The sequence below is a fragment of the Brevundimonas sp. SL130 genome (assembly GCF_026625805.1).
In the GTDB taxonomy this organism is placed as follows: Bacteria; Pseudomonadota; Alphaproteobacteria; order Caulobacterales; family Caulobacteraceae; genus Brevundimonas.
Genome location: NZ_CP113064.1, coordinates 1,623,841 through 1,736,654 on the forward strand (window position 1 = coordinate 1,623,841; position 112,814 = coordinate 1,736,654).

The 112,814-nt window shown below is 66.4% G+C and carries 105 protein-coding genes, 6 tRNA genes and 1 pseudogene (2 of these 112 only partly in view); 64 read left to right on the plus strand and 48 right to left on the minus strand.

What is annotated here, in order from left to right; all coding sequences use genetic code 11:
- The 9 genes in view from OU998_RS08050 to OU998_RS08090 are tightly spaced (at most 11 nt apart) and all read left to right on the plus strand, a layout consistent with a single transcriptional unit that may run on beyond the window.
- Positions 1-167, plus strand: partial view of a VirB3 family type IV secretion system protein gene (locus tag OU998_RS08050; RefSeq protein WP_267516483.1) — the 3' portion only. It extends 109 nt beyond the left edge of the window; 167 of the gene's 276 nt are visible here — the last part of the coding sequence; the start codon falls outside the window, past its left edge; it ends in the stop codon at positions 165-167.
- 7 nt (positions 168-174) lie between these two features.
- On the plus strand, positions 175-2,613 hold the full coding sequence (gene trbE / locus OU998_RS08055; RefSeq protein WP_267516485.1) for a conjugal transfer protein TrbE: 2,439 nt from the start codon (positions 175-177) through the stop codon (positions 2,611-2,613).
- On the plus strand, positions 2,564-3,298 hold the full coding sequence (locus OU998_RS08060; protein WP_267516487.1) for a conjugal transfer protein TrbJ: 735 nt from the start codon (positions 2,564-2,566) through the stop codon (positions 3,296-3,298). Before trbE ends, OU998_RS08060 begins: the two co-directional genes overlap by 50 nt.
- Positions 3,299-3,309: 11 nt before the next feature.
- Positions 3,310-4,671: a P-type conjugative transfer protein TrbL gene (gene trbL, locus OU998_RS08065; RefSeq protein ID WP_267516489.1), complete on the plus strand. Its 1,362-nt coding sequence runs from the start codon at positions 3,310-3,312 to the stop codon at positions 4,669-4,671.
- A 1-nt stretch (position 4,672) separates the two neighbouring features.
- The gene (gene trbF / locus OU998_RS08070) at positions 4,673-5,356 is read left to right on the plus strand and encodes a conjugal transfer protein TrbF (protein WP_267516491.1); all 684 of its coding nucleotides are present in this window, start codon (positions 4,673-4,675) and stop codon (positions 5,354-5,356) included.
- Positions 5,335-6,405 (plus strand): TrbG/VirB9 family P-type conjugative transfer protein, encoded by a 1,071-nt coding sequence (locus OU998_RS08075; RefSeq protein ID WP_267516492.1) that lies wholly within the window; start codon positions 5,335-5,337, stop codon positions 6,403-6,405. Before trbF ends, OU998_RS08075 begins: the two co-directional genes overlap by 22 nt.
- Positions 6,402-7,559, plus strand: coding sequence for a TrbI/VirB10 family protein (locus OU998_RS08080; RefSeq protein WP_267516493.1), 1,158 nt, complete (start codon positions 6,402-6,404; stop codon positions 7,557-7,559). Before OU998_RS08075 ends, OU998_RS08080 begins: the two co-directional genes overlap by 4 nt.
- A complete protein-coding gene (locus tag OU998_RS08085) occupies positions 7,556-8,068 on the plus strand; it encodes a S26 family signal peptidase (protein ID WP_267516494.1) in 513 nt (170 codons plus the stop codon). Before OU998_RS08080 ends, OU998_RS08085 begins: the two co-directional genes overlap by 4 nt.
- On the plus strand, positions 8,065-8,523 hold the full coding sequence (locus tag OU998_RS08090; protein ID WP_267516496.1) for a lytic transglycosylase domain-containing protein: 459 nt from the start codon (positions 8,065-8,067) through the stop codon (positions 8,521-8,523). The genes OU998_RS08085 and OU998_RS08090 overlap by 4 nt, the downstream gene beginning before the upstream one ends.
- On the opposite strand, the pseudogene OU998_RS08095 reads toward OU998_RS08090, so the two are convergent.
- The 9 genes and pseudogenes from OU998_RS08095 to OU998_RS08135 all read right to left on the minus strand — a co-directional run.
- Positions 8,524-9,158: pseudogene (locus tag OU998_RS08095) on the minus strand (IS5 family transposase); the annotation flags it as partial.
- Positions 9,159-9,438: 280 nt separating this feature from the next.
- On the minus strand, positions 9,439-9,615 hold the full coding sequence (locus OU998_RS08100) for a hypothetical protein (protein WP_267516498.1): 177 nt from the start codon (positions 9,613-9,615) through the stop codon (positions 9,439-9,441).
- Positions 9,616-10,026: 411 nt separating this feature from the next.
- A tRNA-Ser gene (locus OU998_RS08105) sits at positions 10,027-10,116 on the minus strand.
- 85 nt (positions 10,117-10,201) lie between these two features.
- Positions 10,202-11,158 carry an NUDIX hydrolase gene (locus OU998_RS08110; protein WP_267516500.1) on the minus strand — a complete coding sequence of 319 codons (957 nt, stop codon included), beginning with the start codon at positions 11,156-11,158 and terminating at the stop codon, positions 10,202-10,204.
- Between the two features lie 2 nt (positions 11,159-11,160).
- A complete protein-coding gene (locus tag OU998_RS08115) occupies positions 11,161-11,754 on the minus strand; it encodes an HD family hydrolase (RefSeq protein ID WP_267516743.1) in 594 nt (197 codons plus the stop codon).
- 160 nt (positions 11,755-11,914) lie between these two features.
- A complete protein-coding gene (locus OU998_RS08120) occupies positions 11,915-12,724 on the minus strand; it encodes a methyltransferase type 11 (protein ID WP_267516502.1) in 810 nt (269 codons plus the stop codon).
- Positions 12,725-12,780: 56 nt separating this feature from the next.
- A complete protein-coding gene (locus OU998_RS08125) occupies positions 12,781-13,641 on the minus strand; it encodes an AAA family ATPase (RefSeq protein WP_267516503.1) in 861 nt (286 codons plus the stop codon).
- A gap of 63 nt (positions 13,642-13,704) precedes the next feature.
- On the minus strand, positions 13,705-13,902 hold the full coding sequence (locus tag OU998_RS08130; protein WP_267516505.1) for a hypothetical protein: 198 nt from the start codon (positions 13,900-13,902) through the stop codon (positions 13,705-13,707).
- A gap of 9 nt (positions 13,903-13,911) precedes the next feature.
- Positions 13,912-14,352 (minus strand): hypothetical protein, encoded by a 441-nt coding sequence (locus OU998_RS08135; RefSeq protein ID WP_267516507.1) that lies wholly within the window; start codon positions 14,350-14,352, stop codon positions 13,912-13,914.
- 153 nt (positions 14,353-14,505) lie between these two features.
- On the opposite strand from OU998_RS08135, the gene flbT reads away from it, so the two are divergent.
- Both flbT and flaF read left to right on the plus strand, forming a co-directional pair.
- On the plus strand, positions 14,506-14,928 hold the full coding sequence (gene flbT / locus OU998_RS08140) for a flagellar biosynthesis repressor FlbT (protein WP_267516745.1): 423 nt from the start codon (positions 14,506-14,508) through the stop codon (positions 14,926-14,928).
- The gene (gene flaF / locus OU998_RS08145; protein WP_267516509.1) at positions 14,888-15,253 is read left to right on the plus strand and encodes a flagellar biosynthesis regulator FlaF; all 366 of its coding nucleotides are present in this window, start codon (positions 14,888-14,890) and stop codon (positions 15,251-15,253) included. The genes flbT and flaF overlap by 41 nt, the downstream gene beginning before the upstream one ends.
- Before the next feature lie 290 nt (positions 15,254-15,543).
- Here the strand turns inward: flaF and OU998_RS08150 are convergent, their stop codons facing one another.
- The 6 genes from OU998_RS08150 to OU998_RS08175 form a co-directional block, all read right to left on the minus strand.
- The gene (locus OU998_RS08150) at positions 15,544-16,182 is read right to left on the minus strand and encodes an exopolysaccharide biosynthesis protein (protein ID WP_267516510.1); all 639 of its coding nucleotides are present in this window, start codon (positions 16,180-16,182) and stop codon (positions 15,544-15,546) included.
- Between the two features lie 152 nt (positions 16,183-16,334).
- Positions 16,335-17,504, minus strand: coding sequence for an isovaleryl-CoA dehydrogenase (locus OU998_RS08155; protein ID WP_267516511.1), 1,170 nt, complete (start codon positions 17,502-17,504; stop codon positions 16,335-16,337).
- A 43-nt stretch (positions 17,505-17,547) separates the two neighbouring features.
- Positions 17,548-19,404: a glycoside hydrolase family protein gene (locus tag OU998_RS08160; RefSeq protein ID WP_267516513.1), complete on the minus strand. Its 1,857-nt coding sequence runs from the start codon at positions 19,402-19,404 to the stop codon at positions 17,548-17,550.
- A 98-nt stretch (positions 19,405-19,502) separates the two neighbouring features.
- On the minus strand, positions 19,503-20,921 hold the full coding sequence (gene mgtE, locus OU998_RS08165; RefSeq protein WP_267516517.1) for a magnesium transporter: 1,419 nt from the start codon (positions 20,919-20,921) through the stop codon (positions 19,503-19,505).
- A 62-nt stretch (positions 20,922-20,983) separates the two neighbouring features.
- A tRNA-Leu gene (locus tag OU998_RS08170) sits at positions 20,984-21,068 on the minus strand.
- A gap of 115 nt (positions 21,069-21,183) precedes the next feature.
- Positions 21,184-21,435 (minus strand): FliM/FliN family flagellar motor switch protein, encoded by a 252-nt coding sequence (locus OU998_RS08175; RefSeq protein ID WP_267516518.1) that lies wholly within the window; start codon positions 21,433-21,435, stop codon positions 21,184-21,186.
- A gap of 65 nt (positions 21,436-21,500) precedes the next feature.
- Between OU998_RS08175 and lipB the strand changes: the two genes are divergently transcribed.
- The 4 genes from lipB (at position 21,501) to OU998_RS08195 (ending at position 25,024) form a co-directional block, all read left to right on the plus strand.
- Entirely contained in the window at positions 21,501-22,217 is a 717-nt protein-coding gene (gene lipB / locus OU998_RS08180; RefSeq protein WP_267516520.1) for a lipoyl(octanoyl) transferase LipB, read from the plus strand.
- A gap of 126 nt (positions 22,218-22,343) precedes the next feature.
- Complete coding sequence (locus tag OU998_RS08185; protein ID WP_267516522.1) at positions 22,344-23,828, plus strand: hypothetical protein; 1,485 nt, start codon at positions 22,344-22,346, stop codon at positions 23,826-23,828.
- A 74-nt stretch (positions 23,829-23,902) separates the two neighbouring features.
- On the plus strand, positions 23,903-24,397 hold the full coding sequence (msrB, locus tag OU998_RS08190) for a peptide-methionine (R)-S-oxide reductase MsrB (RefSeq protein ID WP_267516524.1): 495 nt from the start codon (positions 23,903-23,905) through the stop codon (positions 24,395-24,397).
- Positions 24,398-24,445: 48 nt separating this feature from the next.
- Positions 24,446-25,024, plus strand: a complete 579-nt coding sequence (locus OU998_RS08195; protein ID WP_267516526.1) for a hypothetical protein — start codon at positions 24,446-24,448, stop codon at positions 25,022-25,024.
- 84 nt (positions 25,025-25,108) lie between these two features.
- On the opposite strand, the gene OU998_RS08200 is transcribed toward OU998_RS08195, so the two are convergent.
- Positions 25,109-27,043 (minus strand): methyl-accepting chemotaxis protein, encoded by a 1,935-nt coding sequence (locus OU998_RS08200; RefSeq protein WP_267516528.1) that lies wholly within the window; start codon positions 27,041-27,043, stop codon positions 25,109-25,111.
- A 311-nt stretch (positions 27,044-27,354) separates the two neighbouring features.
- Positions 27,355-27,429, minus strand: a tRNA-Thr gene (locus OU998_RS08205).
- Positions 27,430-27,539: 110 nt separating this feature from the next.
- Between OU998_RS08205 and OU998_RS08210 the strand changes: the two genes are divergently transcribed.
- From OU998_RS08210 to OU998_RS08275, 14 genes are all read left to right on the plus strand, one after another.
- Positions 27,540-27,737, plus strand: coding sequence for a hypothetical protein (locus OU998_RS08210; RefSeq protein ID WP_267516530.1), 198 nt, complete (start codon positions 27,540-27,542; stop codon positions 27,735-27,737).
- Between the two features lie 103 nt (positions 27,738-27,840).
- Positions 27,841-29,130, plus strand: a complete 1,290-nt coding sequence (gene murA / locus OU998_RS08215; RefSeq protein ID WP_267516532.1) for a UDP-N-acetylglucosamine 1-carboxyvinyltransferase — start codon at positions 27,841-27,843, stop codon at positions 29,128-29,130.
- Positions 29,120-29,605, plus strand: coding sequence for a DUF2948 family protein (locus OU998_RS08220; RefSeq protein ID WP_267516533.1), 486 nt, complete (start codon positions 29,120-29,122; stop codon positions 29,603-29,605). The genes murA and OU998_RS08220 overlap by 11 nt, the downstream gene beginning before the upstream one ends.
- On the plus strand, positions 29,602-30,069 hold the full coding sequence (locus OU998_RS08225) for a UPF0262 family protein (RefSeq protein WP_267516534.1): 468 nt from the start codon (positions 29,602-29,604) through the stop codon (positions 30,067-30,069). Before OU998_RS08220 ends, OU998_RS08225 begins: the two co-directional genes overlap by 4 nt.
- Before the next feature lie 103 nt (positions 30,070-30,172).
- Positions 30,173-30,391, plus strand: a complete 219-nt coding sequence (infA, locus tag OU998_RS08230) for a translation initiation factor IF-1 (RefSeq protein WP_008261544.1) — start codon at positions 30,173-30,175, stop codon at positions 30,389-30,391.
- Positions 30,392-30,973, plus strand: coding sequence for a Maf family protein (locus OU998_RS08235; RefSeq protein WP_267516548.1), 582 nt, complete (start codon positions 30,392-30,394; stop codon positions 30,971-30,973). It abuts the gene before it with no gap.
- Positions 30,970-32,010, plus strand: coding sequence for a ribonuclease E/G (locus OU998_RS08240; RefSeq protein ID WP_267516549.1), 1,041 nt, complete (start codon positions 30,970-30,972; stop codon positions 32,008-32,010). Before OU998_RS08235 ends, OU998_RS08240 begins: the two co-directional genes overlap by 4 nt.
- Entirely contained in the window at positions 32,007-32,171 is a 165-nt protein-coding gene (locus OU998_RS08245) for a DNA gyrase inhibitor YacG (protein WP_267516550.1), read from the plus strand. The genes OU998_RS08240 and OU998_RS08245 overlap by 4 nt, the downstream gene beginning before the upstream one ends.
- A 63-nt stretch (positions 32,172-32,234) precedes the next feature.
- Positions 32,235-32,310 (plus strand) — tRNA-Phe (locus OU998_RS08250).
- A gap of 546 nt (positions 32,311-32,856) precedes the next feature.
- Complete coding sequence (gene exbB, locus OU998_RS08255; protein ID WP_267516551.1) at positions 32,857-33,744, plus strand: tonB-system energizer ExbB; 888 nt, start codon at positions 32,857-32,859, stop codon at positions 33,742-33,744.
- Positions 33,745-33,749: 5 nt separating this feature from the next.
- Positions 33,750-34,184 carry an ExbD/TolR family protein gene (locus OU998_RS08260; RefSeq protein ID WP_267516552.1) on the plus strand — a complete coding sequence of 145 codons (435 nt, stop codon included), beginning with the start codon at positions 33,750-33,752 and terminating at the stop codon, positions 34,182-34,184.
- A 14-nt stretch (positions 34,185-34,198) separates the two neighbouring features.
- Positions 34,199-34,918 carry an energy transducer TonB gene (locus OU998_RS08265; RefSeq protein ID WP_267516554.1) on the plus strand — a complete coding sequence of 240 codons (720 nt, stop codon included), beginning with the start codon at positions 34,199-34,201 and terminating at the stop codon, positions 34,916-34,918.
- Between the two features lie 141 nt (positions 34,919-35,059).
- A tRNA-His gene (locus OU998_RS08270) sits at positions 35,060-35,136 on the plus strand.
- A 98-nt stretch (positions 35,137-35,234) separates the two neighbouring features.
- On the plus strand, positions 35,235-36,221 hold the full coding sequence (locus tag OU998_RS08275; protein WP_267516555.1) for an aldo/keto reductase: 987 nt from the start codon (positions 35,235-35,237) through the stop codon (positions 36,219-36,221).
- A 75-nt stretch (positions 36,222-36,296) separates the two neighbouring features.
- Here OU998_RS08275 and OU998_RS08280 read toward each other — a convergent pair whose 3' ends face one another.
- The gene (locus OU998_RS08280) at positions 36,297-36,719 is read right to left on the minus strand and encodes a DUF2147 domain-containing protein (protein ID WP_267516556.1); all 423 of its coding nucleotides are present in this window, start codon (positions 36,717-36,719) and stop codon (positions 36,297-36,299) included.
- A gap of 204 nt (positions 36,720-36,923) precedes the next feature.
- On the opposite strand from OU998_RS08280, the gene OU998_RS08285 reads away from it, so the two are divergent.
- The 4 genes from OU998_RS08285 (at position 36,924) to OU998_RS08300 (ending at position 41,606) form a co-directional block, all read left to right on the plus strand.
- Positions 36,924-37,898 (plus strand): GAF domain-containing protein, encoded by a 975-nt coding sequence (locus tag OU998_RS08285; protein ID WP_267516557.1) that lies wholly within the window; start codon positions 36,924-36,926, stop codon positions 37,896-37,898.
- Positions 37,899-38,032: 134 nt separating this feature from the next.
- The gene (locus OU998_RS08290) at positions 38,033-39,550 is read left to right on the plus strand and encodes an aldehyde dehydrogenase family protein (RefSeq protein ID WP_267516558.1); all 1,518 of its coding nucleotides are present in this window, start codon (positions 38,033-38,035) and stop codon (positions 39,548-39,550) included.
- A gap of 141 nt (positions 39,551-39,691) precedes the next feature.
- Positions 39,692-40,720, plus strand: coding sequence for an alcohol dehydrogenase AdhP (gene adhP, locus OU998_RS08295; RefSeq protein ID WP_267516559.1), 1,029 nt, complete (start codon positions 39,692-39,694; stop codon positions 40,718-40,720).
- A 376-nt stretch (positions 40,721-41,096) separates the two neighbouring features.
- Positions 41,097-41,606 carry a hypothetical protein gene (locus OU998_RS08300; RefSeq protein ID WP_267516560.1) on the plus strand — a complete coding sequence of 170 codons (510 nt, stop codon included), beginning with the start codon at positions 41,097-41,099 and terminating at the stop codon, positions 41,604-41,606.
- 3 nt (positions 41,607-41,609) lie between these two features.
- On the opposite strand, the gene ligA is transcribed toward OU998_RS08300, so the two are convergent.
- Positions 41,610-43,943 (minus strand): NAD-dependent DNA ligase LigA, encoded by a 2,334-nt coding sequence (ligA, locus tag OU998_RS08305; protein WP_267516562.1) that lies wholly within the window; start codon positions 43,941-43,943, stop codon positions 41,610-41,612.
- Between the two features lie 75 nt (positions 43,944-44,018).
- Between ligA and OU998_RS08310 the strand changes: the two genes are divergently transcribed.
- The 16 genes from OU998_RS08310 to gspM all read left to right on the plus strand — a co-directional run bounded on the left by OU998_RS08310 (position 44,019) and on the right by gspM (position 61,310).
- Positions 44,019-44,978 (plus strand): M28 family peptidase, encoded by a 960-nt coding sequence (locus OU998_RS08310; protein WP_267516564.1) that lies wholly within the window; start codon positions 44,019-44,021, stop codon positions 44,976-44,978.
- Positions 44,978-45,517 (plus strand): hypothetical protein, encoded by a 540-nt coding sequence (locus OU998_RS08315; RefSeq protein WP_267516565.1) that lies wholly within the window; start codon positions 44,978-44,980, stop codon positions 45,515-45,517. Before OU998_RS08310 ends, OU998_RS08315 begins: the two co-directional genes overlap by 1 nt.
- Before the next feature lie 325 nt (positions 45,518-45,842).
- On the plus strand, positions 45,843-46,496 hold the full coding sequence (locus tag OU998_RS08320) for a sugar transferase (protein WP_267516566.1): 654 nt from the start codon (positions 45,843-45,845) through the stop codon (positions 46,494-46,496).
- Positions 46,497-46,713: 217 nt separating this feature from the next.
- Positions 46,714-48,234: a hypothetical protein gene (locus OU998_RS08325; RefSeq protein ID WP_267516567.1), complete on the plus strand. Its 1,521-nt coding sequence runs from the start codon at positions 46,714-46,716 to the stop codon at positions 48,232-48,234.
- 75 nt (positions 48,235-48,309) lie between these two features.
- Positions 48,310-50,955, plus strand: coding sequence for a TonB-dependent receptor domain-containing protein (locus tag OU998_RS08330; RefSeq protein ID WP_267516568.1), 2,646 nt, complete (start codon positions 48,310-48,312; stop codon positions 50,953-50,955).
- Positions 50,956-51,196: 241 nt separating this feature from the next.
- Positions 51,197-51,994 (plus strand): type II secretion system protein N, encoded by a 798-nt coding sequence (locus OU998_RS08335; protein WP_267516569.1) that lies wholly within the window; start codon positions 51,197-51,199, stop codon positions 51,992-51,994.
- Positions 51,991-54,147 (plus strand): type II secretion system secretin GspD, encoded by a 2,157-nt coding sequence (gene gspD / locus OU998_RS08340; protein ID WP_267516570.1) that lies wholly within the window; start codon positions 51,991-51,993, stop codon positions 54,145-54,147. The genes OU998_RS08335 and gspD overlap by 4 nt, the downstream gene beginning before the upstream one ends.
- 4 nt (positions 54,148-54,151) lie before the next feature.
- Positions 54,152-55,648: a type II secretion system ATPase GspE gene (gene gspE / locus OU998_RS08345; RefSeq protein ID WP_267516572.1), complete on the plus strand. Its 1,497-nt coding sequence runs from the start codon at positions 54,152-54,154 to the stop codon at positions 55,646-55,648.
- The gene (gspF, locus tag OU998_RS08350; RefSeq protein WP_267516574.1) at positions 55,648-56,865 is read left to right on the plus strand and encodes a type II secretion system inner membrane protein GspF; all 1,218 of its coding nucleotides are present in this window, start codon (positions 55,648-55,650) and stop codon (positions 56,863-56,865) included. The genes gspE and gspF overlap by 1 nt, the downstream gene beginning before the upstream one ends.
- A gap of 13 nt (positions 56,866-56,878) precedes the next feature.
- Positions 56,879-57,328 carry a type II secretion system major pseudopilin GspG gene (gene gspG / locus OU998_RS08355; protein ID WP_267516576.1) on the plus strand — a complete coding sequence of 150 codons (450 nt, stop codon included), beginning with the start codon at positions 56,879-56,881 and terminating at the stop codon, positions 57,326-57,328.
- The gene (locus OU998_RS08360) at positions 57,297-57,797 is read left to right on the plus strand and encodes a GspH/FimT family pseudopilin (RefSeq protein WP_267516578.1); all 501 of its coding nucleotides are present in this window, start codon (positions 57,297-57,299) and stop codon (positions 57,795-57,797) included. The genes gspG and OU998_RS08360 overlap by 32 nt, the downstream gene beginning before the upstream one ends.
- Positions 57,790-58,182, plus strand: a complete 393-nt coding sequence (gene gspI / locus OU998_RS08365) for a type II secretion system minor pseudopilin GspI (RefSeq protein WP_267516579.1) — start codon at positions 57,790-57,792, stop codon at positions 58,180-58,182. Before OU998_RS08360 ends, gspI begins: the two co-directional genes overlap by 8 nt.
- Complete coding sequence (gene gspJ / locus OU998_RS08370; protein WP_267516581.1) at positions 58,179-58,763, plus strand: type II secretion system minor pseudopilin GspJ; 585 nt, start codon at positions 58,179-58,181, stop codon at positions 58,761-58,763. The genes gspI and gspJ overlap by 4 nt, the downstream gene beginning before the upstream one ends.
- Positions 58,760-59,746, plus strand: a complete 987-nt coding sequence (gene gspK / locus OU998_RS08375; RefSeq protein ID WP_267516583.1) for a type II secretion system minor pseudopilin GspK — start codon at positions 58,760-58,762, stop codon at positions 59,744-59,746. Before gspJ ends, gspK begins: the two co-directional genes overlap by 4 nt.
- The gene (gene gspL, locus OU998_RS08380; protein ID WP_267516585.1) at positions 59,743-60,843 is read left to right on the plus strand and encodes a type II secretion system protein GspL; all 1,101 of its coding nucleotides are present in this window, start codon (positions 59,743-59,745) and stop codon (positions 60,841-60,843) included. Before gspK ends, gspL begins: the two co-directional genes overlap by 4 nt.
- On the plus strand, positions 60,840-61,310 hold the full coding sequence (gene gspM, locus OU998_RS08385) for a type II secretion system protein GspM (protein ID WP_267516586.1): 471 nt from the start codon (positions 60,840-60,842) through the stop codon (positions 61,308-61,310). The genes gspL and gspM overlap by 4 nt, the downstream gene beginning before the upstream one ends.
- A 4-nt stretch (positions 61,311-61,314) precedes the next feature.
- Here gspM and OU998_RS08390 read toward each other — a convergent pair whose 3' ends face one another.
- The 10 genes from OU998_RS08390 to kduI form a co-directional block, all read right to left on the minus strand.
- On the minus strand, positions 61,315-62,331 hold the full coding sequence (locus OU998_RS08390; RefSeq protein ID WP_267516587.1) for an SMP-30/gluconolactonase/LRE family protein: 1,017 nt from the start codon (positions 62,329-62,331) through the stop codon (positions 61,315-61,317).
- 32 nt (positions 62,332-62,363) lie between these two features.
- Positions 62,364-63,434, minus strand: a complete 1,071-nt coding sequence (locus tag OU998_RS08395; protein ID WP_267516588.1) for a Gfo/Idh/MocA family protein — start codon at positions 63,432-63,434, stop codon at positions 62,364-62,366.
- Between the two features lie 150 nt (positions 63,435-63,584).
- Positions 63,585-65,669, minus strand: coding sequence for a TonB-dependent siderophore receptor (locus OU998_RS08400; protein ID WP_267516589.1), 2,085 nt, complete (start codon positions 65,667-65,669; stop codon positions 63,585-63,587).
- A 295-nt stretch (positions 65,670-65,964) separates the two neighbouring features.
- Positions 65,965-66,948, minus strand: a complete 984-nt coding sequence (locus tag OU998_RS08405) for an alpha/beta hydrolase (RefSeq protein ID WP_267516591.1) — start codon at positions 66,946-66,948, stop codon at positions 65,965-65,967.
- 16 nt (positions 66,949-66,964) lie between these two features.
- Positions 66,965-69,988: a beta-galactosidase gene (locus OU998_RS08410; protein ID WP_267516592.1), complete on the minus strand. Its 3,024-nt coding sequence runs from the start codon at positions 69,986-69,988 to the stop codon at positions 66,965-66,967.
- On the minus strand, positions 69,955-70,272 hold the full coding sequence (locus OU998_RS08415) for an L-rhamnose mutarotase (RefSeq protein ID WP_267516594.1): 318 nt from the start codon (positions 70,270-70,272) through the stop codon (positions 69,955-69,957). Before OU998_RS08415 ends, OU998_RS08410 begins: the two co-directional genes overlap by 34 nt.
- 101 nt (positions 70,273-70,373) lie before the next feature.
- A complete protein-coding gene (locus OU998_RS08420) occupies positions 70,374-71,591 on the minus strand; it encodes a rhamnogalacturonan acetylesterase (protein WP_267516595.1) in 1,218 nt (405 codons plus the stop codon).
- A 56-nt stretch (positions 71,592-71,647) separates the two neighbouring features.
- Entirely contained in the window at positions 71,648-72,691 is a 1,044-nt protein-coding gene (locus OU998_RS08425; RefSeq protein WP_267516596.1) for a sugar kinase, read from the minus strand.
- A gap of 242 nt (positions 72,692-72,933) precedes the next feature.
- Positions 72,934-73,692 (minus strand): 2-dehydro-3-deoxy-D-gluconate 5-dehydrogenase KduD, encoded by a 759-nt coding sequence (gene kduD, locus OU998_RS08430; RefSeq protein ID WP_267516598.1) that lies wholly within the window; start codon positions 73,690-73,692, stop codon positions 72,934-72,936.
- Between the two features lie 22 nt (positions 73,693-73,714).
- Positions 73,715-74,560 (minus strand): 5-dehydro-4-deoxy-D-glucuronate isomerase, encoded by an 846-nt coding sequence (gene kduI / locus OU998_RS08435; protein WP_267516600.1) that lies wholly within the window; start codon positions 74,558-74,560, stop codon positions 73,715-73,717.
- A 284-nt stretch (positions 74,561-74,844) separates the two neighbouring features.
- On the opposite strand from kduI, the gene OU998_RS08440 reads away from it, so the two are divergent.
- The 4 genes from OU998_RS08440 to OU998_RS08455 all read left to right on the plus strand — a co-directional run bounded on the left by OU998_RS08440 (position 74,845) and on the right by OU998_RS08455 (position 83,972).
- Complete coding sequence (locus OU998_RS08440; RefSeq protein ID WP_267516601.1) at positions 74,845-75,951, plus strand: glycoside hydrolase family 88/105 protein; 1,107 nt, start codon at positions 74,845-74,847, stop codon at positions 75,949-75,951.
- 27 nt (positions 75,952-75,978) lie between these two features.
- Positions 75,979-77,610 (plus strand): MFS transporter, encoded by a 1,632-nt coding sequence (locus OU998_RS08445; protein WP_267516603.1) that lies wholly within the window; start codon positions 75,979-75,981, stop codon positions 77,608-77,610.
- 431 nt (positions 77,611-78,041) lie between these two features.
- Positions 78,042-81,134, plus strand: coding sequence for a TonB-dependent receptor (locus OU998_RS08450; protein WP_267516605.1), 3,093 nt, complete (start codon positions 78,042-78,044; stop codon positions 81,132-81,134).
- Between the two features lie 99 nt (positions 81,135-81,233).
- The gene (locus OU998_RS08455) at positions 81,234-83,972 is read left to right on the plus strand and encodes a Tat pathway signal sequence domain protein (RefSeq protein ID WP_267516606.1); all 2,739 of its coding nucleotides are present in this window, start codon (positions 81,234-81,236) and stop codon (positions 83,970-83,972) included.
- Positions 83,973-84,015: 43 nt separating this feature from the next.
- On the opposite strand, the gene OU998_RS08460 is transcribed toward OU998_RS08455, so the two are convergent.
- Genes OU998_RS08460 through rhmD form a run of 4 tightly spaced genes read right to left on the minus strand, consistent with a single transcriptional unit; the run spans position 84,016 to position 87,734 of the window.
- Entirely contained in the window at positions 84,016-84,918 is a 903-nt protein-coding gene (locus OU998_RS08460; protein WP_267516607.1) for an amidohydrolase family protein, read from the minus strand.
- Between the two features lie 10 nt (positions 84,919-84,928).
- A complete protein-coding gene (locus OU998_RS08465) occupies positions 84,929-85,678 on the minus strand; it encodes an SDR family NAD(P)-dependent oxidoreductase (RefSeq protein ID WP_267516608.1) in 750 nt (249 codons plus the stop codon).
- Positions 85,675-86,523 (minus strand): fumarylacetoacetate hydrolase family protein, encoded by an 849-nt coding sequence (locus OU998_RS08470; RefSeq protein ID WP_267516609.1) that lies wholly within the window; start codon positions 86,521-86,523, stop codon positions 85,675-85,677. Before OU998_RS08470 ends, OU998_RS08465 begins: the two co-directional genes overlap by 4 nt.
- Before the next feature lie 17 nt (positions 86,524-86,540).
- Positions 86,541-87,734: an L-rhamnonate dehydratase gene (gene rhmD, locus OU998_RS08475; RefSeq protein WP_267516611.1), complete on the minus strand. Its 1,194-nt coding sequence runs from the start codon at positions 87,732-87,734 to the stop codon at positions 86,541-86,543.
- A 140-nt stretch (positions 87,735-87,874) separates the two neighbouring features.
- Here rhmD and OU998_RS08480 point away from each other — a divergent pair, with 140 nt between their 5' ends.
- The 3 genes from OU998_RS08480 to lldD are packed head-to-tail and all read left to right on the plus strand — an operon-like array spanning position 87,875 to position 90,609.
- Positions 87,875-88,681: an IclR family transcriptional regulator gene (locus OU998_RS08480; protein ID WP_267516613.1), complete on the plus strand. Its 807-nt coding sequence runs from the start codon at positions 87,875-87,877 to the stop codon at positions 88,679-88,681.
- A 23-nt stretch (positions 88,682-88,704) separates the two neighbouring features.
- Positions 88,705-89,466: an SDR family NAD(P)-dependent oxidoreductase gene (locus tag OU998_RS08485; RefSeq protein ID WP_267516614.1), complete on the plus strand. Its 762-nt coding sequence runs from the start codon at positions 88,705-88,707 to the stop codon at positions 89,464-89,466.
- A 9-nt stretch (positions 89,467-89,475) separates the two neighbouring features.
- Entirely contained in the window at positions 89,476-90,609 is a 1,134-nt protein-coding gene (gene lldD, locus OU998_RS08490) for an FMN-dependent L-lactate dehydrogenase LldD (RefSeq protein WP_267516616.1), read from the plus strand.
- 22 nt (positions 90,610-90,631) lie between these two features.
- Here lldD and OU998_RS08495 read toward each other — a convergent pair whose 3' ends face one another.
- The 7 genes from OU998_RS08495 to OU998_RS08525 form a co-directional block, all read right to left on the minus strand.
- Entirely contained in the window at positions 90,632-91,846 is a 1,215-nt protein-coding gene (locus OU998_RS08495) for a GDSL-type esterase/lipase family protein (protein ID WP_267516617.1), read from the minus strand.
- A 24-nt stretch (positions 91,847-91,870) separates the two neighbouring features.
- Positions 91,871-92,557 (minus strand): DUF6250 domain-containing protein, encoded by a 687-nt coding sequence (locus OU998_RS08500; protein ID WP_267516619.1) that lies wholly within the window; start codon positions 92,555-92,557, stop codon positions 91,871-91,873.
- Between the two features lie 56 nt (positions 92,558-92,613).
- Positions 92,614-94,440, minus strand: coding sequence for a rhamnogalacturonan lyase (locus tag OU998_RS08505; RefSeq protein ID WP_267516621.1), 1,827 nt, complete (start codon positions 94,438-94,440; stop codon positions 92,614-92,616).
- Positions 94,441-94,710: 270 nt separating this feature from the next.
- Positions 94,711-96,789 carry a TonB-dependent siderophore receptor gene (locus OU998_RS08510; RefSeq protein ID WP_267516622.1) on the minus strand — a complete coding sequence of 693 codons (2,079 nt, stop codon included), beginning with the start codon at positions 96,787-96,789 and terminating at the stop codon, positions 94,711-94,713.
- A 122-nt stretch (positions 96,790-96,911) separates the two neighbouring features.
- Complete coding sequence (locus tag OU998_RS08515; protein ID WP_267516624.1) at positions 96,912-98,432, minus strand: PepSY-associated TM helix domain-containing protein; 1,521 nt, start codon at positions 98,430-98,432, stop codon at positions 96,912-96,914.
- A gap of 1 nt (position 98,433) precedes the next feature.
- The gene (locus OU998_RS08520) at positions 98,434-98,943 is read right to left on the minus strand and encodes a hypothetical protein (RefSeq protein WP_267516625.1); all 510 of its coding nucleotides are present in this window, start codon (positions 98,941-98,943) and stop codon (positions 98,434-98,436) included.
- A gap of 338 nt (positions 98,944-99,281) precedes the next feature.
- Positions 99,282-99,357: transfer RNA gene (locus OU998_RS08525), tRNA-Lys, on the minus strand.
- Between the two features lie 156 nt (positions 99,358-99,513).
- On the opposite strand from OU998_RS08525, the gene OU998_RS08530 reads away from it, so the two are divergent.
- Together OU998_RS08530 and OU998_RS08535 are read left to right on the plus strand one after the other, a co-directional pair.
- Positions 99,514-100,935 carry an amino acid permease gene (locus OU998_RS08530; RefSeq protein ID WP_267516746.1) on the plus strand — a complete coding sequence of 474 codons (1,422 nt, stop codon included), beginning with the start codon at positions 99,514-99,516 and terminating at the stop codon, positions 100,933-100,935.
- A complete protein-coding gene (locus OU998_RS08535) occupies positions 100,935-101,288 on the plus strand; it encodes an Hpt domain-containing protein (protein ID WP_267516628.1) in 354 nt (117 codons plus the stop codon). The genes OU998_RS08530 and OU998_RS08535 overlap by 1 nt, the downstream gene beginning before the upstream one ends.
- Before the next feature lie 207 nt (positions 101,289-101,495).
- Here OU998_RS08535 and OU998_RS08540 read toward each other — a convergent pair whose 3' ends face one another.
- A complete protein-coding gene (locus OU998_RS08540; protein WP_267516629.1) occupies positions 101,496-101,828 on the minus strand; it encodes a chorismate mutase in 333 nt (110 codons plus the stop codon).
- 39 nt (positions 101,829-101,867) lie between these two features.
- Positions 101,868-102,683 carry a ferredoxin--NADP reductase gene (locus tag OU998_RS08545; RefSeq protein ID WP_267516630.1) on the minus strand — a complete coding sequence of 272 codons (816 nt, stop codon included), beginning with the start codon at positions 102,681-102,683 and terminating at the stop codon, positions 101,868-101,870.
- 109 nt (positions 102,684-102,792) lie between these two features.
- On the opposite strand from OU998_RS08545, the gene OU998_RS08550 reads away from it, so the two are divergent.
- Positions 102,793-105,051 carry a S9 family peptidase gene (locus OU998_RS08550; protein WP_267516631.1) on the plus strand — a complete coding sequence of 753 codons (2,259 nt, stop codon included), beginning with the start codon at positions 102,793-102,795 and terminating at the stop codon, positions 105,049-105,051.
- 106 nt (positions 105,052-105,157) lie between these two features.
- Here OU998_RS08550 and OU998_RS08555 read toward each other — a convergent pair whose 3' ends face one another.
- The 3 genes from OU998_RS08555 to OU998_RS08565 form a co-directional block, all read right to left on the minus strand.
- Positions 105,158-105,457, minus strand: coding sequence for a HigA family addiction module antitoxin (locus OU998_RS08555; RefSeq protein WP_267516633.1), 300 nt, complete (start codon positions 105,455-105,457; stop codon positions 105,158-105,160).
- 155 nt (positions 105,458-105,612) lie between these two features.
- Positions 105,613-105,906 carry a type II toxin-antitoxin system RelE/ParE family toxin gene (locus OU998_RS08560; protein WP_267516636.1) on the minus strand — a complete coding sequence of 98 codons (294 nt, stop codon included), beginning with the start codon at positions 105,904-105,906 and terminating at the stop codon, positions 105,613-105,615.
- Between the two features lie 304 nt (positions 105,907-106,210).
- Positions 106,211-106,639 (minus strand): hypothetical protein, encoded by a 429-nt coding sequence (locus OU998_RS08565; RefSeq protein ID WP_267516637.1) that lies wholly within the window; start codon positions 106,637-106,639, stop codon positions 106,211-106,213.
- 116 nt (positions 106,640-106,755) lie between these two features.
- On the opposite strand from OU998_RS08565, the gene OU998_RS08570 reads away from it, so the two are divergent.
- The 4 genes from OU998_RS08570 (at position 106,756) to egtB (ending at position 111,221) form a co-directional block, all read left to right on the plus strand.
- Positions 106,756-107,040: a SemiSWEET family sugar transporter gene (locus OU998_RS08570; RefSeq protein ID WP_267516639.1), complete on the plus strand. Its 285-nt coding sequence runs from the start codon at positions 106,756-106,758 to the stop codon at positions 107,038-107,040.
- Between the two features lie 273 nt (positions 107,041-107,313).
- Positions 107,314-107,619: an SCP2 sterol-binding domain-containing protein gene (locus tag OU998_RS08575; protein WP_267516640.1), complete on the plus strand. Its 306-nt coding sequence runs from the start codon at positions 107,314-107,316 to the stop codon at positions 107,617-107,619.
- A gap of 104 nt (positions 107,620-107,723) precedes the next feature.
- Positions 107,724-108,935: an acyl-CoA dehydrogenase family protein gene (locus tag OU998_RS08580; RefSeq protein ID WP_267516642.1), complete on the plus strand. Its 1,212-nt coding sequence runs from the start codon at positions 107,724-107,726 to the stop codon at positions 108,933-108,935.
- Positions 108,936-109,049: 114 nt separating this feature from the next.
- A complete protein-coding gene (gene egtB / locus OU998_RS08585; RefSeq protein WP_267516643.1) occupies positions 109,050-111,221 on the plus strand; it encodes an ergothioneine biosynthesis protein EgtB in 2,172 nt (723 codons plus the stop codon).
- A 223-nt stretch (positions 111,222-111,444) separates the two neighbouring features.
- Here the strand turns inward: egtB and OU998_RS08590 are convergent, their stop codons facing one another.
- Positions 111,445-111,666 (minus strand): general stress protein, encoded by a 222-nt coding sequence (locus OU998_RS08590; protein ID WP_267516645.1) that lies wholly within the window; start codon positions 111,664-111,666, stop codon positions 111,445-111,447.
- Between the two features lie 126 nt (positions 111,667-111,792).
- Positions 111,793-111,957, minus strand: a complete 165-nt coding sequence (locus tag OU998_RS08595) for a hypothetical protein (protein ID WP_267516646.1) — start codon at positions 111,955-111,957, stop codon at positions 111,793-111,795.
- A 121-nt stretch (positions 111,958-112,078) separates the two neighbouring features.
- On the opposite strand from OU998_RS08595, the gene OU998_RS08600 reads away from it, so the two are divergent.
- Positions 112,079-112,336, plus strand: a complete 258-nt coding sequence (locus OU998_RS08600; protein WP_267516647.1) for a hypothetical protein — start codon at positions 112,079-112,081, stop codon at positions 112,334-112,336.
- Between the two features lie 139 nt (positions 112,337-112,475).
- On the opposite strand, the gene OU998_RS08605 is transcribed toward OU998_RS08600, so the two are convergent.
- A protein-coding gene (locus tag OU998_RS08605; protein ID WP_287926258.1) for an MBL fold metallo-hydrolase crosses the window boundary here: on the minus strand, positions 112,476-112,814 show its final stretch. The gene runs 363 nt beyond the window's last position; the window shows 339 of its 702 coding nt (coding positions 364-702); the start codon falls outside the window, past its right edge; its stop codon occupies positions 112,476-112,478.

The window sequence follows — 112,814 nt, forward strand, 5'->3', positions numbered from 1 at the left end:
TGGGCACCCTCGCCCTGGTCCTGGGTCTGGCCCTGCGAATCTGGTGGCTGGGTCTGTTGTGGTGGGCGGTCGCGCACGCCGTCGGCCTTTGGGCGGCGCGCTCGGACCGGCGTTTCTTCGACGTGCTGCGGCGGCACCTGGCGCTGCCCGGCCATCTGGACGGGTGAGGGGATCATGCGCTTCCTTGACGAGTACCGCAGGCGCCCGGCCGCCCTGGCCGACCATCTGCCCTGGGCCGCCCTGGTCGCCCCGGGGGTGGTGCTCAACAAGGACGGTTCCTTCCTGACCGCCCTGCGGTTCCGGGGGCCGGATTTGGAATCCGCCACCGAGGACGAACTGATGGCGGTGCGGGCGCGGCTGAACAACGGCCTGCGCCGGCTCGGGAGCGGCTGGTGCCTCCACGTCGAGGCGCGACGCCGGCCGGCCGCCGCCTATTCGGAGGGCGATTTCGACCTCGACATCGCCGGCCTGGTCGACGCCGAACGGCGCCATCGCTTCGAGACCGCCGATCCCGCCTGGGAGACCGATTATCGGCTGAGCCTGACCTGGCTCCCGCCCGGGGACGACACCCGGCGCATGGAGCGCTGGCTGTTCGACGGGCTGGACACGCCGGGACAGGATTGGCGCGGGGCCCTGTCGCGCTTTCGCCGCGAGGTCGACGCCATCTTCGATCTGCTGGTCGACGCCCTGCCGGAGCTTGAGCGGCTCGACGACGGCGCGCTGCTGACCTGGCTGCACGACACGGTGTCGACGCGCGCCTTTAAGGTGCGGCCACCCGAGACCCCGATGTTTCTTGACGCCTGGCTGGCCGATGCGGATCTGACCGGCGGGGTGGCCCCGCGCCTGGGGGACCATTGGCTGAAGGTGGTGTCGGTGCGCGGCCTGCCGTCGGCGACCCGGCCCGGGCTTCTGGACGCCCTGGGCCATCTGCCTTTCGACTACCGCTGGACGGCGCGTTGGCTCGGCCTCGACAAGGCGGACGCCGAGCGGGAGATCGTCAAGCTGCGCAAGCGCTGGTTCGCCAAGCGCAAGGGCGTCGGGGTCCTGCTGCGCGAAGCCATCACCAAGGAAGAGGTCCCGCTCCTCGATACCGACTCCGTCTCCAAGACCGAGGAATGCGACGGGGCGTTGGCGATGCTGGGCGCCGATCTCGCCGCCTACGGCTATCTGACCCTGACCGTGGCCGTGACCGATGTCGACGAGGCTCGGGCGGCGGCCAAGGCCCGCGCAGTCGAGGCGGCGTTGAATGCGCAAGGCCTGGTGGCGCGCCTCGAGGACCTCAACGCCGTGGAGGCCTGGCTGGGGGCCTTGCCGGGCGAGCCTTACGCCGATGTGCGCCGTCCGCTGGTCTCGACGCTCAATCTGGCGGATCTGCTGCCGGTCTCGGCGGTCTGGGCCGGGCCGGAGGGCGACGCCCATCTCGGCGGGCCGCCTCTGGCGACGGCGCGCACGGCCGGATCGACGCCGTTTCGTCTGGTGCTCCACGTCGGCGACGTCGGTCACGCCATGGTGGTCGGCCCGACCGGGGCGGGCAAGAGCGCCTTGCTCGCCTTCCTGGCCCTGCAATGGTTCCGCTATCCCGGGGCGCGGGTGGTCTTTTTCGACAAGGGGCGCTCGGCGCGCGCGGCGACCCTGGCCGCCGACGGTCGCTGGTACGCCCTAGGATCCGGCGCGGCCCTCTCCCTGCAGCCCCTGCGCCATATCGATCAGGACGCAGACCGGGCCTGGGCCTCGGAATGGATCGCCGAGACGGTGCGGCTGGCCGGGCTGGAGCCGGCGCCGCGCGTGCGCGAGGAGATCTGGATCGCGCTTCGCGCCCTCGCCGAGGCGCCGGTCGAACAGCGCACCCTGACCGTCTTCTGCGCCCTGGTGCAGGACAGGGCGGTCGCGGCCGCGCTCGAGCCCCTGACCCTCCAGGGCCCGCACGGCGCCCTGCTGGACGGCGCGGGCGATCTGGGCGCCGCCAGCCGGTTCGACACCTTCGAGCTGGAAAGCCTGATGGCGACGCCGTCGGTCGTGGCGCCGGTCCTGTCGGTCCTGTTCCACCGGCTGGAACAGGGGTTCGACGGCCGACCGACCCTGCTGGTGCTGGACGAAGCCTGGCTGTTCCTGGGCGAAACGGTCTTCGCCGCCCGGATCAGGGAATGGCTCAAGACCCTGCGCAAGAAGGGCGTCTGCGTGGTTTTCGCCACCCAGAGCCTGGATGATGTGGCCGCCGCCTCAATCTCCGCCAGCCTGATCGAGAGCTGCCCGACCCAGATCTTCCTGCCCAATCCGCGCGCGCTCGAGCCTCAGTCCGCCGCCCTTTATCGGGGCTTTGGTCTAAACCGGCGCCAGCTCGAACTGATCGCCTTCGCCCCGCCGAAACGGTCCTACTACTGGCGCCAGCCCCGGGGCCGCCGACTGTTCGATCTCCGGTTGACCGGCGTGGCCCTCGCCCTCTGCGGCGCATCCTCGCCCGAAGATCAGACCCTGATCGACACCGTCCTTGCGCGGCTCAACCCTGCCGATTCCCGGCCGGGCGGCTTCGCGCGGGAATTCCTCAAAGCCAAAGGAGTGCAGAATGTGGAATCCGTCCTCGACGCCTTCGCGCGTCCGCTCGCGGCCGAATAGGCTGACGCTTGCTCTGACCCTGGCCGCGCTTTCGGCCTCGACGCCGGCGGCCGCCCAGCAGGTGGTGTTCGATCCGCGCAATCATCTGGAAAACGCTCTTCAGGCGGCGCGCCAGCTGGAGAGCCTGGCCAATGAGGCGCGCAGCCTGGCGGCTTCGCCCTACAGCCATCTCGCCGGATCGAACCAGGCCTTGCGCGACATGGGCGAACTGGCCCGGTCGGCGCAGGGGCTGGCGGCCTCGGCCGATCAGATCGAGGGCCAGTTCGATCGCCTCTATGATCTGGATCTCAGCCGCGCGGACTTGCCGGACCTGAGGACTCAGGGGGAGGCGAGGGCGCAGACCGCTCGGCGCACCGCCGAGGATGTGGCGCGCACAGCAGCCGAACTGGACCGAATGGCCCAGGCCCGGGAGAGCCGATTGTCCGGGGCCTTGTCCGCCAGCCAGGCGGCGACCGGCCAGACCGCCGCGATCCAGTCGTCGAACCAGATGCTGGCGGTGCTCGCGGAGGAACTGGCGGCCCTTCGCACCGCCAGCCTCGCCCAGGCCCGGCTGTCGGCCGAACAGGCCGCCCGCGCGAACGCCGATCAGGCCGCAGGGGATGCGGCGCGTCGGCTGCGCTGGGCGGGCGAGGCAGGGGCGCCGGCCGCGCCGGCCTTCGATCCGTTCACGCGCGCGGCGGACTGAGGGGCGGGGCGATGGCGGTCGGGATGGAGACGCCGAACGAACTGATGGTGGTGTTCTCGAACACCGTCACGGCCGGCTTCACGGCGCTTGAGGGATCGGTCAACGGCGTCTTCGGCCTGATGATCGCCCTGGTCGTCGCCCTGACCGGCATCCAGTGGGCGCTGTCGCCCAATCGCGAAATCCTCGCAGGAGCCTTCGGCAAGGTGCTGCTCGTGGGCGTCTTCGCCTGGCTGATCAACGACTGGCAAAGATTGGCCGAGACGATCTACGCCGGCTTTATCGAACTGGGCTTGACGGCCGGGGGCGGCGCCTTGTCGCGCGCAGACTTCCTCAATCCGAGCGCGGTGCTGGCTCAGGGGTGGGAGATCGTCAAGGCGATCGGCGAGACGCCGCGCGCCGTCGACAACCCGCTCGATATCGTCGGCAATCTGGCGGACGCCCTGATCCTGGGCCTCGCCATGATCGGCATCCTGCTGGCCTTCGCCGTCCTGGCGCTGCAGATCATCGTCTGCCTGCTCGAGTTCAAGATCGTCACCCTCGGCGGCTTCGTGCTTCTGCCCTTCGGCGTCTGGTCCAAGTCGGCCTTCCTGGCTGAGCGTCCGCTCGGCTATGTCGTCTCCTCCGGGCTCAAGGTCCTGGCCCTGGCCATTGTGGTGTCGGGCGCCCGGACCGTGTTCGACCAGCTTCAGCCGTCGACCGCGCCTGACATCTACGAGGCGCTCAGCATCCTGGTCGCCGCCATCCTTCTGGCCATGCTGGCGATGTTCATCCCCAGCCTCGCCGCCGCCCTGGTGACCGGCGGCCCGGCGCTCGGCGCGGGCGCCGCCCTGACCGGCGGGCTTGCGGTCGCCGGCGCCGGGGTCCTCGCCGGCGCGGGCGTGATGGGGGCCGGGGCGGCGACGGGCGCCGGCGCCCTGCGCCTGTCGACGCCGGCGCGGTCCGCCGCAGGCGCTGGAACAGGCCGCGCGGCGTCATCGCCCGGCGGGGGGTCCGGAAGCGCCGGTCCCGCAGGCGGGGGAGGCGGCGGCTCAACGCCGCCCCGCACGCCTAGCGAGGGCCCCCGGTCCGCCGCGTCGGGCCCTGACCAGCCCTCGCCGGGGGCGGGCGATGCCGGATCGGGTGGAGACGGATCAGGCGACGGCGCCAAGCCAGGCCGATCGCAGGCGACCCTCGATCGGGAGACGGAAAAGGCCCGCGCCGATTTTCACAAGGCGGCGGCGACGTCGTCCAAAGGGGCTGGGAACCGGTCGCGGCCGCCGGGGCGATCCGCCGCCCTCCAGGCCTTCTTCCTCGCCAACGCCGGCCGCGGCCTGATGCCGTCCGGCGAGACCAGCGGGACCCTGTCTCCGACCCTGAAAACCGAGGAGCCCTAGCATGCATCCCTTCTTCAAGCCGAAGCGGGCCCTGGCCTCGGCCCCCGACCAGACGCCCTATCAGCGCGCGGGCCAGGTCTGGGACGACCGCATGGGCCTGTCCCTGGCCCACGCCCGCAACTGGCGCCGCCTCGCCGTGGCCAATCTGGCCCTCGCCGGCTTCCTGGGCGCGGGCTGGTGGGTCCAGGCCGATCGCGCCGTGGTCAAGCCCTTTGTGGTCGAGGTGTCGGACTGGGGCGAGACCCAACGCATCACCGCCGTCGACGGCCGTTATGCGCCCAGCGAGGCCCAGGTCGGCTACGCCCTGGCGGGATGGATCAGGGACGTCCGGTCCAAGTCGACGGATCCCATCGTCATTCGTCAGAACTGGCTGCGCGCCTACGACCTGCTGACGCCGAAAGCGGCCGGGTTCCTCAACGCCTGGGCGCAGGCGAATGACCCGTTCGCGGAGGTGGGGCGAGAGGCCGTCAATGTGGAAATCCTCAACGTCGTCAGACGCTCAGAGCGAAGTTTTGACCTGCAATGGCGGGAGACGCGTTTCGTCAACGGCCAGTCGGCCGGGACCGAGCGCTGGCGCGCCCTGATCACGACCGGAACCCAGCCGCCCCGTACGGAGGCGGAACTGATGAAGAATCCACTTGGCCTGAAAATCGAGGACATATCATGGACCCCCGACGCTTCCTGATCCCGGCGGCCGGCTGGCTGCTCCTGTCGAGCTGCACTGGTTTACGGCTTGCGCCGCCTGAGACGGCGGACCGGGCCGGAGCCGCGCCGCCGGTCGTGTCGACGCCGCTCGCCGCGGCAAGCGTTCGGGCTCCGCTTACGGCGCAGGGGGAGCCCGCCGTTGCGGCGCAGGAGGCGCGCGCTGCGCCGCCTGTCGTCTCGCCACGCGAACCGGCCGACCGTTCGACCCCGCCTGGACTTGCGGCGGTCAAGACGACGGAGAGGCCCGACGAGACGGTCGTTTTAGGCGATGGATCCGCCGATCGCACCGCAGCGGCGCCCGAGGAGACCGACGGCTTCATCGGCGCCGTAAAGGTCTTCGCCTGGGCCCCGGGACGCGTTTTCGAGGTGCGGGCCGCGCCGCTGCGCGTCACCACGCTCAGCCTGGCGCCCGGCGAGACGCTCCTGTCGAAGGCCGCAGGCGATACGGTCCGCTGGCAGATCGGCGAGGTGACGTCGGGCGCGGAGGGCGGCCGCCAGACCCATGTGGTGCTCAAGCCGCTGCAACGGGGTCTGGACACCAACCTCGTTCTGACAACGAACAAACGCGTCTATCTGATTGATCTGAAGAGCGGACCGGTCGAGCGTTTCAACCCTGCGGTCGCCTGGACCTTCGGCCTTGGTGAGATTGTCTCGTCTTCGCCTGAAGCGGAGACCGCTGTCCTCAAGGCCGAGCCTGCGCCCTTCCGGGCCGAGCCCGTCGTCCTGCCGCAGGGCGAGCCGGACGGCCGCTACCGGATCGAGCCGCAGGGGCGAAAGGCGCGCTGGACGCCCACCGCCGTCTTCAATGACGGACGACGGACCTTCATCACCTTCGACCCCGACCTGCAGGTGGACGAGGCGCCGGCCCTGTTCGTGATCGCCCCTGACGGCGAGCGCCAGCTGGTCAATTATCGCCAGGTCGGCGGCCTGTTCGTCGTGGATCGCGTGTTCGACCGCGCCGAACTGCGTCTCGGAGACCGCCGGCCGCAGGTGGTCGTGCTGCGCCGACTGCCGGGAGCGCCGACATGAGCGATGCGACCCCGGACCTGCGGTCCCCCGGCGAACCGCCTGTTCCCGACAAAGAGCTTCCGCCCGGTCTGTCGGCGCGCGCGCCTCGACCCAGGGCCGTGCGGCTGCGCGGCTCTGTGGTCAGGCTGGTGATGATTGGCGGCGTGGTGCTCGTCTCGGGCGCGCTGGCCTGGGCCTTTGTCGTCCAGCCGGAACTCCGCGTCGCGGCTCGGGACAGGGCGGTCGACGACCGGCGCGACGAGGCGCGCCGAGGCGTCCGGCCTGCGGACGCGGTCATCGACCAGCCCGCCTCCTATGATCGGTTGCCGCCGCCGCGCACGGCGCAGACCGAAGATCCGCCCGCGCCGGCCGAGACCGCGGCGCCTGCGGGTGCGCCAAGAGCCGCGCGCGACGACGGGCGGGCCGCGTCTTCGGCGCCGAGTCTCCGACGGCTCGCCGCCCAATCCAGCCTCTTCTTCGCCGAACCGGCGCGCGCGGGCGGACGGGCGGTCGCGGCCTCGTCCGAGCCGGTGCGCGCCGCGCCGGCCCGTGCGGAGGCGTCCGGAGCAACCGCCGCCTACAACCCCCACCGGCTTACGGCGCCGGTGTCCCCTTACGAGCTGAAGGCGGGCGCAATGGTCCCGGCGGTCCTGTTGACCGCGATCGACACGGGGCGCCCCGGCCCCGTCGTCGCAACCGTGACGCAGAACGTCTTCGACACGATCTCGGGACGATATCTTCTCCTGCCGCAGGGCGCGCGTCTGATCGGCGCGTCTGAAGGCGAGAGCCGATACGGCGACCGTCGGGCCTTTATCGCCTGGGAACGGATCATCCTGCCCAACGGCAAGAGCCTGTTGCTGGACGGCGAGGCGGGCGTTGACGCCCAGGGCGCCGTCGGGGTCCGTGGACGGGTCGACCGCAGACTGTTCCCCCTGGCGCTTGGGACCCTGTTCGGCGGGGCGATCACCGCGCTGGGACAAGCGGCGCGGGACGGCGATCGCGGGGGCGGCCTGCTGGGCGACGCCGGTGACGCTGCTGCGATCGAGGGCGCGCAGGTCGGCGGCCGGCTTGTGGACCGCGAGCTGAACGTTCGTCCCAGCATCCGACTGGACGCCGGGGCCCCGGTGCGGGTCATGATCACCCGGGACCTCGTTCTGGAGCCCTATCAGCCATGAGCGCGCATCCCGTCTTGCTGAGGCGTTGGGCGGCGCCGTCGGCCTGGATCTGCCTGATCGCCGGCCTGGGTCTGGCCGCGCATCGGGCGCCGACCCTGGCCTTGGTCAACGCGAGCCCCAGCCTGCCGCGCGGTCTGTATGTCCGGGATTTCGCGGGGCGAGCGTCGCCGGGCGCGATCGTCGTCGTGCCCCAACCGGATGTGGCGCGCGCCTATCTTGGCGATCTGGGCATGCCCGCGAACGTTCTGCTCATCAAGCGGGTGGCCGCTCGCGGAGGGGATCGCGTCTGCCGGGACGGGGGGCGGGTCGTCACGCCCGAAAGGACTGTCGTCGCCAACCGCGTGGACCGCAACGGCGTGGCCTTGCCGCAATGGCGCGGATGTCGGGTGCTGAAAGAGGGCGAGCTGTTCCTGTTGGGGGATACGGCGGAGAGTTTCGACAGCCGGTATTTCGGGCCGGTGGATCGCCGCCGTCTGACTGGCGTGTATCGGGAGGCGGTGCTGTGGTGAGGGGCGCAACCGGCGCGGCGGTCCTCCTGGGCCTCATCAGCCTGGCGGCGGGTGCTGGACCGGCTCGGGCTCAGGTCGTCGACTGGTCCGCCGCCGGCGGCGGGCTGTTCGGCGTCGCGCCGGGCGATGGAGACGCCGTCAATGGATTCGAAGGACACGGCGACAGGATCGCGGCGCTCAGCCAGCCTTACCAGGCGGCCGTGGAGGCCGCAGCGCGGCGTCATGGCCTGGACGAGAAGCTTCTTCACGCCGTCGTCATTGTCGAAAGCGCCTATCGGCCCGAGGCCTGTTCGATCGCCGGCGCCTGCGGTCTGACTCAACTGATGCCGGGAACAGCCGCCGATCTTCAGGTTCGGGATCGTTTGGCGCCGGAGGAAAACCTGCGCGGCGGCGCGGCCTATCTGGCGCAGCAACTCGTCCGGTTCGGCGACGTGCGGCTGGCTCTGGCCGCCTAGTTTGTAGATCAGGGGATCGTGCGGGATCGGGGTCTTGCGCGAGCGGGTCGAGGGGATGACGGCCTCGGCTCCGATCCCGGCCAGATAGGTGCGCAGGCTGTTGGCGTCATAGGCCCTGTCGGCGAGGACAGCCTTGGGTCGATGACCTTCCAGAAGCGCCGGAACGGCGAGGATGTCGTGGCTCTGACCCGGGGCGATCAGGAAGCGGACAGGCCGTCCGAGCGTGTCGCAGGCCATGTGGATCTTGGTTGTCAGTCCGCCTCGGGAACGCCCCACAGCCGGATCGAGGCCCCCCTTTTTGAGCCGCTGCCCCGGCCGGTCGTCGCCTGCTGGTGAGCTCGCACCAGGGTCGAGTCCAACATCAGATACTGGTTGTCCCGATCCTCGACGAGATCGGCGAAGACCTTCTCCCACACCCCCGCCGCCGCCCATCGGCTGAAGCGTTTGTGCGCCGTCTTCCACTTGCCGTAGCGCTCAGGGAGGTCCTGCCAGTGGGCGCCGGACCGCAGCACCCAGAGCACCCCGTTCACGAACAGCCGGTTGTCGGACCCCGTCCGACCGGGATCCGACGCCTTGCCCGGCAGCAAAGGCGCGATCCGGGACCACTGCGCCTCATCCAGTTCGTAACGCTTCACGCCCATCACAGACCTCCGCCAAAGCGGAGACCTATGAATCACACATCAGGGCGCGCGTGAATCCCTGAATGTCGATTGGACCTAGGCAGGGTGCAGGATCCGGGTGGAAGGGTTAAGCTTGGACGCCGGTTGATTCTCGACCTTTCTGCCAGCCGCGGTCCGGGCGTCCCGCCGACACCGGACCGCATCCTTCGCCGGGCGCGCCCTACCGGAAGGTCTGGCGAGCTTGAGCACGGACGCCAGCCTGATGACGGTCTGATTCGACAGCATTGAGCTGACGTCAGCGGCGACGGCGGATCGCTGCTCCGGCGATGTTGAAACCAGAAAAGACACCGTTCTCCACGCGCAACTGAGCTGCGCTCACCAGACCGTTCTCTAGGGCGCGCTCATCCGCATCCCGAGACGCTTGCTTCTCGGACGCGCGATCGGCGGCGCTGAATTGCAGAAACCGGGGCATGGTGTTCCAACGAAAGGCGAGGTTTTATCGCTCCAGGCGGGTGAACGGTCAATAAAAGCGTCCATCCCGCTCACCGAGCGGCCGCTTGCAATCCGTCGATTGACCGGCTTCCAACGCCGGGCGCTCTCTCGCCTGTGGAAAGCCCTGCAACGCTTCAAGTGCGAATCCCCGGAGCCATACGCCTGTCTGCGGATCACGAGGATGCCGGGCACCGCTGAAGCCGTTTCCCGGGGACAGTGCGGGTAGAATCGCTTCGCCGAATGACCGCGCTCCCGCCGAGCAGGGCGGCGGCCAGGCGAAATGAACACACCTGAACCGTCCTGAAACGGCGTCTCAACCGCTATTCGGTAGGTGGGTTGTTAGGTGGGTGTGGAGAAAATCTTCCGATTTTCTCAATAAAATCAATGTTGTTGGCGGAGAGGGTGGGATTCGAACCCACGGTACCCTTCCAGGCACGCCGCATTTCGAGTGCGGTACATTCGACCACTCTGCCACCTCTCCGCGGTGCATAGTCGCTTGGTCGAGCGAGCGGCTTCTCTAATGGCAGGCGCGGCGTACCGCAAGCGCTCTGTGAAAGAATTTCGACCTATCTTTGCGCGGGCAGCGACAGGCCCGGCGCGGCGCCGGTTTGAGGATCGACGCCTTTGAATCGAAACAGTTCCGCCGGGCGGCCGCCGGTGGCCGAGGACAGCTGTCCGGTGGGTTCGACCAGGCCCGTCCGTTCGACGCCGCGGCGGAAATTCTGCTTGTGCAGGGTCAGGCCCGAGACGGCTTCTGCGGCGGCCTGGAGGGCCGACAGGGTGAAGACGCCGGGGGTCAGGTCGAACAGGACCGGGCGGTACTTCAGCTTGCTGCGCAGACGGCCCAGGCCGGTCGCCAGGATGCGCCGGTGGTCCGAACCCATGGTCATGCCAGGCAGCAGGGGGAACGGCGCAGGCTGGCCGGCGTCGCGCCAGGCCTCGGCGACCAGTCGGGCCTCGTACAGAAGCTCGTAGCGTTCCAGCACCCGCTCCTCGTTCCAACGGTGCTCGGGCGTCAGGGCGAACAGGGCGCGGGCGCGGGCCTGGCGTAGCGGATCGTCAGCGGCCCAACGGTCCAGGCCGTCTGAAAGGGCGGCGTGCAGACCCGGGGTCTCGCTGCGGCGATCCTCCCAGGGGAAGATGTCGAACACCGCATCCCAACGGGCGTCATGGGTCTGGCCCTCGGTCTGGGCCTGGGCGGCGTCGGGGGTCAGGGCCAGATAGCCGACCGAGACCTCGCGTCTCTGGTCGGGGGTGGGCGTGGCGCGGGGCGTGGCGCGGCCCGCGTCGCCGAAGGTGTAGAGCTGTTCGACGAAGCCCAGCCGAAAGCCGGTCTGGTCCGTCACGAAATCGCGCAGGGCCAGCTCGAAGGTTCGGTCCCTCACGGGATCGAACGGGCCGAAGGGCAGGGCGCGGGCGTCATCCTCGCCCTGGGTCGTCAGAACGACGGCCCGACGGTCCTTCAGCGCCATGACGACGACCGACAGGCCGATGCGCACACCCTGATCCGCCGGTCCCGCCATGCCTATTCCGTGTGCCAGGCGTCGTCGGCGGGCAGCAAGCCCACGGCTTTGGCCAGGACCTGATAACGCTCCAGATAGCGGGCCTGGGCGATGGAGGCGGGCTGGGGCTCGATGATCAGGCTGTAGCCGGGGGGCGGGGAGCCGAAGAAGCCCAGAGATTCCTTTTCGTTGAACCCGGCCAGCTGGGTCGCCTCGAAATAGGCGCAGGCCTTGTCGGCCTTTTTGATCAGGGTCTTGATGGTCTGGGGCGTCTTGGGCGGCAGGCCGTAGCGGACGTGGATGGCCGCCTCCAGCCGCGCCTCGAAATCCTTGTAGCCCGAGCCTAGCGCCGCCTTGAACGGCGAGATCATGTCGCCGATCACATATTCCGAGGCGTCGTGCAGCAGGGCGGCCAGGCGCCATTTGGGATCCAGGCCCGGCTTGATGTGGGCGGCGATCTCCTCGACCACGACACTGTGCTGGGCGACCGAGAAGGCGTGTTCGCCGATCGTCTGACCGTTCCAGCGCGCGACGCGGGCCAGGCCGTGGGCGATGTCCTCGATCTCGATGTCGAAGGGCGACGGGTCGAGCAGGTCCAGGCGTCGACCGGACAGCATGCGTTGCCAAGCGCGGACTTCGGTCTTCTTCTTGGGGCGCTCGGCCAAATCTTCGATCCTGATCGCGTGTGGGCTGGTCAGGTGACGCAAAGCGGCGCGGGGATCAAGACGTGTGGGGCGATCCGGGCGGATCGGATGGCGTCTGGGTGTGAAAAAGTCGTCAGTCCCCGACGTTCAGGGCGACCAGTTCCTTGGCGGCCTCGAAGACGCGGCCGTTCTTGGCCTTCGAACGCACGGTGGCGATCACCAGCGGCCCGCCGACGGGGCCGCGCGCGACGAAGCCGACCTGACGCCAGGCGCCCGCCTCGACGCTGTCGTCGGCCAGCAGGAAGGTCATGCGTGTGGCCTCGCCCGGCGCCTGGGTGCGGACCTGGGTGGTTTCGCCGTCTGTCTGAACCTTGACCGCGCTGGTCTCGGTCCGGACGCCCTGGCCGTCCTTGGATTCGATATTGATTCCGGCGATCCGCACCGTAGCGTTGTCGCCCTGGGTCTCGATATGGAGGCCCGGCAGGCTGACCGTGGCGTCTTCGCCCTTGGTCTTGATGTTCACCCCGGGCGCCTCGACCGAGGCGTTTTCTTCGCCCGCCTCGGTCTCGCGGGCGTCGATCCGAACCGCCGCCTGGGGGATTTCCGCCGAGAGACGGCGTTCGTAGTCCCGCAGAACGTCTTCGGGCGTGCGACCGTCCAGCTTGACCAGGTAAAGCACCACCTCGGCGCCGCGCGGCCCGCCATATGTGCAGGATCCGCCGCCCGGACTGGCGGAACCCTTGCGTGTCAGGACGCTGACGGTGTCGGGGCATTGCAGGCCGTCCACCACCTTAAGCACGCCCTCGGATGCGTTGTCCGAGCTGCGGGTCGTGGAGGTGGTGATGCGGACCGCGTTTTCGCCATCGCACGCCGCAAGACCGGCGCTGAGGATCGCAGCCGACAGGCCGGCGGTTAGAAGACGATACGGGACGGTAACGCTCATGGTCTGTATTGTGGTCGCTAAGCGCCGATGAGCCAGTGAAATCGCGGTAATGCCGCTCAGCCGCCCGGACGGCCGCCGTCGCGCCGTCCCAGGAAGGCCAGTCGTTCGAACAGGTTGATGTCCTGCTCATTCTTCAGCAGGGCGCCGTGCAGGGGCGGAATCAGCTTGTTCGGCGTCTTTTCCCTCAGGGTCTCGGGGTCGATATCGTCGACCAGAAGCAGCTTCAGCCAGTCCAGCAGTTCCGAGGTGGACGGCTTTTTCTTCAGGCCGGGCGTGTCGCGGATCTCGTAGAAGGTCTTCAGCGCCTCCGACACCAGTCGCGGCTTGATGCCGGGGAAGTGGACATCGACGATGGCCGACAGGGTCTCGGCGTCCGGGAAGCGGATATAGTGGAAGAAGCAGCGGCGCAGAAAGGCGTCGGGCAGTTCCTTCTCGTTGTTCGAGGTGATGATGACGATGGGACGGATTTCGGCCCGGATCGTCTCGTCGATCTCCTGAACATAGAATTCCATCCGGTCGAGCTCCTGCAGGAGATCGTTGGGGAATTCGATGTCGGCCTTGTCGATCTCGTCGATCAGCAGGACAGGGCGCGTCGGGGCGGTGAAGGCCTCCCACAGCTTGCCCTTCTTCAGATAGTTGCGAACCTCATGAACGCGCGCGTCCCCCAGCTGGCTGTCGCGCAGGCGGCTGACGGCGTCATATTCGTAAAGGCCGCTGTGGGCCTTGGTGGTCGATTTGACGTGCCAGGTGATCAGGGGGGCGTCGAAGGCCTTTGCGACCTCATAGGCCAGAACCGTCTTGCCCGTGCCCGGCTCGCCCTTGATCAGCAGGGGGCGTTCCAGCGCCACGGCGGCGTTCACCGCGACCTTAAGGTCCGAGGTGGCGATATAGTGGTCGGTGCCTTCGAACCGGCTCATGAAAAACCCGCTCCGTGAATGTCTCGGAGCGGGTTAGCCGATCGGTCGAGTTATGAACAGCGATCAGGTGATGTGTTTCGCCGAGACCGGATCACTGGCGGGGAAGGTCTCCTCGATGCCTTCGTCCACCAGGGCTTCTTCGCGAGAGACCCCGTCCTTCATCTTGTCTTTCAGTTGATCCGGCTTGCCGTCTTCCGCCGCGATCTTTTTCGCGTGGGGTGCGTCCGTTGAAGCGTCGGTCTTGGCGTGGTTGTCGGTCATAGGTTTTCCTTAGATTGCTGACTTTTCGGCGTCCGGCTCAGGCGCGTAACCGAGCTGTTCGATGTCGTCGTCGTCCAGACGCCGCGATTCCCAATGGGCTGCGCTGGCCTGGGCGCCGCGCGCGTTTTCCATCAGGCCGGAATAGACCAGCTCGACTTCGTCATCGCTTTGCGCGCCGTTGCTGTCGGCGTCCGACTGGCTGAGGGTTTCGCCGTCCATGCCGAACAGGGCGTCCGCCTCGCGTTCGACGCCGTCCAGGGCGAGCTGACCGTCCAGGTCGATGTCGTCCTCGTCGAACGCGCCCTCGTCGGCGTCGCCGTCGGCCTGGGTCACGTCCAGAACCGGGTCGGCCTCGTCCAGCAGGATGTCGCCTTCGCCCTCGTCGTCGATGTGGGTTTCGTCGAAGGTTTCCGACTGTTCCTGATCGTCCTGATAGTCGTTGTCCGCCATGGCCGCCTCCTGTGCAGACAGGAAACGTCGCGCTCTCCTAGGTGTTCCAGCGTCCGCTTAAGACAAGAGATGGTTAACCCTCTTCGCTTAAGATCCTATTCACTGGGATGGTCCATGATCCATGGGGTCCGTCAGTGGGGAGTTTGGTCGTCCATGGCCCTGAAGCTGTCGTTGAAGCCAGGCGAGAAGTTCGTGTTGAACGGCGCGGTGGTCCAGAACGGCGACCGTCGCGGCGTGCTGATCCTTCAGAACCGCGCGAGCGTGCTGCGCGAGAAGGACATCATGCAGGCGGAGGAAGTCACGACGCCCGCGCGTCGGATCTATTTCCCGATCATGATGATGTATCTGGAAGAGGCGTCTGCGGCCAAGTTCTACGACGAGCTGGCGCTGCGCATCTCGGAGTTCATGGGGGCGACGAAAAACCCCGCCATTCTGGCCGAATGCGTCTCGGCTTCGCGCCACGTGCTGGCGCGCGAATATTACAAGGCCCTGATGGCCGCCCGTAAAATTGTCGAATACGAAGAAAAGGTGCTGAATGTCGCTTCAGGCGTACGCAGCGGCGACGACGCGGGCTGAAACCCCGCGCGATATGGAGTACCGGCTTTTCGGCCAGGTAACCCGCGCGCTGGTGCATGCCTCGACGGTCGATGAACGGGATCTGGCCACGCGTATCGACGCGCTGGATTGGAACCGGCGTCTGTGGTCGACGCTGGCGGCCGATTGCGGCGATGCGTCCAACGTCCTGCCGGCGGCCGTGCGGGCGCAGATCATCTCGCTGAGCCTGTTCGTCAATCGACACTCGTCGGCGGTCATGCGTGGGGAAGAGACTTTCCAGGACCTGATCGACATTAACCGGATGATGATGCAGGGGCTGGCGCCCGGTGCGCAACAGGCGGCCTGACGGCGCAGGACTTCACGAAATCGCGAAGCCTCTTGGCGCAAGGCCTTGAGGCGTCTTACCTTTCGAATCCCTGTTGAACAGTCGAAAGGAGGTGATCCAGTGTCTCATTGTCATCAATCGCGTGCGGTGGCCGCGACCCTGGTCCTCGTTGGAGGCCAGGCCTGATCCTTTTGGTTGGCGCCAACGCCCGTCGGGCTGTTTGAGCGCTTTTCAGGCTGAGTGTTGTGGTCCGGCCGTTCGCGGTCAGACAATGAAGGGCCGTCGCGGCGACGCGGCGGCCCTTTTGTCGTTCAGTGCAGCAACTGGCTGAACCAGCCGGCGACGTGATGCGCCACTTCGAACACGGTGCGCCAGATCAGGAAGAGGTAGAGGGCGCAGGCGCCGGTTGAGAGCGCGCCCAACAGAATGGCGACGCCGTCCCTCTGCATCATGCCCAGGGCGAAGAAGACCAGGGCGATGCCGGGCAGGGCGTCTCCGAACGGGATGGGCAGGGCCATGATCAGCGCCAGGATCACACAGACCAGGCCGGTGATCGTATCGGCGATCTCGCCCGTCAGGAACGGAATACGCGGCTGGGTCAGGTTCTCGACGTAGCGGACCGTCCTCATGATACGCGACACCCCTGCACGATAGGCCGAGCGACTGATGGATGTCTGAAGCGCCCAGCGGGGGAGCCAGATTGCGCTGCGCTGACAAGCCAGCTCAAGCGACATCAGGATGATGGGAACCGCGAATACGGCCTTGCCGCCGGGGGGCCAGGGCAGCAGGGCCAACATCGACAGAATCAGGATCATCGCCCCGAAGCCGCGTTCGCCGAAGGCCGCGACTAATTCTTCAAGCTTCAGCTTGGGTTCGTCGCCCTCGCCAAGCTCCTCGATCACGTCCGAGAAGAGCCGCAGGTCGTCGTTCGGCGGGTTGTGGGCGGGCATCAGGCTTGGGGCTCGGGGGGAGGAGGTTCGCCATTTAGGCGTACAGAGGTTTCATCGCCACTTACCGAACGGCAAGAAACCCAAATAATCGCACGAGAGGCGATTATTTCTTCGTCGCGCGCCTGGGTTTGTCTTTCCCCCGAAGAAAGCGATCAGCTCCCCAGCAGTTCCCGCCCGATCAGGAAGCGGCGGATCTCGTTGGTGCCGGCGCCGATGTCATAGAGTTTGGCGTCGCGGACCAGGCGTTCGACCGGCCATTCCTTGGTGTAGCCGGCGCCGCCCAGGGCCTGGACGGCCTCCATCGTGACCTTCACCGCATTCTCGGACGCCAGCAGAATGGCGCCGGCGGCGTCATAGCGGGTGGTCAGGCCGGCGTCACAGGCGCGCGCCACCGAATAGACATAGGCCCGCGCGCTGTTCAGGGCGACATACATGTCCGCCACCTTGCCCTGCATCAGCTGGAAGCTGCCGATCGGCTTGCCGAACTGTTTGCGGTCGCGGACGTAGGGCAGGACCACGTCCAGCGCCGCCTGCATGATGCCCAGGGGGCCGGCGGCGAGGACCGCGCGCTCATAGTCCAGGCCGCTCATCAGCACGCCGGCCCCGCCGCCCAGCGGCCCCATGATGTTCGCCTCGGGAACCTCGCAGTCCTCGAACACCAGTTCGGCGGTGTCGGAACCGCGCATGCCCATCTTGTCCAGCTTCTTGGAGACGCTGAAGCCCTTCATGCCCTTTTCGATCAGGAAGGCGGTGCAGCCCTTTGATCCGGCGTCAGGATTGGTCTTGGCGTAAACGACCAGGGTGTCGGCGTGGGGGGCGTTGGTGATCCAGAACTTGGTCCCGTTCAGGACATAGCGGTCGCCCGTCTTGTCGGCGCGGGTGCGCATGGACATGACGTCCGAGCCCGAGCCGGCCTCGGACATGGCCAGCGAGCCCACGTGTTCGCCGCTGATCAGCTTGGGCAGGTATTTCTGCTTCTGCTCGGGCGTGCCCCAGCGGCGGATCTGGTTGACGCACAGGTTGGAGTGGGCGCCGTAGCTGAGGCCGATGGATGCCGAGGCGCGCGACACCTCTTCCATCGCCACAACATGTTCCAGGTAGCCCAGGCCCAGGCCGCCGTAGTCTTCCTCGACCGTGATTCCGTGCAGACCCAGTTCGCCCATCTCGGGCCAGAGTTCGCGCCTGAAGGTGTTCGTCGCGTCGATCTCGGCCGCCAGGGGCGCTAACCGGTCGGCCGCCCAGCGCGCGGTCGTGTCGCGGATCGCGTCGGCGTTCTCGCCGAGGCTGAATTCCATGGATTGGGGCGCAAAGGGAATGCTCATGCGCAAAGGGTTAGCATCGTGCATGGGCTTTCGCAAAACCCACTTAGTCGCGATCGACGCGCCCCCAGCGCTTGTAGAGATTGAACCCGGACGCCCCGACGCAGGCCAGGGCGATGACAACCAGGGCCCAGCCGATCAAGCCCGTGTCCACGTCTGATTGAGACGACTGACGGAAGGCCGCCATGGCGGCGCCGAATGACAGCAAGCCTATGCCGCCCATGGCCAGGAAGGTTAGGGTTTCGGTCCATTCGAGCTTGAAAGAGGGTGCGGTCGGACGCGCCGGCTCGGGCGGGGCGTCCTGTTGCACCGGGGTCGCCTCCTGCTCGAACAGGGGCGTCTGGTCCGGGTGGGTCAAGTCATTGTGTTCGGGCCAAACCAAACGGGTGTCTGGCGCCGCTTGAGCGGTCGGCACCCCCGTCAGAGCCAAGGGCGCGCCTTCAAAAGGCAGAGGCGTCGGTTGGGGCGTCGGTTGGGGAATCGGCAGGGGGACAGAGGCGAACATCGGCACTTCCACCGGCGATTCGACCGCAGCCGCCGGTTCCTCATCAGAGGCGGCGTCCGTCGTTGCCGTGGCTTGCGGGGCGTCATCTGCGGCCGCCTCGACGGCGACCTCGATCTGTTCGGCGGCGTCCGCCGAGACGGCCGGGGGCGCAGGCTCCGGCGTGCTCTCCGCCGTGCTCTCCGGCGTCGGCTCGGCGTCCTCAAGGCGCGCGTCGGCAGGCAGGTTCGCCGTGGTGTCGTCCGCGGTGTCGTCCGCCTGGGCTTCATCCGCAGAGTGGGCGTCCGTCGGGGCTTGCGGCGTCTCGGACTCTAGATCGGCCGGCGGAGCGTCGTTGGCGGCGTCAGCTTGCGTCGGCGCCGTCTGGGCTGCCGTCGGGCGCGGTCCGCCGCGGAGGCCGAAGCCGGCCAGGGGGCCCAGCGCGCGCACAGCGTAGGGCGAATAGAAGGTCGCGGCGCTGGTCATGACCGGCGACACGGGCCTGGGTGAAGGCGGTGCGGACGCGGGGACAGACGAAGGTTCGACGTCCGAAGGTTCGACGTCGGCTTCGATCGGCTGGATCGATTCGGGCTCTTCATCCTGGTCCGGCGTTTCGGGTGCGACGTCAGGTGTCGCCTCGACGGGGCTGTCACCCTCGGGTTCGGAAGGCGCGGGCGCCGGTTCGACAGCCGCCATCGTCTCGGCGGCGGCGCTTTCAGTGTCCGCCTCAACCGGCGCGTCTTCTTCGACGTCTCCGAGCAAGGCCGAAATGGCGGCTTCGCGCGTCATTGAGGGCGGGGCCTCGGCGACCGTATCAACCACGGCCTGGGATGGCGGGAAGGCCGGGAAGGGCGCGGGCTCGACAGACTCTGCCTCGACCTCGTCCGTATGCGGTTCGGCCTCGGCCGTGCTTTCCACCAGGGTGGCTGTGGCGGGGGGCAGGGGGATGGCGAGCAGATCGGCCAGGGACGCCGGGGCCTCGGGGTCGGCGACGAACAGGGCGCGTTCGGCGGCGCGGCGGCGCGGCGGCGTGAAGACATCGGCGTCTTCCACCCACGTCATCAAGGCGTTGGCAGCCTCCAGCGGCGCGCCGGCGTTCAGTCGCGCCAGGACATCGGAGGTCTTGAACCGGTCGACGCCCACCGAGAAGGCGAAGCTGGCCAGGGCGTCGAACTGATGCTGGTTCAGGGGCGCCTGGATGGCCTTGACGGTCTGCGCCACCGGAATGAGATCGTATTGGAGCAGGAGCTCGGCGTCGCTTTCGGACACCGTCAGGCCTTCGCGCGCGGACTGGGTGTGTCCGTAGCCGATGGTCCAGCGGCCGTCGGCGCGCTGAATGGCTCGAGGGCGGAACCCCTCGAAGCTCTTGATCAGAATGACCCCCTCGCGGGAGATCTTGGTCGGTTTCGAAGTGTCAGACACAGGTGTTGCCCCAAAGCGAGACGGCGGCGCGGCTTCAAGCCCGAGGTCAGCAAGCATGGGGCCAGCAGCATGGGGCCAGCCACCATAGGGCCAGATTTTTACAACAGAACCATGGTCGCGAGACCGAGGAAGATCAAAAAGCCGAAGAAATCCGTCGTGGCGGTGACGAACACCGCCGACGAGACAGCGGGGTCGAACTTCAGCTTGGACAGGGTCAGAGGCGTCAGCACGCCGATACAGGCCGCCACCAGCAGGTTCAGGATCATGGCCGCGCCGATCACTAGACCGATCTTCCAGTCCTCGTCGCGGAACCAGAAGCCCGCCGCCACGCCGATCAGGGGCGCCAGGATCAGGCCGTTGGCCATGCCGACGGCCAGTTCGCGCAGGAAGGTCCGCATCGCGTTGGCCGAGTTCAGTTCGCGTGTCGCCAGGGCGCGTACGGTGACGGTCAGGGCCTGGGTGCCGGCATTGCCGCCGATGGCCGAGACGATGGGCATAAGCACCGCCAGGGCGACGATCTGCTGGATGGTGGCTTCGAACAGGCCGATGACGCTGGCGCCCAGGGCCGCCGTCGCCAGGTTGATCGCCAGCCAGGGCACGCGGCCGCGCACGATCTCGGACACGGACGAGCCGCGGTCCTCGTCGGCGACGCCGGCCAGACGCAGGATGTCCTCGCGGTTTTCTTCCTGAATGATGTTGACGATGTCATCGACGGTGATCTGACCCACCAGCCGCCCGGCCGCATCGACGACGGGGGCTGAGATCAGATGGTATTTCTCGAAGATGTAGGCGACCTCTTCCTGGTCCTGATCGACGGCGATCACATTGATCGGCTCCATCAGGTCCGCCAGAGCGGCGCTGCGCGGGGCGCGCAGCAGGCCGCTGATCGGCAAGCCGCCGACCGGACGGTTCAGCGGATCGACCACATAGATGTCGAAGAACAGCTCGGGCAGGTCGTCGCCCTGCTTTCGGATATGGTCGATGGTGTCGCCGACGCTCCAGAACTGGGGCGCGGCCATCACCTCGCGTTGCATCAGGCGCCCGGCGGACTCCTCATCATAGCCCAGGCTGTTTTCGATCGCGGCGCGATCGATGTCGGGCATGGCGGCCAGGACGCGTTCGCGCTGGTCGTCCTCCAGATCCTCGACCACGGCGGCGGCGTCGTCGGAATCCAGTTCCTGAAGCGCCTCGGCCAGGGTTCCGTGCGGCACCCGTTCGAGCACCTCTTCGCGGATGCCGTCGTCCAGTTCGGGCAGGGTCGCAGCCAGCAGCTCGGGCGGCAGCCACAACACCACGACAGCACGGTGTTCCGACGTCAGAAAGCCCATCAGGTCGGCGACGTCGGCGGGGTGAAGATCTTCCAGCAGCGACCGCAGCCGCATGCCGTCGCCGTCGTCGGCGGCGTCCACGACTTTTTCGACGAATTGAGGGGTGAGGACATAGTCCTCGTCCAGGGCGGCGTGGTCTTCGTTATCAGGCGCTTCGGCTGGAGCGAAGGCGGAGTCCGTGGTGCTCACGTGGTCGCCTCCCTTGGTATGTCCAGCCGTAGTTAGCCGATGAATCGCCCTGTTTAGCCAGATGGTGCGGTCGAGAAGACTCGAACTTCCACGGGTTGCCCCACAGCGACCTCAACGCTGCGCGTCTACCAATTCCGCCACGACCGCTCGCATCGGAGGGGCGGCGAATAGACGAAGCCGCCGGAAAAGGAAAGGGGAATTGAACGCGGTGCGGCGCATGAAATACAGAGCGGAAAAGCGCGGCCCTGTCCGCCGCCTGAAGTCAGGCCGAACCGGCCATGAAGTCGTACAGGTCAGCGGGACGGGTGACGGTGATGGCGATCCGGTCATCGCGAATCTCGATCTCGCCGCGCGCCACCGGGTGGTTGTTCGCCAGGATCCAGACTTCGTCGCCTTCGGCCGCATCCAGGGGAATCACGGCGCCGCGACCCATCCGCAGCAATTGCGACATCGGCAGCACCATACGGCCCAGCACCACTGAAATTTCGACGTCGACGGCGTTGATCTGGGACACAGGCGCTCTCTTTCACTGCGAGGTCGTCACTTGCGCAAACGCCTCGCGCTACACATTGAAGCCTTATGCTTGCCGACCCGTTAAGTCCTGACCTTTTGAAACTGCACCGCGAGGATGATCGCCCTGTCGAATGGGCCGTGTCGTCCGGCTATGTCGATTATGCCGCAGCCGAGGCCTTCATGGAGGCCCGCGTCGCCGCCATCGCTGCAGGGGAGGCGGGCGAGATGGTCTGGCTGCTGGAGCATCCACCCCTCTATACGGCCGGCGTTTCGGCGCGGGACGAGGATCTGCTCGACGCGGGGCGGTTTCCGGTCCACCGGACCGGACGCGGCGGGCAGTTCACCTATCATGGGCCGGGCCAGAGGGTCGCCTATGTGATGCTGGACCTGAACCGGCGCGGCCGGGACGTGCGCGCCTTCGTGCGGGGCCTGGAACAATGGCTGATTGGGGGGCTGGGCCAGTTTGGGGTCAAGGCGGACGTGCGGGACGGCCGGGTCGGGGTCTGGGTCGAGCGCAAGGGCGCCGGCTGGGCGCGCGAAGACAAGATCGCCGCCATTGGCGTCAAGGTGCGCAAATGGGTCAGCTTTCACGGCGTTAGTCTGAACGTCGAGCCGGATCTGGACCATTTCGGCGGCATCGTGCCCTGCGGCATCCAGGAACACGGTGTCACCAGCCTGGTCGATCTGGGCGTTCTGGCGACGATGGATGAGGCGGACGCCGCCCTGAAGTCCAGTTTCACGCGCCTGTTCGGCGCGGTGGTCGAGGGGCCGGCGCCGTTCTGAACCCCGGCCGGGTCGGCGCAATCGGTGTGACATTTGGGCGAAAGCGCGGCGACAGGGGTTGGCAAGCCTAGGAGGCTTAAGGTTTAACGTCGGCGCCAAGCTTATCGCCCAAGCCCAGGAGCTCTTATGAACCGCCTGATCGCCGCCGCCTCGGCCGCCGTCCTGTCCCTGACCCTGGCCGCCGGCGCCGCCTCGGCCCAGGATTTCCGCGCCTTGGCGCAGCAGGATCTCCAGACGGTCCATGACGCCCTGGCCGCCAACCACCCCGCCGCCGTCGTTCCGGGCGCGCCCAGCGAGGCCTTTCGCGCCTGGATCGACGCCGGTCTGGCCGACGCCCAGTCCAAGGTGGGCCGCGTCAACAGCGGCGACAGCCACGCCTATCTGCTGCGGTACTACGCGAACGGCTTCCGGGATTCGAACATCTCGGTCAGCCCGACCTATGAAGGACTTGGCCCGTTCTTCGGTATAGGCTGGTCAGGGGTCACCATGGCTTGGCGTGACGGCAAATATGTCGTCGCAAATGTGAAGCCCGGGCTCCGCAACGCCCCGCCAGTCGGGTCGGTCTTGATCGACTGCCTCGGCAAAAGCGCTGCTGATGTGGCCGCGGAACGCCTGGACCGCTGGGAAGGCGACCTGACGACCGAAGCCGATCGGGTCCGCACCGCGCCCTATCTGCTATGGAACCGCAACAATCCGTTCACCGGCGGCATGCCTGCGTTGTGTAATTTCCAGACCGGCCGCCGTACCAAGGAATACCCGCTACAGAACCAGCCGGTCGACGCCGCCAGCCTTGAAGCCGCCTATCGCGCCACCGTCTATACGCCCGGCGCGACGCCGTTGGCGATCGAGACCGTAAACGGCCGCCCGTGGCTGCATGTTCACACCCTGGGCGACAAGGCCGATTTTGACGCCTTCTTCGCCGCCGTCGATGCTCAGCTAGGCGCTATTCGTGGCGCCCAGGGCTTCGTCATCGATCTGCGCGGCGCCAATGGCGCATCGCTGAACGCGACGGGGCGCGGCTATGTCCTGGCCAACCATATCTGGACGCCAGAATTCACCGTCAGCCGCCAGCCTGAAGCCGGCTCCATCACCTATCGCGCCACCCCGGCCAATCGTCAGTGGTTCGCCGACACCCTGGGTCGGATGCAGGCCGATCCTCGCTTCGTTCAGGAATCGGGCGCCGTGATCGAACAGACCCAGGCCATTGTCGCCGCCTTTGATTCCGCCCTGGCCGCCGGGCAGGCCACCTTCACCCTGCCGGGCCGCCCGTCAGTGCCGGACACCGGCGTCGCCAATCCGGTCGCCGGGCCGGTGATCGTTCTGGTGGACGGGGGCTGCACCAGCGGCTGCCTGGACACCCTGGACCTGCTGACCCGCCTGCCGAACGTCCGGCTGGCTGGATCAACCACGGGAGAGGACACGATCTTCATCGAGCCGACCGTGCAACGCCTGCCGTCCAACTATGCGGACCTCACCTACGGCCACAAGGCCTGGATGACCCGCCAGCGCGGCAATGACGCGCCCTTCGCGCCTGCGCAGGGCCTGGCCTACACCGGCAATCCGACGGATGAAGCCGCCGTCCGGACCTGGGTCGCCACCCTGTTCCAATAAAATCGTCCGCATCGCGCGGGCTATGGGGGCGGGCAGGGGTGGAACCTCGGCCCGCCCCTTCTTATTTGGGATCCATGACTGATATCGCCCCGTCCGCCGACCGCCTCCTCTCGCCTTCGGGCTATGACCTGACCCCGCCGGACGAGGCCGAACGCGCCCGGCTGGAGGCCGACCTGAACCCTGAGGAGAAGCGCGTCCTGCTGTCGCACGGCACCGAGGCGCCCTTCTGCGGGACATTGCTCGGCGAAAAGCGGGCCGGCGTCTTCTGCTGTCGGGAATGTGGTCTGCCCCTGTTCAAGAGCGGGACCAAGTTCGAGAGCGGTACAGGCTGGCCCAGTTTCACAGAACCGGTTGATCCCGCCCACGTCCATGAGATCCGCGACACCAGCTACGGCATGATCCGCATCGAGACCCAGTGCGCCCGCTGCGGCAGCCACCAGGGCCATGTCTTCCCCGACGGCCCGCCGCCGACAGGAAATCGCTATTGCATCAACTCGGTAGCCCTGAGCTTCGTGGCCTCGGGCGCCCCGCTTCCGGACCCGTTGCGGCGAGGCGACGGAAACGCCTGACCTTGGCCTCAATCGCTGTGCTAAGATAATGTCGAAGGGAGACCGCGCATGCTGATCGCAGGACTACTGGCCGCCATGGCCATGACGGTTTCGGACGGCGATCCCGACGGCGTGGTCGCCACCGCGCCCTCTAACGCTCCGACATTGGCCGAGGCCATGAACGCGCCGCCTGAGGCCGCCGCGGCCGCCCCCACCGCTCAGGACGCCCAGCCTCACGGCCTGACCACGGAACAGCAGATCCAGCATTGGCTGGACAGCCGCACCCCCGGCGCCAATTTTGACGAGGCGGCGTCGCCCGGTCCCCAGGATGACCGTCAGGTCCACGGCATGGTCGAGGCGGGCATCGGCACGGGCGGCTATCGATCCTACGCCGCCGCTGTGTCCTTGCCGATCGGAGAGAACGGCCGGCTGGACCTGTCTTACCGCGAGGGGCGTAATGAGCCCTGGGGCTATGGCTACGGCGGCTATGGCCTGCGGGGCCCAGGCTTCTATTCGCCCTATGGTGCGGCCCGCAGCTATGGCGGCAATTCCACCAGCAAGTCCCTGTCTGTGGGACTCAGCTGGAGCAAGGATGAGGATTCCGGCGAACGGGATCCCTGGCGCCGCGGACTTTCTGCTTACGACTGAGAAGACTGTGCGATCAGGCGTTCGACCGATACGCCATTAGCGCCTAGCGTCGGCGAAAAGGTCCTGGGCGGCCCGTCGGCAGGATCAGAATTCGTCCCACTCTTCGGTCTTCAGAGCCGTGTTTCCGAGAACGCCGAGAGCCATAGCGGTTTTGGGAGCCTGAGCACGCGGCTTTGCGATCTTGGGCTTAGCCCTGGGCGTCCTATGGTTTTGATCGTTTGCGGAGCGCGTGACCGCGGGCGGATTGCGGACCTTGAAGCGTGACATCAGGTCGTCCAACTCGCCCGCTTCGTTCCTGAGCGAATGCGAGGCGGCGGTGGATTCTTCCGTCATGGCCGCGTTCTGCTGGACCATCCGGTCCATGTCATTAACTGCAGTACTGACCTGGGTGAGACTGGAAGCCTGTTCCTGGGCCGAGGCGCTGATTTCTTCGACCAAACCGTCGATGGCGGCGAACTGGTCGAGAATGCGCGTCAGCCGGTCGCCCGATTCCGCGACCAGAGCGACGCCTTGGCCGACCTGCTGGCTTGAGGTCGAAATCAGACCCTTGATCTGCTTTGCGGCCTCGGCGGATCTTTGCGCGAGCGCCCGAACCTCTTGGGCTACGACCGCAAAACCGCGACCGGACTCGCCCGCTCGCGCGGCTTCTACGCCGGCGTTGAGGGCCAGAAGATTGGTCTGAAATGCGATCTCGTCGATCACGCCGATGATCTGTGTGATCTCGGTTGAGGATTTCTCGATCTGACTCATTGCGGCGATCGCCTTGCGCACCACGTCGCCCGAGGCCTGAACGTCGCCTTTGGCCGAAGCCACGACCTGGGACGCCAGTTGGGAGCCGGAGGCGGTGCGTTTCACCGTCACTGTGATCTCTTCAAGCGCAGCGGCGGTCTCCTCCAGAGACGCGGCCTGTTGTTCGGTGCGTTTTGACAGGTTGTCGGACGCGGAGGCGATTTCGTCCGAGCCTACCCGGATGGCCGAGACGTTTACGACGACGGCGGCCATGGCTTCGCCCAGCCGATGCACTGCGCCATTGAAGTCCTGTTGCAGCTTTATGTAGTCGGGCGGGAAAGTCTGGTGCAACTGCACTGTCAGATCGCCTTTGCTGACCGCTTCCAGACCCACTGCCAGCGCTTCAACCACAGCGGCCTGACTTTGAGTGGCTTCTTCGGACAACAGCTGGCGTTGGCGGCGTTCCGCCTCGGCGGCCTCACGGGTCGATAGGGCCTCGGCTTCCAAGCGCAGCTTTTCAGTCGCGGCGTCGCGGAAGACCACCACAGCACTGGCCATTTCGCCCAGTTCGTCGCGTCGCCCGGCGGCGGGTATGTCGATGGCGAGCTCTCCCTGCGAAAGGCGGCGCATGGCTGCGGCCATCGCCTGGATAGGTCCTGAGACCTTGGCCAGAATGAAGTGGGTCGATACGATAAGCAGGGCCAGGGCGAGGAGGGCGATCCCGCCGATCAGCCACATGGACGTTTCGAAAGCCTTTGTGGCGGCCTGACCTTCGGTGCGCGCGACGCGGGTTTGCAAATCGACAAGAGCGCCGACACTGGCCGTCACCGGGTCGATGGCGGTATAAAGCTGTTGATCGGCAAACCTGGCCAGAGCGGCCGTGTCGCCGCTGCTTAGAACGCCTTCGAGCCGAGCAACCGCTGCGTCGGCCGCAGGCAGGTCGGCGATCGTCTTGTCCACCAATGCCTGTTCTTCAGACGTCATTCGGGTGCCCTTGTAGGCCGCCCAATTCTCGCTGATCGCTGCCTTGGCGGCCTCCACGCTCGCTTGCGCCTGCGCCGGCGACATCGCACCCGCGCGGGTCTTGTGAACCGTATCGACGATATTGACCGCATACATGTCGCTGACGATCTTCAGTTGCTGCATCGGCACGACCCGGTCAGCAATAATCGACTGTAGGCGTTGCTCGACCTGGCTTTGTGTCACCCAACTCGTCGTTCCCACCGCCAGCATAGCCATGCCAAGCGCGCCTATACAGGCGATCAGTCGGACCTTGATGGTTAACTTCATGAGTTCCTCGAAGCGAGACATATTGTGACGCAACGATGAAATCAGATAAGGCGAATATCCTTATTTTTCTTGTCTATGACTGATTAAGGAAACATTGGATTTGATGTCAGGAATTGCCCGATTAACAGGCGTTAGTGCTTCAGACGATCTGGGTTGTCAGGCGCTGTGTATTTTCAGTGCGAGCAGCCTGCGGTCATGAATGACACGCGAAACAGTCGACGGACAAACATCCGGACCGGGACGCTCAGATTGTCTGGGAGGGGAGTGAGATGCGGGCGGGCTATGAAAAGCCCGCCACACAAGGTCTCAGATGGTGCCGCCGGGGGGAATCGAACCCACGACCTCAGCCTTACCAAGGATGCGCTCTACCACTGAGCTACGGCGGCCCCGACTGAGGAAGCGGCCGTATAGCCAGAGGCTTCCGGGGAGGGAAGCGGTTTTTTGACGATCTGAAAGAAAGTTTGGACACGGCCCCTGATCACGGCATTCTAGCGCCATGACTCGCTCTCCGTACGATGCTGATACGCCGCCTCTTGCGCCCCTCGCGGCGCCGCCCGCCGAATCGGCCGCGCCGTCGGAGGTGGAACGAGCCCGCGCTGAGCGGGCGATCCGGCTGGCCTCGGCCCTTCGCGCCAATCTGCGTCGCCGCAAGGCGCCGGCCCGCACCCCGGCGACGCCCAAAGACAGCAACTGAAAGTCATCGGCTCGCGCCCGCTCCGCCCTTTGGCAAGCGCGCGCCGGCTTGCTAGAGAACCATCCCCCCGAGGCGTTTCCTTCGGGCGCGCTTCAAGGACGTCATGGACAGTATCGCCATTCAGGGCGGCGCCCAGCTTTTCGGGGATATTCCCGTCAGCGGCGCCAAGAACTCCGCCATCAAGCTGATGGCCGCCTCGATCCTGACGGATCAGCCCTTGCTGCTGACCAATATGCCGCGTCTGGCGGATACCCGCTTCCTGGGCCAGTTGCTGCGCCAGTTCGGCATCGAGGTGACCGAGCGTGACGGCGCGGACGGCCAGGAAAGCCTGTTCCACGCCAAGACCCTGAGCTCGACCTTCGCCCCCTATGATCTGGTTCGCCAGATGCGGGCCTCGTTCAATGTCCTGGGGCCGCTGCTGGCCCGGACCGGCGAGGCCAAGGTGTCGCTGCCCGGCGGTTGCACCATCGGCGCCCGGCCGGTGGATCTGCACCTCCAGGCCCTGACGGCCTTGGGCGCCGAGATCGAGCTGGAAGAAGGCTATGTCACCGCCAAGGCGCCCAAGGGGCTGAAAGGCGCAGAGATCGAGTTTCCGTTCGTCTCGGTCGGCGCCACCGAACACGCTCTGCTGGCCGCCGTTCTGGCCCAGGGCACGACCGTGCTGCGCCGCGCCGCGCGAGAGCCCGAGATCGGCGATCTGGCGCACTGTCTTACGGCCATGGGCGCGAAGATCGAGGGCATCGACACAGACGTCCTGACCATCACCGGGGTGTCGTCGCTGAACGGCGCCACCTGGTCGGTGATTCCCGATCGCATCGAGATGGGCTCCTACGCCGTCGCCGCCGCCATGGCCGGGGGCGAAGTGCGCCTGACCAAGGCGCGGGCCAATCTGATCGGCGCCCTGACCGACAAGATGATCGAGGCCGGGGTCGAGGTGTCGCCGACCGACGACGGCGTGCGGATCAAGCGTGATCCGAAGGTGCGGTTGCAGGCGGTCGATATCGAGACCGCCATCTACCCCGGTTTCGCCACCGATCTGCAGGCCCAATTCATGGCCCTGATGACCATGGCAGAGGGCGTCAGCACGGTGCGTGAGACGATCTTCGAGAACCGGTTCATGCATGTGCCCGAACTGGCGCGGCTGGGGGCCGAGATCTCGGTCCACGCCGGCGAGGCCCAGGTCCACGGGGTCGAGGTTCTGCACGGCGCCCAGGTGATGGCCACCGACCTGCGGGCTTCGATGTGTCTGGTCATCGCCGGTCTGGCCGCCCAGGGTGAGACGACCGTCGGGCGCGTCTATCATCTGGATCGCGGTTTCGAGCGTCTGGAAGAAAAGCTCGGTGCGTGCGGCGCCGATATTCGTCGGATAAAGGGAACGGGTGATGAGCACTGAGATCGACGCCGTCCCTTCCGTTCCCAGCACGCCGGTCGAGCCGCTGCGCCTGCTGGCGGAGGACGCCGACGATCTGCAGATCATCTCCGCCGCCCTTCAGGACGCGATCCTGAGGCCCGTCGACATCGTTTGGGAAAAGCAGGCCCGCACCCTGACCATCGCCTTCAGCCGCTTCTGCTGGGAATGTGGCGGCACACGGGTGATGTGCGCCATGCAATTCGGGGACGTGATGGCGGTCAAGAGCCGCCGTCTGTCGCGCAGTCCCGACGCCTCTCTGGAACTTCTGGCCCTGGATTTCGTGCCGGCTGAGGCGCCGGGCGGGCGGGTGATTCTGATGTTCGCGGGCGGCGGCGATCTGCGAATCGACGTCGAGTGCCTGGACGCCGTGGTCACGGACATCTCCGAGCGGTGGCCGGCGCGGGTGGCGCCGACCCATCTGGACGCCCCCGAACTGGATGAAGGGAATGCGGCATGAGCGGTCCCCATAGGCTGGCGTCGGTCGAGCTGGATACGGTCACCCTGCCGGCGGCGACGGCCGAGATCGAGCATGAGCGCCGTGTGGCCATCTTCGACCTGGTCGAGAAAAACAGCTTCGAACCGGTGGGGGCCGAGGGCGGCCCGTATCGGCTGAAGCTGTCGCTCCAAGACAATCGGCTGGTGTTCGACATTGACGGCGACGGCTTCACCCGGACCTACGCCATCAGTCTGACGCCGCTGAAGAACGTCATCAGGGACTATCTGCTGATCTGCGACAGCTACTATGAGGCGCTGCGCGGTTCGTCCCCCAGTCAGATCGAATCGGTCGACATGGGCCGGCGCGGTCTGCACAACGAGGGGGCCGATCAGCTCAAGACGCGACTGGACGGCAAGATTGTCGTCGATCACGAGACCGCGCGACGCCTGTTTACGCTGCTCTGCGCCCTCTACCGTCGCGGCTGACCTCGACTATCTCTGCGTTTTCGGGCATTAGGCCCCTCCATTCCGCCCCTCGCGCCCGCCCGGCGTGGGGTCGAACGCATATTCAACGGGCGTGAGAGGCCGCATGGCTAAGGAAGAACTGCTCGAGTTTCCCGGCACCGTCAGCGAACTGCTGCCGAACGCCACCTTCCGCGTGACGCTTGAGAACGACCACGAGATCATCGCCCACACCGCGGGCAAGATGCGCAAGAACCGCATCCGCGTGCTGGCCGGCGACAAGGTCCTGGTGGAGATGACGCCCTACGACCTGACCAAGGGTCGCATCACCTATCGCTTCAAATAAGTGAGCGCGGGTCGTCCCGAACTGGTGCTGGCCTCGGCCAGCCCGCGCCGCATCGAATTGCTGGCGCAGGTCGGCATCAAGCCCGACCATATTGATCCCGCCGACATCGACGAGACGCCGCTAAAGGGCGAAACGCCGACGCGTCTCGCCGAACGTCTCGCCACCTCCAAGGCTCAGGCCGTGGCGGCTCGGCGTCCGGATGCGGTGGTGATCGCCGCCGACACGGTCGTTGCGGTGGGGCGGCGCTTCCTCGAGAAGGCCGCAGACGAGGCGGAAGCGACTCGTTTCCTGAAACTGCTGTCGGGCCGCAATCACCGCGTCTTTACGGGTGTGGCTGTCGTGCGCGACGGCAGGCTGTCTTCGCGGGTCAATGAGACGCGCGTGACCTTCAAACCGCTCTCGGACCATGAGATCGCCGCCTATGTCGCCACGGGCGACTGGCGCGGCAAGGCCGGCGGTTACGGTATTCAAGGCCCGGCCGGGGCCTTCATCCAGCGAATCGTCGGCAGCCATCCGTCGGTGATGGGGTTGCCGCTCTACGAGGCGGTACAGTTGCTGCACGGCGTCGGCTGCCGGGCATGAGTGGCGAAATCGAGGTTTTCCTCGACGAAGCGCCGGGCGAGACCCGCGGCGCGGTGATGCGCGACGGCCGCTATACCCACCTGCTGATCCATCGTGACAGCGATCCGCTCCAGCATCGTCTGGGGGCCCGGTCCGTCGGTCGGGTGACCGAGATCAATCCGGGCCTGCGCGGCGCCTTCGTCGATCTTGGTTCCGGCGTTCCGGCCTTTCTGCCCTTTTATCGCAATGAGCGCCTGACCCAGGGCGAAAGGCTGGAGGCGACGGTTGTCGCCGAGCCGCGCGCCGGCAAGGGGGCGGTCCTGCGTCGCCTCGGGCCGGGGGAGGGGGCGCCCCGGCTTCTGGAAGCGGCGCCGAGCATCGCCGCCCAAGTGCGTGACCTCGCCGAGGGCGTGGGGCCGACGACAGGTCTCGCGGCTATCGACGCGGTGGCTGAGGCGGAGGAGGAGGCGCTGGCGCCCAGCCATGCCTTCGCCTCGCACGGAATCGACCTCGCCATTGAACGCACCCGCGCCCTGATCGCCGTCGATATCGATCACACGGCCGGGACGGGCCGGGATCCAAAACAGGCGCGAGCGGCGGCGAATCGCCTGGGACTGAACCAGGCCGCACGGCTGATCGGGCTGCGAAACTGGGGCGGTCTGATCGTCATCGACCTGGTCGGAGGCGCGGAGGACGCGGCCGCCGGAGACAAGGCCGCTCGCATGGCCTTTACTCAGGAACCCCAGGCCGTGTTCGGCCCGATCAGTCGATTTGGCCTGTTGCAGATGTCTCTGCCGTGGCGGCGGACCCCTATAGAAGAGATACTGTTCGAGGGCGGCCGCCGGCCGTCGGTACAGACCGAGGTCCTAGCCCTGGCGCGTGCGCTACGCCGACGGTTGTTGTCCGACACCCAGTCTCCGAGCATCGTCGTGCGTTGTGCGCCGGAGGAAGCGGCTATTCTCGGCCCTCTGGCCGCCCGGATTGGGCCGCGTGCGTCAGTACGGGCCGATGCCGCCGTGCGTCGCGGGTGCGGCCGCATCGAAGGACCTGATCGATGAGCACCTGTCCCATCTGTCGCAAGGCCGACGCCGACCCGAAGTACAAGCCCTTCTGTTCCCGGCGCTGTTCCGAGGTTGACCTTCAACGTTGGTTCACCGGCGCTTACGCCATTCCGGCCGCGCTGGACGAAGGCGCAGAAGATGATGTCGAAAAGGACTGAAACGGCGCTGGACAGGCCGAAAAGCCTCGCCTATAGACCCGCCTCTCGCGACGCCGCGTCGGCGCCTGGATAGCTCAGCTGGTAGAGCAGCGGATTGAAAATCCGCGTGTCGGTGGTTCGAACCCGCCTCCAGGCACCATCTTTTATTTGGCCGCGAAAAACCCCTTCATCACGCCCCTTCGGTCAATCCCCTGGGCTTAGCCCTTGTGCGTCACAGCGCCGCGATCCGCTCCGGGGGACGGATGACCCGAGAAACCCTTCCCGAGAAGTCAAAAACTGCGTGGGATGGCGCTTTCGAACAAGCTTGCGCCAACTGGTTCAAATTCATCATGGAAATGTCGTGCTTCGGCAAGGGGGAGGGCGGAGCCGGCAAGATATGACTGATCTTCGTGCCTTAGGGGAAAACCCGCTCTTGTCCCTTGACGCTCCGGTAAGGGTTCGCCAAAGGGGTTGCGACGCTCTCCCATAAAGGCGTCAGACGGATTCTCAGGAGGCGCGTTCTCCAACGGTTCGAACATCGGAGGCGGTACGGGCGACCGGACTAGTCTCCACTCAAGAATTCAGCGACCGATTGATCCCGATGGGACATTGGGCGTTGAAGGAAACATTTCAGGTTGGGGGGCGGCCCTTTGACACGGCCGCACCTTTGGTTCCACGAGTCAGACCAAGCAGGAACTGGCGAATTATGCTGAACAGCAAAAAGACGAACATCATTCTCGCCATGGCCGGCGCCGCCGTGCTGATGGCGAGCTCGCCGGTGCTGGCCCAGGCTCCGGCCGAGCCGACCCCGGCCGCTGCACCCGCAGCAGCCCCGACGGCGATGGCTCCGGCCGCCGACGCGGCGAACCCCGAGACCATGAACGAAGCCGTCGGCGGCGGTCACGGCGGCGACATCACGCCGATCTCCATGTTCATGGAAGCGACCATCATCGTTAAGGTCGTCATGATCGGCCTGCTTCTGGCTTCGATCCTGTCCTGGACCCTGCTGCTCATCAAGCTGTTCGAGTTCGGCGCGCTGAACCGCAAGACCGACAACTTCCTCGAAACCTTCCGCGGCGCCCGCACTATCGCTGACATGCGCGCCGTTTCGACCCAGGAAGAGTTCGACGGCAACCCGCTGGCCGACATGGCCGCTGCGGCGACCGAAGAAGTCGAAATGTCGCGTCAGGCCGGTCTGTCCGTCACGGGCGATCACCTCGACTCGGCCCTGGGCCGCGCTTCCGCCGCCGTCACCGCCGTTCAATCCGGTCTGGCTCTGCGCCTCTCGGGCGGCCAACAGTTCCTGGCTTCGGTCGGCTCGATCGGTCCGTTCGTCGGTCTGTTCGGCACCGTTTACGGCATCATGAACTCCTTCATCGGCATCGCCCAATCCAACACGACCAACCTGGCCGTCGTTGCTCCGGGTATCGCTGAAGCCCTGCTGGCCACCGGTATCGGCCTGTTCGCCGCTATCCCGGCCGTTGTCTTCTATAACTACTTCAACACGCGCATCGCCGCCTACGGCACCCGCGCCGACGGCTTCGCCGCCGAGCTGCTGAACGGCATCTCGCGTCAGCTCGACAAGGGGGCGTAAGACGGATGGCCGCCAAGATTAAATCAGGCGGCGGCGGCAACAAGGTTGAGGCCAACAGCGATATCAACGTTACGCCTTTCGTTGATATCATGTTGGTCTTGCTGATCATCTTCATGGTTGCGGCTCCGCTCGCCTCTGTGTCGGTGCCGATCGAGTTGCCAACCGCTGTCGCCAAGGCGGCCCCGAACCCGCCCAAGCCGGTCTATATATCGATCCAGAGTGACGGCGACGTCTTTGTGGGCGATTCCCTGACCGACGTCGGCTCGCTGGGCGACGATCTGCTGACGCAGATCGGGGCTCGGAATCCGGCGGATGAGCGGATCTTCATTCGGGGCGACCAAAACACCCGCTACGGCGATTTCATGCAGGTCATGAACGCTTTGCAGGATAACGGCTTCTACAGCGTTGCACTGGTCGGCGAAGACCATGCTGCGAGCTAGAGCGCGGAGATAGTATGACAGACGTCGCATATCATCGCAGTCGTTACGACGTACCGAAGAAGAAGGGCTTCATGGGGGTTTCGTACCCCGTGCTGATCGCCTGTCTTCTGGTCGTTACGCTCCTGTTCGCCCTGCTGATCTTCTTCCTTCAGCAGTCGAAGTTCAAACTGAAGGAGTTCAACTACGTCGACGAGTCCGTCGAGGTCGAGTTGGTCGAGCCGGTTCCGCCGCCTCCGCCGCCTCCGCCCCCGCCGCCTCCGCCGACGGATCAGCCGCCGCCGCCGAAGCTTCAGGTGCGTGTGCCGGCTGCGGTCCCGAACGTCGTTCCTCCGCCGCCGGTGAACATTACGCCGACGCCGAAGGAAGAGCGGGTCGAGTACAAGGGCCCGCCGGTGAACATCCCCGGACCGCCGCCGCCGCCGGCTCCGCCGGCTCCGCCGCGTCCTTCCACGATCACGAACGTTCAGTGGTCGCGTCAGCCGCGTCCGACCGCAGACGACTTCCCGGCTCGTGCGCTGGAACGCGAAGTCAGCGGATCGGCCACGGTCGAATGCACCGCTCGGTCCAACGGCTCGCCGGTCAACTGCCGCGTGATTTCGGAGGAGCCGGCGGGAATGGGCTTCGGTCGGGCCGCCATTCGGGTGGTTCAGCGTGGACAACTGTCTCCGCGTACCGTCGATGGCGCCGCTCAGGACGCCACCTTCCGCGTCCGGGTGCCCTTCAACCTCGACTAAGAGGTTTGGGGTTAGAAAATACGCGCCCCGGAGAGCAATCTCCGGGGCGTTTTTCTTTTGCGTCTTCTAGCGATGAAATCTCATCGAACGGGTTGATCACCGGACGCAGGGCCGGTAGAGAACGCCCCTCGCGATGAGCGGGCCGCCTTAGCTCAGTTGGTTAGAGCGCCGGTTTGTGGAACCGGAGGTCCTCAGTTCAAGCCTGAGAGGCGGTACCATCGTTCGACGCGGCAGGGCTTGCAGCCCGCCGCTTCAACGACCATCTGAACTCCTGTCGGCGTCGTCGCCGATCCCCCACATCGACAGGAGAGCGCAGATGAAGACGCGCAAGTTGGGTCCGAACGGGCCCGAGGTTTCGGCCATCGGCCTGGGCTGTATGGGTATGAGCGCCTTCTACGGCGCTGCGGACGAAGCCCAGTCCATTTCCGTCATCCACCGCGCCCTCGACCTGGGGATCACCCTGTTCGACACGGCGGAGATGTACGGCCCGCATACCAATGAGCTTCTGGTCGGCCAGGCCCTGAAGGACCGACGAGACCAGGCCTTCATCGCCACCAAGTTCGGCATCAACTACAACGCCGACCGCTCCAAGCTGCTGGTCGACGGCAGCCCCGCCAATGTGCGCCGCGCCGTCGAGGGCAGCCTCCAGCGGCTCGGCGTCGATCACATCGACCTCTACTACCTGCACCGCGTCGATCCCGACACGCCGATCGAAGAGACGGTCGGGGCGATGGCCGAGTTAGTCCAGGAGGGCAAGGTGCGGTTCCTGGGCCTGTCCGAGGCCGCGCCGGACACCCTGCGCAAGGCCCATGCGACCCACCCGATCACGGCGCTTCAGACCGAATACTCGCTGTGGACGCGCGATCCCGAGGATGAGTTGTTCGCGGTCACGCGGGAGCTGGGCATCGGCTTCGTGCCCTACAGCCCCCTGGGGCGGGGCTTCCTGTCGGGCGAGATCAAGTCGCTCGACGATCTGGCGCCGGACGACTTCCGCCGCACCAACCCGCGCTTCATGGGCGAGAACTTCCAGAAGAACCTGGATCTGGTCGAGGCGGTGACGGCCATCGCCGCCGACAAGGGCGTGACGGCCGCCCAACTGGCCCTGGCCTGGGTCCTGGCCCAGGGCGAGGATCTGGTTCCGATCCCAGGCACCCGCCGCGTCGCCACGCTGGAACAGAACGCCGCCGCAGCGGACATCATCCTGACGGTGGAGGATCTGGTTCGGATCGACGCCGTCTTCCCCAAGGGGGCGGCCGTGGGGCACCGGTACGCCGAGGCGGCGCGTGTGGCGCTGAACCGCTGAGGCCAGGTTAGAGCCAGGCATGAAGAGGCCCGGCTGGAGCGATCCGGCCGGGCCTTCATTTCGTCTGACGGCTGACTACTGGACGCGGGTCCAGGTCTGAGTTTTACAAAGGGGGGCGACGACGCAGCCGCGCAGGTTCAGGCTGTTGTCCCCGGTCAGGGTGATGGTCCCGCGATAGGTGCGGCCGTCGGCCGGATTATAGACTGAGCCGTTGCGCCATTCGGTCGGGCCGCCGGTAAAGCCGGTCAGCATGGGCAGGTTGCGCAGGGGGCGGCTACGCTGGGCGGCGTCACGGTTCTCCGTGTCGCGGGCATTGGCGTCGGCCCGGATGGTGTTCGACGTCACCAGGGTCCCGCACAGGGCCTGGCCGCAGCGCGCGATCCGCACCTGGCCGCCGTTCGTCGGCGTCTGCCACAGGCCGGTCGGGTCGCCGGCGAGGGCGGGGGAGGCGAGCGCAGCCGCCAGGGCGGCGGCGGCCAGCATCATCTTGGTCTTCATGGTCGTTCCCTTTGCTCGGGCCGGTTCGGCGACCCGTTGAGACGCAGGGTGATCCGGGTTTCGGTTCAAAACAAGGCTTTGCGGATCACCTTATCGCAATGAAAACCAGACCTTAGGTAAGCTTTGGGGCGCGCCGACCAAGGTCGGATTGACCTTGCCGCGCGTCAGGCGTCTGATTGTGCGAGACAAGCCTTGGGAGGCGCCATGGGCGCGCGATCAGGAAACGACCACCTCAGCCTCATCAAGGCGACGCTAGACGGCGGCGCCGCAGCCGCCCGCTCGGCTCTGGCGGCCTCCTGGCGACGGTCGATGTCTCTGTACGGCCTGGACCCTGAGGACAGCGGTCGCCCCCACACCCTGACGGACGCCCAACTGCGTGAAGCGCGACAGGCCATGGAGCCGATAACGCGCGCGGCGGCTGCGGTGCTGGATCGGCTGTTCCTCGCCGTCGGAGACACAGGGTGCTGCGTCCTGCTGACCAATGCGGAGGGCGTGCCGCTTGAGCGCCGGGGAGCGGCTGCGGACGACGAGGTCTTTCGCCGCTGGGGCTTGTGGCCGGGCGCCGTCTGGTCCGAGGCGGTCGAGGGCACCAACGGGATAGGCACAGCCCTGGTCGAGCATCGCCCGCTGACCATCCACCGGGACCAGCATTTCCATACGCGCAACACCGCCCTCAGCTGCACCAGCCATCCGATCCATGACCATCGGGGACGGCTGGCCGGCCTGTTGGACGTCTCGTCCTGCCGCGCTGACGCGACGGAGGGCATGCTGGGGCTGATCGCCGCTGCGGTGGCCGACGCGGCGCGGGCGATCGAAGCTCAGACCTTTCGCCAGGCCTTCGCCGAGGCGCGGATCGTGCTGGCCGGAGATCCCGGTGAAAGAAACGCCGCGGCCCTTCTGGCGGTGGACAAGGACGATCTGGTGATCGGCGCCACCCGCGCGGCGCGGCTGGCCCTGTCCATCACGGACGAGCGGATCGCGGCGCAGCTGGCGGCGTCGGAGGTTCTGGGTGCGGGCTGCGTCGAGACAGACCTGTTGGAAGCCGAGCGGGGCGCCGTGCGTCGCGCCCTGGCGCTGAACGGGGGCAATGTCTCCGCAGCGGCGCGCGCGCTGGGCCTCAGTCGCGCGACCCTGCACCGCAAGCTGCACCGGCTGGGTCTGGCCGGCGAACCGCACTGATCCGACTGTCGCAGTTCTGCGACAGGTTTGCGCCGCACCATGAACGAGCCGTCTGGCGGATCGGCCGGGCGAGGACGAGTTTCTGGGCCCAACGACGTCGGCAAGCGACGCCCGAGGAAAGTCAGGAGTGTTTGATGACCAAGCCAGAATTCGTTCGCGCCACCACCCCCAAGTTCAAGGCGCGCTATGACAACTTCATCGGCGGACAGTGGGTTCCGCCCGTCAACGGCCGCTATTTCGAGAACACCTCGCCGGTGAACGGTCGGGTATTGTGCGAGGTGGCCCATTCCGACGCGGCCGACGTCGAACTGGCGCTGGACGCCGCCCACGCCGCCAAGGACGCCTGGGGCAAGACCAGCGTCGCCCAGCGTGCCGTCATCCTGAACAAGATCGCCGACCGGATTGAGGCCAACCTCCAGGCCGTCGCCGAGGCCGAGACCTGGGACAACGGCAAGCCGGTGCGCGAGACCCTGGCCGCCGACATCCCCCTGGCCATCGACCATTTCCGCTACTTCGCCGGCTGTATCCGGGCCCAGGAAGGCGGGATTTCGGAGCTGGACCACGACACGGTGGCCTATCATTTCCATGAACCGCTGGGCGTGGTCGGTCAGATCATCCCGTGGAACTTCCCGATCCTGATGGCCGCCTGGAAGATCGCGCCGGCGCTGGCGGCGGGCAACTGTATCGTCATGAAGCCGGCGGAACAGACCCCGGCCTCGATCCTGGTCGTCATCGAACTGATCCAGGACCTGCTGCCTGCCGGCGTGCTGAACATCGTGTCGGGCACGGGCGCCGAGGTGGGCGAGCCGCTGGCCACCAATCCGCGGATCGCCAAGATCGCCTTCACCGGTTCCACCGCCGTGGGTCAGAAGATCATGGAGTATGCGACCAAGAACATCATTCCTGTGACGCTGGAGCTGGGCGGCAAGTCGCCGAACATCTTCTTCAAGGACGTGATGGACGCCGACGACGCCTTCCTGGACAAGGCGCTGGAGGGCTTCGCCATGTTCGCCCTGAACCAGGGCGAGGTCTGCACCTGCCCCAGCCGGGCCCTGATCCACGAGGACATCTATGAGGCCTTCATCGCCAAGGCCATCGCCCGGGTCGAGGCCATCGTCCAGGGCGACCCGCTTGACCCCGCGACCATGATCGGCGCCCAGGCCTCGGCGCAGCAGTTGAAGAAGATCCTGAGCTATCTGCAGATCGGCAAGGACGAAGGCGCCCAGTTGCTGACCGGCGGCGATCAGGCGGAGCTGAAGGACGATCTGGCCGGCGGCTATTACGTCAAGCCGACGGTGTTCAAGGGCACGAACGACATGCGGATCTTCCAGGAGGAGATCTTCGGTCCGGTCCTGGCCGTGACCACCTTCAAGACCTTTGAAGAGGCGATGGAGATCGCCAACGACACCGAATACGGCCTGGGCGCCGGGGTGTGGTCGCGCGACATGAACACCGCCTATCGCGCCGGGCGGACCATCCAGGCCGGGCGGGTCTGGACCAACTGCTATCATCAGTACCCGGCGCATGCGGCCTTCGGGGGGTACAAGAAGTCGGGCATCGGGCGGGAGAACCACCGGATGATGCTGGACCATTATCAGCAGACCAAGAACCTGCTGGTCAGCTACAGCCCCGACAAGCTGGGCTTCTTCTGATCTGCATCAAGGATGGCCGGTCCTGGATCGGCCATCCTGTGATCGCTCGCTGTTCCGTCTGTTCGGCGTGCGCAAACTAGGCGGGCGGGCCGACGCCCTGCTTTCGGTCCGCCTGCTCCCCTAAGCCGTCGAGGACGCACCATGCCCAGAACCATGAAGGCCGCCGTCGTGCGCGAATTCGGCAAGGCCCTGACCATCGAAGAGGTCGCGCTTCCCGAGCCGGGCCCGGGCCAGATCCAGGTCAAGATCGAGGCGTCCGGCGTCTGTCACACCGATCTGCACGCGGCCGAGGGCGACTGGCCGGTCAAGCCGAACCCGCCCTTCATCCCGGGCCACGAGGGCGTCGGCTATGTCTCGGCGGTGGGGGCGGGGGTCACCCTGGTCAAGGAGGGCGACCGGGTCGGGGTGCCCTGGCTGTATTCGGCCTGCGGCCACTGCAAACACTGTCTGGGCGGCTGGGAGACCCTGTGTCACGACCAGCAGAACACCGGCTATTCGGTCAATGGCGGGTTTGCGGAATACGCCCTGGCCGATCCGAACTATGTCGGCCACCTGCCGGACAATGTCAGCTTCACCGACATCGCCCCGATCCTGTGCGCCGGGGTGACGGTCTATAAGGGGCTGAAGATGACCGACACCAAGCCGGGCGACTGGGTGGTGATCTCCGGCATCGGCGGCCTGGGCCATGTGGCGGTCCAGTACGCCAAGGCCATGGGTCTGAACGTCGCCGCCGTGGACGTGGACGACGCCAAGCTGGATCTGGCGCGACGGCTGGGCGCGACCGTGACGGTCAACGCCAAGACCTCGAACGATCCCGCCGCCGACATCAAGGCCCAGACCGACGGCGGCGCCCAGGGCGTGCTGGTCACGGCCGTCTCGCCCAAGGCCTTCGAACAGGCGGTCAATATGACGTCGAGGGGCGCGACCGTGGCCCTGAACGGCCTGCCGCCCGGCGACTTCCCCCTGTCGATCTTCGACATGGTGTTGAACGGCACCACGGTTCGCGGCTCCATCGTCGGAACCCGTCTGGACCTTCAGGAGGCGCTTCAGTTCGCCGCCGACGAAAAGGTCAAGGCCACGGTCTCGGTCGAGCCGCTGGAGAACATCAACAGCATCTTCCAGCGGATGCGCGACGGCCAGATCGAGGGGCGGATCGTCATGACGATCTGAAATAGACGGAATCCACTCCAAAAAAATGGAGTCTATTTTCGTCTATTCTCGACGTCCAAGGCGGGTGCGGCGGGGATGTCAGATCGCTACGTCAAAGACCTGGGCGAGATCATAAGGCCGTTTGCGAACGTGCTGGGTTGGCGGCTTGAAGCATTTTCAAGCCGCTGACCCATCGACGGTTTTCCTGCGAAATTGGGAGCGCGGCATGCTGCCTGGATGCTTGCTTTCCGCTGCCACACTCTGAAGGGTAGGCATTGTGCAAGCTAGGCGTGATATGTCTGGCGATATGCAACGAGCGCTCTACGGTATTGTTCTTGTCGCATTGGGCCTGGCGGCAGGGTGCGCCACCCGAGCGCCTACGGGGGTAGGTGATCCCGTGAGCCTGCCTGAGCAGAGCGACTATCGTGTCGTTATGGAGGGGCGATCCTTTGTCATCGGTCCAATCCGTCGCACTATCGTAAGTCGTGGCGACTGGAAATTTGTCGAGGAGATCTCCAACGGCGAGCGCCGCAGAACTCTAGAAAATTCAGATCGAAGCGTCGTCTGGTCAGCGCAATGGGACGGGCAGGGGACGCACACGAGGATGTGGGCCAGCCACGATACGGCTTCAGCACCGACTGAGAAGCCAAGGATCGAACGAACGCCGGAAACGGTTCTAGGTCAGGAATGTAACTGGATCGACGGCAGGCCCGGCGTGCAGGACATTGGCCAGGCGCAATGCGTGGCCGCCGACGGCATGTTGTTGATCGAGGAAAACACCAGCCGGGGCGGACTCACGAGCGTATTGCGAGCGGTCTCGATCACGGCAGGTCCCGCCCGCCTTGAGGGCTTAGCGTCGGGAGATGACCCCTTCGACCCTCGGACCTGGGGCTTCCCGATCCCCTGACGCCTACCCCCCGATCAAGGCCAGCCATTCGTCCTCGGTCAGCACCTGGACGCCGTGTTTCTCGGCGTCCTTCAGCTTGGAGCCGGCGCCGGGGCCGGCGACGAGGTAGTCGGTCTTTTTGGAGACGGAGCCCGAGACCTTGGCGCCCAGGCTTTCGGCGCGGGCCTTGGCTTCGTCGCGGGTGAAGCGTTCCAGGGCGCCGGTGAAGACGACGGTCTTGCCTGCGACCGGGGTGTCGGACTTGGGCCGTTCGGCGTCGAGGATCTGGGTCAGTTCGGCCTCGAGCGCGGCGACGACCTGGAGATTGTGCGGCTCGTGGAAGAAGTGGGCCAGGGCCAGGGCGGCGACGGGGCCGACGCCGGTGACGCCGGCGATCTGGTTCAGGATTTCGGACGGGCCTTCTTCACGCGCCACGCGGGCCAGTTCGACCAGGCCGGACCAGTCCTGAACCATCGTCGCCAGCGAGCGGCGGGCCGGGGCGGCCATGCCGGGGAAGGCCTGGCTGATCTTCATGTCCATCGTGGCCTCGGGCCAGGGATCGGCGGCGGGAGGCGTCGCCTCGGCCATCAGGGTCAGGACGCGGGGCGATACGGCGTGGGCGGAGGCGAGAGCGGTCCAGGCGTCCGACGAGACGCCCGAGGCGGCCTGGAGGCAGGCGGTCTTCAGCGCGGGCCAGGTTTCGAAGGCGCGGGCCAGGACGATGGAGGTCTGTTCGCCGATGTCGCGTATGCCCAGGCCGAACAGGAAGCGGTCCAGCGAGATGACGCGACGCGCGTCGATGCCGGCGATCAGGTTGCGGATACTGGTCTCGCCATAGCCGTCGTCGCGTTCCAGTTCCTTCAGCCGCGCCGCGTCGCGCGCCAGGCGGAAGATGTCGGCGGGTTCCTTGATCCAGCCGCGCGCATTGAAGGCGACCAGCTGTTTCTCGCCCAGGCCTTCGATGTCGAAGGCGCGGCGGCCGACGAAATGCTTCAGCCGTTCGACGATCTGGGCGTCGCAGATCAGGCCGCCGGTGCAGCGACGCTTGACCTCGTCGCCCTCGCGCACGGCTTCTGAGCCGCAGACCGGGCATTTGTCGGGGAAGAGATAGGGGACGGCGTCGGCGGGGCGCAGGTCCGGGACGACGCCCAGGATCTGGGGGATGACGTCGCCGGCGCGTTGCAGGGTGACCGTGTCGCCGATGCGGACGTCCAGACGTTCGATCTCGTCTTCATTATGCAGGGTGGCGTTGCGGACGACGACGCCGCCGACCGTGACCGGATGCAGACGGGCGACGGGGGTCAGGGCGCCGGTGCGGCCGACCTGGATGTCGATCCCCTCCAGCACAGTGGTGGCCTGTTGCGCCGGGAATTTGTGGGCGATGGCCCAGCGGGGGCTGCGCGCGACGAAGCCCAGGCGGCGTTGCCAGTCGAGGCGGTCGACCTTGTAGACCACGCCGTCGATGTCATAGCCCAGGGTGGCGCGGTCGCGTTCCAGCTCGCGATAGACCTCGATCAGGCCTTCGGCGCCCTCGACCCGGCGCGAGCGGGCGTTGACGGGGAAGCCCCAGGCCTTGAGCTTTTGCAGGGCCTGCCACTGGGTCTCGGCGAAGTCGCTGGAGTGTTCGCCCCAGGCGTAGGCGAAGAAGTTCAGCGGGCGTTTGCCCGTGATCCGGGCGTCCTTCTGGCGCAGGGAGCCGGCGGCGAAGTTGCGAGGATTGGCGTAGGTTCGGCGGCCCTCGGCCTCGGCCGCGGCGTTGAAGGCGGCGAAGGCGTCGTTGGGGGCGTAGACCTCGCCCCGGATCTCGATCCGGTCGGGCCAGTCGTCGCCGGCCAGGGTCTGCTTCACATCGGCGATGGTGTTCAGATTGGCGGTGACGTCCTCGCCCGTGCGCCCGTCGCCGCGCGTGGCGCCGAGGGTTAGCCGGCCGTCCACATAGAGGAGGTTGGCGGACAGGCCGTCGATCTTGGGCTCGGCGACAAAGGCGATGGGCTCGTCGGCCGGCAGTTTCAGGAAACGGGCGATCCGGGCGACGAAGTCGCGCACCTCGCCCTCGTCGAAGGCGTTGTCCAGCGACAGCATGGGCACGCCGTGGCGCACCTCGGCGAACTGGCTGGAGGCGACCGCGCCGACCTTGTTCGATGGGGAGTCGGGGCGGACCAGGTCGGGGAAGGCGGCCTCGATCTCCAGGTTCCGCGCGCGCAGGGCGTCGTAGTCGGCGTCGGAAATCTCGGGCGCCGCCTCATTGTAGAGGGCGTCGTGGCGGGCCATTTCGGCGGCCAGCCAGGCCAGGGCGTCGGCCGCGGTTTCGGCGGTCAGGTCTTCGACGGGCGGGAAGGGGAGAATCGCGCTGGACATGTCGGGGTCTCATTACCACGGGCTGACGCCGGACGATCCGCAGGCTAGGCTGAATCGTCATTTACGGAGTCGTCCATGTCGCCTGCCGCCGTCCGATCCTTTCTGCTCGGCGGATGCGCCGCCCTGGCGCTGAGCGGCTGTGTCGAGCCGATCAGTCCGCCGCCGCCCGCGCCCGTCATCTCCGCCGAATACGGCCAGTTGCTGGACGATGTGCGGATCCTGTCGGCGGACGACATGGAGGGGCGGGGAACCGGCACGCCGGGCGGGGAGCGGGCGCGGGCCTATGTCGTGTCGCGGCTGGAGGCCCTGGGCGTCGCGCCGGCCGGGTTCGGACGGCTGCAGCGGTTCGAGGGCATGGGACCGTCGCCCGAGGGGCGGGTGCTCTATCAGGGCTTCAACGTTCTGGGCATGATCCCCGGAACCCGCGTGGGGGATCGCTACATCGTGGTCAGCGCCCATTATGACCATGTCGGGACCTACGGCGGCCAGATCTACAACGGCGCCGACGACAATGCTTCAGGCGTGGCCACCCTGCTGGAGCTGGCCCGCCGGCTGAAGGCCCGTCCGCCCGAGCACAGCGTCATCCTGGCCGCCTTCGACGGCGAGGAGCGGGGGCTGCTGGGCGCGCGCGAGTTCGTCAAGGCGCCGCCCGTGCCCCTGTCGTCCATCGCCCTGAACCTGAATTTCGACATGACGGCGCGGGCCGAGACCGACGGCCATCTGTGGGTCACGGGAACCTATCAGCACCCGAACCTGCGCCCGATCCTGGAGCCCGTACCGGCCGTCGGCCCGGTCAGTTTCGCCTTCGGCAAGGATACGCCGCAGGACGTGGGCGAGAACAACTGGGTCTCGGCGTCGGACCACGGCGCCTTCTTCGAGAAGGGGGTGCCCTTCCTCTATATGGGCGTCGACTATCACCCCGACTATCACCGCCCGACTGACGATTTCGAGCGGATCAAACCCGAGGTCTTCACCTCGGCGACGGAGCTGGCCATCGCCGGATTCCTGGCTCTGGATCGGTCGCTGGATCGATGATGCGGCGTCTTCTGGTTCCTGCCCTGATCGGCCCCATGCTGTTCGGCCCCATGCTGTTCGGTGTGGCGGTGCTGGCCGGCTGCGAGCGGCGTGAGGCGCGGCCGGAGGCGCCGGCTTCAGCGCCCAAGCGTGAAGCCGATTTCCGCCATCGGCTGGAGGGGGACATCTCCGGCGACTATCGGCCCGTCGTCGAGGCGGGAGAGGGCTGGCGAGTCGAGAGCCTGTTCATTGGCCAGGCGTCGGCGTTCGAGGCCTGGGAAGTCGGACAGCGCGAGGCGTCGCCGCTGATCCTGACCCTGGCCGGGCCGGACGGCACGGTCAGGTTCACGCCGCGCGCCTATGCGCTGACCGACGAGCGGCTGAGCCTGGTGGCTGTCGCGCCGGGCGGGCGGGAGGCCAGGTTGGAGGCCCGGATCGACCCCGGCGCCCTGGCCACCGCGCGTCGCAATCTGGGCGACCGGACGCCGGTCATCAGCGGAACCGTCACGGTCGAGGGCGTTCGACGGCCCGTCAATCTCGGCTGGTGGAACGGCGACTGATCCGGTCAGGTCAGGTCAGGCGAAGGCGCGGGCTAAAAGCCAACCTGCCGCCGCAACCAAAACCCATAACAGGGCGCCCAGCCCGATCATGACCATGACCGAGCGGCGGCCCGACCAACGGGGTTCCGCCGGCGGCTGTTCGACGAGCCGGAGCGGGGGACGGCGCAAGGGTTTGCGGTCTGGACGGAGCACGATGCAACCTATGATAGGTTTTGCGCCGGCGTCAACAGGCTGATGATCAAGTCCGCGTTGTTTTGTGGACATGATTGAGGGTTGCCATCACTACAACCTTAAGGAATATTCCCGCCCCGGGGGAGGGGCGGATATGACGACCGTTGAAGCCGCGCTGCGAAACATGGAGGCGGACGGCCCGGTTTCCGATCACGGGAGCCGGGCCCTTATCCGCCTTATGGATGTGCTGGCGGCCCTGGCGGCTCTGCTGTTCTTTCTGCCGACCCTGCTGCTGATCGCCGCCGCGGTACGGGCGCAGGACGGCGGGCCGGCCCTGTTCCGCCAGCAGAGGATCGGCCGCGACGGTCGGCCGTTCGCCTGTCTGAAATTCCGTTCCATGACTCCGGACGCCGAGGCGCGCCTGCCCCAACTGGTGGATGGGGAGTGGGCGGAGCGCCGGAAACTGAGACGCGACCCCCGCGTGACGCCGTTGGGGCGGTTCCTGCGTCTGTCCAGCCTGGATGAACTGCCGCAGCTGATCAATGTGTTGGTCGGCGACATGTCCCTGGTCGGGCCGAGGCCCATCGTTGCAGATGAGGCGCCGCTCTATGGACGCCGCTTCGCCGCCTATTGCACGGTGCGGCCCGGACTGACGGGGCTGTGGCAGGTGTCAGGACGCAACCATGTGTCTTATCCGCGTCGCGTGGCCATGGACATGTGGCTGGTCCGCAACCTGACGATACGGACCTACCTGGCGCTGATCCTGCGCACGGTGCCGGCCGTGCTGGGGCGAGAAGGCGTCTACTGATCGGTGACGAAACTGATTTGGTGACGGACCAAATATTGCAAATTCGATGTGAATTGTCCGCAAAACCTCTGCCGAAGCTTCATCTTAGGGCGCATGCGCCGTCACACGGTCTGACTATGACTGAAGTTGGGCAGGAGGGACGAACACGTCATCGCGGCCGGGCATGAGCTCGGTCGTCCCCTGTCATAGCTCTTTGATCAGACACGGTGGACTGACGATGACCGGCCTTCAGCTCAAGACCCTTCTCGTGACGGCGGCCAGCGCCCTCGCGCTCGCCGCGTGCGGCTCCTCTGAGGTGGCCTCGCCCGGCGAGGGTGATTTCGGCAGCGGCGGCGGCACGCCGACCACGCCGACGACCCCGACGCCCGGCACGCCCGCCTCGGACTGCCCGACCGGTCTGTCGAACATCGGCACCATCGCCAACGGCACCCTGCGCGTCTGCCAGCTGCCGCAACAGGTTCTGGGCAACCTGACCCTGTCGGTCCGCGCAGGCACCATCTATGCGATCAGCGGCCGCACCGAAGTCGGCACCGACCGCGGCATCGACCCCGCCTCGACCACCGGAACCCAGGGCATCCTGACCATCGAGCCGGGCGTGAAGGTCTTCGCCTCTAGCGGCGGCGACTATCTACTGGTCAACCGCGGCTCGCAGATCTACGCCGAAGGCACCGCGACCAACCCCGTCATCTTCACCAGCCGCCAGGACATCGAAGGCACGGCCACCGCGACCTCGCAGGGTCAGTGGGGCGGCATCGTGCTCGCCGGCCGTGCGCCCCAGGCCAACTGCCAGCTGACCGCCCCGGTCACCTGCACCGGCCAGGTCGAAGGCACCAGCGCCTTCTACGGCGGCAACACCGCGGCCGACAACTCGGGCCGTCTGCGCTATGTCCAGATCAAATACTCGGGCTTTGAAATCTCGACCGGCAACGAGCTGCAGGCCCTGACCCTGGCCGGCGTCGGCTCGGGCACGACCCTCGAGTATATCCAGTCGTACAACAGCTCGGACGACGGCATCGAAATCTTCGGCGGAAACGCCAATCTGAAGCGCATCGTCATCAACGGCGCTGACGACGACGGTCTGGACACCGACACCGGCTGGCGCGGCGGCGCCCAGTTCGGCATCGTGACCCAGCGCGCGCCGAACGCCACCAGCCGTTCGGCCGGTTTCGAGTTCTCGTCTGCCCCGGCCTCGACGCCCTACGCCTCGCGCTATCTGTCGCAGCCGAAGATCGCCAACTGGACCCTGGTCGGCCGTAACGCCCCGACCGACGCCCACACGGTCATGCACTTCGACACCGGCACCAACCCGAACCTGATCAACATCGTCGCCACCTCGACGACGGGTTCGGTCGCGGGCTGCTTCGATATCGCCGACGCGGACACCCAGACCAGCTTCGACAGTGGTTCGACGCCTTCGCTGCGCTCGATCTACATGTCCTGCTCGGTCTCGTATCGTCCGGCCAACGTCGCCCGCTCGACGGCGGTCTTCACCAACGCCCGCAACACCAATGTCACGGCGCTGGGAACCTCGACCCTGACGGCTCCCTCGGGCGCGACGATCACCAACCAGAACCTGGCCTTCATCAACGGCGCCAACGAAACCGCCGTGACGGCGGTCGATCCGAAGACGGTCTACAGCTTCTTCGACAGCGTGACCTATATCGGCGCCGTGCGGAACGCCCAGGACACCTGGTGGCAGGGTTGGACCTGCGGCCTGACCTCCGGCTCGACCTGCTGAAGACGACAGCGCCGGCGGCGACCTTGAGGTCGCCGCCGGTTCTTCGCGTTTCCTGACCCCTTCAAGGCGCAGACCATGAATAGACTTACTCTGACCCTGAGCGGGGTCCTTCTCGCCACCAGTGCGCTGATCGCGCCCGGCCTGGCGTTCGCCCAAACCGCATCACCGACGGCTCAGACCCCGGCCGAACAGGTCGACGAGCAGGCCACCGAGGTCGGCGAGATCGTCGTTCTGGGTCGCTATATTCCCGAACCCAATCGCGAAAGCTCCGAAGTCGCGGCCTTCCTGACGTCCGAGGACCTGGAGCGCACCGGCGACAGCAACGCCGCCGCCGCCCTGACCCGCGTCACCGGCCTGTCGATCGTCGAAGGGCGTTTCATCTATGTGCGCGGCCTGGGCGAGCGCTATTCCTCGGCCCTGCTGAACGGTTCGCCCCTGCCCAGCCCCGAGCCGCTGCAACGGGTCGTACCCCTGGACCTGTTCCCCTCCAGCATTCTGGACGGCGTGACGGTTCAGAAGACCTATTCGCCCAACTTCCCCGGCGAGTTCGGCGGCGGCGTCATCGACCTGCACACCATCGACGCTCCGAACCAGCCCTTCTTCAATATGAAGCTGTCGCTCGGCGGAAACACCGAGTCCACGGGCAAGGAAAACCTGATCTATTACGGGTCGCGCACCGACTTCACCGGTTTTGACGACGACACCCGCGAAGTCCCCGGCGCGATCGCTATGGCCTTCAATCAGGGTAAGCAGATCAACAGCGCCAACTTCACCGCCGACCAGCTCCAGACCATGGGCCAGTCGCTGGTCAACGCCCCGCTGCGCCTGCTGCAACGCGAAAAGACGCCGATCGACGGCGGTGTGGAACTGGCGGGCGGCTTCTCGCACGAAACGGATATCGGCACCCTGGGGCTGATCGCCGTCGCTGGCTACGACAACAGCTGGCGCGCCCGTAGCGGCGTCCAGGAAGAGGGCCAGTTCCAGGGCGAAGTCCTGGTGCCGGTTTCGACCTATGACGTCGACTCGAACCAGAACGACATCCGCCTGAACCTTCTCGGCGGCCTGTCGCTGTCGAACGCCGACCATGAGGTCAAGTGGACCAATCTGTACGTCCGCAACACGACCAAGGAAGCCCGTTCGGTCGCCGGTCCCGACTTCGACGCCGGCGGCAGCGTGATCCGCAACGACTATACCGAATGGTTCGTGCGCCAGCTGTTCAGCAGCCAACTGGCCGGCGAGCATCAGTTCATGGACGGGGCGCTGGAGATCGACTGGCGCGCGGCCTACGCCAAGACCTCGCGGGATGCGCCCTATGAGTCGCGCTTCCAGTACGGCGTCAACGCGGACGGCGACTACATCCACAACGTCCAGGGCAATCTGATCTCGTTCAGCGAACTGGACGACGACATCGTGTCCGGCGGCGTGGATGTGGCCTATACCCTGCCTCTGTCCGAGGCCCGCGAAGCCATCATCAGCGCCGGGGTCGCCACCCTGGACAACAATCGTGAAGCCAGCCGCCACGATCTGCAGTTCGAGGCCGTCAACGGCCTGACGGACGATCAGCGGATGTCGCGCATCGACTATCTGTTCTCGGATTACAACATCAACTCGAGCACCCTACAGCTGCGCGAAATCGCCGGCGGAAATGGCGCCAGCGCCTATGAGGCCGAGTTGCAGGTCAACGCCGCCTACGCCATGGTCGATGCGGAAATCATCCCGCTGGTCCGCACCACGGTCGGCGTCCGGTTCGAGGATGGTCAGCAGAGCGTCACGCCGCGCGACGTGTTCGGCGGAACCTCGACCTATGAGGCCACCGAGATCGAGGAGCAGTATTGGCTGCCCTCGCTGACGGCGACCTGGAACTTCGCCGAGGATCAGCAACTGCGTTTCGGCGTGTCGCAGACGATCGGCCGTCCGCAGTTCCGCGAACTGGCGCCCCAGGCCTATACGGACCCGGAAAGCGACCGCATCTTCATCGGCAACCCCTATCTGGTGGACACCGAACTGCTGAACCTGGATGCGCGGTACGAATGGTACTTCGCCCGCCAGCAGTTCATCACCGCCGGCGTCTTCTACAAGGACATGGACAAGCCGGTTGAGTCCGTCATCGTCGATGTGGGCAACCAGCGCCAGCAGTCGTATCTGAACGCGCCCAAGGCGACCATCATGGGCGCCGAGGTCGAGGTGAAGAAGTATTTCGACTTCCCCGACCAGGGCATGAGCTTCATCGCCAACAAGCGCTGGCTGGTGCAGGCCAACTACACCTACTCGAACTCCGAGGTTAAGGTGGGGGCGGGCGATACGGTCCTGACCCTGGGCGGTGCGGGCTCGCCCGAACAGGCGTCCTTCTTCATCCAGGACGGCAGCCGTCTGCAAGGCCAGTCGGACCATGTCGCCAACCTGCAACTGGGTTGGGAAGACGATACGGCCCGCTCGCAGGCGACGATCATCGTCAACTATGTCAGCGACCGGATCACCGCCCGCGGCGCCGGCACCGGCGCGAGCCGCGAGCCGGACTTCATCCAGGAGCCGGGCGTCTTCCTCGACTTCGTCTATCGCAAGGACTTCACCGTCATGGCCCACGACATGGGCTTCGCCCTGGAGCTGCGGAACCTGCTGGGGACGGACTTCGACGAGTACCAGGAGCTGGGCAACAAGATCCGGGTCAACAACTACGACCTGGGCCAGAGCGCCTCGATCAGCCTGACCGCCCGCTTCTGATTTCAGGAACAGGCGAGACGTTTGCGACCGGGGAGCCATCGGCTTCCCGGTCGTTTTCGTTTTGAAATGATCCGTATGGGTCGCGACTGTCACGACATGTTCTTCGTGTCTTCACACTTCGGTGCGGCCCGCATACGGACGATTAGTCTAGATCGCGCCATGGCCGTGTGGGGGCCGGAACAGGCATGGCGTCGTGATCGCGGCTTTCCGTAGTTTTAGCGTCTCCTTGGCGGCCGACCGTATGCGTCGTCTGCCGCTGCGTCGCCTCGTCGAGGGCGTGCTGATCCTGTTGCTGCTGGTTCAGGCCGGGCGGTTGGTCTGGCTGTTCGTCGCTCCGTCGTCCAAGCCTTCCGAGGTCGCAACCGCGCACCCGATCCCTGCCGTCGATCTGAGCATTCTGTCGCGTTTCGACGCCTTCTTCCGCACGGGCGGGCAGGGCGCGCTGGCCGGCGCCTCGGGCGCGGACGCCAGCCAGATGCGGCTGTTCGGCGTTCGCTCGGGCGGGATTGGCGGCGGTTCCGCCATCATCGGTCTGGCGGACGGTCGCCAAGTTTCGGTCGGTGTCGGCGAAGAGGTCGAGCCTGGGCTGGTGCTACAAGGCGTCGGACCTGATTACGTCACCCTGGCGCGGGGCCAGTCCGTCAGCCGGCTGGAGTTCGCCGACGCGCCCGTTGGAGCCGCTCCGCCCCCTCCGCCGCCCTCGACGCCTCAAGTGGTGGGTCCGCCCGCCGCCGCTCCGGTCTCGGGGCAGGCCGCCGTCGTCGATCCGCAAAGACTGATGGCCCAGGCGTCGCTGCGGCCCCGTATCCAGGGGCTGGGCGTCAACGGCTTCACCGTCTCGTCGGCCGGCAACGCATCCGAGTTGCGCAGCGCGGGGCTTCAGTCGGGCGACGTCATCCTGTCCGTCAACGGCGTGGCCCTGAACACCCCCCAGGCCATCGGCGCCCTGCGCGGCCAGCTGGCCAGCGCTCCCTCGGCCGAAATCCAGTATGAGCGCGCGGGCGAGACGCGCACCACCACCATAAGGACGCGTCCATGACCGCCTCTCTGCGCCACCGCCTGACGCGTTCCAGCGTCGGCGCGCTCGCCGCCGTCCTCGCCATCCAGGGGCCGCTGGCCGCCGCGCCCGTCCTGGCCCAGGAGGCGCGCCAGACCCTGAACGTCCAGGGCGCCGACATCCGCGCCTTCATCCAGGACGTGGCCCGCACCACCGGCCGCACCTTCATCGTCGATCCGGCCGTGACCGGGACGGTGACGGTGACCAGCGACCGGCCGCTGGGTCGCGCCCAGCTGTTCGAGGTCTTCCTATCGACGCTGCGGGCCAACGGCCTGGTCGTGACCCCGACCCAATCCGGCGCCTATCGCATCAGTCCGGCCCAGGGCGCCGCCCAGGGGCCGTCCACCGTCGGGGCGGAGCGGTTCTCGACCGAGGTCTTCCAGCTGCGCAACATCGACGCCGCCTCGGCCGCCGAGACCATCCGGCCCCTGGTCGGGGCCCAGGGCCAGGTCCTGGCCAACCCCGGCGCCAACAGCGTGGTGGTGGCCGACTTTTCCGACAATCTGGCCCGCATCCGCTCGCTGATCGCCCGGATCGACGTGGACCGGTCCAGCTATGAGGTCGTGGCGCTGGAGAACGCCTCGGCGCGCGAGATCGCGGGGGTGCTGCAACAGGTGATGGCGGCGCCGAGCGGCGGCGGGCAGGGGATGGTCACGGTCACGGCGGTCGAGAGCTCGAACTCCATCGTCCTGCGCGGCGACGGTCAGGCCCTGGCGCGGGTGCGCGGCCTGATCCACGATCTGGACGGCCGGTCGCGCGCCAGCCAGGACGTCAATGTCGTCTTCCTGGAGCACGCCAACGCCGAGCAGTTGCTGCCGGTGCTGCAACAGGTGGTGGGTCAGCCGGTCACGGCATCGAGCAGCGCAAGCCAGGGCCTGCGCACCGCCCCGACCGGTTCGACCAGCGGCGCATCGAGCGGCCTGTCACGAACGGCAACCAGCCTGGGAAGCGGGGACGCTGCGGGCGGCGCCATCGGCTCGACCACTGTCACCGCCACCGGCCAACGCGCCACCATCGCCCGCTTCCCCGGCGCCAACGCCCTGGTCATCGCCGGTCCGGCCGATATGCAACGGACCCTGGCCGACGTGATCCGGCGGCTGGACGTGCGCCGCCAGCAGGTGCTGATCGAGGCCATTGTGGTCGAGTTGAGCGACAACGCCGTGCGCGAACTGGGCGTCCAGTGGCTGTACGGCGGCGAGAACGGCGTCGGCCTGACCAACTATACCGACAACGCCACCCCGCTGGTGAATATCGCCGGCGGCGCCTATTCGGCGCAACTGGACGATGACGACCCTCTCAAGGAACAGCTGCAAACCTTGGCCCTGAACAGTCTGTCGGGCGCCAATGGCTTTGTCGGCGGCGCCGCCGTGGACGTGGGCGGCGGCCTGTTCGGCTTCATCATCAATGCGGCCAAGACGGACAAGGGCTCCAACCTGCTCCAGACCCCGTCGATCATGACGCTGGACAACGAAGAGGCCACCTTCTTGGTGGGCCAGGAGGTGCCCATCACGACGGGCCAGACCCTGCTGGACGGCAATTCCAACCCCTTCACCACGACCGACCGCAAGGACATCGGCGTGCGGCTGACGGTCAAACCCCAGATCAACGCCGGCGGCTCGATCACCCTGACGCTGCGCCAGGAGGTTTCGGCCATCAACGGCGGCCTGACCAGCAGTTCGACCGACCTTGTGCTGGACAAACGCGAATTGCAGACCACCCTGGTGGTCGACGACGGCGACATCGCGGTGGCCGGCGGCCTGCTGGACCAGAACGACATTATCCAGACGGACAAGATCCCCGGCCTGGGCGACATCCCCGGTGTCGGCGTCCTGTTCCGCTCGAACAGCCGTCAGCGGGGGCGGACCAATCTGATGGTTTTCCTGCGCCCCACCATCATCCGCACGCGCGAAGAGGCGCAAGGTCTGGCGGCCGACCGCTGGGGTTATATGCGCGATCAGCAGCAGGCGGTGCAGCCGGATCGGGAGCCCAGCCTGGACGCCCTGGTGCGGGACTATATGCGGACCCAGGCGCCGGCCGCCCCGGCGACGGGCGAGCCGATGGTGATCGCCCCGACCGGCGTCACGGCGCCTGTGGCCCCGGTCGAGGCCGCGCCCCTGCCGCCGACCGGGAACTGATCCGATGATCACCCTGGTCAGCCCCAGCCTGCCCTATGGGTTCGCCAAACGGCATGGCGTCCTGCTGCTGGACGCCGGCGATGTGGCGCGGGTCGGCCTGCGCGAGGGCGCGGACCCCCAGGGGCTGATCGAGGCGCGGCGCGTGCTGGGCCGGCCGTTGGCGATAGAGCCGCTGACACAGGCCGCCTTCGACCGGCAGCTGTCGGAGATTTATGCGGGCGACCATCTGGCGGCGGCGGACGGCGAGGATCTGGACATGCCGGCGGGGCTGGACAGTCTGATCGACGACATCCCGGCGGCGGCCGATCTGCTGGACACGGCCGACGACGCCCCGGTGATCCGGCTGATCAACGGGATCATCGCCGAGGCGGTGCGGACCGGCGCGTCCGACATCCATCTGGAGACCTATGAGAGCGCGCTGCTGGTGCGGATGCGGATCGACGGGGTGCTGCGCGAGGCGCTAAGCCTGAACCCGCGCATCGCGCCCCTGCTGGTGTCGCGGATCAAGGTCATGGCGCGGCTGGACATCGCCGAGAAGCGGGTGCCGCAGGACGGGCGCATCCCCCTGGCCCTGGGCGGCAAGTCGCTGGACGTGCGGGTCTCGACCCTGCCGTCGCGTGGCGGCGAGCGGGTGGTGATGCGGATCCTGGACAAGGATCAGGCGGGCTTGACCCTGGACCGGCTGGGCATGGCGCCCGACGCCCTGGCCGCTTTCCGCGCCGCCCTGGCGGAGCCGAACGGCATCATCCTGGTCACCGGGCCTACGGGATCGGGCAAGACCACCAGCCTATATGCCGGCCTGGCCCTGCTGAACGACCAGACCCGCAATATTCTGACGGTCGAGGACCCGGTCGAATACGCCATCGACGGCGTCGGCCAGACCCAGGTCAACACCAAGGTCGGCATGACCTTCGCCGCGGGCCTGCGGGCCATCCTGCGCCAGGACCCGGACGTGGTCATGGTGGGGGAAATCCGCGACGTGGAGACGGCGGGGGTCGCGGTCCAGGCCGCCCTGACCGGCCACCTGGTCCTGTCCACCGTCCACACCAATGATGCGGCGGGGGCGGTGACGCGGCTGCGCGACATGGGGGTGGAGCCCTTCCTGCTGGCCTCGACCCTGAGGCTGATTGTGGCCCAGCGGCTGGTGCGCCGCCTGTGCGACCATTGCCGCACGCCGGAGACGGCCGACCAGGCGACGGCGAAACTGATCGGCGCCAAGGCCGGGGTGCGGGTCTGGCGTCCGCACGGCTGCGCCCATTGCGGCCATACCGGCTATGTCGGCCGGGTCGGCCTGTATGAGGTGCTGAAGATCGACGACCGGGTGCGCCGCCTGATCGCGGCCGAGGCGGACGAGGACGCCGTGGTCGCCGCCGCCTTCGCCGGGGGCGGAACCCTGACGGAACGCGCGCGCGCCCTGGTGCTGGACGGCGTCACCTCGGTCGAGGAGGCGGTGCGCGTCGCCCGCCAGGAGACCGCGACCGATCCGGCGGAGGCGGCCTGATGGCGGCCTTCGACTATGTGGCCGTGGATGCGGCGGGCCGCACGGTGTCCGGCGCCGTGACGGCGCCGGACGAGACGGCGGCGCGAGGACGACTGAAGAAACGCCGGCTGATGCCGCTGGAGCTGACGCCGGCGCGGATCGCGCCGCGCGCGGAGTGGACGACCGGTTCCGGACAAGGCGACCGGCTGAACGCCAAAACCCTGGCCCTGACTACCCGCCAGTTGGCGACCCTGATTTCGGTCTCGCCGATGGAGGAGGCCCTGCGCACCCTGGCGCTTCAGGCCGACCGGCCGGTGGTGCGGCGTGTGCTGGAAGGGGTTCACGCCGGGGTTATGGAGGGGCGGCGCCTGTCGGACGCCATGGCCTTGCAGGGCCAGGCCTTTCCGCCGCTGTACCGGGCCATGGTCTCGGCTGGCGAACAGTCGGGCGCGCTGCAACCGATCCTGGAACGTCTGGCCGACGGGCTGGAGCGGGACCAGCAGGTGCGCGGCAAGGTGATCACCGCCGTGGTCTATCCCAGCGTCCTGGCCGTGGTGGCCCTGGGCGTGATCGCTATTCTGATGACCTTCGTCGTGCCCAAGGTGGTCGATCAGTTCGAAAGCATGAACCAGACCCTGCCGCTGCTGACGCGGCTGGTGATCGGGGTGTCGGATCTGATGCGGAACTGGGGCTGGCTGTTCCTGTTGCTGCTGGCCGGGCTGGTGGTCGCCGGTGTGTTCGCGCGGCGTGATCCGGCGATCCGGCTGCGGATCGACCAGATGATGCTGAGGCTGCCGGTCGTCGGCCGCCTGACTCGCGACCTGCACGGGGCGCGGATGGCGCGAACCCTGTCGACCATGATCGCCGCCGGCCTGCCGGTGCTGGAAGGCCTGACCATCACCGCCCGCACCGTGTCCAACATGGCCCTGCGTCAGGCCACGGAATCCATGGGCGAGGCGGTGCGCGAGGGCGGGGGGCTGTCGGCCGCCATGCGCCGTGCCGACGTGTTTCCCCCGCTGCTGGTCTATATGACCGCCTCGGGCGAGAGCAGCGGCCGGCTGGAGCCGATGCTGGAGCGCGCCGCCGACTATCTGGAGCGCGAGTTCGCCACCTTTACCGCCGTGATGCTGAGCCTGCTAGAGCCGGCCATTATCGTGGTCATGGGCGGGGTGGTCGCGATGATCGTCCTGTCGATCCTGCTGCCCATTCTTCAGATCAACACCCTGGCCATGGGGTGAGGAGAGTTTAGTGATGACCTCAGAAAACCAGAACAAGCGACGCAAACGCCAGGGTTTCACCCTCGTCGAGCTGATGGTGGTCATCGTCATCATCGGCCTGTTGGCGACCGTGGTGGCGCTGAACGTCCTGCCCAGCCAGGACCGGGCCATGGTCGGCAAGGCCAAGGCGGACATCTCGGTTCTGGAACAGGCGATCGAGACCTATCGCCTCGACAATCTGAACTTCCCGACTGACCAGCAGGGGCTTCAGGCCCTGGTCGCCGCGCCCGCCGGCCTGGCCCAGCCGGAACGCTATCGCGAGGGCGGCTATGTGCGCCGCCTGCCCGAAGACCCGTGGGGCAACCCCTACCGCTACCGTCGTCAGAGCACGCACGGCCAGCAGTTCGACGTCTTCTCCCTGGGAGCGGACGGCAAGGAAGGGGGCGAGGGCAATGACGCGGACCTCGGCAACTGGCAGGGCTAGCCGCGCTCAAGCAGCGCGCCGCCGCGCGGCGAACGGTAGCGAAAAAACAAGATCGGGTTTTACGCTTGTCGAGCTGATGGTCACCATCACGGTGATCGGATTGGCGGCCGGGGCGGTGGTGCTGTCGATGCCGGACCCCCGGCCGGCCGTGGGGCTGGAGGCGGAGCAGTTCGCCGCGCGGCTGTCGCGCGCGCGTGAAGAGGCGATCCTGACCAACCGCCCGGTGGCGGTGGAGGCGGACGCTTCGGGTTACGGATTCGCCAGCTTCGACGGCGCGGCCTGGACGCCTTTGACCGGTGTCTTCGTCGCCCGGACCTGGGGCGAAGGCGTCGCTGCGCCCGCTGAGCCAGTGCGCATCGTCTTTGATCCGACCGGGATCGCCGACCCGGCGCAGGTGCGCCTGACCCGTGACAACCAGTCCCGCACGGTGGCGGTCGACGGCGCGGGCGAGGTGTCGATCAATGATTGATGAAATTTCTCTCCGAGCCGCGAAATGCTCTGCGTCGCGCCTTGGCTTCACCTTGATCGAAATGCTGGTGGCTCTGGCGGTCTTCGCCCTGGCGGCCATGGCCCTGCTGAACCTGTCGGGCGAAAGCACCCGGTCGGCGGTGCGTGTCGAGGCCCGCACCCTGGGCGGGGTGGTGGCCGAGAACATCGCCGCCGAGGCCATGATCGCGCCCAGCCTGCCGGTCGGGGAAACCGCCGGGGAGGTTGAGATGGCCGGTCGCGTTTGGCGCTGGCGTCGGGTCGTCACCGGAACAGAAGTCCCCGGCATGGGGCGGATCGACGTGCGGGTCTCCACCGACGAGGGCCAGGTGGCGGACCGCGTCCTGTTCCGGGCGGCCGGATCATGAGGCGGGGCGGCTTCACCCTGGTCGAAGTGCTGGTCTCGCTGGCCATCTTCGCCATGCTGGCCGGCGCCGGCGCCCTAATGCTGAGCCAGACCATCGACACCCGGTTCGCCGTGCGGGCCGAGACCGACCGGGTCGGCGACATCCAACGAATGCGGGCTCTGCTGAAGGCCGACCTGGCCCAGGCCGCGCCACGCCGCACCCGCGCGCCGACCGGCCGCCCCCTGCCGCGCGCCCTGATGGGGCAGGAGACGCCGGGCGATCCGATCCTGACCCTGGTGCGCAACGGCTGGTCCAACCCCGGCGAGGCCGCGCGACCGTCGTTGCAGCGGGTCGAATACCGGGTGGTGGACGGGCGGCTGGAGCGACGGGTCTCGCCCTATCTGGACGGCGCCCGCGCCGGTCCGCCCCAGGTGCTGTGCCGGGGGGTCAAGGACGCCGCCGTGACCTTCATCCAGAACGGTTCGGAGGCCCAGGCCTTCTCCGCCTCGAGCGACCGGCCCCTGCCGGACGCGGTGCGCATCGTCATGACCCTGGACGGCGTCGGCCGGCTGGAACAGCTGTTCCTGGTGGCGTCGGCATGAGCCGGGGGCGGGCGTCGCGCGAGGGCATGGCCCTGTTGACCGTCCTGCTGCTGGTGGCGGTGATGGCGGTGGTGGCGGTCGCCATTCTGGACGACGTCCGCTTCTCGGTGCGCCGCACGACCAATGCCGAGACCCAGGCCCAGGCCCAGTGGTACGCCGCCGGCGCCGAGAGCCTGGCCCGGCGTCAGATCGCCGATCTGCTCAAGGCCGACGCGGCGCGCACCCCGCTGGAGCCGCGCTGGAACGGCCGCGTGATGGAATTCCCGGTCGAGGAGGGGGCGATCCGCGCGGTCGTTACCGACGGCCAGAACTGTTTCAACCTGAATTCCCTGGTCTATGGCCAGGGCGAGGATCTGTTCGCCCGGCCCGAGGGGACGACCCAGTTCATCGCCTTGGGGACCGCGCTGGGCCTTTCGCGGGCCCGCATGGCCTCAGCCGCCGCCGCCCTGACCGACTGGATGGACAATGACGCCGAGGCCTCGGCCGGCGGGGCGGAGGATGCGCGCTACGCCGGTCTGGCGACCCCCTATCGCACCGGCGGCGTCATGCTGGCCGACGTCAGCGAGATGCGCGCGGTCGCAGGCGTCGATGCGGATCTGTACCGGCGGCTGCGGCCCTATGTCTGCGCCCTGCCGACCACGGCCCAGGCCCGGCTGAACCCCAACACCCTGACCGAGGCCCAGGCGCCCCTGCTGGTCATGCTGGCGCAGGGGGCGGTGGGGCTTCAGACCGCCCGCGCTGCGGTCGCCGCCCGGCCTGTGTCCGGCTGGTCCAGCGCCGACGCCTTCTGGGCGCAACCGGCCCTGGACGACTTCACCCCCGATGAGGAAACCCAGGGACAAGTCTCTCTGCTGACGCGCTATTTCGATCTTCGGGTCGATATCGACTACGGCGGCGCCCACGCCGTCCGCACCGCTCTTTTGTACGCTGCGCCGGACGGCGCCGTGCGCACCGTCATTCGCCGCTGGACCCCTGAAGAATGAGCCAGACTCGTATCGTCATCATCCCGCCGGCGGCCTCGATGCCGGCCAATTTCCTGACGTTCGACGCGAACGGACGGGTCCTGCAACGCGGGGCGCTGCTGCTGGAGGACGCGGCGACGACGCCGGACGTCCGCACCGTGGCCGTGGCCCCCGGCGCCGACGTCCTGGTCCGCTGGCTGGACCTGCCCGTCGGCGGCGCGGCCCAGGTGCGAGCCGCAGCCCGCTGGGCCCTGAAGGACGATCTGGCCGGGGATCCGGAACGGACCGTGGTGGCGCTCGGACCCGTCACGGCCGAAGGGTCGCGTCTGGTCGCCGCCGTCGGGGCGGGTCTGCTGGAGGCCTGGATCGATTATCTGGCCGGGCTGGGGATTACGCCGGTCGCCATCGTGCCCGACTGTCTGGCGCTGCCGGAACCGGAGGGGGAGGGGCTGAACGCCGCCGCCTTCGGCGCCGACATCGCCCTGCGCGGCCATCGTTTTGCGGCCACGGTCCAGCCGGACCTGGTCGAGGCGGTGGCGGCCGGCCGCGCCGTGGTCGGCATCGAGGATCGCGAGACGCTGGAGCGGCTGCTGGCCGTCGCCGCTGCGGCTCCGGCCATAGACCTGCTGTCCGGCGTTGAGCGTCGGCGCGAGGCTGCGCGGGGCGGCTGGCGGTTGGCGGCGGTTCTGGCGGCCGCGCTCGTCGTTTCGCCCCTGATCCTGACGGTCGCGGCGGGCGCGCGCGACCAGATCGCCGCCGACCGGGCCGAGGCGCGCACCCTGGCCCTGATCGCTGAAATCATGCCGGACGCAGCCCAGGCCGCCGATCCGATGGAGGAGGCGCGTCGCCGTCTGGCCGTCGCTCCGCCGCCCGGTGGGCTGACGACGGTCGCCGCCGCCCTGTTCGCCGCGGTGGAACAGGTCGAGGGAGCGGAACTGGACAGTCTCAGCGCTGATCCCGCCAAGGGGGTGCGCGCCACCGTCAGCTATCCGTCCTTCTCGGATCTGGAGACCCTGCGCGCGGCCATGGCGACGGCGGGCCTGTCGATGTCGGACGCCTCGACCGTCGAGGACGGCGGCCGGGTGGTCAGTGAAGTCGTGATCGGAGGCGCCGCATGAACGGCCTGATGTCTCAAGCCGCCGCCTGGTGGGACGGCCGCACCCTGCGCGAGCAGCGGATGCTGGCGGTCATGGGGCTGGCGGTCGCCGCCGTTCTGGTCTGGCTGCTGATCGTGCGGCCGGTCTGGGCTTGGCGCGCGGACGCCGCCGATGCGCGCGTCGTCGCCGAGGCGGACCTGGCCCTGGTCCAGGCGGCCAGCGGTCGGTTGTCGCCCGCCGCTGCGCCAGGCGACTTCGATGTGGCGGCCGTGGTCGCTGAGGTCGGGTCGATGACGGGTCTGACGCCGGTCATGGGCATGTCGGCGGACGGCGGCCTGGGCTTCAGCCTGACCAATGTCTCCTCGACGGCCGCCTTCGGCTGGCTGGCGGCCCTGCACGACCGCAAGGTTCAGGCGACCGCCCTCAATGTCGTCGAAAACGCCGATGCGACCCTGAGCCTGGAAGGGACGCTGGCGCCCGCCCCCTGACCGCTTAGCCGCGGGTCAGGGTGCACAGTTTCAGCAGCCGGTCGCCCGCCGTGATGAACAGGGTGCGGCCGTCCTCGCCGAAGGTGCAGTTGGCCGCCGCGCCACCGGTGCGGATCAGTCCCAGCGCCCGGCCGTCGGTCGTCAGGACATGAACTCCGCCCGGCCCGGTCACGAACAGATGGCCGTCACGGTCCACGGCCATGCCGTCGGGCAGGCCGGGATTGGCCGGGCCGACCAGATCGGTGAAGTCCTTCAGCACCCGTCCGCTGGCGGCGATGTCTGATGCGGTCAGGTCATAGGCCATAAGCACGGCGCGCGCCGGGTCCGACACAGCGACATAGAGGGTGCGCTGATCGGGCGACAGGGCGACGCCGTTGGGGAAGGTCAGGTCGCGGACCAGCAGGGTGACGCCGCCGTCGGGGGCCAGCCGATAGACGCCGTTCTGCGCCTGCTCCTTCAGCGGCGACTGATCCATGTCCTTCAGCCCATAGGGCGGGTCGGTGAAGACAATCGCGCCGTCTGACGCCTGAACCAGGTCATTGGGCGAGTTGAACCGCTTGCCCTCGTAGCGGGTCGCCAGCAGGGTCTTGGCCCGCGTGGCCAGATCGACCCGCGCCACGGCGCGGTTGCCGTGGTCCGCCATCAGGATCGAACCCGCCGGACCGAGGATCAGGCCGTTCGACCCCGGCTCGCGGAAGCCCGAGGCGTCCGGGCCGTCATAGCCGGACGGGTCCATGAAGACCGACGCGCCGTCCTGTTCTGACCAGCGATGGATGCGGTTGTTCGGCACGTCGCTGAACAGCAGATAGGCGCCCTCTGCGATCCAGACGGGCCCTTCGGACCAGGTGAAGCCGGACGCCAACGTGTCGATCTGCGCGTCCAGGGCGATCAGCCCGTCCAGCGCCGGATCCAGGCGCACGACGCCGATGGCGGGCGGCGACGCCTTCGCCTGCGCCAGGGTCGAAAGGCCGGCCGCGCCGGCGACACCGCCGGCGAGAACAAGGCGACGCGAAAGGGGCAAGGCGGATCTCCGAAAGAGGCGAGAGGTCTGGGTCAGAGCGAGACGGCGCGGTTTTCACGCGCGGACAGATATATGGCCTCGATGATCCGCATGTCCCGCAGGCCTTCTTCGCCGGGAACAATGGGCTCGGCGCCGGTCATGACGCACTGCGACAGATGGTCCAGCTGGGCCGAGAACTGGTTCTGCGGCGCTTCCGGAACGGGGTGGTCCTCGGTGCGCCAGTCCTTGAGCCGGCGCAGTCGATTGCCCGAATAGGCCGTCGCCGGCTCGGCGTCGACCCAGCCCTTGTCGCCGACCACGCGGAAGCGGTTGTGGTTCGACCCATAGGAGGAGACGCAGTTGGCCAGGGCGCCCGATGGAAACCGCAGCTGGAAATTGATCATGTCCTCGACCTCGCGGAACTTCGGGTCCGACCGGTCCGTGGATTCTGTCGCCATCACCTCGACCGGCTCTTCGCCCGTCAGATAGCGCGCGGCCTGGAGGCTGTAGATGCCGATGTCCATCATGGAGCCGCCGCCGGCCAGGGCGCGGTTCAACCGCCATTGGGTTGGATCGCCGATGGTGAACCCATGCTCGGCCGTGACCACGCGAGGGCGGCCGATCTCACCCGAGCGGGCGATCCGCATGGCCTCGCGATTGGCCGCTTCGAAATGGCAGCGATAGCCGATCATCAGCTTGCGGCCGGCCGCCCGGCAGGCGGCGATCATCTCTTCGGCCTCGGCCGCCGTATTGGCCATCGGCTTTTCGCACATGACGTGCTTGCCGGCGGCGGCGGCGCGCAGGGTGTATTCGTGGTGCATCCCGTTGGGCAGGATCACATAGACGATGTCCACGTCAGGATTGTCGCGGATCGTGTCGAAGGTCTCGTAGGTATAGAGGCCACGCTCGGGCACGCCGTATTTCGCGGCGTAGCGCCGCGCCTTTTCCGGCGAACCGCTGACCAGGGCCGTGACGCGCGAATGGCGGCATTCGGCGAAGCGCGGCAGGATGACGTCGGCATAGCCGCCCAGACCGACGATGGCGTAGCCCAACCGCCGGTCCGTCGCCTGTGCGGCCAGGGCCGAGGCGGGGGCCAGGCCGGCTGCGGCGGCGCCGAGTTTCATCAGGGATCGGCGCGTTGCATTCATGATCTTCGGGCTCATTCCACCGGCTGTCGCCGCATCAGGGACGCGGCGACATACTGGACGGCCTCTCCCACGGGGAGCAAGTCACGATCTCGGCGGCCCGACGCAGGGCGTGGGCCGCCGAGAGGCCTATAGGGCCAGCCGCAGCGAGGCGCGGATGCTGCGCGGCGCGCCGGGGAAGATCCATAGTGCGCTGTACGAGCTGGCGGCGTAGCGTTCGTCGAACAGGTTGTCGACCTCGACCCGCGCCGTAACCTGGGGCGTGATCCCGTACTCGACCGCCGCCTTGGCCTTCCAATAGGCGGGCAGGCGCACCCCGTCGGTGGTCAGGGTCGCGGCCCGATCGCCCATATAGGCGGCGCCGGCCGTCATCGACCAATCCGTGCCGTGACCCGTGGCGAAACGCCCCACCACGAACAGCGAGCCCGAATGTTCCGGCACGTTCAGCACATTGTCGGTGGCGAAGGCGGCGTCGTCGGCCTTGGCGTCGGTCCAGGCATAGTTGGCGACCACCTGCCAGGCCTCGCCGACCCGCACCGATCCGTCCAGCTCGATCCCCCGCGAGGTCAGCTTGCCGACCGGGGCCAGATAGTTGGAATCGACCGGGTCGCTGGTCAGGATATTCGCCTTTTCGATGTCGAAGACGGTGGCGGCGACGTCGATGCCGTCCCATGCGCCCGACAGGCCGATCTCGTATCCCTTGCCCTCTTCCGGGGCGAAGCCGGCGCCGGTCCGGCCCGTGCCTGAGTTCAGGACGAAGGATTCGCCATAGCTGGCGTGGGCCGTCAGGGCGTCGGTCAGGCGATAGCGGGCGGCGAAGCGATAATCGATCGGGCTGTCCTTATTCTCCCCCACGGCGCCGGTCAGGTTGTTGCGGATGGTCTGGCTGTAGTCGTCGTAGCGCAGGCCGGCGACCAGGCTGAGACGGTCGTTCACCTCCCACATGTCCTGAGCGTAGAGGGTGACGACGCTGCGGGTCTCCAGATTATCGGTGAAGGGCAGGGGCGTCGGCCCGGTCGCGCCATAGACGGGGGTGAAGATATTGATGGCGTAGGGGTTGGCGGCGTTGGGGCTGGCTCGCAGCAGGCGCTCACCATAGGTCAGCTCATAGGCCTTGACCCCGAAGCCGAGATTATGGACGCCCAGGCCGGCGGCCACCACGCCGTTCAACTCCAGCCGCGCCGACAGGTCTTCGACGGTGTAATCGCGCAGCCTGTGCTGGCGCCACAAGGTGTCGCCGACCAGCCTGTTGTGATCGCTGGACAGGCCGCGCAATGAACCACCCCGCCAGGCCACGCCGCCGTTCAGGCTCCAGTCCGCGTTGATCTGATATTCGCCGGTGATCTGGTGGCGTTCGTTGCGGAACCGGGTCGGGCCGTCGCTGGGCTCGCCATAGTAGTTCGATTCCGGCAGGGCCAGGGCGTCGCCGTTGACCGCCGGCATGCCCCGATCAAACAGGGTCGAGAAGACGGTGAACTCGCCCACATAGGTCAGGCGCAGGGCGTCATTGGGCCGCCAGGTCAGGGACGGGGCGATAGAGGTGCGGTCCAGGCCGACATAGTCGCGCCAGCCCTCGCTGGTCTCGCCCGCCAGCACCAGCCGCCCGGCCAGGGTGTCAGAGATCGGGCCGGTCACGTCCAGTTCGCCACGCCGCAGGCCGAAGGAGCCGACCGTGCCGGTGAAGACGGCGTCGGTGGTGAACTTCGGGGTCTTGGAGACGATATTGATCCGGCCGGCCGCGTCGATGTCGCCGAACAGGGCGCCGGCCGGCCCCTTCAGCACCTCGATTCGTTCAGCCGTGGCGGGGTCGCGTGGCGGCGCCATGCCCCGGTTGGCCAGGAAGCCGTCGACATAATATTCGGCCCCGCCGTCGGGCGTGCCCAGGAAGCCGCGAATGGCGAAATTGTCCATCACCCCGCCGCGATTGTTCTGCTGGCTGACGCCGCTGACCAGCTCAAGGGCGTCGGACAGGCGGGTGGCCCCGACGGCGTCCAGCAGGTCGCTTTCGATGGAGCGGCTGGACGGAGACATCCGCTCGGTCACCGCGCCGACGCCCAGGGTGCGGTCGTGCGGGGCCGTGCGACGGCCCAGAACCACGATCTCGCTAACGGTCGCGGTCTCGCCCGACTCCAGGGGCGGCTCCAAGACGGCAGGGGATTCGGCGTTGGCGGCCGCCAGCAGGCACAGGCTGGCGCAGCTCGAAAGCAGGGACACGTGATACTCCGTTGAAACGTTATAATGTATCGGCTATCCGCTTCCGCCTGATGATGTCAACTGTTGCAACACTTGCGCCCGCCTCTGTCGTCCCGCCCAAACAGGTCCGTTCATCGACTGGTCGCGCTCCCGCCTGTCGTTATCGCCTCTGAATTCTGGCCTCCGGGTCTCGATCCTTATGAGAGCCGGAGGCTTTGAGGCCGCTGGGCTTCGCCGGCGGGCGCGGCCGTGCGGCGCTGATCAGGTGCCGTTGCACCGTTCTGCGGACGGTCATCCCCCATATGCCGAGTACGGCTCAGCGGGCGGTGTTCAGAAAACCATCCAGCAACGCCATCCAGGCCGGCCGTCCGCCTGAAGCCGGGTCCGCCAGGCCGTGGCCGCCCTTTTCGAACAGATGAAGTTCGCAGGGGAGATTCTGGGCGCGGCACGCCTGCCAGAGGAGAAGGCTGTTTTCGGCGGACACCACGCGGTCGTCCGCTGCGGCCGCGAGAAAGAGTGGAGGCGCATTCGACGGCACATGGCGCTCGACCGAATAGGCGTCGCGCAGGGTAGCGGGCGGCGTCGTTCCCAACAGGGCCCGCGCCGAGACCTTATGGGCGTGAGGCTCCATCATCGTCACGACGGGGAACATCAGTCCGGCCGCGTCGGGGCGCGTCGGAAGTCGATCGATCTCGTCGGCGGGGTCATAGGCGTCCCGATCAAAGGTGGTCGCCAAGCGGCCGGCGACATGGCCCCCGGCCGAAAACCCCGCCACGGCGACGCGGGTCGGATCAAAGCCGAGCTCGTCCGCCCGCGCCCGAACCATGCGGATCGCGCGCTGGGCGTCCTGAAGCGAAACATCAGGGCCGGCGGCCCATCCGTCGGCCGGGAGGCGATAGTTCATGACGAAGACGGTGAAGCCCAGATCGGCCAGGCCGGCGTCTATGGATCCGCCGGCCTTGCTGACGGCCACCCGCTGGTATCCGCCGCCGGGGATCATCAGGATCGCTGCGCCGTTGGGACGCGCCGGGCGACGCACCGCCAGCCAGGGATCGCGGATGTGCAGATAGGCGGTGTCGTTGGGATCGCCGCCGGGGGTGCGCAGGATGATCTGTTCCTGGACCGTGACCTGTTCGCCGCCGGGCGCGCCGTTGGGCCAGAGGGGGTGAACCTCCAGACCGGTCTGGGCTGAATGCCGCGCCATATCCTGAGCGCGGACAGGAAGCGCGGGCGTCAGAGCGGCGCCGGCGGCAAGGCCGAGCAGGGCGCGACGTTCGATCAGAGAGAAAGGTGTCTTCATCTAAATCAGTCCCCGCTCACTGGGCCTGGGCGCGGGTGGTGACGTCCACTCCGCCCCGCACGTTTCGCAAGGTCACCAGCCGCACATCTTCCAGCACATTGCCCGGCGCGCCGTCGGTGGAGACCACCAGGGCGATGCTGTTCTGGCCGCGATGATTCAAGATGTGTTCGGGCAGGGAGAAGACCCGTTGCGGACCGACGTTGGCGATGAACTGGCCCATATGCCATCCATTGACGAAGATCAGCACCCGGTAGGCCCGGTCGGATCGGGGCGTGTCCGTATCGCCGAAGGCAAGGCCGATTGAGGCGTCCTGGCCCGCCGGAACGTCCAGATCGAAGCGCGTCCGGTACCAGGTCACACCCGGCTGGAGGGGCTCGCCGACCAGGCCGGGTCGCCAATCCCCATCCTTGAATTCGGGCAGGTGCCAGCCGTGGCGTTCCCCGAACAGGCCGCCATTGTTGGGCACGCCGCGAAGCGTGTCGGCGAAATCCTCGCCTCCGGCGCGGCCCTGGATCTTCCACGATATCGGCACGGCGAAGCCGGGACCGACACGCGGCGCGACCGAAACCGACACCAGACCGCGCGCCTCCTTGTGGAAGTCGTTGGCGTCCAGATTCCAGTTGTGGCCGTTGTTGCGGACCATCACCGACACGACATGAGGTCCGGGCGTGCGGGCCGCCTCGGGCAGATCGAAGGCCGCGACGCCGGTGGTGATCGGGCGGGGGATGCCGCTGGGCAGTTCGTGTTGCCCCACAAAGACGCCGTCGAGGAAGACCTGCGCCATGCCTGCGCCGCCCGCGCCATAGAAGAGGTTGATCGTCTCGGCCTCAGGCCCGCCCTCGAACCGGCCGCGATACCAGACGTCGCCCTCGTGGAAGCCATAGGCGTCCATCAGCATATTGGGCTGACCGTCCGGCCGCAGGGTGTTGCTGGCGTAAGGACGGCTGTCGATGGCTTGCCAGTCGCTGTCGTCGAACTCGGGGCGGGCCTCGGGCGATTCCGGGGCGACACGCCAGTCGCTTAAGACGGGCAGGGCGAAGGCCGTCGGCCCGGCCAGGGGCGTCCGGGCCTCTAGGCTGCCTGACGCGGTGGCGCGGGTGGCGACGGCGGCGCCGTTCCACAGGACCGACGACGTCGGGGCCGTCGACCAGATTTCCAAGGGCGTGGGCTCGCGCGTGTCCCCGGTCAGCAGCAGCCGTCCGCGCTCGGTCCGGGCATGTCGCACCAGGGCCGGGCCGCGCACCAGGACATCGCCTTGGCGCCAGAACCGTACGGCTTCCTTCTCTTCTCCGATCAGCAGCAGCAGATCAGGCCGACCGCCGCCGCTGATCCGCACGCGGCTGAGCCCAATGTGATCATAGTCGAGCTTCAGATCGCCGCGCGCCGGGTCGAACGTCGAACGCACATCGCCGTCCAGCACTGTTACGTCGGGTTGCGAGGAGAAGCGAAGAATGGTCTCGCCCGGCTCCTGCTTGCGCCCATACATAAGCAGGACGTCCTGTTGGGCTGTCGGCAAGACCGCCTGCAATTCCGACGTTGAATAGACCAGTCTCTGGCCCGCCAGATCGACCCCGGCCACCAGCCATTTGGCGTCGAAACCGTTCAGGGTCATGGGCATGACGTAGCGCCCGTCGGGCAGGTCGGCCGTAACGGTGAACTGGTCGTTGGTCTGGCCGTTCGACGGCTTGTGCGTCACCAGCAGGAAGCGGGCGTCCGTCTCCGGGCTGCGGTTGTGATAGACTTGGATATTGGGCGATGAGATCGCCGGGACGCCCGCCGGGACCATGCCGGCCAGGTCGGGGACTGAGGCGATCAGGCCCGCGAGCTGCTTCATCTCCTCGGCCTTGGGCCGCAGCTCGCGCGTCTCCGAGATCGCTGCGCCATAGTCATAGCTGGTGAAGACGACCGGCGCCGCCAGCCATCCCCAGCTGGTCCCCCCGAATCCGACATAGATGCTCTGCAACGAGATGCCGTTGGCCAGGTTGACGCCGTAGAAGACGCGCTGGAAACGCTCGCCGCGTTGAACGGCGTTGCACTCATAGCCGCCGTTGGATCCCCAATAGTCGAACCAGCCGCCGCCGATCTCGGCCATGAAGCCCGGCGTCGCCGGAGACGCCGAGGCGCCCCCCTTGGCGCCGCCCGGACCATAGAAGCCCCAGTCAGGCGCTGCGGCGCCGCGCGTCGTGCGGCCCTGGACGGTGCAGGTGCCGCCGGGATAGCCGTCGAAAGCGTACAGATCGACCGGTCCGGGAACGACCTTGTCCACCGGGGAATCTTCGGGCGTCCAGTAGCCGTTGCGGCCCTGGTCGTTATGGAAGATGGGCACGTTGACGCCGTCCGCCCGCGCCTTGGCGTACAGATGGTCCATATAGCGGCGGTGGGCCGGGGTGGTGGCCGCCAGCTCGTTCTCGATCTGATAGAGGATGACCGATCCCTGGTTGCCCCTGCCGTCGCCGTTGATCTGGTGGCGAGCGATGATGGCGTTGACCTGGGTCAGCCATTCGTCGGCGGCGGCGAGATATTCGGGCGAGTCCGTTCGGGACGGCGCGCGCTGGTTGACCAGCCATCCGGGGAAGCCCCCGCGCGTCAGTTCGGCGTTGGCGTAGGGGCCGGGCCGGACGATGACATAGAGGCCCTCTTCTGCGGACATCTGTAGCAACCGATCCAGGTCGCGGATGCCGGTGAAGTCGTAAACCCCCTGTTTTGGGCTGTGGTAGCCCCAGTCGAAATAGAAGGCGACGGTGTTGAATCCGCTGGCCTTCATCTTCTGTAGGATGTCCCGCCACAGTTCCGGGCTGGGCAGGCGGAACGGGTGCATTTCGCTGGACCAGATCACCAGCCGCTCGCCGTCGATCATCAGGGATCGGGCGTCGAACGAGACGCGGCCGAAGGTCTGAGCCGGCGCGGTGAAGTCGGCCGTGGCGCGGGCCTCTTGCGCCGTGACGGGCGCCGAAGACAGGAGGGGGGCGGCGGCCACGGCGGCCGCGAACAACAGGGCGCGGCGCATCAGGACAGATGGAACATCTGGCGCAGCGGCCATTCGCTGGGCTTGTCGTCCGCCTCAACCTCCATCAGGGGCGCCATCGACGTCCACCATTTTCGCATCAGCGGATGGTTGGGCAACTGGTCCAGTGTGTGGTCGTCCGCGCGGCGCATGACGGCGAACAGCGACAGGGTCTCTTCGTCCAGAAAGATCGAATAGTCGCTCACGCCGCTGGCCTTCAGAAGGTCGGCCAGCTCGGGCCAGATGTCGTCGTGGCGCGCCTTGTAGGCGTCGACAGTCCCGGGTTTCAGCTGCATCCGAAAGGCGTGTAGCGCGCTCATGAATCCTCCAGACCGATTATTCGGTACATTATTTCACTATGTGGTAACTCGCTTCGATCGGGGGGTCAAACCTCAAGGCGGCGGCGATGCGTCGCGGGCCTTCAGTCGCCGCGCGGGCGCTGTCGGCTATAGGCGTCGCTGGCGACGATCCCGGTCTCGTCCATCATCGCGGCGTCCGGAACGAACTGCCTCGCCTCGGACGCCACGTGATCACGCAGTGTCGGAATCTCGAGTGCGATCTGCGCCGCGACGGCCCGCGCCAGCAGCCAGGCCCCGGCGTTGTTGTGGTGGGTCCGGTCTGCGCCGCCGTCGTTGAACAGGGCGGCCGAACCGTCGGGGCCCAGGACTTCGTAGATCTCGCGCGAACTATGGTTCAGGTCGATCAGGGGCACGGCTTCTTCCTGCGCGACGCGGCGCACGGCGTCTGGATAGTCGCCCAGGCTGTCTGCGATGCGACCGTCGTGGAAGGTTCGACGCTCAGGCGAGGTGACCAGTACCGGGTGTGCGCCCCTTTGGCGGGCCTCGGCGATGAAAACCCGAAGATAGGCGGGATAGGTGGTCTGCGGGTCGGCATAGGTCTGGGGCCATTGCGTCTTCTGGTCATTGTGACCGAACTGAATGAACAGCCAGTCGTCGGCCTTCAGCGTGGACAGGATCTTGGCCAGTCGCAGTTCGCTGATGAAGGACTTCAGCGTCTCGCCGGAGTGGGCGTAGTTGGCGACGACGATATCCGGGGTCAGCAGCGCGGGCAGCATCTGGCCCCAGCTTGCCGCCGGCTCCGCAGCTTGGTCCGTCACGGTGGAGTCGCCGGCCAGATAGATGACCGGCGCCGTCGCCGGCTCGATATCGATCGAGGCGACGCGCGGTCGGCCCAGGAATTCCAGCGTCAACTTGTCGTCCCAGGTCAGACTGTTCGCCTCCTGGTCGGACAGTCTGACGGCGGATCCGCCCGGCGCATTGGCGGGGGGCTGGGGCAGGGCGGGGCCGCGCACGTGCACCAGGAAGCTGCGGGTGACGGCCGCATTCGCCTGGGTGACCACGTCGCGCGCCATCAGTCTGCGTGCTTCCGCCTTGACGGTCGTCTGTCCGGCTTCGCGGCCGCCGAACCGGATCGTCACCCGATAAACCCCTTCGGGCACGGCGACCGAAAACAGAAAGCCGTCGTCCGATCCCCCCGGCTCATAGCCGTACTGCCCTTGGGTATAGACCTGGTGCGGCGCGACCGCGACACGGCCGGGTTCGCTGGTGGGGGCAGAGAGATCGAACCGCCAGGTCGACAAGGCCGTCGCCGTCGCCATCGCCATCGCCGTCAACATCATGGGGTAGGCTCCAGATCAGCTTGGGGGTGTTTCGATCCGCGTTAAGGCCGCGCGGTCTACCGTCGGATATCGAACCCATTATCCTGCATGGCGGTTTTCACATCCTCTGCCGAAAACAGGTTGAAGTCGCCGGGGACGGAGTGTTTGAGGCCGGCGGCGGCCAGGCCGAAGTCGAGGGCCTGTTGGTCCTTCCATCCGCTCCAAAGACCGAACAGGACGCCGGAGGCGAAGGCGTCGCCGCCGCCGACGCGGTCGATGACGCCGGCCAGCTGAATGGCCTCGGCCTGGGTCTCGATCACGCCGTCTGGGCTGCGGGTCAGCATGACGGCGGACAGGGCCTGGTCGGCGACGCTGTCCTGGACGCGCAGGGTGCAGGCGATGCGTTGCAGGCGGGGGAAGGCGGCGAAGGCGGCGGCTGCGGCCTGACGGCGGCGCACGGCGGGATCGGGGTCGTCGAACTTGGTCTTCAGCACCAGGGCGAAGTCGCGGTCGTCGGCGAAGGCGAGCGTGGCGCCGGCCAGCATCCGGCCCAGGGTGGTGGGCGGATCGCCGTCCCACTGCTCCCACAGCTTGCCGCGGAAATTGCCGTCATAGCTGACCTTGACCCCCTTGCGGACAGCGGTCTCGATCAGGGCGACGGCGGCGGCCGAGCCGTTCGGTCCCGTCGCCGGGGTCACGCCCGAGGCGTGCAGCCATTCGACCCCGTCCAGCAACGGGTCCCAGTCGAAGGCGGTATGGACGTGTTCGACGAAGGCCGAGCCGGCGCGGTCGTACAGAACCTCGGACGGGCGTCGCACCGCGCCGGGCGTCAGGAAATACAGCCCCATCCGGCCCGGCTTGAACACGACCGGGCTGGCGTCGACCCCGTGTTTGCGCACCTCGTCCCGCGCCGCCCGGCCCAGGGGGTTGTCGGCCAGGACGGTGGCCAGGCTGGTCGGGGCGCCGAACTGGGCCAGGGACACGGCCACGTTCGCCTCGGCCCCCGCCGGACGGACCGTCAGGGCGGGGGACTGGAGCAGGAGCTCGTTCTGGTTCGGCGAGAACCGCAGCAGCATCTCGCCGAAGCAGAGAATGCGGTTGGAGGGGGCGTTGTGGGACATGAGACTAACCGCAGCGGGATCGGAACGGCACTGTGCATGACACGGCCGGAATGACGAATAGCGTCTCTCTCACTCACTCTCGCCGTCATCCTCGCCCCTCGGGTCGCGCCTGCGCGGCACGCCCGAGGGCAGGCTCTTGTGGCGAGGATCCATACTCCCGGTGCTTCCGCAGGGTGCGCCGACGTTGAAACCGGGAGTCTGGATCCTCGGGACAAGCCCGAGGATGACGAAAGCGGGAAGGATCAGCGCGCCTGCCAGCCGCCGTCGACCGGCAGGATGGCGCCCTGGACATAGTCCGAGGCCCGGCTGGCCAGGAAGACGGCGGCGCCGCCCAGGTCCGACGGCTCGCCCCAGCGGCCGGCCGGGATCCGGCCCAGGATCTCGGCCGAACGGACCGGATCCTCGCGCAGGGCCTGGGTGTTGGCCGTGGCGAAATAGCCGGGCGCGATGGCGTTGGCGGTGATGCGGTGGGGCGCCCACTCGTTGGCCATCAGCTTGGTCAGGCCGGCGACGCCCGACTTGGACGCCGTATAGGAGGGCACGCGGATGCCGCCCTGGAAGGACAGCATGGAGGCGATGTTGATGATCTTGCCGCCGTCGCCCTGTTTGATGAACAGGCGGGCGACCGCCTGGCTCATGAAGAAGACGGTCTTCAGATTGATGTTCATCACCAGGTCCCAGTCGGCCTCGGTGAAGTCCACCGCATCGGCGCGACGGATCAGGCCGGCGTTGTTCACCAGGATGTCGATCCGGCCCATGGCCGCCAGGGCTTCCTGGACCACCCGCTCCACCGGCTCGATCGAGGTCAGGTCGGCGCTGACGGCATGGGCGCGACGGCCCATGGCCTGAACCAGGGCGACGGTCTCGTCGGAATCGGACAAGGCGACGGAGACGATGTCGGCCCCGGCCTCGGCCAGAGCCAGGGCGATGCCCTGCCCCAGGCCCACATTGCCGCCGGTGACCAGGGCGACCTTGCCGGTCAGGTCGAATGGGTTGCTCATGACATTTTTCCTGTTTTCCCAGTTACTTGAGCTGACAAATGTCGAGCTTGTTCATGTCGGTGTAGTCGAGGTTCTCGCCGCCCATGCCCCAGATGAAGGTGTAGTTGGACGTGCCCGAACCCATGTGGATAGACCAAGGGGGGCTGATCACGGCTTCGCCGTCGGCGACGACGATGTGACGCGCCTTGTCCGGCTCACCCATGAAGTGGAAGACGCGGTCGTTCTCGCCCAGGCCGAAGTAGAGGTAGGCCTCGGAACGGCGGTCGTGCAGGTGCGGCGGCATGGTGTTCCACACCGAGCCCGGCTTCAGCACCGTAACGCCGAGCAGCAGCTGGCAGGATTTGACCTTGGCCGGCACGATATACTGGTAGATGGTTCGTTCGTTCGAGGTTTCCAGCGCGCCCATTTCCAGCGGCACGGCGTCTTCGATCGAGATTTTGGTCAGGTCGTAACGGGCATGGGCCGGCGTCGCGATCAGATAGAATTTGGCCGGTTCTGCGGGGTCTGTTGAGGCGAAGGTCACGTCGGCCGATCCCATGGGGATATAAAGCCCGTCACGGAAGCCTAGCGCCAGGGTCTTTCCGTCGACGCTCACCGAGCCGGCGCCGCCGATGTTGACGACGCCCAGCTCGCGGGCGTGCAGGAAGGGCTTGCCGGCCAGCGACGGTGGTTCGGAATGGCTGGGCAGGGGCAGGGCGACGTCGCCGGGTGTCGCGCCGCCGATGATCATCCGCTCATTGTGCGAATAGTTCAGGCTGATCTTGCCGGGGACGAACATGCCCTCGACCAGATAGCGGTCGCGCAGCTGTTGGTTCGTAGCGCCGTCCATCATGTCGGGATGGGTCGCCTGATAGACCTTGTCGTACATGGAATCTCCGAAAATCAGGGCTGGACGGTTCGAAGGGACCGAGCCTGTCTGAGGTTTGAGCTGTTCGCGAACCCGATCCTTGACCAGGTCCAGATGCTCACATAATGAGAATGATATATAAAAAATGGGACGGCGATGCTAGCGCCGTTTTGAGAATGGGATGGAAGGCTTGGGGGCAAGGAGATGATGCGCGGGCGTGCCCGGCGCCGTCAAATCTCATGCGCGATCCCCATCCTTCGTCTCGCCTTGTTTGATTGGCGCCGCAGGCGCCTGGGAGTGCAGTCATGCCGAATCTGATCCACGACCTGCCCTATGCCGATATCCGCGACACCATCGCGCGGCTGATGGACAATCTGGTGAACATCAAGGACGAGTCGGGCGAGTTCCTGCTGCGGCTCGACGACGGCCGTGTCATCGACACCAAGGGCTGGAACGACTGGGAATGGACCCACGGCATCGGTCTGTACGGTATCTACAAGCTGTACGAACAGACCAATGATCCGGCGGCGCTGGACATCATGCTGAACTGGTTCCGGGACCGGTTTGCAGCCGGCACGCCGACGAAGAACATCAATACCGTCTCACCCTTTCTGACGCTGGCCTATCTGTACGAGCAGACTGGCGATCAGACCTTCATCCCCTATCTCGACACCTGGGCGGAATGGCTGATGGACGGCCTGCCGCGCACAGAGGAGGGGGGATTCCAGCACATCGTCTTCAATGACGAGAACCCGCAAGAAATGTGGGACGACACCCTGATGATGAGCGTCCTGCCGCTGGCCAAGATCGGTCTGGTGCTGGGCCGTCCGGAGTATGTCGAGGAAGCCAAGAAGCAGTTCCTCATACATATCAAATACCTGTTCGACCGTCGGACGGGGTTGTGGTTCCACGGCTGGACATTCCTGGGGCGGCACAATTTCGCTGACGCGCTTTGGGCGCGGGGCAATTGCTGGGTGACGATCGCCATCCCCGAGTTCATCGAACTGCTGGATCTGCCGCCGGAAGACAGTCTGCGGCGTTTCCTGATCGAGACCCTGGAGGCCCAGGTGAAGGCTCTGGCGGAACATCAGGATGAAAGCGGTCTTTGGCGCACCCTGATCAATGACCCGGACAGCTATCTGGAGGCCTCGGCCACCGCAGGCTTCGCCTATGGAATCCTGAAGGCGGTTCGCAAACGCTACATCAGCCCCGAATATGCGCCGATGGCGCTGAAGGCCGTTAAGGGCGTGCTGGCGAATGTGTCGGCCGACGGTGAACTGCGCCAGGTGTCGTTCGGCACCCCGGTCTTCGATGATCTTCAGGGTTATCGCGACATCCCGCTGACCTCCATGCCGTACGGACAGTCGCTGGCCATTCTGTGCCTGGCGGAATTCCTGCGTCAGTACATCTGACGCGCCGCGGTTCGGGAGGGGTCCGCCATGAGTGTCACGTCGTCGCCAATGCGTTCGCCGCGCTGGTACAACTATTGGGGCTGGGGCTCCGGAGACATGCTGGGGGCGGGGGCCCAGGCGGTCATCACCGGCTGGCTCTTCTATTTCTTCACCACCTTCTGCGATCTGACGCCGGTCGAGGCGGGGCTGATCCTGGGATTGCCGCGCCTGCTTGAGGCGATCACCTGTCCGTTGATCGGCTATGTGTCCGATAATCTCAGGCACACATGGATCGGTCGAAAGATCGGGCGTCGCAAGATCTTCTTGCTGATCACCATTCCGCTGCTGCCCAGTTTTGCGCTGATCTTCGTCAGCGGTCAGACCTTCGCCTACTACCTGACGATCTTCATCTTCTTCGAGCTGCTCTACACGATGTTCCTCATTCCGTGGGAGACGCTCGCTGCGGAGATGACGAAGGATTACAAGGAGAAAGCCAAGTTCGCAGGGGCGCGGATGCTGGTGGCCCAGTCTTCGGCGATCCTGGCCTCCTATCTTCCCACCCTGATCATCAACAGGTTCGGCGGTCAGGATTCGGCCCAGACCTTCCTGATCATGGCGACCATATTTGGGCTGCTGTTCAGCCTGGTCGTTCTGATCGTCGTGATCCTCACCTGGGAGCGGCCCTATACCGAGGACGAGAAGGCGGTGGTCGCCAAGCCGTTGGATTGGGGCGCGGCGCTGATGATCCCGGTCAAGATGTTCCGGGATCTGTCTTCGACCCTTCGCATTCGGGCCTTCCGCCAGCATCTGTCGATCTATCTGGGCGGCTATATCTCGCAGGACATCTTCAACACGGCCTTCCCGATCTTCGTCGCCACCGTGATGGCGGGGGCGACGGTGATGATCTCGCAGATGATGACGGCCATGTATGTCGCCCAGTTGGTCTCGGTGATGATCGCCATCCATCTGGTGATCCGCATCGGGCCTGTGGTCGCCTATCGCTCGGCCGCGGCCTTCTTCACCGTGGCCCTGCTGTTGCTGCTGGTCTTCTATTGGGTGCGGCCCGAGATGATGAGCCAGGATCTGTTCGCGGTGGTGAACCCCGCCAGCAGCGCGTTCGACCTGAGCGCCGTCTTCTGGCTGCTGACGCCGGTGATCCTGGCCGGCCTGGGCCGGGGGACGCTGAACTTCGTGCCCTGGTCGGTCTACAACTATCTGCCGGATATCGACGAAGCGGTGACGGGCCAACGCCGCGAAGGAATATTCGCCGGCGTCATGACCCTGGTGCGCAAGCTGGCGCAGTCGGGCGCAATCATCCTGACCGGCTGGATCATCGAGACGGGCGGCTATGTCTCGCCGGTCGCAGGGGCCGGGGTCGTTCAGACGCCCGGGGCCGTGGCGACCGTAGCGGCGCTGCTCGTCATCGGTCCGATCGCGGTCATGACGCTGGGCGCGATCCTGTCCTGGTCTTTCCGTCTCGATGCAGCCAGCCACCAGGTGCTGATGAACGAGATCGAGCGACTGCGAGCGGGCGAAGTGTCGCCCTCCAGTCCGCAGGCGCAGGCGGTGGTGGAGGACCTGACCGGCTGGCCGTACGCCAAACTTTGGGGGCGCAATCCTCTGGTCTCGGAAACCCGGCTGCAGCCGGAACCGAAGAGGCCGTCCGGGCCCGAAAATTGAGGCGATGTCGGCTTGTCTCGGGGGAGAGCGAGCCGGCCGTCGCGCAATGGTTTGCAGGTCTTGATCGACCGTGATCTGGGGTGCCGAGGGTGCAAATTCCCACATTGCGGAACTGCAAAATCATATTTGGCACTAATGAAACGCGATGCTATAGATGGTCGCCAAGAGATAGAGCTCGATAAGGGCCAGCCGCAGCAGAAGGGGAGGAAGTAGTCGCCAGAGCGTCATGAGTGACGCATGGCGCGACTGATTACGCGATGCGCCAACACCGCAATCGATCCGCTTGGCAAATCTTGCCGGGGATCTTCGCTTTTCCAGAAACTGGCCGGGACCGGTCGGGCTGCAAAAGTGTCGCTCAACAATAAGGCTACAAGCCGAGGGAGGACTTCTAAATGCATACCAAGATCAAAGGGCGTTCTACGCACCGATTCATGTTTACGGCCAGCACGGCGGCCTTGTTGATTGGCTCGGCCTGTCCGGCCCTCGCTCAACAGGCGCCGGCGCCGGAGCCTCAGGCGTCGACCGAGGCGACTGTTGTTGATGAAGTGGTCGTGACGGGCATCCGCGCCAGCCTGCAATCGGCGATGGGGCGCAAGCGGAACGCCGGCACGGTGTCGGACTCCATCGTCGCCGACGACATCGGGCAGTTCCCAGACAAGAACGTCGGTGAAGCCCTGGGGCGGGTGACGGGCGTTCAGCTGTCGCGCGACTTCGGCGAAGGCAACGCCGTGTCGATCCGCGGGGTCGAGCCTGATCTGAACCGGGTCGAGGTGAACGGCGTCAGTATTCTTTCCACGGCCGGCAACAGCACTGTTTATGGCGGCGGCGGGCGTTCGAACGACTTCCGTGAATTGCCGGCTGAAATGGTCAAGTCCATCGACGTCTTCAAGGGCTTCACCTCGGACATGACCGAGGGCAGCATCGGCGGCACGGTCGCGGTGACCACGCGCAAGCCGTTGGACTTCCGCGCGCCGACCTTCTCCCTCACGCTTTCGGGGCAGAAGCTCGATACGCTGCCGGACTGGAAGCCGCGCGCCAGCCTGTTCGGGGCCACCCAGTTGCTGGATGGGCGACTGGGGGTGATGGCCAACGTCACCTATGATCGTGTCCTGACCCGCGGCGATTTCTACGACGGCAACTCCTGGGCGCGGCTGGCGGACTTCGACAATTCAGCCGACAAAACAGTCAACTATTACAATCAGTCATACAGCCAGGCTGTGAATGATGCGCTGGCGAGCGTGGGGACGGAGGCGGAGTGCGCGACGATCTCGACGCCCGATGCAAACCTGCTCACGACGTCGGCGGCGCGCACGGCGTGCCTGACCCAGTGGTACGACTATAGCCCGAGGGTTAGCCGTTATCGGGTCTGGACGCGGGACGACGAACGGAAGTCCGGAGAGTTCACCCTTGAGTACAAGTTCAGCGACTCCCTGCGCGCCTTCGCGACCTATCAGACCAACTCGCGCACACAGCAGCTGAACGACATCAACTACGGCACCGACTTTACGTCGTTGGATCGACTGAACTACGCTACCGGATGTCCGCGCGTCACAACGACAACGGCCCAGGCTGTTCCGGGCGTGGTCGTGGATGAGAACCACAATGTCACCTCCTATGTCGTCGGTAGCTGCCTGGGGACGTCCGGACGGGGCGGAGATACGGCCTTCAGCATCTCGTCGCGGGACTTCCGCTACGAAGCGGAGTCCAACTATCTGACCTATGGCTTCCGCTGGGTCGGCGACCGCTTCAAGGTCGATTTCATGGGCGCCAATGCCGAGAGCGAGACGGTGAGCCAGACCAATAACGTGTCGGTCAGCTTCAATACCCCGGGTTTGGTCGTCACTCTGGAGCCCGGCACGTCCGCGCCGGTGTTCACCTTCGCCGAGGGCTATTCGCCGAGCGACGCCTCCGCCGTCAGTCAGTACCAGATCCAGTATCGCCCATCTCAGTCGGCGAATAATGAAGATCAGTACAAGCTGGATGTCGAGTTTGATCCGCGCACGACTTTCCTGACAAATATCAAATTTGGCGCTCGATATTCGGACGCTACTAAGGAAGAATATGGCTATGGTGGGTTCATAGTCAGTAACGGCAATGATCTGGTGTCTCAAGTTGATGACATCGTCATATATACAAACTCGATCAATTCTACGGCACGAATCAGTGACTCGGCGACGGTTGACCAAACTGCCGCTGCTTACGGTAATGCATACGCAACCAACTATTTTACGACGACAGAAACCTGGTCGCGGGCGTTCTCAAACTCGGTGTTCGACGCGGCAATGACGCCTTTGCCGGCCGAGTTCCATTATGCGGGGACCCTGCCGTCGACATGGATGTATCCGAATTACAATAGCGTCGCCCAGTATCTCGATACGTCGAACTTCAATCTGAACAATCTGTATTCCGGCGTCGGAAACGACGGAAATACCTATGATCAGATCCCGGATAGGGTGAAAGAGAAGTCAGACGCGCAGTACATCCGTCTGGACTGGCAGTTGCCGCTGCTGGGCCTGGATATCGTCGGCAATCTCGGACTGCGTCGCGTCCACACGGATATCAGTACGGCAGGCAAGTATGTACGGAACGAGACGAAGCTTGTTAACAACGTGTCGACTACGGCTACGGTGTCCACAACCCTGGTCAACGAGAATAGTGAATATACGAAATGGCTGCCAAGCTTCAACATGAACGCCTGGTTGATCGACAATCAGCTGAGCATGCGCGTCGGCTACGCAAAGTTGATGGCGCGTCCGCTGTACAACTTCTTGATCCCGAACATGACGTGCACCATCAACTACGCCAACGACGGCACCTCGGACGACGGTCCTGACAGCTGCTCCGCCGGGAACCCCGACCTGAAGCCCTATGAGGCCTCCCAGTACGATCTGTCGTTCGAATGGTATCCCAATCGAGACTCGCAGCTTTCCGCTGGTTTCTTCTACAAGGATATCGAGACCTTCTACCTGTCCTCGCGCACCAGCCTGGGCCAGCGGGACGTCTTCGGCGACGGCGTGCTGTACTACTATAACAGCTACATCAACGGCGAAGGCGCGACGATCTCTGGCATTGAGCTGACGGCCAAGACGGCTTTCACCTTCCTGCCCGGCGTGTTCTCGGGCTTCGGCGCCGACGTCAACTATACCTACCAGGAAGCGACCGGAGTCGGCATCTACAGCCAGTTGGACGGTTCCGAACTGCCTTATCCCGGTCTGTCCACCGACAGCTATAATGCGACCCTGTGGTACGAGCGTGGTCCGATCAATGCGCGCCTAGCCTACAACTACCGCTCGGAATATCTGGTCACGGCGGCCGATAACTCGGGCAATCCGGTCATCAAGGATCCGACCGGCTATCTGGACGGCAAGATCTCCTGGAAGGCGCCCGTCAAGGGTCTGACCCTGTTCGCCGAGGGCAAGAACCTGACCAGCGAAGACGAAACCACCTGGGCGGGCGACATTCGCCTGATCAGCACCGGCTATTCGGGACGCCGCTTCTTCGCGGGCCTGACCTACAAATACTAGATCCCTGATCTCCTGAGGGCCGCTGTTCGAAAGGACGGCGGCCCAATTTTTAGTTTTGAGTTCTGACGCCAGCGTCAGTTCGGGCGGACGGAGCATTCCATGGCCTGTGTCACACCTTCTCGCCGCGCCCTTCTGCTGGGGGCGGGCGCCTTGGCGGCGGCCCAGGCCGTCAGCGGGCCGGTCCTGGCCGCAGCGCGCAACGCGCCTGTCGACACCCCGTTGCGATGGCTGGACGGCGAGAAGCCGGGACGGCTTGAGGGCGCGACCTTCGGCGTGCCCTGGCCCCGTGGCGCGGTACGGCCGAGCCAGGCCTTCAGGATCCGCAGCGGCGACGGCCGTGAGACCCCGACCCAGTCCTGGCCGATCGCCTATTGGCCCGACGGCTCCCTGAAATGGTCCGCCCATGCGGTCACCCCAGATGCGGCGGTCGAAGGCCTGTCCATCGTACCGGGCGCGCCCAAGGCGCCGGCCCGGCCCGTGCGCGTCGTCGAAAACGGGACCGAGATCGTCGTCGCGTCCGGCGATCTGGAATGGCGTATTCCCAAGTCAGGTCCGGTCTTGGTGTCGCAGGCGTCGCGCGCCGGTCGCGTCACCGTCCAAAACCTCTCACTGGTCGCCCTGTCCCAGGACAAGGCTGAACTGGCGCCGACCGGCGTGGTGCAGTCGGCGCGCTATGCGGTTCAGATCCGCAAGGTGACGGTCGAACAGACCGGCCCGGTGCGGGCGGTGCTGAAGCTGGACGGCGTGCACAGCGACGGAAGCCGCGAATGGCTGCCGGTCTCGGTGCGCCTGTATTTCTACGCCGGCGCGGAGAGCGTTCGGATCGTGCACAGCTTCATCTTCGACGGCGATCCGGCCCGGGACTTCATCCGGGGCCTGGGCGTCGTGGTCCAGGCGCCGATGACGGACGAAAGCTATAATCGCCATGTCCGCTTCTCCGGCGAAGGGCCTGGAGTCTGGGGCGAGGCGGTGCGGACCCTGACGGGGCTGCGCACCCGCGCCAATCCTACGCCGGCGGTGCGAAGCGCCCAGATCGAGGGTCAGGCGGTGGCCCTTGCCGATCTGCCTGAGATCCTTCGGAACGACGGTCTGCAGTGGATTCCGGAATGGGGCGATTTCACGCTTTCCCAGCTGTCGCCGGACGGCTTCACCCTGCGCAAGCGGACGTCTGAGGGGCATGCCTGGATCGATTCCAACGTCGGCGCCCGCAGCCGAGGCCTGGTCTACGCCGGCGGCGCGACAGGCGGCGTGGCGCTTGGTCTGAAGGATTTCTGGCAAAGGGCGCCGACGGGGCTTGAGGTGCGCAACGCCCATACGGACACGGCGCAGATCACCGCCTGGCTGTGGTCGCCAGAGGCCCCGCCGATGGATATGCGCCCGTACCGCAGCGCCAACGGCATGGATACGACGGCCGAGGAAATGGTCGGCCTCAACATCACCTATGAGGACTATGAGGATGGCTGGGACGACGCGCACGGCGTCGCCCGCACCTCTGAACTGACACTATGGGCCCTGGGGGCGACGCCGTCGCACGCCGCGTTTTCGGCCATGGCCGAACAGGTGGCCGATCCAGCCCGTCTGACAGTCGAACCGGCGCGCCTGCACGCCGCCGGGGTGTTCGGAGACTGGGGCCTGCCAGATGCGTCCACCCCCATCCGTCAGGGGCTGGAAGGCCGTCTGACCTATCTGCTTGACCACTATATGAAGGAGGCCGAGCAGAGGCGCTGGTACGGCTTCTGGTCGTATGGCGACGTCATGCACACCTATGACCCGGACCGTCACATGTGGCGGTACGACGTGGGCGGATACGCCTGGGACAACTCCGAGCTTTCGACCGATCTCTGGCTGTGGACCAGCTATCTCCGCACGGGGCGCGCCGATCTGTTCAAGTTCGCCGAGGCGATGACCCGCCACACCGGCGAGGTCGATGTCTATCATCTGGGGCGGTTCAAGGGGTTTGGAACCCGCCATGGCGTCCAGCACTGGTCCGACTCGTCGAAACAGCCGCGGGTCTCGAATGTCGCCTATCGTCGGATCTATTATTTCCTGACCGCAGACGAGCGGGTGGGCGATCTGATGTGGGAACTGACGAGCTCAGAGCAGGCTCTGCTCAATGTGGACATCTCGCGCAAACTGCCCCCGGCGCCCGGACGGGCCGTTCCAGAGGGGCAGGTGGTGTCCGGCTTCGGAACCTCGTGGGGCGCCTTCATCGCCGCCTGGCTGACCGAATGGGAGCGAACGGGCGACCCGCGTTGGCGCGACCGTATCCTGAACGGAATGAACACGATCGCCGGCATGAAACGTCGCTGGTTCGCGGGTGAAGCGCCCTTTGACTTGGCCACCGGCCGTTATCAGGGGCAGGGCGACTATGTCGGGGTGTCGCATCTCAGCGCGGTGTTCGGGGTCGTCGAGATGACGTCCGAGTTGCTGGATCTGCTGGACGTGCCCGCCTATCGCGCCGCCTGGCTGGAATATTGCCGCTACTATAATGCGCCGCCGGCCGAAATCTCCGCCCTGCTCGGTACTGTCCCGCCGGGGCGCTCGCTGGTGGAGGGGCATTCGCGCCTGTCGGCCTACGCCGCCCATCAGGAGAATGACCACGCCCTGGCTCTACGCGCCTGGTCCGAGTTCCTGGGGCGGGACGCGCAGAGCCTGCGCGCCTTGCTGAACGCCCGGACGACCACCGTCGGCGGGGTGGATGTGTTGCGTCCCATCGAGGAAGACCCGCAGGTTTCGACCAATGACGCGGCTCAGTGGAGCCTGGCGGCCATTCAGAACCTGGCTCTGGTCGGAGACAGTCTGGAGGAAGCCGCCGTGCGGATCGGCTTCACGACATGAAGACAGTGCGGGCGGCCGTCGTTCTGCGGCCGCTCGCCCCCGTTCAAATGCGGTAGATCGTCTCGGCGTTGGCGGCGAACAGACGGTCGCGTTCGTCGGCCGAGAAGTCGGCTGTGATGGCGTCGAAGGCCGAATAGAAGGCGTCGAAGGTTCCGTGGACGCGCTCGACCGGGAAGTCCGAGGCGAACATGGCCCGCTCGGTCCCAAAGACCTCGATACATTCAAGCACCGTCGGTCGGATGGAGTCCAAGGTCCAGGCGCGGTCGGTGATGCCCAGGCCCGAGATCTTGATCGATGCCTGGGGCTGGGCGGCCAGCAGGCGCAGGCCCCTGCGCCACCGCTCCATGCCGGCTGCGTCGCGGTCGGTCGGCAGACCGGCGTGATTGACGATGATCGGTATGTCGGGATGGCGGGCCGCGATGATGGCCGCCGTCGCCATCTGCGACGGATAGAGCTGCAGGTCGAACGACAGGCCATGGCGCGCCAGTTTGGCGAACCCCTCGACCCACTGCGGATCGCGCAGCAGGTCGCGGTCGGTATAGGTCTTCAGCGGGTCCTCGTGCCAGCAGACGATCTGACGCACGCCACGCACGTTCGGCCGCGCGGCCTGGGCCTCCAGCAGGGCGTCCAGGTCGGGGGCCAGAAGGTCGGCGCCGGCGACGACGCCGTGGGGATAGGCTCGCTGATCGGCCATGGCCTGAAGCCAGTCCGTCTCGGACAGTTGCCAGCCCATCGGCTGGCCGGCCTCGACATGGACGATCTTGTCCACGCGCCACCCGGCCGTGTCCGACAGATAGTCGTCCAGCAGATAGTTCCTGTGCGCGATGGCGGACATGTCCCCCGCCGGATTGTTCGGCAGGGGATCGTCCTGAAGCCAGCCATAGCGCGCGCGTGACAGGTCCCACAGGTGGACGTGGGGATCGACGATGCGAAGGCCCGACGGCACGCGTCGGACCCTAGTAGGTCGTGCGGCCGCCGGACGTGTCGAACGTCGAGGCGGTGGTGAAGCTGCACTCCTCGGAGGCCATGAAGCAGACCATGGCCGCACTCTCCTCGACCTCGCCCAGGCGGCCCATCGGGATCTTGGAACGCATATAGTCGACCTGACTCTGGGGCAGTTGCTCCAGGATCGGGCTTTCGAAGGTTGCGGGCGTCAGGCTGTTGGCGATGACGCCCTTGCCCGCCAGTTCCTTGCCCAGCGACTTGGTGAAGCCGATCACCCCGGCCTTTGAGGCCGAATAGGCGCTGGCGTTCGGATTGCCCTCTTTGCCGGCGACCGAGGCGACATTGACGATACGGCCATAGCCGTTCTCGAGCATGAAGGGCACGATGGCGCGCGAGCAGTAGAAGACGCCGTTCAGATTGATGTCGACGACCCGCTTCCAGCTGTCGATTGGGAACTCATGCACCGGAACCGTGGCGCCGGTGATCCCGGCCGAGGCGACCAGGATGTCAATCCGGCCCAGCCGCCTGGCGGATTCAGCCGCCGCCGCCGCGACCGCGTCGGGATCGGCGACGTCCAGCGCGATCACATGGGTCGCGCCGACCTCGTCTGCCGCCGCCGCCAACGCATCGGCGTTGAGGTCCCACAGCACCACCTTGCCGCCCTCGGCGACGATGCGGGCGGCCGAGGCCCTGCCCAACCCAGAGGCGCCGCCGGTGATGACGGCGGTGCGGCCTTCGAACCGTCCTGCGTAAGCGCTCATCGGGTCCATTCCACGAAAGTCTGGCCTTGCTCGCCCAGCTTCTGGATGCCCAGGCGAACCGTGTCGCCGGGCTTCAGATACAGCGGCGGCTTTTGGCCCAGGCCCACGCCGGGCGGGGTGCCGGTGGTGATCAGGTCGCCGGGCTCCAGCGTCATGAACTCCGACAGATAGGAGACGATCTCGGCGACGCCGAAGATCATGGTCCGGGTGTTGCCGGTCTGCATCCGCTTGCCGTTCAGGTCCAGCCACATGTCCAGGTTCTGGACGTCGCCGACCTCGTCGGTGGTGACCAGCCAGGGGCCGACGGGGCCGAAAGTGTCGCAACCCTTGCCCTTGTCCCAGGTCCCGCCGCGTTCGGTCTGGAAGGCGCGCTCGGACACGTCATTGATCAGGACATAGCCCGCGACGTGGTCCAGCGCCTCGGCCTGGGTGACGTAGGTGGCGGTCTTGCCGATGACGACGCCCAGCTCGACCTCCCAATCGGTCTTTTCAGATCCGCGCGGGATGATGACGTCGTCGTTGGGGCCGTTCAGGCAGGTGATGGCCTTGGTGAAGACCACCGGCTCGGCCGGGATGGGCAGATTGGACTCCTCCGCATGGTCGGCGAAGTTCAGGCCGATGGCGATGAACTTGCGGCTGCCGTTCACCGGCACGCCATAGCGGGGCTGGCCTTCGACCAGGGGGAGGGTGGCCGGATCGATGGCCTTCAGGGCCTCGAGCGCCGGGCCGTACAGCTGTTCCGGCGTAATGTCGGCGATGACGCCGGACAGGTCGCGAATGCGGCCCTCGGCGTCCAGCGTGCCGGGTTTTTCGTGGCCCTTGGGGCCGTAGCGCAGCAATTTCATGGGTGAGGTCTTTCGTCTTAGCGCGCGTAGGGGCGGTGCAGGGCGATGTCGCGGTTCAGTTCGACGCCGAAACCGGGGGCGTCGGGAACCTTCAGCTTGCCGTTCACGGGAACGGGTTCGCCGATCAGCTGGGGGTGGAACATGGGCACGACCTCGTCGGCGCCGGGGGCCATCATCAGGAACTCCGCGAACGGGCTGTTATGGCGCGTCACCACGAAGTGGTAGGAATAGACCGACGATCCGTGCGGGATCATCAGCACGCCCTTGGCGTCGGCCATGGCGGAAATCTTGATCAGTTCGGTCACGCCGCCGCACCAGCCCACGTCCGGCTGGATGATGTCGCAGCATTCCATTTCCAACAGCATGCGGAAGCCCCAGCGGGTGGCTTCATGCTCGCCGGTGGTGACCAGCATCCCCTTGGGTGCGTTCTTCTTCAGCGCCTGATAGCCCCAGTAGTCGTCGGGGCTGAGCGCCTCCTCGATCCACTTGAGGCCGAGCTTGTGCGCCTCGTGCGCCAGGCGGGTGGCGTAGTTCAGGTCCAACGCCATCCAGCAGTCGAACATCAGCCAGAAGTCGTCGCCGCAGGCGTTCCGCATCGCCTCCAGCTCGGCCAGGTTCTTGTGCAGGCCTTCTTCGCCCTCGGCCGGACCGTGGTGCAGGGGCATCTTGCCGCCGATGAAGCCCAGTTCCTTGGCTTTGTCGGGGCGGGCGCCGGTGGCGTAGAAGGTCAGTTCGTCGCGAACCGCGCCGCCCAGCATGGCGAAGACGGGTTCCTGTCGCAGGCGACCCAGCAGATCCCACAGCGCCAGATCGACGCCCGAAATGGCGTTCACCACCAGGCCCTTGCGGCCATAATACTGGGTGGAGAAATACATCTGGTCCCAGATCTTCTCGACCTCGGACGGATCGCGGCCTTCCAGGAACCGGGCCAGGTGCTTCTCGACGATATAGGCGGCGGGTTCGCCCCCGGTCGTCACCGCGAAGCCGACGACGCCGTTGTCGGCCTCGATCTCAACCACCAACGTGCCCAGAACATTGATGCCGAAGCTGCGGCGGCTCTGGCGATACTCGGGATATTTCGCCATGGGGGTGGCGATGTGGTCGTCGATCCAGTGGCCGTCGCCCTGGTCGTGATAGTCCGCGCCGCCTCCCGTACCGTCGTTCTTCACGACAAAGGCGCGCACGTGTTTTATCTTGGGGAGCCTGCTCATCGACGCACCGTAGAAATTGGGCGATAGTTTCCCATATATCGGGACATCACTGGATTTCTTTCTCGAACCGCGCCAATATTGGTCCCGATTTCAGGATCAACTTGCGCGCTTTGCTACATTCTGAGAATGAGGATTACGAAATGGGACGAGTGGCGTCAATCAAGACCGCGCAGGTCGATGGGGAAGAAGAGGTCGGCGCCAAGGCGTCCGGCAGCCAAACCCTGCTGCGCGGGCTGGACGTGATCGAAGCCCTTATCGATGGGCCGATGCCTCTGGCCGAACTGTCCGAAAAGCTGGAACTCACCCGCAGCACCACCCACCGTCTGGCCTCGGCCCTGGTCGATCGTCGCCTGCTGTCGTTCCGCCCGCGCGAGGGCTACAGCCTGGGTCCGAAGCTGCTGGAACTGGGCCATGCCGCCAGCCAGCAGATGCACCTGCCGCGTGTCGCCCGCCCCTGGCTGGAACAGTTGTCGGACCAGACCCAGGATACGGTTCATCTGGGCGTCCTCGACGGCCGTCACGCCCTCTACCTGGACAAGGTCGCGGGCCGGCGGCGGATCAATATCGGCTCTCGTCTGGGCGAGCGGCATCCCATCGCTTCCACGGGGCTGGGCAAGGCGTTGATCCTCGACATGTCCGAGCCTGAGTGGATCGACTTTTATGCGACGGAGGGGGTTGCGTTCGACTCGGCCGCGCGCGCCGTCTGGCTGGAGCGGATGCGCAGCTATGCCGAAAAGGGATACGCCTTCGATCTAGAAGAGAACGAGGATCAGATCCGTTGCGTGGCCGCGCCGGTTCGCTCTGTCGATGGGCGAATTGTCGCCGCGCTGAGCGTTTCATCGGCCGCCCAGTACATGTCCGACGAGCGGATGACGGAACTGACCCGCACCGTGACCGACGCCGCCAACGCCATCAGCGCCGATCTCGGCTGGCTGCCCAAACGTTGAATCAATGAACTGCCGGAGCCCCCATGCTGCTTGAAGACAAGGTCGTCCTGATCACGGGCGCATCGCGGGGCATAGGCAGGGCGACGGCGGTGGAAGCCGCACGTCAGGGCGCCGACGTTGCGATCAACACCTATCGCGACGCTGACGCCGCCGCCGAAGTGATCGCCCAGGTCGAGGCCCTGGGCCGTAGGGCCGTCGCCATCGATGGGGATGTGGCCCTGCCGGAAAGCGCGACCGCCTTTGTCAGCGAGGCGGTCAGGGCCTTGGGCCGGGTCGACGTCTTCGTCTCCAATGCCGGCATCTGTCCGTTCCACGCCTTCCTCGACATGCCGGTCGAGACCCTGCGCCGCACGATGGAGGTCAATCTGCACGGGGCCTATTTCATGGTCCAGGCGGCGGCCAACCAGATGGTGAAACAGGGGGAGGGCGGCGCCATCGTCGCCATCAGCTCCATCTCCGCCTTGGTGGGCGGCGAGATGCAGACCCACTACACGCCGACCAAGGCCGGGGTTCACAGCCTGATGCAATCCTGCGCCGTCGCCCTGGGCCGGCACGGGATCCGCTGCAATTCGGTTCTGCCGGGAACGATCGCTACGGACATCAACAAGGACGACCTCGCCGATCCGGCCAAACGCGAATACATGGAGGGCCGTATCCCCTTGGGGCGGCTGGGACGCCCTGAGGACATCGCTTCGGTCGTCGCCTTCCTGGCCTCTGACATGGCGTCCTATATGTCCGGCGCGGCCCTGCTGGTCGACGGCGGCGCCTTCGCCAACTTCCAGTAGGACGGTGCGGTGATCATTTCCTCGCCGAGCGACTATCGCGAAGCCGCGCGCCGCAAGCTGCCGCCTTTCCTGTTCCACTACATCGACGGCGGCGCCTATGCCGAACAGACGCTGCGCCGCAATGTCGAGGATTGGCAGGCCATCGCCCTGCGGCAGCGGGTGTTGCAGGACATGTCGAGCCTCGATCTCGAGACCCGTCTGTTCGACGAGACCCTGCGCCTGCCGATCATATTGGCGCCCGTCGGCCTGACCGGCATGTACGCTCGACGCGGCGAGGTTCAGGCGGCCAAGGCCGCGGCCTCTCGCGGCCTGCCCTTCACCCTGTCCACCGTCTCGGTCTGCCCGATCGAGGAGGTGGCGCCGGCCATCGACCGGCCCATGTGGTTCCAGCTCTATGTGCTGCGCGACCGTGGCTTCATGAAGAATGCGCTGGAACGCGCCAAGGCGGCGGGGGTCAAGACCCTGGTCTTCACCGTCGACATGCCCACGCCCGGCGCCCGCTATCGCGACGCCCATTCGGGCATGAGCGGCCCCCATGCCGAGATGCGCCGAATGATCCAGGCCATGACCCATCCCGCCTGGGCCTGGGACGTCGGGGTGCGCGGCACGCCGCACGACCTGGGCAATGTCTCGGCCTATCTGGGCAAGCCGACGGGCCTGGCGGACTATATCGGCTGGCTGGGCCAGAATTTCGATCCGTCCATCTCCTGGAAGGATCTTCAGTGGATCCGCGACTTCTGGGACGGGCCCATGATCATCAAGGGCGTGCTGGATGCTCAAGACGCCCGTGACGCCGTCAGCTTCGGCGCCGACGGCATCGTCGTGTCGAACCACGGCGGGCGTCAGTTGGACGGGGTGTTGTCCTCGGCGCGGGCGCTTCCCGCCATCGCCGAGGCGGTGAAGGGCGATATCCGCATCCTGGTCGATTCCGGCATTCGCAACGGGCTGGACGTGATCCGCGCCATCGCCCTGGGCGCCGACGCGGTCATGCTGGGCCGCGCCTTCATCTACGCCCTTGCGGCGGGCGGCCAGGCCGGCGTCGAAAACCTGCTCGATCTGTTCGAGAAGGAGATGCGGGTGGCCATGACCCTGACCGGGGCTAAGTCGGTCCAGGGCGTCAGTCGCGATATGTTGGCGATCTGATCCCTGCCTAACGAAACTGGGCCTAACGAAACAGGGTCAGATCGATCGCATCCGCCATCGCCTTGAAGCCCGCGTCGTTGGGATGAAGGCGATCACCACTGTCATAGACAGACGCCAGATGGCCGGGGTTTTCGCGGTCGCGCATGACCGCATCGAAGTCGATCACGCCATCTGCTTCGCCGCCGCTGCGAATCCAGGTGTTGACCGCCTGCCGGACGGCCTCGCCCGGTTCCGACCAGTAGTTGGCGCCCTCATAGGGCAGGATGGTCGCCAGAAACACCCGCAGGCCGCGCGCATGGGCGCGTGTGATCATCTGCCGATATCCGGCGATCAGGTCGGCGGCTGTCGGCGGGTGCGGGTCCTTGTCCCGCCAGGCCATGCCTATGTCGTTGACCCCCTCCAGGATGATCACATCGGTGACGCCGGGAACCGCCAGGACGTCGCGATCAAAACGCGCCAAGGCCGCGACGCCCAGTCCGGGACGCGGATTGAGGATGCGATTGCCCGAGATCCCGGCATTGGCGACCGCCACCTCGGTCAGCCCGGCCGCCTGAAGCCGTCCCGCCAGCAGATCGGGCCATCGGCGATCTGCATTTCGGGTCCCGTTCGCGCCGTCGGTGATGGAGTCGCCTAGGGCGACGACGATGCGGCCGGGGCGTGGCCGTTCCACATCCACGCCGGACAGCAGAATGCGCTGGGTGGTGGAAACGGCGTCGGTCAGTTCAGCCGCAGAGGTCTGATCCCCGGGACTGACCCAGCTCGTCGCCAGGCCGAGCAGATGGATCGTCGGCTGCGGCGCGTCCTCCGGCAGATAAAGGCTGACCGTCAGGCGCGACAGCGCCGGCAGGTGGAGATCCACCGGATCACTGAGGATCGGCGCGCCGGCCGGCAACAAGGCGTCAGGCCGGCCGTCGAAGACCACATCCCGTTCTGACCCGGCCACCGGGCGTCCATCGTCGCCCATCAGGAAGACCGTCGCGCGTCCGAGGCGCATCGGCGTGTCTCCGAACTCGTTGGACAGCCGCAGACGAAATCTTTCTCCGCCCAGGCTGATGCGGATGGTTTGCCGGATGGTGGCGTTCTTCAGGGACGGAGGCATCCGGTCGGCGGTCGCCGCAAGCGGGGCTGCGTACCAGCTGCGCGCCCAGTGCTGTTGCGGCGCTGTTTGCTGCGCCCAGGCCGGGCCGGTGACGAGCGTCGCCAGGATGGAAAGGAATGCGACGATGAAATAGTTCATGATGGGCCTTCCTGGAGTGTGCGTCTAACCGGCGAACGACCGGACTTCGAAGTCGCGCACGACCATGTGGTTGAAGGTGGTGCGCAGACCGAACCAGCCCTCGCGATAGGGCTGAGGGTCGTTCAGGGCGAACATCCGTCGGTCGTCACGCCAATATTCGATGCGTTCGCCCGCCGCGATCAGGCGGACCCGATACGGCCGGTTCGGCGCAATCAGATCCTCGGGCGCGCCCAGGTCGTGGACCGGGAGCAGGGGCCGCTCGCCATTGCCGACGTAACGACGGAAACGAGACGTCGTATTGCCGTTGCCGCCGAGGCCGACATAATAGGTCCGCAACAGATCGTAGTCGGCAAAGGCGCCCGAGCGCGGGCGGGCGATCAGGTCCGTGGCGCTGCGCGGATCGGTCGCCATCCAGAAGCAGTTGAGGTCGCTGACCCTGTCGTTGGGGCCTCCCGCCGACACGGCTTGAACGGTAAAGCTGATTTCGACCGGCGAAGTCAGTCGTGGCCGAAACCAGGCGGTGGCGCCGCGCGGGGTGTCGAACCGCATCGCGCCGTCGGCGGCCGAAACCTCGCCCAGTCCGTCCTCCCGTTCGATCAGCCAGGACGCCAGACCCTGTCGAAAGTCGTCGGCATAAAGCCGCCGGCGGACGCTGGCGGCAGTCAAAGACAGGGGGGCGGAAGACGGGGTCGCGCAGGCGGCGAGACCCACGCTCGCAACCCCGAGTCCGGCGCCGCCGCAAAGGGCGTCTCGTCTCGACCACGCCCTCATTGACCCGCCTTCAGGTCCGTTTCGGGGGCGAAGCTGGGGTGTGAGGGCTGATTATAGGCCGAGTTCTGACCCGACACCTGCGACCGATACTGGGCGTCGTGCATCAGGGTCGTGTGGCGGATCGTGGTGGGGTAGGGGGTGACATAGATCCGCAGGGCCGAGCTATCCTCGGTTCGCAGGACCACCTCCTCGCGCCAGTCGCCCAGAATGTCCGCCGCCAGCACCGGCGTGGCCTTTGTCCCGTTGTTCGAGGCCGCGCCTTCCGCGACCAGCAGAGGTGTGGACGCCTGGTTGGCCCAGTCCCATTTGAAGATCCGCACGCCGTCCAGCAGTTCGCGTTGGGCGTCGCCGTCCCACCAGACGGCGAAATTGACCTGGGCCGGCCGCGTGTGGGCGATCACGCGGCCGTCGGCCGCATACAGGTCCGTGCTGTTGCTGGCCCAGGCTTCGGCGCCGGGGTGGCGCGGATCGATATCGGCGGCGACCCCGCGTCCCACATCCCGATCGGACCCCGTGCGCCACAGGACTTCGCCGGAACGGGCGTCGACCATGGCGCTGCCGACGCCGCCGTTGCCGCGCATGTCTTCGTGTACGCCGAATTTTTCCAGGCCAGGACGAGCCGGGTCCAGATCGCCGACGTGCATGGCGTCGCCGTGGCCCAGTTCGGTCGTCCACATCGGCGCGCCGTCGTCGTCGATGGCCATCGCGCCATAGAGGATCTCTTGCCGACCGTCGGCGTCCAGATCGGCGACGCTGAACTGATGATTGCCCTGGCCGGCGAACCCCTTCGGGGCGGTGTCGCTGTCGAAGGTCCAGCGCTGTTGCAAGCGGCCGTCGCGCCAGTCCCAGGCGGCGATCACCGTGCGGGCGTAGTAGCCGCGCGCCATGATGATGCTGGGCAGGCGTCCGTCCAGAAAGGCCGTGCCGCCCAGATACCGCTCAGACCGGTTGCCGTAGCCGTCGCCCCAAAGGGCGGCCATTTCTGCGGAGGAGGGGGTATCCGTCCCTTGTCCCCGCGACGGGACATAGGGAGCGCTGGCCAGGGCGCGTCCCGTGGCGCCGTCGAAGACGGTCAGATATTCCGGGCCGGAGAGGATGCGGCCGGTCAAGGGCGCGGTCAGGCTGCCGTCCGGTTTCCGCTCGGCGCCGGTCCTGTCCCGGCTGGCGATTTCGCCGCCCTTTTCGCGCCAGTCGGCGGTGGGGTCGCCCAGCGCCAGGCCGATCCCGTCCACTGTTCCGTCGGCCGTTTTCAAGGCCAGTTCCGCTCGACCGTCCCCGTCGAAGTCCTGAACCGCCATCTGGGTATAGTGGGCGCCGGAGCGGATATTGCTGCCCAGGTCGATCCGCCAAAGCCGGCGGCCGTCCAGCCTATAGGCGTCGATCAGCGTCGGACCGGTATAGCCGGCGAAGGCGTTGTCCTTGGCGTTGGTCGGCGCCCACTTCAGGATGATTTCGTAACGGCCGTCGCCGTCCAGATCGCCGACCGACCCATCATTGGCGTCATACTCATAGGCCACGCCATCTGGCGTGACCCCGCCGTTCGGGCGATCCAGGGGTATCGTCAGATAGCCCTCGGTGAGGTTGAGGCCTGGAACCGGCGCGTTGCTCCCTACCGCCTTGATCGCGTAGCGAGCGTTCAACCCGCCTTCCGTATCAAGCCAGTTGGTCGCGGTGGACACCGGGCGGGGCGTGATCCTGCGTCCGTCTCTATAGACGTCGAAGCCCTGGTCTGACGGATCGGCGGCGCTCAATCGCCAATGGATAAGAACGCCGCCGTTCTGCGCCGGCACAACGACCGCCGCCCTGTCCAGAGCGTCTTGCACAGCCGATACGGGTTCACAGAACCCCGCAAGAGGCCAAACCAAGACCGAAGCTCCCGCCAAGGCGGCGCCTGCCCATCTGAAACAATCCATTCCTCAGCTCCCAAGGCAGCCTCCCATTTTAGGAGTTTCACTTGGTGAGACAAGGTCTCATTTATGAGGCGGGGGGCGGATCTATAGGGTGGCGCAGCTGGATTGGCGGTGCACAGTCTGAGCCCCGCGTTGGCTCGGGCAGGGTCAAAAGTTCACATTTGGAGACGGCGATGCTTGACCTCAGAAGCGATAATCCAGGGTGACCATCACGCTGCGCGGCGGGGCGTAGAAGGCCTGGCTCCACATCAGACTGCCGTAATAGGCTTCGTCGAACAGGTTCTTGGCGTTGACCGTCGCGCGGACATGGTCGGTCAGATCGACCGCGGCGAGCAGATCGACCACGGCATAGGCGTCCTGGGTCACCGTCGTGCCCAGGTCGGTCGTGGATATATCACTCTGCCACCGGACGGCGCCGCCCAGGGTCAGGTTGTTGTACTGGGGCAGGGTGTAGGTGGTGTTCAGCTTCAGCGACTGGCGCGGAATATAAAGACGGGTGTCCGCGCCCGCGCCATCCTCGATGGACAGGTCGGTGAAGCCGCCGCCCACGGTCCACTGCGGCGTGATCCGGCCGGCCACCTCGAACTCATAGCCCTGAGCGACGGTATCGACGCCGACGTAGTAGCTGTCGAAGGTGTCGGGGATATAGCCGACGTATTCCGCCAGCCCGTCCTGCTCCGACTTGAAGATGGACGCCGTGGCGTACAGACGGCCATCGAGCCATTCGCTCTTAACACCGGCCTCGTAGCTGCGGCCTTCGGCGGCGTCTAGCCGGTTACGATTGATGTCGCTTTCGGACTGGGGCGTGAACAGGTCCGAATAGCTGGCGTAGAGCGAGATATTGGCGTTCAGGTCATAGACCACGCCGACATAGGGGCTGACCTTGTTCTCATCTCGCGCCTGAGACACGCCGTAGGAATAGCCGGTGGTCTTCACCTCGATGGCGTTGAAGCCGAGCACGGCGGTCAGGCTGTCGGTCAGGTTCAGATGCACGGCGCCATAGGCGCGGGTCAGCCGGTCCTCGATTTCCTCGGCCAGATAGGCCTCCGGATAGGTCGGCTCCGCCGGCGCGACGATATGGGCGCCCTGATAGGCCGGATAGGCGAACAGGTCGGCGAAAGCCGACCACTTCTTGCTGTCGTTCGTCGAGGTGTTGAAGCCCAGCACCACCTGATGCCGCCGCCCGAACAGGCCGAAGTCCCCGTTGGCGATCACGTCGAACATGTTCTGCTCGAGGTCCGACGGATATTCGCCGCTCATGGCGGCTACGCCCAGGCCGGTGGCCGGGTCCGGATTGCCGTAGGCGTACAGCAGCTTGGCGTCTTCCTCGGATTCGCGATGGGTGTAGACGCCCTTGATCGTCCAGCCGTTGTCGAACGCATAGGACAGTTCACCGAAACCGATGTCGTGGTGGGTGTCCCAGTAGGTCCAGGGCGCGCCCGTGGTTTCCGACGACTCATAATTGATCTGCGTCCCGTCCGAATAGACCAGCGGCAGGGCGCCCCAGTTCACGCCGGTCGCCAGATTGTCCTGACGCGAGAAGCCCGCCGTGGCGTTCAGCTTGGGCGTCACGTCCCAGGTCAGGATGCCGTAGTAGAGGTTCCGGTTGACCCCATAGTAGTTGAGGTACGAGTCGCTGTCGGTGTTGGCGTAGACCACGCGGCCGCGCACCGTCCCGGAGTCATTGAGCGGTCCGGAGACGTCGGCCGTCAGGCGCGTCTCGTCCCAGGTGCCGTATCCTGCGGAGGCGGAGGCCTGGAAGTCTTCTGTCGGACGCTTGCGGATATAGTTGATCGTGGCCGAGGGATTGCCGGTGCCGGTCATCAGTCCGTTGGCGCCGCGCACGGCTTCGACCCGTTCATATTGAGCGACGTCCAGCGCGCCGGCTTGCAGGCCCCAATCCAGCGGCTGGCCCACGCCGTCCACCTGGAAGTTCACGATGTCGAAGCCGCGGGAGGTGTAATAGGTTCGGTCCGTCTCGACCGCCTCGACGTTGACGCCGGGCAGGGTCGCCAGAAGCTGGTTCACATCGGTCAGATTGAACTGTTTGATCTGGGCGGCGCCGATCACGGTCACCGACTGCGGCGTTTCACGCAGCGACAGGTCCAGACCGGTCGCGCCGGCCGACTCGCGGATCACGCGCTTGCCCATCACGACGACTTCGCTGACCTCGTCCGACGCGGCCGTTTGAGCCAGGGCGGGACCGGCGGCCAGGCCGAGCAGCGAGATCGAAGCCGAAGCGAGCAGGGCGGAGCGAAGCATGGGGACGGCCTCTAGAGGAGTGGGAAGTTCATGTTTGCGAGTGCATCGCATTGTGAACTTTGCCAGGTCAAGGCGTCTTCCAGGGGCGTGATGGAAAAGCCGCGACTGTGACCTGAAGGGCGCTACTCGGCTGGGACGGTCTGGCGGGCCTTGGCCCCCGCCCTGAGCGGAAAGGCCGTCGTCGCCAGGACCACGCCGATCAGGGCCAGGGGAAGGCTGATCTGGAGGGCCGCCTGGGTCATGGACCCATGCACCAGCAGGTGGCTCGTCGGCATGGCCAGAACGGATACGCCGAGCACGAACCGCATCCACCGCGACGTCTCGGCCGCCGGTGCGTCGGTCACCCGCATGCTGACCAGAGATCCGACGCCGAGGAAGAGCATCTGGCTCCAGAAGAGGACAACGGGGTTGAGACCGGTCGGCATGGCGACCGCGAAGGTCAGGGCGATGGCCGCCGGTGCGCCATAGACCAGCACGATCCAGAGCCGGTGAAGCGCGGGGCGCGGCCGCCCCTTGCTCGCCGACTTCACCAGCCAGATGTCCATGCCGGCGGCGATCATCACCGTCAGCGCGAGGCCGAGGAGCGCATAGACGAATTTCACAGGCTGCCCGCCGAAATCGCCGAAATGCAGGCTGTAGACGCTGGCCGCCACCTGCCGGCCGGCGGGACCGTCCGACATATTATGGCTGCCGACCAGATTGCCGTCGGCGTCAAACCGCCAGGTTTCGCCATAGACCAGCCGATGGGGCGGCTTGGTGGTGATCTCGATCGATTCTTGCGGCGTGCCGACCATATGAATGGCGACGAAACTGATCGGCTGCTCCGGCTGGGCCGTGCGGATCTGCTGAATGGCCTTCAGGATGGCGGGATCCCCCTGAAGAACCCGCCCGCCGGTCGCGGCCTCGATTTCGGACTGGGCGCCGAAGATCGGCTCATAGGGCTTCAGTACGTTTCCGTCGTAGGCGAAGCTTCCCAGCGCCAGGGCCATCAGTTGCGCCAGACCGATCATCGTCCCGGTCAGGGTGATGGCCAGGGCGAAGGGCAGGGTCCAGGTCCCCAGGCGATTGTGCACATCGACCCGGGCCAATTGGCCCTCCTTGCGGGGCCGCAGCGAGAAGGCGTCGCGGAACATCCGGGAATGGGCCAGGGCGCCGCCGATCAGCAGCGCCATCATGCCCACGCCGAACAGGCAGACGACGATCATGCCGAAGGTCTCCGGCAGATGCAGATAATAGTGAAGCTCGGTCAGAAAATGGGTCAGGTCATGACTGGCGTCGCCGGCATAGGCGCCCTTGGCGTCATAGGCCCGCGCCTCGTGGCCCCAGCCGCCGACGATGCGGGGCATGGCCTCCGTCGGCAGGCCGACGAACAGATCTGTGTCCAGTGGGCCCCGGTGCGTGTCGGCCACCATGGCGCGACGGCTGTCTGAAACCGCCAGGGCGGCGGCCTCCGGCGACACGGTGGTGAACTCCGGCAGATTGGGACGCTCCCACCGCTCGACCTCGACATAATAGACCCCGATCCAGCCGGTGAGGCAGATCAGATAGAGGATGCCGCCGAGCGCCAGGCCCAGGACCTTATGCCCCGCCAGCAGGCGCCGGACGAAGCCGGGCGGCGACTTGGGCCAGATCGAGCGGGCCATCTTAAAGCGCCGCCGCGACGGGAACGGCGGCCGCTGCGCCGAGCAGGGTGATCAGGCCCAGTGCGCGCCAGGGCCGCACCGCGCTCAGGCCCCAGACCAGAAGGGCGGCGAAGGCGAGAAGGAAGCTGAACACGGCCAGGACGAAGCGTGTGGACTCGTGCGCCGGCGTCACGACCCAGACCAGCAGGCCCAGGCTCATGCTCACGGCGGGGGCGGCCGCAACGACCGCGAGCGTACGCGCGGCGACGCTGGGCCAGGAGGGCTTCCCGCCGGGTTCAGGGTTGGGAATGCGCCGGACGCTGGGAAACCGCGCCAGAGCGGGCAAATCGACGCCTCGACCGACCAGGCCCAGGGCGGCTGCTGTCATGGCCAGGACGGCGAAGGCCGCGCCCACGTCCGGCTGGAATGCGATCGCCCACAGGCCGATCGACACGGCCACGGCCGTCCAACTCACGGCCACCCAACCAGAGTTCTGCAGATCGCCGCGCCATCTCAGGTACAGCAAGGTCACGGCGCCGACGCCGACGACAGACCCGAATAAGGCGAGGAGGATGGATAGCATCCCCGTGTCCTAGCAAAACCAGTGTCTCAAGCAAGAAATTTGAGACGCATTCGCATCGAAGGCGCGCGGTTTGTTCATCGCGTTGTGGTTTCAGGCCCGATGTCGCGACTGCGGATGGTCAGGAGGCGATGCTATAGATCCTATCTATGCACCTTGTCTCGGGAGGACCCGGCGACGCGGGCCGCCGACAGCCCCAAAATCGACCGTCTTTTTCACCGTTTTTCTCTATCCGAGAAACGGTGGTCCGGGAGGTTGGGTAAAAATTTTCAATGAAATCAAGAAGACGATGGTGGGTGATGTAGGGTTCGAACCTACGACCCGCTGATTAAGAGTCAGCTGCTCTACCAACTGAGCTAATCACCCGACCGGTCGTCTTGTCTGCGGCGGAGGCGGTTGCCTTGCCGAAGGGCGCTCCTACTACCCAGCCGCCGGGGGGTTGGCAAGCGCTTTCGAAAACTTTCTTTGACGGGCATGGTCCGCACGGAATCGGTCGCGTGGGGCGGCGGGGGAGTGAACATCATGGCCTTCTGGAACCGGCGTCGTTCGATCGACGTCATGACGGCGCCGCACGACGGGCCGGCGTTGAAGAAGACCCTGGGCTGGCCGCATCTGATGCTGCTGGGCATCGGGGCCATCGTGGGCACGGGCATCTATACGCTGACGGGCGTAGGGGTGGAAAAGGCGGGACCGGGGATCATTGTGGCCTTCGCCATCGTGGGCGTGATCTGCGCCTGCGTCGCCCTGGCCTATGCCGAACTGGCGACCATGATGCCGGCCTCAGGCGGGGCCTATACCTATAGCTATGCGGCGCTCGGCGAGGCGATCGCCTGGATCATCGGCTGGAGTCTGATCCTGGAATATTCGCTGGTGGTCAGCGCCGTGGCCGTCGGCTGGTCCGAATATGCGGTCGGTTTCCTGCGAACGCTCGACATCATCATTCCCCAGGCCCTGGCGGCGGGGCCTCATGCGGACGGGATCATCAATGTCCCGGCTATCGCCATCATCCTGGCCGTGACCGGCCTTCTGCTGCTCGGCACCAAGGAGAGCGCAACGGTCAACGCCGTGCTGGTGGTGATCAAGTGCAGCGCGCTGTTGGTCTTCATCGCCGTGGTCGCGCCCGCGTTCGACCCGGCCAATTTCGAGCCGCTGATGCCCTACGGCTTCAACAAGAACGGCCCGGCGGGGGCGGAGGTCGGGGTCATGGCGGGGGCGGCCATCGTCTTCTTCGCCTTCTACGGCTTCGACGCCGTGGCGACCGCGGCGGAGGAAACGCGCAATCCGGCCCGCGACCTGACCATCGGCATCCTGGGCTCAATGATCATCTGCACCATATTGTACATGCTGGTGGCTGCCCTGGCGGTCGGTTCCATGCCGTTCGGCCAGTTCGCCGACAGTGGCGAGCCCCTGGCCCTGATCCTGCGCATCCTGAATCAGCCGCTGGCGGCCCAGATCGTGGCCGCCGCCGTCATCGTCGGCGTGCCGACAGTGATCCTGGCCTTCTTCTATGGCCAGACCCGCATCTTCTACGTCATGGCGCGCGACGGCCTGCTGCCGCGCCGTCTGGGCCGGGTGTCGCAGCGCGGGGTGCCGGTGGTGGTCACCCTGTTCACGGCCGTGATCGTCAGCATCCTGGCCGGCCTTCTGCCTCTGGACGAGATCGCGGCCCTGGCCAATGCGGGGACGCTGGCGGCCTTCACCGCCGTCTGCGCCAGCCTGCTGGTCTTGAGGGTCCGCGACGCGATGCGCACGCGGGTGTTTAAGGCTCCGCTGGCCTGGATCATCGGTCCGCTCGGCATCGCGGGTTGCCTTTATCTGCTGTTCAGCCTGCCGCAGAAGACCCAGGAATGGTTCCTGATCTGGAACCTCGCCGGCTTGGTCGTCTATTTCGCCTGGTCGTCCCGGCATTCCCGCCTGGCCAAGGGCGAGGAAGAGGCCGCCTGATGGCGCGTCGCGACCTGACCGGCGCCGTCGACTTCAGCGTGCTGGAGGGCATGACCGGCGGCGACGCCTCGATTTCGGAAGAGGTGCTGGGCCTGTTCGTCGAACAGGCCGCCCTCTGGTCCGCCCTGCTGAATCCCAAGGTCGAGGGCTGGCGGGACGGAGTCCACACGATCCGGGGCGCGGCGGCGGGGATCGGGGCCGGCGATCTGGCCGCGATCTGCGCCGAGGCGGAAGCCGCAGAACAGGCCCTGGCGGCGCCGGCGCTGGAGCGGGTCCGAACGGCGATGGACGCCGCTCTGGCAGACGTCGCCGCCTATCGGCACGAGCTGATGCTGCGGGGGTTGCGGGGTTAGTCTAGGCCCCAGGACTCAGGCGGCGGGCCTTCTTCAGGCGTGCCCCACGTCTGAACCCACTTCATGACTTCCTCGTTTGGGATGACCCGGCCGGCCGCGAAATCCGCTTCCGCCTCTTCCAGAGATCGGGCGTCCGCCTCGGAGTCAGGCCGGCTGAAGATGGAAGGTTCCTGATGTGCCACGCCAACAGGATAACACCGTTAGGCGTTAGCTTCGAGTCCGGTCGTAGGCGGCGAACTCATGCGCGATGCACCGGTCGATCAGCAGGCGCCAGACCGGCTCGGCGATGTCGGGCGACAGGTGATGGGCCTCGGCGGCGGTCAGGACCTTGGCCACCACGTCGTCGATGCGGGCCTGGTCGAAGACGGCGTCGCGGTCGGGCTTGATGCGGGCGGCCGCCTCCATATAGCGCTGACGTTCGGCCAGCAGGGCGACCAGGGCGCGGTCCAGGGCGTCGACGCCCTGACGGACCTCGGCCATCGACTGGCATTCGGCGGGATCGACGCGGGCGTCAACAGCGACAAGGGCAGGGTGGTGCATGGCCCCGGCTTTCGCCGGGATGAGCGGATTATTCAAGTCTCAACCGACGAAGGCGCGTTCCAGCACATAGTCGGCGGGTTCGGCGTTGGAGCCTTCCTTCAGCCCATAGGTCTCCAGCAGTTCGCCGGCTTCCTTGATCATAGCCATCGATCCGCACAGCATGACCCGGTCCTTGGCTGGATCGAAACCGTCGGGAAGGCCCAGGTCGCGGAAGAAGTCGCCGGACTTGATCCGGTCGGTGATCCGGCCCGGATTTTCAAAGGCTTCGCGCGTAACCGTCGGATAATAGGTCAGCTGGGCCTGGGCTTCTTCGCCGATCAGCGGATCGTCATGGATCTCGCGGGTGAAGAAGTCGCGATAGGCCAGGTCGGCGACGCTGCGCACCGTGTGGATCACATAGACATGGCCGAAGCGGGAATAGGTTTCAGGATCGCGCGCGACGCTGAGCCAGGGCGCCAGACCCGTGCCGGTGCCGATCAGGAACAGCCGCTCGCCGCCGGTCAGGGCGTCCAGCACCAGGGTGCCGGTCGGCTTCTTGCCCATCAGCACCGTGTCCCCGGCCACGATCTTTTGCAGCCGCGAGGTCAGGGGCCCGTCGGCGACCTTGATGGAGAAGAACTCCAGTTCCTCGGCCCAGCAGGGGCTGGCGATGGAATAGGCGCGCAACACGGGCTTGCCGCCGTCTTCTCCCGGCAGGCCGATCATCACGAACTCGCCCGAGCGGAAGCGGAAATCCTCGGGCCGTTTCACGGCGAAACTGAACAGGCTGTCGGTCCAGTGGCGGACCCACAGAACCTCCAGTTCGTTGAACGGGCTGGCCTTAACCGGGGCGGGGGAGAGGGCGGCGTCTGTCATGGTGCGGCCTCTGTAATCTGAGACCCGCTCGCAGGGAAGGAAAAGCCAGAGGCGCAACGGCGACTTTTCCTCGTGACGGCTTGCAGAAGGGCCGCTAGCGTCGCCGACCATGCGCACAGTTCTTCTTGCTTCGACCATCCTCCTGTCGGCCGGTTCGGCGTTCGCCCAAACCACCCCTCAGCAGACGCCCTCCAACATCCTGACGCCCGAGCGGGTCTTCTCCAGCCCCAGCCTGAACGGCCCGGTGGCCAAGGGGGTCAGCCTGTCGCCGGACGGCCAACTGGTCGCCTTCCTGCGTTCGCGCGAAGACAATGTGGATGTCCAGGACCTGTGGGCCGCCCCGACCGGCGAGGGCGAGGCCTACAAGCTGATCGACGCCCGCGCCCTGGTCCCCGACGCCGGCGAACTGTCCGAGGCCGAGAAGGCGCGGCGCGAGCGGATGCGCATCAGCGCCCGCGGCGTCGTCGACTATTCCTGGGACCAGCAGGGCCGCTACATCCTGGCGCCGCTGGAGGGCGACATCTTCCTGGCCAGCCGCGCCGACGGCAAGGTGCGCCGCCTGACCGAGACCGCCGCCGACGAGATCGACGCCAAGGTCTCGCCCAAGGGCAGCTATGTCTCCTGGGTCCGCGACCAGAACCTGGTGATCTATGACCTGGCGACGGGCAAGGAGACGCCGATTACTGACGACGGCGCCGGCCTGATCACCTGGGCCACGGCCGAGTTCATCGCCCAGGAAGAGATGGATCGCGACACCGGCTATTGGTGGAGCCCCGACGAACGCTACATCGCCCTGACCCGTGTGGACGAAAGCCCGGTGGACATCGTCCCCCGCTTCGAGATCACCGGCGCCGGCGCCACCATGGTCGAGCAGCGCTATCCCCGCGCTGGCCGCCCCAACGCCCTGGTCGAACTCTATGTCCGGAATCAGCAGACCGGCGCTCGGGTCAAGGTGGACCTGGGATCCAACACCGACATCTATCTGGCGCGGGTTGATTGGGCCGACGACGGCAAGACCCTGTATGTCCAGCGTCACTCGCGCGACCAAAAGACGCTGGACCTGCTCAGCGTCGATCCGGCCACCGGCGCCTCGCGCGTGATCCTCAGCCAGAAGGCCCAGGCCTGGGTCGATCTGAACAACGACTTCCACGTCCTGCCGGACGGCCGCTTCATCTGGTCGAACGAGGACAGCGGCTGGCGGCACCTGTATCTATACGACCGCAACGGCCGTCAGCTGCGGGCCATCACGCGCGGCGCCTATCCGGTCAAACATCTGGACGGCGTCAACGAAAAGACCGGCGAGGTCTATTTCACCGCCTCGATGCGCGACGGCAAGGAACTGCCGATCGAGCAGCAGATGTTCCGCGTCAGCCTGAACCGGACCGTCGATCCGGTGGCGGTGACGCCGGCCGGCGGCTGGTGGAACGTCTCGGTCAACGGGCCGGCGACGGCCTATGTCGGCAACTATTCCGATCCCAAGACCCCGCCCCAGTCGGCCCTGTACCGGATCGACGGCACGCGGATCCGCTGGATTGAAGAGAACAAGCTCGACGCCGACCACGCCTTCGCCCCCTATGTCTCGCGCCTGCAAGCGCCCCAGTTCGGCACGATGCAGAGCCACGGCGAAACCCTGGTCTGGCGCATGACCACGCCGCCCGGCTTCGATCCGTCGAAGAAATATCCGGTGGTGATGCAGGTCTATGGCGGCCCCGGCACCGGGGCCGGCGTGCAAAAGAGCTGGCAGCCCCTGACCAACCAGTTGCTGACCGAGGCCGGCTATATCGTCTTCCGCGTTGACAACCGCGGCGAGGGCGACCGGTCCCAGGCCTTCGAGACCAGCATCTATCGCCGCCTGGGCATTCCTGCGGTCGAGGATCAGGCCCTGGCCGCCCAATGGCTGAAGACCCTGCCCTATGTGGACGCCGATCATATCGCCATGATGGGCTGGAGCTTCGGCGGCTTCCTCAGCCTGCTGGCCGTGACCGAGCCCGAGGCCGGTCTGGCTTCCGCCCTGGCCGGCGCCGCGCCGACGGAATGGAGCCTGTACGACACCCATTACACCGAACGCTACATGTCCACGCCCCAGGACAATCCGGAAGGTTACGCCGCCACCGACGTCCTGCCGCGCCTGGATGATCTGACCGGTCGCCTGCTGATCCTGCACGGCATGGCCGACGACAATGTCATCTTCGGCAACGCCACCCGCGTGATCGACGCCCTCCAGGCCAAGAGCATGCCCTTCGAGATGATGCTCTATCCCGGCCAGCGGCACGGCGTCCGCGGCGAACCGAGGCAACTTCAGCAATGGCGCACCTATCTCGACTTCCTGGACCGCACGATCGGCAAGCGGGCGGAGCCGGCGGACTGATGCTGACGGCGACAACCTTCGTTGCATAAGGAACCCGCCCTGACAGGGGGCGTAGGGGGACATAAACAAAGGCCCTCCCGCTTCTCAGCTAGGAGGGCCTTTCAAATCAGGCTGGTTCGGGAACACGATCCGCCAATTTACGGTCGGGATCAGCTTTGGCCTTTTTGATCGCGTAGGTCGTCATCATCTGCGTCAGCATTTCTGCATCAACGCCGAAAGCCGACTCCAGTTGGAGCGCCAAATCGACAGTCAGCGCCGTTTTTCCATTCAGGACATTGGAAAGATTTGGACGAGCGATGCCGAGATGCTTGGCAGCTTGTCCAATTGTCCATTGGAAATGCGGCAAGATATCTTCCTTGATGAGTTCTCCGGGGTGAACAGGATCGTTCAGGGTAAAGTAGTTCATGTGTCTTTCTGGCCCGATAAAGTTAGTGCTGGATATTCAGCATGATGTAGGCGGGCTTAGGATGTTAGATCTCAGGTCGTGGTCTTCTTCTACAGGCGAGTAAGTGTCTTTTTAAAATCGCGGTCAGGAAGGGGAGGCCGAAACCTCCCCCGCCGTCAGTGGTAGTCCTCAAACGCCAGATCGTGGGCTTCGCCGCCGACGAACTGGAATGTAAGCCTGTAGTTACCGGTCACGGTCATGGCCCATTTCCCAGGATATCCAGGGGTGAGTTCATGAACCTTCCAGCCGGGCATTGATGCAATCTGCTTCGGGGTTGCCGCCGCCTCGATTGCCGCGATCTGGCGCCTGATCTTTTTCGCGTCCTGGGGTTTAAGGCCCTTCACGCTGTCGCCGTCATTTGCTCGGATCAGCTGCACTAGCCGCTTATCCGAGGGGTCTCCAATTTTCATCGCGTCTCCTTTGCTGTTTGCGATAGGAGGACATAGTAGCGTGTATCGTTGCGCATTACAATCAGAATGTAATGCGGGGCGATACAAGCCCGTCCGGGCGCTGAACCGGACGGCGGCCTGTCAGGCTGGTGCTTCGCTCTCTCGAACTTCTTTCCAGGCGCTGTGGGCATAGGCGTGCGACGGCTGCACGCTGGCGTCGAAAAACACGATGTCGCCGCTCGGCCCGATCTTGAAGGTGGAGGCCGTGATCTTCAGTTCCTGAAGGGCCGGCGTGAATAGGGGCTAGAACTGCTCACGGGCCATATCAGTTCCTCAGGTACTCGTGTTCCTGGCAGGCTGCTTGGAAAGCCTCAAACGATGGCCAAGAGCCTAATGTGCCCTTGGTGACTTGGCCCGATGGATGAAGGACCGCGCGAGAATATTCATCGATCCCATCGCCGCCGATGGACATGGCGTATCCGTCCAGACCAATGCCCCATGCCAAGACGGGCATTTGATCCCAGCCCATCGTCCCATCATCGTCTTGTTCGCACCACTCCAACTGATAGGTGCCGGGCTGCGCTGGGATGACCGATATGAGTTCGCGTGTGTAGCAGAGGCTCCAAGCCTTCGCCGTAGCTGTGAAATCGTCGCCGGCCTTGTTCGTGAAGTGGACCATATCGCCCTGAGCCCAATGGCGAACGATCTCGTCGAACCTAACCGCACCACGTCCTTCGGTCGTAACAAACCCCACGCAAGTCTCCTATGATGGTGGCCGTCGGTTCGCTGGCTGTTGTTGCCTGGTCGCCCGCCGACAGTTGCCGGGACCATAGTCGCCGCCGCTGTCGATTCGGTCGAGAACTTCTTCGTATGGCTCTCCCCGACTTGATCGCCAATATCGTCGGCGCGGCGGCGGCGGTCTGCTCAGTGACCAGTTTCGCACCCCAGGCGATCAAGATCTGGAAGGCGCGCGACGCCTTGTCGGTCAGTCTGAGGACCTATTGCCTGACCGTGACCCGTTTCGCCCTGTGGGTGGTCTATGGCGTCATGACCCAGGCCTGGCCAGTGACCGTGGCCAACGCCTGCGCCCTGGTCATGGCCTCGGGCGTGCTGGTGATGAAGTGGTGCTTCCGCGACGGCGATCCCGACGCCTGAGCGCCAAATCCTGAGGTTTGATCCGGATCAAGGCGAGGCCCGAGCAGCGGCGCGAGGGTGGGGCAGAGGAGATTTTCCATGCCCCATGACGCCGTTCCCTTCGTCGCCGCCATCGTCGCGGCCTTCGTCTTCTTCATGGGCGCCCTGGCCCTGGCCAGTCTCTATTCGCGCTCATCTCCCGACAAGTGACGACAGCTTTACCCGACGTGATCTTGGCGCCCCGCGCGATGCGGGTTACGGCATGGGGCTCAACGTCCAAGGGAGACGCCCCCAATGCCTGATCTTGCACAAGTCACAGACCATATCCGCGGCGCCGTCGGCGACAACTCCGGCCTCGGCAAGACCGTGAAGCTTGACCTCGGCGACGAGGGCAAGATCTTCATCGACGGCGCCTCGGTGCCGAACACCGTCACCAACGAAGACAAGCCCGCCGACGCCACCGTCTCGATGAAGTGGGACGACTTCATGGCTCTGTCGGAAGGCAAGCTGGATCCGATGATGGCCTTCATGCAGGGCAAGCTGAAGATCGCCGGCGACATGATGATCGCTCAGAAGCTGGCCCCGCTGCTGAAGCGTTGATGCCAGACTGAGCAACAGTGGATTGCGGCGCGGCTCCCCCCGGAGCCGCGCCGTTTTCGTATCAACGCCCGCCAGAGGCGTGAACGAGAAAAAGAGGAAACGACATGGACTTCAGACATTCCGACCGCGCCCTGGACTGGCACGCCCGCGTGCGTCGTTTCCTCGACGACCAGGTGATCCCACGCGAGGCCGAGTATTTCGCCCAGGTGCGCGAGAACCCGAACCGCCAGCCCCCGGTCATGGAGGCCATGAAGGCCGCCGCGCGCGAGGCGGGCCTGTGGAACATGTTCCTGCCGGGCGAGCATGGCGCCGGCCTGACCAACCTCGACTACGCCCCCCTGGCCGAGATGATGGGCGCCCATCTGTGGTCGTCCGAGGTGTTCAACTGCAACGCCCCCGACACCGGCAATATGGAAGTCCTGCACATGTACGGCGACGCGGCCCAGCAGGACCGCTGGCTGAAGCCCCTGATGGCCGGCCAGATCCGCTCGGCCTTCCTGATGACCGAGCCCGAGGTCGCCTCGTCCGACGCCACCAATATCCAGACCCGGATCGAGCGCGACGGCGACCACTATGTCATCAACGGCCGCAAATGGTGGTCGACCAATATGGCCCACCCGAACGTCGCCATGACCATCGTCATGGGCAAGACCGACCCCGACGCCGCCACCCACGCCCAGCAGTCGCAGGTCATCGTGCCGGTGGACACGCCCGGTTTCCGCGTGGAGCGGATGCTGACGGTCTTCGGCTATGACGAACGCCCCATCGGCCACGCCGAGGTGGTGCTGGAAAACGTCCGCGTCCCGGTCGAAAACCTGATCGCCGGCGAGGGCCGGGGGTTCGAGATCGCCCAGGGGCGGCTCGGCCCCGGCCGGATCCACCACTGTATGCGCGTGATCGGCGCGGCCGAACGGGCGCTGGAGCTGATGGTCGTGCGCCTGCTGAACCGCACCGCCTTCCGGAAACAGCTGGCCGAACATTCAGTGTGGGAGCAGCGGGTCGCCGACGCCCGCACCAATATCGAGATGTGCCGCCTGCTGGTGCTGAAGGCCGCCTGGATGATGGACGAGGCGGGGGCCAAGAACGCCCGCTCCGAGATCGCCCAGATCAAGGTCGCGGCGCCGCGCATGGCGCTTCAGGTCATCGACGACGCCATCCAGGCCTTTGGCGGCGCCGGCGTCTCGGGCGACACCCCCCTGGCCGAACTCTACGCCACGGTGCGCACCCTGCGGATCGCCGACGGCCCGGACGAGGTCCACAATCGCACCATCGCCCGGCTGGAATACGCCAAACACGGCGGCAAAGCCTCTACTTGAAAATCAACGTTACGCCATACACCTCCAGGGGAACCCCAAGCGGCGCCTGACGTTTTCCGGACTGGACGACGCGAGGCCCGCCGGGGCGCCGCAAGCGGGGACGGAACGGCTGACATGAATGCGCGCTTCGAGCCCGATACACGGGCGACCTCCGACGTGGCCCGTTTCAGGGAGATCCGGGCCGCCATGCCCGCCCTGGCCCAGGGCCTGTCGGCAGAGGATCTGTCGGCCCAGTCCATGCCGGATTGCAGTCCCGGCAAATGGCACCTGGCCCACACCAGCTGGTTCTTCGAGGCCCTGATCCTGGCGTCTGACCCGGACTACGCGCCGGTCGATCCGCGCTTCCAGCAGCTGTTCAACTCCTACTACGAGGCCCTGGGCGAGCGGGTGCCCCGCGCCCGGCGCGGCCTGATCACCCGGCCCTCGCTGGACGAGGTTCTGGCCTATCGCCGCGAGATCGATCGTCGCATGGCCGCCTGGCTGGCCTCGGGTCCGTCCAGCGGTCAGCAACTCTATCTGTTCGAACTGGGTCTGCACCACGACCAGCAGCATCAGGAGCTGTTCCTGATGGACCTGCTGAACCTGATGGCCTGCTCGCCGCTGGACCCCGCCGCCTATGCGGTCGAGCCGCGACAGGCGCCGCGTGAGGCCCCGCGCGGCGGCGCCGTCGCCTTCGACGGCGGCCTGATCTCGATCGGTCATGACGGCGCCGGCTTCGCCTTCGACAATGAGGGTCCGTCGCACCGGGTCTGGCTGGAGCCCTTCGCCCTGGCCGCCGACCTCGTCACCAACGGCGACTGGCTGGGCTTCATCGCCGACGGCGGCTACGCCCGGCCCGAGCTGTGGCTGTCCGACGGCTGGGCCACGGTCAAGGCCGAGGCCTGGACCGCGCCCCTCTATTGGCGCCGCGACGGCGACGACTGGAGCATCATGAGCCTGACGGGCCGCGCCCCGGTCGACCCGACCGCCCCCGTGCGCCACATCAGCGTCTATGAGGCCGACGCCTACGCCCGCTGGGCCGGCAAACGCCTGCCGTCCGAGGCGGAATGGGAGCACGCCGCGACCACGGCCCCCGACGCCTTCTCCAACCTGTCGGGCGAGGTCTGGCAGTGGACGTCCAGCGCCTACGCCCCATACCCCGGCTTCCAGCCGACGCCCGGCACGGCGGCCGAGTACAATGGCAAGTTCATGGCCAATCAGATGGTCCTGCGCGGCGGCGCCTTCGCCACGCCCCCCGGCCACGCCCGCGTCACCTATCGCAACTTCTTCTACCCCCAACAGAGGTGGGCCTTCATGGGGCTGAGACTGGCCGAAGACGCCCCGCACGAGCGCACCGCCTCGACCCAGGACGCCCACGAAGACGCCCAGACCGCCGCCTTCCGGCGCGACCTGGTCCAGGGCCTGTCGCGCGACCAAAAGGCCGTGCCGCCCAAATGGTTCTACGACGCCGAGGGCTCTCGCCTGTTCGAACAGATCACCGCCCTGCCGGAATATTATCCGACCCGGCAGGAGACGGCCCTGTTGCGCGACCGCGCCGCCGCCCTGACCGCCGACTTCGGCCCCGACGCCGTCCTGGTCGAGTTCGGATCGGGCGCCAGCGAGAAGACCCGTCTCCTGCTGGACGCCGCGCCCGACCTCGGCGCCTATGTGCCGCTGGACATCAGCGAGTCGGCCCTGCTGGACGCCGCGACCCGTATCCGCGCCGACTATCCCGGCCTGAGGGTCCAGCCGGTCCTGGGCGACTTCGAACATCTGTCGCCCCTGCCGGACGATTTGCCGCACGGCCGGCGCATCGGCTTCTTCCCCGGCTCGACCATCGGCAATCTGGAGCCGAACGAGGCGGTGCGGTTCCTCGCCTCGGCCCGGCGGATGCTGGGGGAGGGGGCTCTGTTCATCCTGGGCGTCGATCTGGTCAAGGATCCCGCGACCCTGGTCGCCGCCTATGACGACAGCCAGGGCGTCACCGCCGCCTTCAACCTGAACCTCCTGGCCCGCGCCAACGCCGAACTGGCCGCCGACTTCGACCTCGACGCCTTCGCCCACCGCGCCGTCTGGAACCCGGATCAGTCGCGCATGGAGATGCACCTCCAGGCCGCGCGTCAAACCGCCGCGCATGTCGGTGAGGCCCGCTTCAACTTCATGGCCGGCGAGACGATCCACACCGAAAGCTCGCGCAAGTTCACGCGGGATTCGGTCGCCGCATTGGCCAAGGAGTCCGGCTGGTCCATGGCCGGTTTCGAGGTTTCGCCCGAACCCCGCGTGGCCCTGGCCCTGCTGCGGGGGTGAGGGGTCACTTCCCTTCTGTCTATACAACTAAGATCGTCATCCTCGGCCTTGTGCCGAGGATCCATAATCCCGGTGTCGGGCGTCGTGCCCCCTTGCAAGACCGAGCGTATGGATCCTCGGCACAAGGCCGAGGATGACGGGCTATGGGGTTGGAGTGTGCGGCAAACGAAAAAGGGCGGCGCATCATCGACGCGCCGCCCCGCAGACTTTCACTGAAACCGTATCACTCGACGTCGTCCGAAGCCGCGTCCTTCTTTGGGCCGTGCGAGGCCTCGCCGCCCTTGCGTCCGGCCTGGGCCGCCAGGCTGCGGTCTTGGGAGAAGCTTCTCTTCTCGCTGGGGACGCTGGCGCCCCCCTTGCGCGCGATTTCGCGCTGACGTTCGGGATCCATCGAGGCGAAGCCTCGCTTGGAAACGCCGGAGGGTCGCGGGGTTTGGCCGTCCATCGGTGTTCCTTTCAGTGCTGCCGTTGCGCTTGCCGAAATGAACCCAGTGATCCGGTGACGGTTCCGTGTGGAACCTCGTTTTGCTGTCTTCGCCCTGAACGTCTTTGTGGTTTGACTTCAAACGGCTCAATAGGGGCGGGAATCGCCTTCGCCGCCGCCGGGTTCCATCGGCGGCATTTCGTCCGGCGTGTCGGCCGGATCGATCTCGGGCTGGGGCTGGATCGCGGGCTGGGGCTCGGGCTGGATCTCGGGTTGCGGCGTGCCGGGGGGCGTGGGTTCGACATAGGTCATGGTCGTTCTCCTGTGGCGGAAGAACGCGGCGCCGCCCGCAATGTTCACCGATCCTGCTTGAACAGATCAGGGAACTGGATCGGGGCGCGCCGGTTCAGTCTCCGAACCCCCGGAGATCATCATGACCCAGACCCCCATCGCCCCGTCTTCGCCCGACGACATCGTGCTGGAAGACGCCATCCTGGCCGACGGCGAACGCCGCAGCTTTGAAGACACGACGTCCCTGCGTCAGGCCCTGCGCGACGACGCCGACCTGATTCGCAGCAAGGTGATCGGCCGGGTCGAGACGGCCCGCGACGGCATCCGCGACGAACCGATGAGGACCACCCTCTACGCCCTGGGTCTCGGCGTCATCATCGGCATGCTGCTGCGTCGATAGACACCTGGCCAACCAAACCTCGTCATCCTAGGCCTTGTGCCTAGGATCCATACGCTCGGTCTTAGGGCGGGGCGCTGCTGCCAACACCGGGATTATGGATCCTAGGCACAAGGCCTAGGATGACGGACATTGGGGCGGTTCACGCCGGCCCCACCGGCTCCCGCTGGATCGGCGCCCTTTGCAGCGCCGCGTCCGACACGAACGGATTGGTCCGCCGCTCCTCGCCGAAGGTCGAGATCGGCCCGTGCCCCGGCACGAAGGTCACGTCGTCGCCCAGCGGCCACAGCTTTTCGACCACGGCGCGGATCAGGGCGGGCGGATCGCTCATCGGAAAATCGGTGCGGCCGACCGATCCCTTGAACAGCACGTCCCCGACCTGGGCGAATCGCGCCGCCCGATTGAAGAAGATCACATGGCCCGGCGTGTGACCGGGGCAGTGGCGCACCTCCCAGGTGGTCTCGCCCAGGCTGACCGTATC

Excerpts from the sequence above, each read along its gene's own strand:
- OU998_RS08335 (WP_267516569.1), top strand. The coding sequence starts at position 51,197 with ATGCGTCGTCTGCCGCTGCGTCGCCTCGTCGAGGGCGTGCTGATCCTG.
- kduI (WP_267516600.1), bottom strand. The coding sequence starts at position 74,560 with ATGTACGACAAGGTCTATCAGGCGACCCATCCCGACATGATGGACGGC.
- OU998_RS08555 (WP_267516633.1), bottom strand. The coding sequence starts at position 105,457 with ATGAACTACTTTACCCTGAACGATCCTGTTCACCCCGGAGAACTCATC.
- OU998_RS08110 (WP_267516500.1), bottom strand. The coding sequence starts at position 11,158 with ATGGCGGGACCGGCGGATCAGGGTGTGCGCATCGGCCTGTCGGTCGTC.
- OU998_RS08515 (WP_267516624.1), bottom strand. The coding sequence starts at position 98,432 with ATGGCCCGCTCGATCTGGCCCAAGTCGCCGCCCGGCTTCGTCCGGCGC.
- gspL (WP_267516585.1), top strand. The coding sequence starts at position 59,743 with ATGAGCCAGACTCGTATCGTCATCATCCCGCCGGCGGCCTCGATGCCG.
- lipB (WP_267516520.1), top strand. The coding sequence starts at position 21,501 with ATGCTTGCCGACCCGTTAAGTCCTGACCTTTTGAAACTGCACCGCGAG.
- OU998_RS08280 (WP_267516556.1), bottom strand. The coding sequence starts at position 36,719 with ATGAAGACCAAGATGATGCTGGCCGCCGCCGCCCTGGCGGCTGCGCTC.
- rhmD (WP_267516611.1), bottom strand. The coding sequence starts at position 87,734 with ATGAGCAGGCTCCCCAAGATAAAACACGTGCGCGCCTTTGTCGTGAAG.
- gspE (WP_267516572.1), top strand. The coding sequence starts at position 54,152 with ATGATCACCCTGGTCAGCCCCAGCCTGCCCTATGGGTTCGCCAAACGG.
- OU998_RS08590 (WP_267516645.1), bottom strand. The coding sequence starts at position 111,666 with ATGGACGGCCAAACCCCGCGACCCTCCGGCGTTTCCAAGCGAGGCTTC.
- gspK (WP_267516583.1), top strand. The coding sequence starts at position 58,760 with ATGAGCCGGGGGCGGGCGTCGCGCGAGGGCATGGCCCTGTTGACCGTC.
- OU998_RS08570 (WP_267516639.1), top strand. The coding sequence starts at position 106,756 with ATGGCTCTCCCCGACTTGATCGCCAATATCGTCGGCGCGGCGGCGGCG.
- gspD (WP_267516570.1), top strand. The coding sequence starts at position 51,991 with ATGACCGCCTCTCTGCGCCACCGCCTGACGCGTTCCAGCGTCGGCGCG.
- OU998_RS08265 (WP_267516554.1), top strand. The coding sequence starts at position 34,199 with ATGACAGACGTCGCATATCATCGCAGTCGTTACGACGTACCGAAGAAG.
- OU998_RS08465 (WP_267516608.1), bottom strand. The coding sequence starts at position 85,678 with ATGAGCGCTTACGCAGGACGGTTCGAAGGCCGCACCGCCGTCATCACC.
- OU998_RS08330 (WP_267516568.1), top strand. The coding sequence starts at position 48,310 with ATGAATAGACTTACTCTGACCCTGAGCGGGGTCCTTCTCGCCACCAGT.
- OU998_RS08495 (WP_267516617.1), bottom strand. The coding sequence starts at position 91,846 with ATGAACTATTTCATCGTCGCATTCCTTTCCATCCTGGCGACGCTCGTC.
- flaF (WP_267516509.1), top strand. The coding sequence starts at position 14,888 with ATGTCGCTTCAGGCGTACGCAGCGGCGACGACGCGGGCTGAAACCCCG.
- gspJ (WP_267516581.1), top strand. The coding sequence starts at position 58,179 with ATGAGGCGGGGCGGCTTCACCCTGGTCGAAGTGCTGGTCTCGCTGGCC.
- OU998_RS08200 (WP_267516528.1), bottom strand. The coding sequence starts at position 27,043 with ATGAAGTTAACCATCAAGGTCCGACTGATCGCCTGTATAGGCGCGCTT.
- OU998_RS08245 (WP_267516550.1), top strand. The coding sequence starts at position 32,007 with ATGAGCACCTGTCCCATCTGTCGCAAGGCCGACGCCGACCCGAAGTAC.
- OU998_RS08440 (WP_267516601.1), top strand. The coding sequence starts at position 74,845 with ATGCCGAATCTGATCCACGACCTGCCCTATGCCGATATCCGCGACACC.
- OU998_RS08155 (WP_267516511.1), bottom strand. The coding sequence starts at position 17,504 with ATGAGCATTCCCTTTGCGCCCCAATCCATGGAATTCAGCCTCGGCGAG.
- OU998_RS08410 (WP_267516592.1), bottom strand. The coding sequence starts at position 69,988 with ATGGCCGCTGCGCCAGATGTTCCATCTGTCCTGATGCGCCGCGCCCTG.
- OU998_RS08220 (WP_267516533.1), top strand. The coding sequence starts at position 29,120 with ATGAGCACTGAGATCGACGCCGTCCCTTCCGTTCCCAGCACGCCGGTC.
- OU998_RS08100 (WP_267516498.1), bottom strand. The coding sequence starts at position 9,615 with ATGCCCCGGTTTCTGCAATTCAGCGCCGCCGATCGCGCGTCCGAGAAG.
- gspM (WP_267516586.1), top strand. The coding sequence starts at position 60,840 with ATGAACGGCCTGATGTCTCAAGCCGCCGCCTGGTGGGACGGCCGCACC.
- OU998_RS08260 (WP_267516552.1), top strand. The coding sequence starts at position 33,750 with ATGGCCGCCAAGATTAAATCAGGCGGCGGCGGCAACAAGGTTGAGGCC.
- OU998_RS08150 (WP_267516510.1), bottom strand. The coding sequence starts at position 16,182 with ATGCCCGCCCACAACCCGCCGAACGACGACCTGCGGCTCTTCTCGGAC.
- OU998_RS08595 (WP_267516646.1), bottom strand. The coding sequence starts at position 111,957 with ATGACCTATGTCGAACCCACGCCCCCCGGCACGCCGCAACCCGAGATC.
- OU998_RS08135 (WP_267516507.1), bottom strand. The coding sequence starts at position 14,352 with ATGGCGGACAACGACTATCAGGACGATCAGGAACAGTCGGAAACCTTC.
- OU998_RS08315 (WP_267516565.1), top strand. The coding sequence starts at position 44,978 with ATGCGGCGTCTTCTGGTTCCTGCCCTGATCGGCCCCATGCTGTTCGGC.
- OU998_RS08480 (WP_267516613.1), top strand. The coding sequence starts at position 87,875 with ATGGGACGAGTGGCGTCAATCAAGACCGCGCAGGTCGATGGGGAAGAA.
- OU998_RS08600 (WP_267516647.1), top strand. The coding sequence starts at position 112,079 with ATGACCCAGACCCCCATCGCCCCGTCTTCGCCCGACGACATCGTGCTG.
- OU998_RS08075 (WP_267516492.1), top strand. The coding sequence starts at position 5,335 with ATGGACCCCCGACGCTTCCTGATCCCGGCGGCCGGCTGGCTGCTCCTG.
- OU998_RS08060 (WP_267516487.1), top strand. The coding sequence starts at position 2,564 with ATGTGGAATCCGTCCTCGACGCCTTCGCGCGTCCGCTCGCGGCCGAAT.
- OU998_RS08425 (WP_267516596.1), bottom strand. The coding sequence starts at position 72,691 with ATGTCCCACAACGCCCCCTCCAACCGCATTCTCTGCTTCGGCGAGATG.
- OU998_RS08395 (WP_267516588.1), bottom strand. The coding sequence starts at position 63,434 with ATGAAACTCGGCGCCGCCGCAGCCGGCCTGGCCCCCGCCTCGGCCCTG.
- OU998_RS08420 (WP_267516595.1), bottom strand. The coding sequence starts at position 71,591 with ATGATGTTGACGGCGATGGCGATGGCGACGGCGACGGCCTTGTCGACC.
- OU998_RS08575 (WP_267516640.1), top strand. The coding sequence starts at position 107,314 with ATGCCTGATCTTGCACAAGTCACAGACCATATCCGCGGCGCCGTCGGC.
- OU998_RS08485 (WP_267516614.1), top strand. The coding sequence starts at position 88,705 with ATGCTGCTTGAAGACAAGGTCGTCCTGATCACGGGCGCATCGCGGGGC.
- OU998_RS08325 (WP_267516567.1), top strand. The coding sequence starts at position 46,714 with ATGACCGGCCTTCAGCTCAAGACCCTTCTCGTGACGGCGGCCAGCGCC.
- OU998_RS08510 (WP_267516622.1), bottom strand. The coding sequence starts at position 96,789 with ATGCTTCGCTCCGCCCTGCTCGCTTCGGCTTCGATCTCGCTGCTCGGC.
- OU998_RS08470 (WP_267516609.1), bottom strand. The coding sequence starts at position 86,523 with ATGAAATTGCTGCGCTACGGCCCCAAGGGCCACGAAAAACCCGGCACG.
- OU998_RS08285 (WP_267516557.1), top strand. The coding sequence starts at position 36,924 with ATGGGCGCGCGATCAGGAAACGACCACCTCAGCCTCATCAAGGCGACG.
- trbF (WP_267516491.1), top strand. The coding sequence starts at position 4,673 with ATGCATCCCTTCTTCAAGCCGAAGCGGGCCCTGGCCTCGGCCCCCGAC.
- OU998_RS08115 (WP_267516743.1), bottom strand. The coding sequence starts at position 11,754 with ATGCTGTCCGGTCGACGCCTGGACCTGCTCGACCCGTCGCCCTTCGAC.
- OU998_RS08580 (WP_267516642.1), top strand. The coding sequence starts at position 107,724 with ATGGACTTCAGACATTCCGACCGCGCCCTGGACTGGCACGCCCGCGTG.
- gspF (WP_267516574.1), top strand. The coding sequence starts at position 55,648 with ATGGCGGCCTTCGACTATGTGGCCGTGGATGCGGCGGGCCGCACGGTG.
- egtB (WP_267516643.1), top strand. The coding sequence starts at position 109,050 with ATGAATGCGCGCTTCGAGCCCGATACACGGGCGACCTCCGACGTGGCC.
- infA (WP_008261544.1), top strand. The coding sequence starts at position 30,173 with ATGGCTAAGGAAGAACTGCTCGAGTTTCCCGGCACCGTCAGCGAACTG.
- OU998_RS08445 (WP_267516603.1), top strand. The coding sequence starts at position 75,979 with ATGAGTGTCACGTCGTCGCCAATGCGTTCGCCGCGCTGGTACAACTAT.
- OU998_RS08125 (WP_267516503.1), bottom strand. The coding sequence starts at position 13,641 with ATGAGCCGGTTCGAAGGCACCGACCACTATATCGCCACCTCGGACCTT.
- OU998_RS08130 (WP_267516505.1), bottom strand. The coding sequence starts at position 13,902 with ATGACCGACAACCACGCCAAGACCGACGCTTCAACGGACGCACCCCAC.
- OU998_RS08320 (WP_267516566.1), top strand. The coding sequence starts at position 45,843 with ATGACGACCGTTGAAGCCGCGCTGCGAAACATGGAGGCGGACGGCCCG.
- OU998_RS08560 (WP_267516636.1), bottom strand. The coding sequence starts at position 105,906 with ATGAAAATTGGAGACCCCTCGGATAAGCGGCTAGTGCAGCTGATCCGA.
- OU998_RS08360 (WP_267516578.1), top strand. The coding sequence starts at position 57,297 with ATGACGCGGACCTCGGCAACTGGCAGGGCTAGCCGCGCTCAAGCAGCG.
- OU998_RS08240 (WP_267516549.1), top strand. The coding sequence starts at position 30,970 with ATGAGTGGCGAAATCGAGGTTTTCCTCGACGAAGCGCCGGGCGAGACC.
- OU998_RS08450 (WP_267516605.1), top strand. The coding sequence starts at position 78,042 with ATGTTTACGGCCAGCACGGCGGCCTTGTTGATTGGCTCGGCCTGTCCG.
- murA (WP_267516532.1), top strand. The coding sequence starts at position 27,841 with ATGGACAGTATCGCCATTCAGGGCGGCGCCCAGCTTTTCGGGGATATT.
- OU998_RS08080 (WP_267516493.1), top strand. The coding sequence starts at position 6,402 with ATGAGCGATGCGACCCCGGACCTGCGGTCCCCCGGCGAACCGCCTGTT.
- OU998_RS08310 (WP_267516564.1), top strand. The coding sequence starts at position 44,019 with ATGTCGCCTGCCGCCGTCCGATCCTTTCTGCTCGGCGGATGCGCCGCC.
- OU998_RS08195 (WP_267516526.1), top strand. The coding sequence starts at position 24,446 with ATGCTGATCGCAGGACTACTGGCCGCCATGGCCATGACGGTTTCGGAC.
- OU998_RS08210 (WP_267516530.1), top strand. The coding sequence starts at position 27,540 with ATGACTCGCTCTCCGTACGATGCTGATACGCCGCCTCTTGCGCCCCTC.
- flbT (WP_267516745.1), top strand. The coding sequence starts at position 14,506 with ATGGCCCTGAAGCTGTCGTTGAAGCCAGGCGAGAAGTTCGTGTTGAAC.
- ligA (WP_267516562.1), bottom strand. The coding sequence starts at position 43,943 with ATGTCCAGCGCGATTCTCCCCTTCCCGCCCGTCGAAGACCTGACCGCC.
- trbE (WP_267516485.1), top strand. The coding sequence starts at position 175 with ATGCGCTTCCTTGACGAGTACCGCAGGCGCCCGGCCGCCCTGGCCGAC.
- OU998_RS08545 (WP_267516630.1), bottom strand. The coding sequence starts at position 102,683 with ATGACAGACGCCGCCCTCTCCCCCGCCCCGGTTAAGGCCAGCCCGTTC.
- OU998_RS08085 (WP_267516494.1), top strand. The coding sequence starts at position 7,556 with ATGAGCGCGCATCCCGTCTTGCTGAGGCGTTGGGCGGCGCCGTCGGCC.
- OU998_RS08455 (WP_267516606.1), top strand. The coding sequence starts at position 81,234 with ATGGCCTGTGTCACACCTTCTCGCCGCGCCCTTCTGCTGGGGGCGGGC.
- msrB (WP_267516524.1), top strand. The coding sequence starts at position 23,903 with ATGACTGATATCGCCCCGTCCGCCGACCGCCTCCTCTCGCCTTCGGGC.
- OU998_RS08185 (WP_267516522.1), top strand. The coding sequence starts at position 22,344 with ATGAACCGCCTGATCGCCGCCGCCTCGGCCGCCGTCCTGTCCCTGACC.
- OU998_RS08530 (WP_267516746.1), top strand. The coding sequence starts at position 99,514 with ATGGCCTTCTGGAACCGGCGTCGTTCGATCGACGTCATGACGGCGCCG.
- OU998_RS08225 (WP_267516534.1), top strand. The coding sequence starts at position 29,602 with ATGAGCGGTCCCCATAGGCTGGCGTCGGTCGAGCTGGATACGGTCACC.
- OU998_RS08535 (WP_267516628.1), top strand. The coding sequence starts at position 100,935 with ATGGCGCGTCGCGACCTGACCGGCGCCGTCGACTTCAGCGTGCTGGAG.
- OU998_RS08405 (WP_267516591.1), bottom strand. The coding sequence starts at position 66,948 with ATGAAGACACCTTTCTCTCTGATCGAACGTCGCGCCCTGCTCGGCCTT.
- OU998_RS08415 (WP_267516594.1), bottom strand. The coding sequence starts at position 70,272 with ATGAGCGCGCTACACGCCTTTCGGATGCAGCTGAAACCCGGGACTGTC.
- kduD (WP_267516598.1), bottom strand. The coding sequence starts at position 73,692 with ATGAGCAACCCATTCGACCTGACCGGCAAGGTCGCCCTGGTCACCGGC.
- gspG (WP_267516576.1), top strand. The coding sequence starts at position 56,879 with ATGACCTCAGAAAACCAGAACAAGCGACGCAAACGCCAGGGTTTCACC.
- OU998_RS08540 (WP_267516629.1), bottom strand. The coding sequence starts at position 101,828 with ATGCACCACCCTGCCCTTGTCGCTGTTGACGCCCGCGTCGATCCCGCC.
- exbB (WP_267516551.1), top strand. The coding sequence starts at position 32,857 with ATGCTGAACAGCAAAAAGACGAACATCATTCTCGCCATGGCCGGCGCC.
- OU998_RS08120 (WP_267516502.1), bottom strand. The coding sequence starts at position 12,724 with ATGAGCGTTACCGTCCCGTATCGTCTTCTAACCGCCGGCCTGTCGGCT.
- OU998_RS08275 (WP_267516555.1), top strand. The coding sequence starts at position 35,235 with ATGAAGACGCGCAAGTTGGGTCCGAACGGGCCCGAGGTTTCGGCCATC.
- gspI (WP_267516579.1), top strand. The coding sequence starts at position 57,790 with ATGATTGATGAAATTTCTCTCCGAGCCGCGAAATGCTCTGCGTCGCGC.
- trbL (WP_267516489.1), top strand. The coding sequence starts at position 3,310 with ATGGCGGTCGGGATGGAGACGCCGAACGAACTGATGGTGGTGTTCTCG.
- OU998_RS08550 (WP_267516631.1), top strand. The coding sequence starts at position 102,793 with ATGCGCACAGTTCTTCTTGCTTCGACCATCCTCCTGTCGGCCGGTTCG.
- adhP (WP_267516559.1), top strand. The coding sequence starts at position 39,692 with ATGCCCAGAACCATGAAGGCCGCCGTCGTGCGCGAATTCGGCAAGGCC.
- OU998_RS08290 (WP_267516558.1), top strand. The coding sequence starts at position 38,033 with ATGACCAAGCCAGAATTCGTTCGCGCCACCACCCCCAAGTTCAAGGCG.